Annotated in this window: 103 protein-coding genes and 2 tRNA genes (2 of these 105 cut by a window edge); 41 read left to right on the top strand and 64 right to left on the bottom strand. The window is 35.6% G+C overall.

Features of this window, described 5'->3' with window-relative positions; genetic code table 11:
* On the bottom strand, positions 1-977 hold the 5' portion of the coding sequence (locus GZ212_RS01770; protein ID WP_166956761.1) for a glycosyltransferase family 4 protein. 184 nt of this gene lie to the left of the window's left edge; only the first 977 of its 1,161 coding nucleotides appear in the window; its start codon is at positions 975-977; the stop codon falls past the left edge of the window.
* 24 nt (positions 978-1,001) lie between these two features.
* Complete coding sequence (locus GZ212_RS01775) at positions 1,002-1,754, bottom strand: glycosyltransferase family 2 protein (RefSeq protein WP_166956763.1); 753 nt, start codon at positions 1,752-1,754, stop codon at positions 1,002-1,004.
* Positions 1,755-1,912: 158 nt separating this feature from the next.
* Here GZ212_RS01775 and GZ212_RS01780 point away from each other — a divergent pair, with 158 nt between their 5' ends.
* Positions 1,913-2,827: a sulfotransferase gene (locus GZ212_RS01780; RefSeq protein ID WP_166956765.1), complete on the top strand. Its 915-nt coding sequence runs from the start codon at positions 1,913-1,915 to the stop codon at positions 2,825-2,827.
* A 6-nt stretch (positions 2,828-2,833) separates the two neighbouring features.
* On the opposite strand, the gene GZ212_RS01785 is transcribed toward GZ212_RS01780, so the two are convergent.
* From GZ212_RS01785 to GZ212_RS01870, 18 genes are all read right to left on the bottom strand, one after another.
* A complete protein-coding gene (locus GZ212_RS01785; RefSeq protein ID WP_166956767.1) occupies positions 2,834-3,796 on the bottom strand; it encodes a sulfotransferase in 963 nt (320 codons plus the stop codon).
* Positions 3,796-5,139, bottom strand: a complete 1,344-nt coding sequence (locus tag GZ212_RS01790) for a flippase (RefSeq protein WP_166956769.1) — start codon at positions 5,137-5,139, stop codon at positions 3,796-3,798. The genes GZ212_RS01785 and GZ212_RS01790 overlap by 1 nt, the downstream gene beginning before the upstream one ends.
* Positions 5,140-5,212: 73 nt before the next feature.
* Positions 5,213-5,758, bottom strand: coding sequence for a hypothetical protein (locus GZ212_RS01795; RefSeq protein WP_166956771.1), 546 nt, complete (start codon positions 5,756-5,758; stop codon positions 5,213-5,215).
* Positions 5,759-5,774: 16 nt separating this feature from the next.
* Positions 5,775-7,028, bottom strand: a complete 1,254-nt coding sequence (gene cysN, locus GZ212_RS01800; protein ID WP_166956773.1) for a sulfate adenylyltransferase subunit CysN — start codon at positions 7,026-7,028, stop codon at positions 5,775-5,777.
* A 52-nt stretch (positions 7,029-7,080) separates the two neighbouring features.
* Positions 7,081-7,986 carry a sulfate adenylyltransferase subunit CysD gene (gene cysD, locus GZ212_RS01805; protein WP_053970760.1) on the bottom strand — a complete coding sequence of 302 codons (906 nt, stop codon included), beginning with the start codon at positions 7,984-7,986 and terminating at the stop codon, positions 7,081-7,083.
* Positions 7,983-8,582, bottom strand: a complete 600-nt coding sequence (gene cysC / locus GZ212_RS01810; protein WP_166956775.1) for an adenylyl-sulfate kinase — start codon at positions 8,580-8,582, stop codon at positions 7,983-7,985. The genes cysD and cysC overlap by 4 nt, the downstream gene beginning before the upstream one ends.
* Before the next feature lie 14 nt (positions 8,583-8,596).
* Complete coding sequence (locus GZ212_RS01815) at positions 8,597-9,025, bottom strand: DUF2061 domain-containing protein (RefSeq protein ID WP_166956777.1); 429 nt, start codon at positions 9,023-9,025, stop codon at positions 8,597-8,599.
* 3 nt (positions 9,026-9,028) lie between these two features.
* A complete protein-coding gene (gene cysQ / locus GZ212_RS01820) occupies positions 9,029-9,829 on the bottom strand; it encodes a 3'(2'),5'-bisphosphate nucleotidase CysQ (RefSeq protein WP_240923704.1) in 801 nt (266 codons plus the stop codon).
* Positions 9,816-10,862, bottom strand: coding sequence for a GDP-L-fucose synthase (locus GZ212_RS01825; protein WP_166956781.1), 1,047 nt, complete (start codon positions 10,860-10,862; stop codon positions 9,816-9,818). Before GZ212_RS01825 ends, cysQ begins: the two co-directional genes overlap by 14 nt.
* A 7-nt stretch (positions 10,863-10,869) precedes the next feature.
* A complete protein-coding gene (gene gmd / locus GZ212_RS01830) occupies positions 10,870-11,988 on the bottom strand; it encodes a GDP-mannose 4,6-dehydratase (protein WP_166956783.1) in 1,119 nt (372 codons plus the stop codon).
* On the bottom strand, positions 11,985-12,845 hold the full coding sequence (rfbD, locus tag GZ212_RS01835) for a dTDP-4-dehydrorhamnose reductase (RefSeq protein ID WP_166956785.1): 861 nt from the start codon (positions 12,843-12,845) through the stop codon (positions 11,985-11,987). Before rfbD ends, gmd begins: the two co-directional genes overlap by 4 nt.
* On the bottom strand, positions 12,835-13,386 hold the full coding sequence (gene rfbC / locus GZ212_RS01840) for a dTDP-4-dehydrorhamnose 3,5-epimerase (RefSeq protein ID WP_166956787.1): 552 nt from the start codon (positions 13,384-13,386) through the stop codon (positions 12,835-12,837). The genes rfbD and rfbC overlap by 11 nt, the downstream gene beginning before the upstream one ends.
* Positions 13,383-14,255 carry a glucose-1-phosphate thymidylyltransferase RfbA gene (gene rfbA / locus GZ212_RS01845; protein WP_166956789.1) on the bottom strand — a complete coding sequence of 291 codons (873 nt, stop codon included), beginning with the start codon at positions 14,253-14,255 and terminating at the stop codon, positions 13,383-13,385. The genes rfbC and rfbA overlap by 4 nt, the downstream gene beginning before the upstream one ends.
* Positions 14,252-15,307 carry a dTDP-glucose 4,6-dehydratase gene (gene rfbB, locus GZ212_RS01850; protein ID WP_166956791.1) on the bottom strand — a complete coding sequence of 352 codons (1,056 nt, stop codon included), beginning with the start codon at positions 15,305-15,307 and terminating at the stop codon, positions 14,252-14,254. Before rfbB ends, rfbA begins: the two co-directional genes overlap by 4 nt.
* Positions 15,300-16,352 (bottom strand): hypothetical protein, encoded by a 1,053-nt coding sequence (locus tag GZ212_RS01855; protein WP_166956793.1) that lies wholly within the window; start codon positions 16,350-16,352, stop codon positions 15,300-15,302. Before GZ212_RS01855 ends, rfbB begins: the two co-directional genes overlap by 8 nt.
* 10 nt (positions 16,353-16,362) lie before the next feature.
* Positions 16,363-18,051, bottom strand: a complete 1,689-nt coding sequence (locus tag GZ212_RS01860) for a hypothetical protein (protein WP_166956795.1) — start codon at positions 18,049-18,051, stop codon at positions 16,363-16,365.
* Positions 18,052-18,078: 27 nt separating this feature from the next.
* Entirely contained in the window at positions 18,079-19,581 is a 1,503-nt protein-coding gene (locus GZ212_RS01865; RefSeq protein ID WP_166956797.1) for a GH3 auxin-responsive promoter family protein, read from the bottom strand.
* Entirely contained in the window at positions 19,581-20,450 is an 870-nt protein-coding gene (locus tag GZ212_RS01870) for a M23 family metallopeptidase (protein WP_166956798.1), read from the bottom strand. The genes GZ212_RS01865 and GZ212_RS01870 overlap by 1 nt, the downstream gene beginning before the upstream one ends.
* 117 nt (positions 20,451-20,567) lie before the next feature.
* Here GZ212_RS01870 and tatA point away from each other — a divergent pair, with 117 nt between their 5' ends.
* Positions 20,568-20,750, top strand: coding sequence for a twin-arginine translocase TatA/TatE family subunit (gene tatA, locus GZ212_RS01875; protein WP_053970774.1), 183 nt, complete (start codon positions 20,568-20,570; stop codon positions 20,748-20,750).
* 71 nt (positions 20,751-20,821) lie between these two features.
* Here the strand turns inward: tatA and GZ212_RS01880 are convergent, their stop codons facing one another.
* The 3 genes from GZ212_RS01880 to pgk all read right to left on the bottom strand — a co-directional run bounded on the left by GZ212_RS01880 (position 20,822) and on the right by pgk (position 24,719).
* Positions 20,822-21,808, bottom strand: coding sequence for a DUF4837 family protein (locus GZ212_RS01880; RefSeq protein WP_166956799.1), 987 nt, complete (start codon positions 21,806-21,808; stop codon positions 20,822-20,824).
* Positions 21,809-21,837: 29 nt separating this feature from the next.
* Positions 21,838-23,436: a LysM peptidoglycan-binding domain-containing protein gene (locus GZ212_RS01885; RefSeq protein WP_166956800.1), complete on the bottom strand. Its 1,599-nt coding sequence runs from the start codon at positions 23,434-23,436 to the stop codon at positions 21,838-21,840.
* Between the two features lie 95 nt (positions 23,437-23,531).
* Positions 23,532-24,719, bottom strand: coding sequence for a phosphoglycerate kinase (pgk, locus tag GZ212_RS01890; protein WP_166956801.1), 1,188 nt, complete (start codon positions 24,717-24,719; stop codon positions 23,532-23,534).
* Positions 24,720-24,793: 74 nt separating this feature from the next.
* On the opposite strand from pgk, the gene GZ212_RS01895 reads away from it, so the two are divergent.
* A complete protein-coding gene (locus tag GZ212_RS01895) occupies positions 24,794-25,948 on the top strand; it encodes an ATP-binding protein (protein ID WP_166956803.1) in 1,155 nt (384 codons plus the stop codon).
* 71 nt (positions 25,949-26,019) lie between these two features.
* Here the strand turns inward: GZ212_RS01895 and GZ212_RS01900 are convergent, their stop codons facing one another.
* The 5 genes from GZ212_RS01900 to GZ212_RS01920 all read right to left on the bottom strand — a co-directional run bounded on the left by GZ212_RS01900 (position 26,020) and on the right by GZ212_RS01920 (position 32,518).
* The gene (locus GZ212_RS01900) at positions 26,020-26,577 is read right to left on the bottom strand and encodes a hypothetical protein (protein ID WP_206080362.1); all 558 of its coding nucleotides are present in this window, start codon (positions 26,575-26,577) and stop codon (positions 26,020-26,022) included.
* Between the two features lie 140 nt (positions 26,578-26,717).
* Entirely contained in the window at positions 26,718-28,520 is a 1,803-nt protein-coding gene (locus tag GZ212_RS01905; protein WP_166956807.1) for a hypothetical protein, read from the bottom strand.
* A 69-nt stretch (positions 28,521-28,589) separates the two neighbouring features.
* A complete protein-coding gene (locus GZ212_RS01910; protein ID WP_166956809.1) occupies positions 28,590-29,267 on the bottom strand; it encodes a hypothetical protein in 678 nt (225 codons plus the stop codon).
* 28 nt (positions 29,268-29,295) lie between these two features.
* Entirely contained in the window at positions 29,296-30,141 is an 846-nt protein-coding gene (locus GZ212_RS01915; protein WP_240923706.1) for a DUF4249 domain-containing protein, read from the bottom strand.
* Between the two features lies 1 nt (position 30,142).
* Positions 30,143-32,518, bottom strand: a complete 2,376-nt coding sequence (locus GZ212_RS01920; protein ID WP_166956811.1) for a TonB-dependent receptor — start codon at positions 32,516-32,518, stop codon at positions 30,143-30,145.
* A 156-nt stretch (positions 32,519-32,674) separates the two neighbouring features.
* Between GZ212_RS01920 and GZ212_RS01925 the strand changes: the two genes are divergently transcribed.
* Entirely contained in the window at positions 32,675-33,283 is a 609-nt protein-coding gene (locus GZ212_RS01925) for a porin family protein (RefSeq protein WP_166956813.1), read from the top strand.
* A 114-nt stretch (positions 33,284-33,397) separates the two neighbouring features.
* Here the strand turns inward: GZ212_RS01925 and GZ212_RS01930 are convergent, their stop codons facing one another.
* From GZ212_RS01930 to GZ212_RS01950, 5 genes are all read right to left on the bottom strand, one after another.
* Entirely contained in the window at positions 33,398-33,910 is a 513-nt protein-coding gene (locus tag GZ212_RS01930; protein ID WP_166956815.1) for an OmpH family outer membrane protein, read from the bottom strand.
* Between the two features lie 211 nt (positions 33,911-34,121).
* Positions 34,122-34,988 (bottom strand): class I SAM-dependent methyltransferase, encoded by an 867-nt coding sequence (locus GZ212_RS01935; protein WP_166956817.1) that lies wholly within the window; start codon positions 34,986-34,988, stop codon positions 34,122-34,124.
* Positions 34,989-35,103: 115 nt separating this feature from the next.
* The gene (mnmG, locus tag GZ212_RS01940; RefSeq protein WP_305056662.1) at positions 35,104-37,014 is read right to left on the bottom strand and encodes a tRNA uridine-5-carboxymethylaminomethyl(34) synthesis enzyme MnmG; all 1,911 of its coding nucleotides are present in this window, start codon (positions 37,012-37,014) and stop codon (positions 35,104-35,106) included.
* A 30-nt stretch (positions 37,015-37,044) separates the two neighbouring features.
* The gene (ybeY, locus tag GZ212_RS01945; protein ID WP_166956819.1) at positions 37,045-37,464 is read right to left on the bottom strand and encodes an rRNA maturation RNase YbeY; all 420 of its coding nucleotides are present in this window, start codon (positions 37,462-37,464) and stop codon (positions 37,045-37,047) included.
* Complete coding sequence (locus GZ212_RS01950; RefSeq protein ID WP_166956821.1) at positions 37,457-40,879, bottom strand: DUF4175 family protein; 3,423 nt, start codon at positions 40,877-40,879, stop codon at positions 37,457-37,459. Before GZ212_RS01950 ends, ybeY begins: the two co-directional genes overlap by 8 nt.
* A gap of 98 nt (positions 40,880-40,977) precedes the next feature.
* On the opposite strand from GZ212_RS01950, the gene gltX reads away from it, so the two are divergent.
* Positions 40,978-42,492, top strand: a complete 1,515-nt coding sequence (gltX, locus tag GZ212_RS01955; protein ID WP_166956823.1) for a glutamate--tRNA ligase — start codon at positions 40,978-40,980, stop codon at positions 42,490-42,492.
* Between the two features lie 52 nt (positions 42,493-42,544).
* Here gltX and GZ212_RS01960 read toward each other — a convergent pair whose 3' ends face one another.
* Positions 42,545-43,228 carry a hypothetical protein gene (locus GZ212_RS01960; RefSeq protein WP_053970791.1) on the bottom strand — a complete coding sequence of 228 codons (684 nt, stop codon included), beginning with the start codon at positions 43,226-43,228 and terminating at the stop codon, positions 42,545-42,547.
* 72 nt (positions 43,229-43,300) lie between these two features.
* Here GZ212_RS01960 and GZ212_RS01965 point away from each other — a divergent pair, with 72 nt between their 5' ends.
* Entirely contained in the window at positions 43,301-44,230 is a 930-nt protein-coding gene (locus GZ212_RS01965) for an SPFH domain-containing protein (RefSeq protein ID WP_053970792.1), read from the top strand.
* Complete coding sequence (locus GZ212_RS01970; protein ID WP_166956825.1) at positions 44,230-44,619, top strand: hypothetical protein; 390 nt, start codon at positions 44,230-44,232, stop codon at positions 44,617-44,619. The genes GZ212_RS01965 and GZ212_RS01970 overlap by 1 nt, the downstream gene beginning before the upstream one ends.
* Here the strand turns inward: GZ212_RS01970 and GZ212_RS01975 are convergent.
* The 4 genes from GZ212_RS01975 to GZ212_RS01990 all read right to left on the bottom strand — a co-directional run bounded on the left by GZ212_RS01975 (position 44,616) and on the right by GZ212_RS01990 (position 48,732).
* Positions 44,616-44,819, bottom strand: coding sequence for a hypothetical protein (locus GZ212_RS01975; RefSeq protein WP_166956827.1), 204 nt, complete (start codon positions 44,817-44,819; stop codon positions 44,616-44,618). The two genes, GZ212_RS01970 and GZ212_RS01975, sit on opposite strands and share 4 nt — an antisense overlap.
* 73 nt (positions 44,820-44,892) lie before the next feature.
* Positions 44,893-46,047 carry a GNAT family N-acetyltransferase gene (locus tag GZ212_RS01980; RefSeq protein ID WP_166956829.1) on the bottom strand — a complete coding sequence of 385 codons (1,155 nt, stop codon included), beginning with the start codon at positions 46,045-46,047 and terminating at the stop codon, positions 44,893-44,895.
* Between the two features lie 54 nt (positions 46,048-46,101).
* Entirely contained in the window at positions 46,102-46,584 is a 483-nt protein-coding gene (locus GZ212_RS01985; protein ID WP_166956831.1) for a DUF1761 domain-containing protein, read from the bottom strand.
* Between the two features lie 114 nt (positions 46,585-46,698).
* Entirely contained in the window at positions 46,699-48,732 is a 2,034-nt protein-coding gene (locus GZ212_RS01990) for a glutamine--tRNA ligase/YqeY domain fusion protein (RefSeq protein WP_166956833.1), read from the bottom strand.
* A gap of 104 nt (positions 48,733-48,836) precedes the next feature.
* On the opposite strand from GZ212_RS01990, the gene GZ212_RS01995 reads away from it, so the two are divergent.
* From GZ212_RS01995 to GZ212_RS02005, 3 genes are all read left to right on the top strand, one after another.
* Positions 48,837-49,046, top strand: coding sequence for a zinc ribbon domain-containing protein (locus tag GZ212_RS01995; protein ID WP_166956835.1), 210 nt, complete (start codon positions 48,837-48,839; stop codon positions 49,044-49,046).
* Complete coding sequence (gene folB, locus GZ212_RS02000; protein WP_166956837.1) at positions 49,046-49,408, top strand: dihydroneopterin aldolase; 363 nt, start codon at positions 49,046-49,048, stop codon at positions 49,406-49,408. Before GZ212_RS01995 ends, folB begins: the two co-directional genes overlap by 1 nt.
* A gap of 53 nt (positions 49,409-49,461) precedes the next feature.
* A tRNA-Cys gene (locus GZ212_RS02005) sits at positions 49,462-49,532 on the top strand.
* 44 nt (positions 49,533-49,576) lie between these two features.
* On the opposite strand, the gene GZ212_RS02010 is transcribed toward GZ212_RS02005, so the two are convergent.
* Genes GZ212_RS02010 through rnr form a run of 3 tightly spaced genes read right to left on the bottom strand, consistent with a single transcriptional unit; the run spans position 49,577 to position 52,811 of the window.
* The gene (locus GZ212_RS02010) at positions 49,577-50,257 is read right to left on the bottom strand and encodes a LysE family translocator (RefSeq protein ID WP_053970800.1); all 681 of its coding nucleotides are present in this window, start codon (positions 50,255-50,257) and stop codon (positions 49,577-49,579) included.
* 58 nt (positions 50,258-50,315) lie between these two features.
* Positions 50,316-50,615: a heavy metal-binding domain-containing protein gene (locus GZ212_RS02015; RefSeq protein ID WP_166956839.1), complete on the bottom strand. Its 300-nt coding sequence runs from the start codon at positions 50,613-50,615 to the stop codon at positions 50,316-50,318.
* Positions 50,616-52,811 carry a ribonuclease R gene (gene rnr / locus GZ212_RS02020; protein WP_166956841.1) on the bottom strand — a complete coding sequence of 732 codons (2,196 nt, stop codon included), beginning with the start codon at positions 52,809-52,811 and terminating at the stop codon, positions 50,616-50,618. It lies immediately after the preceding gene.
* Between the two features lie 579 nt (positions 52,812-53,390).
* Between rnr and rpiB the strand changes: the two genes are divergently transcribed.
* From rpiB to GZ212_RS02035, 3 genes are read left to right on the top strand one after another with little or no spacing between them, the layout of a single operon-like run.
* Entirely contained in the window at positions 53,391-53,825 is a 435-nt protein-coding gene (gene rpiB, locus GZ212_RS02025) for a ribose 5-phosphate isomerase B (RefSeq protein ID WP_053970803.1), read from the top strand.
* Positions 53,825-54,736: a cation diffusion facilitator family transporter gene (locus tag GZ212_RS02030; RefSeq protein WP_166956843.1), complete on the top strand. Its 912-nt coding sequence runs from the start codon at positions 53,825-53,827 to the stop codon at positions 54,734-54,736. Before rpiB ends, GZ212_RS02030 begins: the two co-directional genes overlap by 1 nt.
* The gene (locus GZ212_RS02035) at positions 54,736-55,188 is read left to right on the top strand and encodes a GNAT family N-acetyltransferase (protein ID WP_166956845.1); all 453 of its coding nucleotides are present in this window, start codon (positions 54,736-54,738) and stop codon (positions 55,186-55,188) included. Before GZ212_RS02030 ends, GZ212_RS02035 begins: the two co-directional genes overlap by 1 nt.
* A gap of 74 nt (positions 55,189-55,262) precedes the next feature.
* Here GZ212_RS02035 and GZ212_RS02040 read toward each other — a convergent pair whose 3' ends face one another.
* The gene (locus tag GZ212_RS02040) at positions 55,263-55,862 is read right to left on the bottom strand and encodes an MCP four helix bundle domain-containing protein (protein WP_166956847.1); all 600 of its coding nucleotides are present in this window, start codon (positions 55,860-55,862) and stop codon (positions 55,263-55,265) included.
* A 255-nt stretch (positions 55,863-56,117) separates the two neighbouring features.
* Between GZ212_RS02040 and GZ212_RS02045 the strand changes: the two genes are divergently transcribed.
* From GZ212_RS02045 to GZ212_RS02060, 4 genes are all read left to right on the top strand, one after another.
* Positions 56,118-56,696: a hypothetical protein gene (locus GZ212_RS02045; RefSeq protein ID WP_240923708.1), complete on the top strand. Its 579-nt coding sequence runs from the start codon at positions 56,118-56,120 to the stop codon at positions 56,694-56,696.
* 32 nt (positions 56,697-56,728) lie between these two features.
* Positions 56,729-57,409 carry a hypothetical protein gene (locus GZ212_RS02050; RefSeq protein ID WP_166956851.1) on the top strand — a complete coding sequence of 227 codons (681 nt, stop codon included), beginning with the start codon at positions 56,729-56,731 and terminating at the stop codon, positions 57,407-57,409.
* Positions 57,410-57,585: 176 nt separating this feature from the next.
* The gene (locus GZ212_RS02055; protein ID WP_166956853.1) at positions 57,586-58,077 is read left to right on the top strand and encodes a hypothetical protein; all 492 of its coding nucleotides are present in this window, start codon (positions 57,586-57,588) and stop codon (positions 58,075-58,077) included.
* A gap of 27 nt (positions 58,078-58,104) precedes the next feature.
* Positions 58,105-58,563, top strand: coding sequence for an SRPBCC domain-containing protein (locus tag GZ212_RS02060; protein WP_166956855.1), 459 nt, complete (start codon positions 58,105-58,107; stop codon positions 58,561-58,563).
* Between the two features lie 69 nt (positions 58,564-58,632).
* Here GZ212_RS02060 and GZ212_RS02065 read toward each other — a convergent pair whose 3' ends face one another.
* From GZ212_RS02065 to GZ212_RS02105, 9 genes are all read right to left on the bottom strand, one after another.
* Complete coding sequence (locus GZ212_RS02065; RefSeq protein ID WP_053970808.1) at positions 58,633-59,028, bottom strand: hypothetical protein; 396 nt, start codon at positions 59,026-59,028, stop codon at positions 58,633-58,635.
* 8 nt (positions 59,029-59,036) lie between these two features.
* Positions 59,037-59,882, bottom strand: coding sequence for an OmpA family protein (locus GZ212_RS02070; RefSeq protein ID WP_053970809.1), 846 nt, complete (start codon positions 59,880-59,882; stop codon positions 59,037-59,039).
* A gap of 46 nt (positions 59,883-59,928) precedes the next feature.
* Positions 59,929-61,578, bottom strand: a complete 1,650-nt coding sequence (locus tag GZ212_RS02075; protein ID WP_166956857.1) for a S41 family peptidase — start codon at positions 61,576-61,578, stop codon at positions 59,929-59,931.
* Positions 61,579-61,585: 7 nt separating this feature from the next.
* Entirely contained in the window at positions 61,586-61,963 is a 378-nt protein-coding gene (rnpA, locus tag GZ212_RS02080; RefSeq protein WP_166956859.1) for a ribonuclease P protein component, read from the bottom strand.
* A 45-nt stretch (positions 61,964-62,008) separates the two neighbouring features.
* Positions 62,009-62,614 carry a bifunctional nicotinamidase/pyrazinamidase gene (gene pncA / locus GZ212_RS02085; protein WP_166956861.1) on the bottom strand — a complete coding sequence of 202 codons (606 nt, stop codon included), beginning with the start codon at positions 62,612-62,614 and terminating at the stop codon, positions 62,009-62,011.
* A complete protein-coding gene (locus GZ212_RS02090) occupies positions 62,611-64,011 on the bottom strand; it encodes a nicotinate phosphoribosyltransferase (protein WP_166956863.1) in 1,401 nt (466 codons plus the stop codon). Before GZ212_RS02090 ends, pncA begins: the two co-directional genes overlap by 4 nt.
* A gap of 77 nt (positions 64,012-64,088) precedes the next feature.
* Positions 64,089-65,903, bottom strand: a complete 1,815-nt coding sequence (locus GZ212_RS02095; RefSeq protein WP_166956865.1) for a M1 family metallopeptidase — start codon at positions 65,901-65,903, stop codon at positions 64,089-64,091.
* A gap of 219 nt (positions 65,904-66,122) precedes the next feature.
* Positions 66,123-67,733 carry a S8 family peptidase gene (locus GZ212_RS02100; protein ID WP_166956867.1) on the bottom strand — a complete coding sequence of 537 codons (1,611 nt, stop codon included), beginning with the start codon at positions 67,731-67,733 and terminating at the stop codon, positions 66,123-66,125.
* A 20-nt stretch (positions 67,734-67,753) separates the two neighbouring features.
* Entirely contained in the window at positions 67,754-68,614 is an 861-nt protein-coding gene (locus tag GZ212_RS02105) for an MBL fold metallo-hydrolase (RefSeq protein ID WP_166956869.1), read from the bottom strand.
* A 161-nt stretch (positions 68,615-68,775) separates the two neighbouring features.
* Here GZ212_RS02105 and GZ212_RS02110 point away from each other — a divergent pair, with 161 nt between their 5' ends.
* Positions 68,776-69,135 (top strand): DUF202 domain-containing protein, encoded by a 360-nt coding sequence (locus GZ212_RS02110; protein WP_240923709.1) that lies wholly within the window; start codon positions 68,776-68,778, stop codon positions 69,133-69,135.
* 23 nt (positions 69,136-69,158) lie between these two features.
* Positions 69,159-70,940 (top strand): SLC13 family permease, encoded by a 1,782-nt coding sequence (locus GZ212_RS02115; protein WP_166956871.1) that lies wholly within the window; start codon positions 69,159-69,161, stop codon positions 70,938-70,940.
* On the opposite strand, the gene GZ212_RS02120 is transcribed toward GZ212_RS02115, so the two are convergent.
* Both GZ212_RS02120 and GZ212_RS02125 read right to left on the bottom strand, forming a co-directional pair.
* Positions 70,906-73,146 carry a SulP family inorganic anion transporter gene (locus tag GZ212_RS02120; RefSeq protein WP_166956873.1) on the bottom strand — a complete coding sequence of 747 codons (2,241 nt, stop codon included), beginning with the start codon at positions 73,144-73,146 and terminating at the stop codon, positions 70,906-70,908. The genes GZ212_RS02115 and GZ212_RS02120 overlap by 35 nt on opposite strands.
* The gene (locus GZ212_RS02125; RefSeq protein ID WP_166956875.1) at positions 73,143-73,985 is read right to left on the bottom strand and encodes a universal stress protein; all 843 of its coding nucleotides are present in this window, start codon (positions 73,983-73,985) and stop codon (positions 73,143-73,145) included. Before GZ212_RS02125 ends, GZ212_RS02120 begins: the two co-directional genes overlap by 4 nt.
* Before the next feature lie 114 nt (positions 73,986-74,099).
* On the opposite strand from GZ212_RS02125, the gene GZ212_RS02130 reads away from it, so the two are divergent.
* The gene (locus tag GZ212_RS02130) at positions 74,100-75,935 is read left to right on the top strand and encodes a sodium:proton antiporter (protein ID WP_053970820.1); all 1,836 of its coding nucleotides are present in this window, start codon (positions 74,100-74,102) and stop codon (positions 75,933-75,935) included.
* Here the strand turns inward: GZ212_RS02130 and lepA are convergent.
* Positions 75,932-77,728, bottom strand: a complete 1,797-nt coding sequence (gene lepA / locus GZ212_RS02135) for a translation elongation factor 4 (RefSeq protein ID WP_053970821.1) — start codon at positions 77,726-77,728, stop codon at positions 75,932-75,934. The genes GZ212_RS02130 and lepA overlap by 4 nt on opposite strands.
* Positions 77,729-77,851: 123 nt before the next feature.
* Between lepA and GZ212_RS02140 the strand changes: the two genes are divergently transcribed.
* Positions 77,852-80,275, top strand: a complete 2,424-nt coding sequence (locus GZ212_RS02140) for a TonB-dependent receptor domain-containing protein (protein ID WP_166956876.1) — start codon at positions 77,852-77,854, stop codon at positions 80,273-80,275.
* On the opposite strand, the gene GZ212_RS02145 is transcribed toward GZ212_RS02140, so the two are convergent.
* Complete coding sequence (locus GZ212_RS02145) at positions 80,272-81,375, bottom strand: PD40 domain-containing protein (protein WP_166956877.1); 1,104 nt, start codon at positions 81,373-81,375, stop codon at positions 80,272-80,274. The two genes, GZ212_RS02140 and GZ212_RS02145, sit on opposite strands and share 4 nt — an antisense overlap.
* A gap of 61 nt (positions 81,376-81,436) precedes the next feature.
* Here GZ212_RS02145 and GZ212_RS02150 point away from each other — a divergent pair, with 61 nt between their 5' ends.
* Positions 81,437-82,663 carry a M20/M25/M40 family metallo-hydrolase gene (locus GZ212_RS02150; RefSeq protein WP_166956878.1) on the top strand — a complete coding sequence of 409 codons (1,227 nt, stop codon included), beginning with the start codon at positions 81,437-81,439 and terminating at the stop codon, positions 82,661-82,663.
* Positions 82,663-83,658 carry a tRNA dihydrouridine synthase DusB gene (dusB, locus tag GZ212_RS02155; protein ID WP_166956879.1) on the top strand — a complete coding sequence of 332 codons (996 nt, stop codon included), beginning with the start codon at positions 82,663-82,665 and terminating at the stop codon, positions 83,656-83,658. The genes GZ212_RS02150 and dusB overlap by 1 nt, the downstream gene beginning before the upstream one ends.
* On the opposite strand, the gene GZ212_RS02160 is transcribed toward dusB, so the two are convergent.
* Both GZ212_RS02160 and rbfA read right to left on the bottom strand, forming a co-directional pair.
* Positions 83,655-84,866: an ABC transporter permease gene (locus GZ212_RS02160; RefSeq protein ID WP_166956880.1), complete on the bottom strand. Its 1,212-nt coding sequence runs from the start codon at positions 84,864-84,866 to the stop codon at positions 83,655-83,657. The genes dusB and GZ212_RS02160 overlap by 4 nt on opposite strands.
* Complete coding sequence (gene rbfA / locus GZ212_RS02165) at positions 84,867-85,262, bottom strand: 30S ribosome-binding factor RbfA (protein ID WP_166956881.1); 396 nt, start codon at positions 85,260-85,262, stop codon at positions 84,867-84,869.
* A 72-nt stretch (positions 85,263-85,334) separates the two neighbouring features.
* Between rbfA and mce the strand changes: the two genes are divergently transcribed.
* Both mce and GZ212_RS02175 read left to right on the top strand, forming a co-directional pair.
* Positions 85,335-85,739 (top strand): methylmalonyl-CoA epimerase, encoded by a 405-nt coding sequence (gene mce, locus GZ212_RS02170; RefSeq protein ID WP_166956883.1) that lies wholly within the window; start codon positions 85,335-85,337, stop codon positions 85,737-85,739.
* Positions 85,740-85,820: 81 nt separating this feature from the next.
* Positions 85,821-85,894 (top strand) — tRNA-Ile (locus GZ212_RS02175).
* 513 nt (positions 85,895-86,407) lie between these two features.
* On the opposite strand, the gene GZ212_RS02180 is transcribed toward GZ212_RS02175, so the two are convergent.
* A complete protein-coding gene (locus GZ212_RS02180; protein WP_166957257.1) occupies positions 86,408-86,998 on the bottom strand; it encodes a riboflavin synthase in 591 nt (196 codons plus the stop codon).
* A 63-nt stretch (positions 86,999-87,061) separates the two neighbouring features.
* On the opposite strand from GZ212_RS02180, the gene pdxA reads away from it, so the two are divergent.
* From pdxA to accC, 6 genes are all read left to right on the top strand, one after another.
* Positions 87,062-88,108 (top strand): 4-hydroxythreonine-4-phosphate dehydrogenase PdxA, encoded by a 1,047-nt coding sequence (gene pdxA, locus GZ212_RS02185; RefSeq protein WP_166956885.1) that lies wholly within the window; start codon positions 87,062-87,064, stop codon positions 88,106-88,108.
* A gap of 73 nt (positions 88,109-88,181) precedes the next feature.
* The gene (locus GZ212_RS02190) at positions 88,182-88,727 is read left to right on the top strand and encodes a DUF177 domain-containing protein (RefSeq protein ID WP_166956887.1); all 546 of its coding nucleotides are present in this window, start codon (positions 88,182-88,184) and stop codon (positions 88,725-88,727) included.
* Positions 88,728-88,733: 6 nt separating this feature from the next.
* Positions 88,734-88,937 (top strand): 50S ribosomal protein L32, encoded by a 204-nt coding sequence (gene rpmF, locus GZ212_RS02195; protein ID WP_053970851.1) that lies wholly within the window; start codon positions 88,734-88,736, stop codon positions 88,935-88,937.
* A 180-nt stretch (positions 88,938-89,117) separates the two neighbouring features.
* Positions 89,118-90,113 (top strand): beta-ketoacyl-ACP synthase III, encoded by a 996-nt coding sequence (locus GZ212_RS02200; RefSeq protein ID WP_166956889.1) that lies wholly within the window; start codon positions 89,118-89,120, stop codon positions 90,111-90,113.
* A 37-nt stretch (positions 90,114-90,150) separates the two neighbouring features.
* Positions 90,151-90,648, top strand: coding sequence for an acetyl-CoA carboxylase biotin carboxyl carrier protein (gene accB / locus GZ212_RS02205; protein ID WP_053970853.1), 498 nt, complete (start codon positions 90,151-90,153; stop codon positions 90,646-90,648).
* An 84-nt stretch (positions 90,649-90,732) separates the two neighbouring features.
* A complete protein-coding gene (gene accC / locus GZ212_RS02210; RefSeq protein ID WP_166956891.1) occupies positions 90,733-92,088 on the top strand; it encodes an acetyl-CoA carboxylase biotin carboxylase subunit in 1,356 nt (451 codons plus the stop codon).
* Positions 92,089-92,117: 29 nt separating this feature from the next.
* Here the strand turns inward: accC and GZ212_RS02215 are convergent, their stop codons facing one another.
* A complete protein-coding gene (locus GZ212_RS02215; protein WP_166956893.1) occupies positions 92,118-92,687 on the bottom strand; it encodes a hypothetical protein in 570 nt (189 codons plus the stop codon).
* 31 nt (positions 92,688-92,718) lie between these two features.
* On the opposite strand from GZ212_RS02215, the gene GZ212_RS02220 reads away from it, so the two are divergent.
* The 3 genes from GZ212_RS02220 to GZ212_RS02230 are packed head-to-tail and all read left to right on the top strand — an operon-like array spanning position 92,719 to position 97,057.
* Positions 92,719-95,451, top strand: a complete 2,733-nt coding sequence (locus tag GZ212_RS02220) for a reprolysin-like metallopeptidase (RefSeq protein ID WP_166956895.1) — start codon at positions 92,719-92,721, stop codon at positions 95,449-95,451.
* Between the two features lie 47 nt (positions 95,452-95,498).
* A complete protein-coding gene (locus GZ212_RS02225; RefSeq protein WP_166956897.1) occupies positions 95,499-96,611 on the top strand; it encodes an FAD-binding oxidoreductase in 1,113 nt (370 codons plus the stop codon).
* The gene (locus GZ212_RS02230) at positions 96,611-97,057 is read left to right on the top strand and encodes a 3-oxoacyl-ACP synthase (protein ID WP_336245943.1); all 447 of its coding nucleotides are present in this window, start codon (positions 96,611-96,613) and stop codon (positions 97,055-97,057) included. Before GZ212_RS02225 ends, GZ212_RS02230 begins: the two co-directional genes overlap by 1 nt.
* Position 97,058: 1 nt before the next feature.
* Here GZ212_RS02230 and GZ212_RS02235 read toward each other — a convergent pair whose 3' ends face one another.
* From GZ212_RS02235 to GZ212_RS02245, 3 genes are all read right to left on the bottom strand, one after another.
* Positions 97,059-97,970: an ABC transporter ATP-binding protein gene (locus tag GZ212_RS02235; RefSeq protein WP_166956901.1), complete on the bottom strand. Its 912-nt coding sequence runs from the start codon at positions 97,968-97,970 to the stop codon at positions 97,059-97,061.
* Between the two features lie 26 nt (positions 97,971-97,996).
* Entirely contained in the window at positions 97,997-100,087 is a 2,091-nt protein-coding gene (locus GZ212_RS02240; protein ID WP_166956902.1) for a prolyl oligopeptidase family protein, read from the bottom strand.
* A 107-nt stretch (positions 100,088-100,194) separates the two neighbouring features.
* On the bottom strand, positions 100,195-101,748 hold the full coding sequence (locus GZ212_RS02245) for an aldehyde dehydrogenase family protein (protein WP_166956904.1): 1,554 nt from the start codon (positions 101,746-101,748) through the stop codon (positions 100,195-100,197).
* Between the two features lie 120 nt (positions 101,749-101,868).
* Between GZ212_RS02245 and GZ212_RS02250 the strand changes: the two genes are divergently transcribed.
* From GZ212_RS02250 to GZ212_RS16210, 7 genes are all read left to right on the top strand, one after another.
* Positions 101,869-102,939 carry an isoaspartyl peptidase/L-asparaginase gene (locus tag GZ212_RS02250; RefSeq protein WP_166957259.1) on the top strand — a complete coding sequence of 357 codons (1,071 nt, stop codon included), beginning with the start codon at positions 101,869-101,871 and terminating at the stop codon, positions 102,937-102,939.
* A gap of 76 nt (positions 102,940-103,015) precedes the next feature.
* Complete coding sequence (locus GZ212_RS02255; protein ID WP_166956906.1) at positions 103,016-108,583, top strand: alpha-2-macroglobulin; 5,568 nt, start codon at positions 103,016-103,018, stop codon at positions 108,581-108,583.
* Entirely contained in the window at positions 108,580-109,299 is a 720-nt protein-coding gene (locus GZ212_RS02260; RefSeq protein WP_166956908.1) for a YqjF family protein, read from the top strand. The genes GZ212_RS02255 and GZ212_RS02260 overlap by 4 nt, the downstream gene beginning before the upstream one ends.
* Positions 109,296-109,607, top strand: coding sequence for an antibiotic biosynthesis monooxygenase (locus tag GZ212_RS02265; protein WP_166956910.1), 312 nt, complete (start codon positions 109,296-109,298; stop codon positions 109,605-109,607). The genes GZ212_RS02260 and GZ212_RS02265 overlap by 4 nt, the downstream gene beginning before the upstream one ends.
* A 151-nt stretch (positions 109,608-109,758) precedes the next feature.
* A complete protein-coding gene (uxuA, locus tag GZ212_RS02270) occupies positions 109,759-110,937 on the top strand; it encodes a mannonate dehydratase (protein WP_166956912.1) in 1,179 nt (392 codons plus the stop codon).
* A gap of 142 nt (positions 110,938-111,079) precedes the next feature.
* Entirely contained in the window at positions 111,080-113,431 is a 2,352-nt protein-coding gene (pbpC, locus tag GZ212_RS02275) for a penicillin-binding protein 1C (RefSeq protein ID WP_370520428.1), read from the top strand.
* 130 nt (positions 113,432-113,561) lie between these two features.
* Entirely contained in the window at positions 113,562-114,470 is a 909-nt protein-coding gene (locus GZ212_RS16210; RefSeq protein ID WP_166956914.1) for an AEC family transporter, read from the top strand.
* Positions 114,471-114,476: 6 nt separating this feature from the next.
* Here the strand turns inward: GZ212_RS16210 and GZ212_RS02285 are convergent, their stop codons facing one another.
* Complete coding sequence (locus GZ212_RS02285; protein ID WP_166956916.1) at positions 114,477-115,019, bottom strand: YciI family protein; 543 nt, start codon at positions 115,017-115,019, stop codon at positions 114,477-114,479.
* Positions 115,007-115,343: the 3' portion of a CYTH domain-containing protein gene (locus GZ212_RS02290; protein WP_166957263.1), read on the bottom strand. 137 nt of this gene lie beyond the right edge of the window; only the last 337 of its 474 coding nucleotides appear in the window; its start codon lies off the right edge, out of view; it ends in the stop codon at positions 115,007-115,009. The genes GZ212_RS02285 and GZ212_RS02290 overlap by 13 nt, the downstream gene beginning before the upstream one ends.

The raw sequence follows: 115,343 nt of genomic DNA on the forward strand, positions 1-115,343 counted from the left end.
TGTTTTACAATTTCTGTAACCCCCCCATGATTGGAAGCTATAACTACTTTCTCAGCCAACATAGATTCTAAAGCCACCAAACCAAAAGGCTCAGGGTCAACAGATGGGATTACTGATATATCAATACTATCAAAAATTGGCCAAATATTTCTTTGAAAAGGAATTATTCGACAATTATCTTCAACATTATAAAAAATAATTTTGTCCTTTAGTTCTCTCACGAAATATTCTTGACCTGGAGGAGCAGATCCAACAAAAACTAGTTTAATTCCTTTCTCTGATATTCTAGAAAAAGATTCTAAAAGTAATTCCTGTCCCTTCCATTTATTTATTCTACCTATCAATCCAATTACTATATTACTTTCGTCTGCTCCAAATAACTCTTTCCTAATTGCTTTTTTTATATCTGAAGCTGTAATGTTTTGGTTTCTATCAAGCCCATTTAAAATTATTTGTGATTTTTTGATTAACCCATTACTACTTTCCGTAAATGCCCTACTAGTTGCCTCGGAATTGAAAACCACCCTATCAGAAAAAAAATTTACAAATTTTGGAAAATTATTTTTCACAAATTTAGGCCTTTCAATAATCTCATGGATATGCCATATATGTTTTATTCCATAAATTTTAGAGTAAAATGCGCCAACTAATACCGCCATGGTATTTGAATGGATTATATCTATGTGAACTTCTTTAAGAAGCCTCCTTAGCCTATAAAGCGAAGAAATTAAATTAAATGGCAGACACAATGTTCCCTTGAGAGTGTACATTTGGCGCGATAACTTTACAATAGGAGAGATAATTACAGTAATTCCCTTTTCTTCCAATAAGTCCTTTAACGAACCATTTTCAGGCAATACGACAATAACGTTAAAACTGTCAAATTTAAAGATAGACTCAACCAAATATAATAGTGTTTTATCTGACCCATATAATTCTGCGGATTGGTGAATAAAAAGAATTGTCTTTTGCTTCATTTTCAAGTTAATCGGGCTTATTCTTTAAAGTAGTTTTTTTATGAAGTAAATCGAATATTCTTTTAAAAAGTCAAAATAACATAAGATTAAATTTAATTTACCAGTTTCATTTTTGGCTTTAATCGCTTCTGTGAAAACTTTAAAAATTTGCTTATTACTTATTCCTCCATATCCCATCAATACAGTTACTGCATTTAGTTTTGCTGTTTTTAATTCCTTACCTGCCCTTAATAATAACTCATAGTCTCCAGCTATTTTATATTCAGGATTAAATGCCCCATGTTTCTTGAAGTAATTCATATTATGAAATGATCCAACATGACCAATATTCATTTTTCTTCTAAAAACTGCCCAAGACCATTCATCTTGAATAATTCTTTTATCTGAACCATCTGACGCTATAACTTTGTTGATTGAGTAAACCAAATCAATAGGTTTACTTTGTTTGGAAATAAAGTTAGAATATAGTTCAATAGCATCTTCCAAATAGACATCATCAGAACCTAAAAAAGAAATCCAATCCCCCGAGGATAGTTTTAAGGCCTTATTCCATGCATCATAAATACCATTATCCCTTTCCGAAACCCATTTAAACGCAATACCCCTATCTATAAATTTTCCCTCGAAATGTTTAATAATGTCCGTTGTATTATCAGATGAACCTCCATCAACAACAATATATTCAAAGTTCTTATTAGTTTGATTTAGTAAAGAATTAAATGTAGCTGCCAACGTTTTAGCACTATTAAATGTAGCTGTTACTACAGAGATATTCATTAGTGTTTTCTGTTTAAAATATGAGTATTACCAAGCTCAGGTATATTTGGTCAAAGATATTAAATTGGTCATGATTTTACTGAGTTTTGACCTATAATTAAATATCTTTACCCGAGAGAAAAACTAATTCTTTTTAATGAATTCAAATCAATATTTGAATGAATAAACCTAATCTTAATTTATTTGTTGTAGGAGCTGCTAAATCCGGAACCACTTCTTTATACAATTATTTAAATCAACACCCTGACATATTTTTACCAAAAGTAAAAGAACCTAATTATTACTCCAGTATAGATTCTGAAGACCCTTTAGTATATAGCCCTCCAAAAAAAGATGTGTTTTATCATAACAAAATTATTAATGATGAAAACACATACTTTTCACTTTTTGAAAATTCGTATGATTATGAAATTACAGGTGATTGTAGTCCTTCATATTTATGGGATAAAACTGCTGCGAAAAAAATATTTGCTGACTTCCCAAATGCCAAAATTGTAATTATCCTAAGAGACCCTATAATGAGAACTTTCTCACATTATTTAATGAACTTGAAAAATGGGGTTGAAAAAGACCCCGATTTTTTAAGTGCTTTAAAAAGAGACGCAAAAGAATTCCCTAAAGTTTGGGGAGACGGCAAGGTATTTCTGTATAAGGAACTTAGCATGTACTACGATCAAGTTAAAATCTATTTGGAGGTTTTTAAAAAAGAGAATATTAAAGTTATTATTTATGAGGAATTCTTTTCTGATATTGAACTAGGTCTTTCTGAACTATTTAATTTTTTAAAGATTTCATCAACTAACAACATAAATTTCAATGAAATTCATAACAAATACAGCATTCCTAAAAATTCATTTTTCAGATTTCTACTAAAAAATAAAAGTAAACTAACACTTTTAAGGACCTTAGTTCCAAGAACTACAACACAATTTTTGAATAAAAATGTTTTTTATCGAGAAAGTGAAAAACCAAAAATAACGGAAGAATCTAGAAATTATCTAAAGAATATTTTTGCCGAAGATGTAAGAAATTTAGAAAAGTTACTTGATTTAAATCTCCATAAATGGCTTTGAAAAAAATCATGAAAAGAATTTCCTTTTTGTCCATCCAAAGGATTCACTCATTAGAATGTTTAAGTGAAACTTTCTGACAAAGTAATTTGAAACATAATCAGATAAATCTCTAAATTCTCTCAAAGAATAGTTTATTTTAAGACCATTAATTGAATTGATGATTTCTTCCCTATTGTACCCTTGTAAACTCAAGGATTTTTCATCAATTTTTCTTATTGTTCTTGACACTACTTTTTTCTTTACGTAGGTGTCAATGTTATCTTTCCATTTTCCTAAACTTTCCTTACTTATTTGCGAATACTTAATAGAGCCTGTTGGGTCACCCAAAGATGATTTGACATCTTGTTTAATAAAGGATTCTAGTATACTAGAATCATAACTTAACTGAAGATAATCTAATATTCTTTTTAATTCTCTTTCTGGATTTGAAACGAATTCTTCATAATTAACACCTATACTATCGCGTTCATGTCTTTGGTATCCCTCTGATAATTTTTGTAAACCTACCGTTAAATCATAATAGGATCCAAGGAAAGGAGTCAATCTATTATTCGACCAGGTTTTAAGCATCGACGAATAAACTTGTTCTGGACTTCTAAATAAAAAAATGAATTTTGAATCTGGAAAAATGGATTTTATTTCATCAATAATATAGTAATACCTTGGTGTTTTATCTAAAAAATATTCTTCACCTGAAGATAATTTACAGTGAATATCTTTAATAAAACCCCCTAAAGATTCATAGTAATCATCTCTTTTATTGGGTAATTTATTTATTAGGTTATTGATTCCCTGTGAAGAAAGCCTGCTACTATATTCGGACAAATGCCCTTCATTTCTTAGAGAGTATACTTGAGGCAATAAAATCCATGGTTCTGATACACTAGCAATTTTTTCGTGTCCCATTAAAACCCTTTGAAGTAATGTTGAGCCGGCTCTTGGCAATGAAAATATAAACAATTGCTTCATTATTTATATCTTTTTAAAAAGGAGCTTATATCGCGATAAGGATTGTAAAAGGTCCAAAAACCCAACCTTTTTTTTATTACAAATATTAAAATTACGTTCCATGTTATCACAGTAATCATGCTAGCTAAGGCAGCTCCATTATAATTAAATTTTGGGATTAGGAGAAAATTAAGCATTACATTTAATAAAGCAGCAAAAACCATTACATTCCTGAAAATTTTTTGGTTATTTGTCATTTGTAAAATATAACCTACAGATCCAGCTATAGAATTAAAAAATTTACCAACGCATAAAAAAATGAGCGCCAAATAACCTGAAACAAATTCAGCACCATTAATTCTTAATATCGTTTTTGGAAACACGACAAGAATTAATATAATTGGTAGTGAAATAATTAATATCAGCTTGGTAGATTTTACAACTGTTCTCTCAAGGCCATTCATATCCCTCCTACTAAAAAATTCCACAAATTTAGGCGTTGCAATGGCATTTACAGCAAAAAGTGCAATACCCGAAATATCAGCCAGTCTTTGTGAAGCATTATAAATACCAATATGCTTCTCTTCAAAAAAAAAGCTTAACATAATAATGTCTGACCAATTTATGAATAACACAAATGATCCGGCAAGTAACATTGGAAAAGATAAATTTAATATTTCCGGAGTTTTGTATTTTTTTAATTCCCTTTGATTTTCACTATACTTCCTTTTATAAACATCCAATAAAAAAGTAATAACCGCTATAAAAAAGGTTAAATATACCGCAACAGAATACAAAAAAATTGGCTTTTTATCAAAGTCAATTAATTCAAAAAAAAACAGTATTAATAGTAAAAAAATGTTAATTAAAATTGCGTTAAATAAAATAAAGGGGGTTGTTTTTTTATATGCTTGAAAATATCCAGCAATCAATAGAATCAGTGTAGAAGGAATAACCAAATAACTCAATTGCTTTAAATTCCATACTGATAAATTATCCTTAAAGACAACCTTAACTATCTTATGAGGAATCATTAACAAAAATACCGTGACAATTCCTCCAATAGCTATAGATATAATCAAAATCCTGATTAAAACTTTTATTATATCTCTTTTATTTGAAGTTAGTTTTATTTCTGCCAACACCCTTACGATTGATATATCCATTCCAAATTTGGAAAAAACCATAACAATCCCCAAAACGGTCAATAAGAGAGTATACTCCCCATATCCATTTGCTCCATATTTATTAGTAATAAAAATCATTACTAAATAGCCAATAATCATACCCATTCCTTTTAAAAGAAATGAAATACCACCCCCTTTAATTAGTTCTAGAAAATTATCGTCTTTGAATTTTACCATCAAAAAATTACTTAAGGAACTCGATTTTATAAATTAAACAAGAAATTAAAATTATTTCTCTACCTTATAATGTCTAAAACTCTAATAACATTTTATAAATAAGTGCCTCTCGGGAAGAAAAGCGTGGTAAATAATTTCCTTGAATTTCCTTGGTAGTGGCTATGAAATTCTTTTCGTCATAATCGACAAATTTATTAGGCATAAAATATTGGAAAAAGGAATCAGGTTTAATCACTATTTCTTTATCTCCAAAAACTAAAATTGTCTCCTTAATTTCTATTGTTTGGTCCTTTTCCTCATTCACAAATCTTAGAAATAGTTTATCGGGAATGACATCTTCTTTTATATTAAAAATAAGCGTTTGGACATCCTTAGAACCTTTAACTTCAACTGAACTTGAGTTTTTTATATTGATGTCCTTTTGCCCTTCTTCTAAAAAAAACAATGTAAAGGTCCCATTTTTCTCTATTACAGCATTAAAGTTTAAAATCAACTGGTTCTTTGATACATTTTGTTTGCCGTCCTTTATTGATTCTGTAGTTCCCTTTTCTACCTCATTTGAATCTTTACAACTTAAAACCAAACTCAGGAAAAGGAAAATAAGTATTCTAATTTTCATTTTTTGCTGTTTTAAGTTAAACCACCATCCCGGCAGCCACAGTTTCATTAGTTGCATCATCCACCAAAATAATACTTCCGGTAGTTCTATTCTCTCTATAGGAGTCCACCATCAAAGGTTGGGTAGTACGTAGTTTTACTTTACAAATATCATTCATGGTCAATTCTTTGTCATCTTCTTTTCTTTCCAAGGTATTGATATCAATTTTATAGACAACCTCCTTAATCATGGCCTTTTGGTCATTTGAAGTGTGTTTTATGGTATATTTTGCTCTTGGCTTTGCTGGACTATTATTCAACCAACAAAGCATCACTTCAATGTCCTGACTAGCCTCAGGCTTATTGTTTGAGCGAACAATCATATCTCCACGACTAATGTCTATATCATCTTCTAAAGTAATGGAAACAGACATGGGCGCAAAAGCTTCATTCACGGCACTATCAAAGGTATCGATTGAACGGATTTTGGAAGTAAATCCAGAGGGCATCACAGTGACCTCATCACCAGGTCTAAAAACACCACTCGCTACACGTCCTGCATAACCCCTGTAGTCCCTAAATTCTCCTTGCTGCGGTCTTAAAACCGTTTGAACAGGGAAACGCGCATCTACTTTATTGATATCACTACTTATGTGCATGGTTTCAAGGGTGTGTAAAAGAGGCGCGCCTTGATACCAATCCATATGCTCAGATCTGTTCACCACATTGTCTCCTAACAAAGCTGAAATAGGAATAAATCGAACGTCTTTCACCATCATTTTAGAGGAAAACTCTTCAAATTGCTCAATCACTTTTTGATAAGCATCTTCCTGAAAATCAACTAAATCCATTTTATTGATGCACACTATCACATGGGGGATTTGCAATAAAGAAGCAATAAAGGAATGCCTTCTGGTTTGCTCTATAACTCCATGTCTGGCATCAACCAAAATAATGGCAGCATTAGCCGTTGAAGCCCCTGTTACCATGTTTCTGGTATATTGAATATGTCCAGGCGTATCGGCTATAATAAACTTACGCTTTGGTGTGGTAAAATATCTGTAAGCCACATCAATGGTAATTCCTTGTTCCCGTTCATCTCTTAATCCATCTGTAAATAACGCCAAATCAACGCCTTCATGACCTTTCTTCTTACTCGTGTTCTCAATGGCCTCAAGTTGGTCTTCAAAAATGGACTTTGAATCATATAACAACCTACCGATTAAGGTACTTTTCCCGTCATCAACACTCCCTGCAGTTGTAAATCTTAATAATTGGTTATTGTCTAACATATATTTTTATTAGTAGTTCTATAATTGAATTATAGAATAATTGATGTTTAATTTAAAAATACCCTTGACGTTTACGGTCTTCCATAGCGGTTTCAGAACGCTTATCATCACTTCTGTTCCCTCTTTCTGTTTGTCTCATAGCAGAAACTTCATTGGCAATCTTTTCAACAGTATCAGCATCGCTTTCAATACCACCTGTAATAGTAATATCTCCTAAAGTTCTAAAACGTATCTTCTTGACGACTATTTCTTCTGTCTCTTCAAGCATTAAAAATTCTGAATTGGGTATCCAAGAATTGTTTCTCCAAACACACTCCCTTTCATGTGCAAAGTAAAGGGACGGTATTTGAATGTTTTCCCTTTTTATGTAATTCCAAACGTCCATTTCAGTCCAATTACTGATAGGAAATGCTCTAAAGTGTTCTCCTTCAAAATGCTTACCATTGAAAATATTCCAAAGTTCTGGACGTTGGTTTTTAGGATCCCATTGTCCAAAATCATCTCTATGTGAAAAGAAACGTTCTTTTGCTCGCGCCTTTTCTTCATCTCTTCTTCCCCCACCTATAGCGCAATCTACTTTATGGGTTTCAATAGCATCTAATAATGTTGTTATCTGAAGTGCATTTCTGGTTGCGTTCTTTCCTCTTTCTTCTGCTACCCTTCCTTGATCAATCGATTCCTGTACAGAGCCTACAATCAAATTGACACCCAACTCGTCAATCAAATCATCACGAAATTTAATGGTCTCAGGAAAGTTGTGTCCTGTATCCACATGCATTAAAGCAAAAGGAATTTTACTAGGGTAAAATGCCTTTCTGGCCAAATGTGTCACTACTATCGAATCCTTTCCTCCAGAAAAAAGAATAACCGGATTTTGAAATTGAGCCCACACTTCACGCAATACAAATATCGCTTCACTCTCTAACTCGTCTAAATAATTTAAATAATACTTACTCATGATTGCCTTGACAATTTTGGCGTTATAAATTCAATAATCCTATTGACTGCTTCGTCAACAGATTCTTGTTCCGTTTTTATTTCAATATCGGGATTTTCTGGGGCCTCATAAGGGGCAGAGATTCCAGTCATATTTTTTATTTCACCGGCTCTTGCCTTCTTATAGAGTCCTTTCACATCCCTTCGTTCACATTCCTCAACACTGGTGTTGATGTAAACCTCAACAAAGTTAACATCTTTGACGATTCTTCTTATGTTATCACGGTCTTTTTTATAGGGCGAAACAAAAGCCGCCAAAACCACCAACCCAGCATCTACCATCAAACCTGCCACTTCTGCAATTCTGCGGATATTTTCAGTTCGATCTTCTGGCGAAAAGCTTAAATCATTATTAATTCCCTTTCTAATGTTATCACCATCAAGAGTATAGGTTTTAATTCCCTTTTCAAATAGTTTTTGCTCTACAACATTAGCAATTGTCGACTTCCCCGATCCTGAAAGTCCTGTGAACCACAATAAAAAAGAGTTATGTTTATTAGAGGTCCTGCGGTCTTCTTGAGACACCTGATATGAGTGGGGTATAATGTTCTCCTTCATTTCTTATTTCTTTATTAATCAACCTCTCGGTTAGGAAGTCCAAAATTTATGCGATACCAAATTCTTTCATGAAAATAGTATAAGGTCATTTTAGTAAGAACTTCAGCAAGACCTATTTTTAGACCTGCCATAGGATTTCCAGAAATAATCCAAGCCAAGGTCATAGTATCTAAGGTTCCTATCATTCTCCAAGTAATGGTTTTAGCAAAATGTCGTTTCTTGCTTTCCAAACGTCTTCCATCTTTTGAGAGATTGATTTTAAACCATACTCTTTCATGCAGATAATACAAGATAGATTTTGTGGTTACCTCAGCAAAACCAATTTTCAATCCTGTTAAAGGATTTCCTGTTATTAACCAAGAAAGCAGAATGGTATCCAGTGTTCCCACCAAACGCCAGGTAATGGTTTTTGCTATATGTCGTTTATAGGAAACGTCTGCCATAAACTATCTGCTTACCAAAAAATAACTGTTTAACAAGTTTTCTTTATTGTACTGCAAAGGTTTATCTGTTTCCTTAGAAATAACTTGTAAGCCAACGGCATTGCAAATGGCCTGACCTGCTGCTGTGTCCCACTCCATAGTAGGAGCGTATCTTGGGTAAACATCAGCATTCCCCTCTGCCACCAAACAGAATTTTAAGGAACTACCTTTGGAGACAATCTCGACATCCTTGCCTTCATTTTTAAGACTCTCAACAAAGTCTAAAGTATCCTGATTCATATGGGAACGACTCCCGACAACCTCAATTTTATTTGACTTTTCAGTCTTTGGATTTAAGGCTTTAGCCTTTGTCATAATTTCCTCAAAAGAAACATCATGAGAGTCAAGCTCAACTTTGAAGGCTTCCTCTTTAGTCACATCAGCAAAATATAACGTTTTTACAGCTGGGACATAGATTACCCCCAAATGAGGTTGTCCCTGTTCTACCAAAGCTATATTGACTGTAAACTCGCCATTTCGCTTTATAAATTCTTTGGTCCCATCTACTGGATCAACCACCCAACAAGTATCCCATGTTTTCCTTACAGCATAGTCCACTTGTTTATTTTCTTCACTTATGATGGGAATTTCGGTTGGTATTAAAAATGAATTGATGATATCATTTGATTGTTTATCCGCTTCTGTTAAGGGAGATTTATCATCCTTATATTCCACATCAAATACAGAATCATAGACTTCCATAATTCTTTCACCCGCCTTTAAGGAGGCTTCAATAGCTATTTTTAAATGATTATTTATTGACATACCAATCATATACTTTTTTAATTCCGTCTTTTAATTCTATTTGATGTTTCCACCCAAGTCCATTCAGCTTAGAAACATCTGTTAATTTTCTCATGGTTCCATCAGGTTTTTCAGAGTTAAAAACCAACTCTCCGTCAAAACCAATAATTCCTTTTATTGTTTCTGCCAGTTCCTTTATAGATACTTCCTTACCAGTTCCAATATTAATATGGGTATTTCTAATTTCCTTAGCTCCTTCTGAATAGGTATCTTCAAAATCCCTATTTTCCATAATAAAAACACAAGCATCAGCCATGTCCTTTGACCACAAAAATTCCCTCATTGGCTTTCCTGAACCCCAAATCTCCACACTTTTTTCACTAACACCAAATTTTGATAGATAGGATTTTGCCTCTTCAATAGAATTCAATTTCAAATCATTTAAAACTTCCTCAATATTTCCGTCATTAAGAAGTTTAGCTAAATGGATTTTACGTATCAAGGCCGGCAAAACATGAGATTTTTCCAAATCAAAATTATCATTTGGCCCATATAGATTAGTTGGCATCACCGAAATAAAATTAGTGCCATACTGAATGTTATAACTTTCACACATCTTTATCCCAGCAATCTTAGCAATGGCGTAAGGCTCATTGGTGTATTCTAGAGGATCTGTTAGCAAGTAATCTTCCTTCATGGGTTGTGGGCAATTCTTTGGATAAATACAAGTACTTCCTAAGAACAATAATTTCTTAACTCCATGAACATAACTTTGATGAATCACATGATTCTGAATCATCATATTATCATAAATAAATTCAGCTCTATACACATTGTTGGCTACTATTCCACCAACTTTTGCAGCTGCTAAAAAAACGTATTCCGGTTTTTCGGTTTCAAAAAATTGTTCGACCCTTTCTTGGTTTGTTAAATCTAGCTCAGCATGGGTTCGAGTAACGATATTGGTATAGCCTTTGTTTTTTAAATTCTCAAGAATAGCACTACCTACAAGTCCTCTATGACCTGCAACATAAATTTTTGAAGCTTTGTCCATAGACCAATTATTCGAAATAGTTATTGATTCGGTATCCACCTTCTTGAAGATATTGTTGCTTCTGCATCAATATAAGATCACTTTGCATCATATCCTCAACTAAAGCAGGTAAATCATATTGAGGCACCCAACCGAGCTTTTCCTTGGCCTTTGTTGCATCCCCAATTAATAAATCTACTTCTGTTGGGCGGTAGTATTTTTCGTCAACAGCAACAACTTCTTTTCCAATTTCCAGTTGATAATCTGGATTAGAGCAAGATTTGATATATCCTTTTTCCTCTGATTCTTCTCCTTTAAATTCCAATTCAACCCCAATATGAGCAAAGCACATTTTCACAAAATCCCTAACGGTTGTTGTTTTGCCAGTAGCGATGACCCAATCTTCAGCTTCCTCAGCTTGAAGAATCATCCACATCATTCTGATGTAATCCTTGGCATGTCCCCAATCGCGTTTCGCATCCAAGTTTCCTAAATACATTTTATCCTGCAACCCTAAAGCAATTCTAGAAGTAGCTCTCGTGATTTTTCTGGTTACAAAAGTTTCTCCCCTAATAGGTGATTCATGATTAAATAGAATCCCATTACAAGCATACATCCCGTAAGCTTCCCTGTAGTTTACAGTTATCCAATACGCATACATTTTGGCAACAGCGTAAGGGCTTCTAGGATAAAATGGGGTTGTCTCGGTCTGAGGGACTTCCTGCACCTTCCCATATAACTCTGAAGTTGAAGCTTGGTAAATTCGTGTCTTCTTTTCCAATCCCAAAATTCTAATAGCTTCCAAAATTCTCAGCGTTCCTATTCCGTCTGCATTAGCCGTATATTCAGGTGTTTCAAAAGAAACGTGAACATGGCTCATGGCAGCTAAATTGTAAATTTCATCGGGCTGTACTTCTTGGATAATTCGAATCAAGTTGGTACTATCCGTTAAATCTCCATAATGAAGAAAAAAGTTTCTGTGTTCCTCATGTGGATCTTGATATAAATGGTCTATTCTATCGGTATTAAACAAAGAAGATCTTCTTTTAATACCATGTACAATGTAATCTTTCTTTAAAAGAAATTCACTTAAATAGGCACCATCTTGTCCAGTAACCCCAGTAATTAATGCTACTTTCTTACTCATTTTATTTGATTAATAACTTTATATAAGCTATCCCTCCAATAAGGGATTTCAATATTCAATTGTTTTTTGATTTTGGCTTTATCCAAAACACTAAAGCTAGGTCTTTTTGCTGGAGTGGGATAAGCTTCTGAAGGAATATTTCCAACTTTTATTCTATCATTCCCTTGAATGTCAAAAATCGCCCTAGCGAAATCATACCAACTAGCAACACCTTCATTACTGAAATGATAAATGCCATATTGCTCTGTATTATTCTTTATAATATCTAGAAGTACAATTGCCAAATCTCCTGCATAGGTAGGGGTTCCCACTTGATCACCTACAACATTCAATGCCTCTCTGTCCTCCCCTAGTTTCAACATCGTTTTTAAAAAGTTTTGGCCATATTCAGAATATAACCAAGAAGTCCTTATGATAAAATGCTCTTTTAATTTGGCTTGAATTTCAAGTTCTCCTTGAAGCTTTGAATCCCCATAAACTCCAAGTGGATTTGTTTGAGCTTCTTCGGAATAAGGAACCGATTGGGCACCATCAAAAACAAAATCGGTTGAAATATGAATGAGTTTTGCCTTATGTACTTGGCATGCCATCGCTAAATTTTTAGCTCCAATAGCATTAATGTCATAAGCCATTTTCTCATCGCTTTCAGCCTTATCTACGGCAGTATAGGCAGCACAATTGATACACCACCTTATTTGATTTGTTTCAAAAAAACCCAAGACATCTTGCTCATTTGAAATATCAAGATCTTGTACATCAGTAAAACAAAATTCAAAGTCTGAATAGGAAGCCTGAAGATCTTTGATACATTGACCCAATTGCCCACCTGCACCTGTAATTAGTACCTTATTCTTCATTTAAATATGCTTCAAAAGTTGGTAAAACAAGATCCTTTTCTGATAATTGTGCATGTTCCAAAGGAAATTCCCAATCAATGTTCAATGATTTGTCATTGTATATAATACCACCTTCCGATTCTTTATTGTAATAATTATCGCACTTATAAGAAAAAATGGCGGTGTCGCTTAACACCACAAAACCATGTGCAAAACCTCGAGGAACAAAAAACTGTTTTTTGTTCTCACCCGATAATCTTTCAGAAATATGTTTACCGAAGGTTTCTGAGTTTATTCTCAAATCAACTGCAACATCCAACACTTCTCCTTGAATAACCCGAACCAATTTCGCTTGTGCAAAAGAACCTTTTTGAAAATGCAAACCCCTCAAAACGCCTTTTGAAGAGAGCGACTCATTATCTTGAATAAAATTTACCTCAGTACCAATTGCTTGATTAAATTTGTCTTGGTTAAAGGATTCAAAAAAATAGCCTCTTTCATCCTCAAATATTTTTGGCTCAATAACGAAGCATCCCTTTAATTTAGTTTCCTTTACTATCACCCCTCTTTATTTTTCAAAAGACCAAGCAGATTTTTGCCATACCCACTTTTCATTAAGGGTTTTGCCAAATCTTTGAATTCCCGCTCCGTAATAAATCCCATTTCAAAAGCAGCTGCTTCTATAGATCCTATTTTCAATCCTTGACGTTCTTCAATGACCTCTACAAATTGAGAGGCTTGCATTAGGGATTGAAAAGTACCCGTATCTAACCAAGCCGTCCCTCTATCAAGGATACTAACATGCAATTTACCTTGCGTTAAGTAGGCCTTATTAATGTCCGTGATTTCCAATTCACCACGGTGACTGGGTTTGATATTCTTCGCTATTTGAACAACTGAGTTATCATAAAAATAAATACCCGGAACTGCAAAATTGGATTTCGGCTTTAGTGGTTTCTCTTCAATAGAAATGGCTTGCCCTTCATCATCAAATTCAACAACACCATATCGCTCAGGGTCATGAACCCGATAAGCATAAATGATCCCTCCATCAGGATTATTGTTGCTTTGAAGTAGATTAGAAAGACCAGTTCCGTAGAAAATATTATCTCCCAATACTAAGGCTACTTTGTCATTTCCTATAAAATCTGCTCCAATAATAAAGGCTTCGGCCAACCCATTTGGAGCTTCCTGAACCGCATATTCAAATCTACAACCATACTTCTTACCATCTCCCAATAAATCTTGAAAAAGAGGTAAATCCTTAGGTGTAGAAATAATAAGGATTTCCCTTATTCCAGAATATATAAGTGTAGACAACGGATAATAAATCATCGGTTTGTCATACACTGGCATCAATTGTTTACTTACAGATAGAGTTAAAGGATGTAATCTGGTTCCAGACCCACCGGCTAATATGATTCCTTTCATGATTGATATTGCTTTTCGTAATACGTTTGATATGCTCCACTAGTCACATGGTTCAACCATTCTTGATTAGATAAATACCAATCTATGGTTTTTGAAAGCCCCTCCTCAAATGTCACTGATGGCTCCCATCCCAATTTCTCATTGATTTTGGTAGCATCAATAGCATATCGTAAATCATGTCCAGGCCTATCCTTAACATAAGTGATTAACTGCTCAGAAGTTCCCTTAGCATTACCCAGCTTTTCATCCATTTGCTTGCAGAGCAATTTCACCAATTCAATATTTTTCCACTCATTAAAGCCACCTATGTTATAAGTTTCTGCGTTTTCGCCTTCATGGAATACCAAGTCAATCGCCCTAGCATGGTCAATAACATAAAGCCAATCTCTTGTATAATTCCCATCGCCATAAACTGGCAATGGTTTTTTATTGATAATATTATTGATAAACAATGGAATCAATTTCTCAGGAAATTGATTTTGTCCGTAGTTGTTGGAACAATTTGTAATCACATAAGGCAAATCATAGGTTTCCCCATAGGCTCTCACAAAATGATCTGAGCTCGCTTTAGAAGCCGAATATGGTGAGTTTGGAGAATAGGGTGAGATTTCAGTGAACAAGCCGCTTTCCCCAAGTGTTCCATAAACTTCATCAGTACTTATATGATAAAATCGTTTTCCATTAAAATCATCCTCCCAAATGCCCTTGAAAGCATTTAAAAGATTTAAGGTCCCGATTATATTTGTTTTCACAAAAGCCAACGGATCCTCAATAGATCTATCCACATGAGATTCAGCTGCTAAATGAATTACAGAATCGAACTGATATTGTTTAAATAATTTATTAATAGATTCCTCATCATTGATATCGGCCTTGAGGAAGTGGTAGTTCTCTTTTTCTTCAATATCTTTTAAATTCTCTAGGTTTCCGGCATAAGTCAAACTATCCAGATTATAAATTTTATATTCAGGATACTTGTTTACAAACAAACGGACAACGTGAGACCCTATAAAGCCTGCTCCTCCCGTAATTAGGACATTATTTTTATTCATAGGCTTTAGCAAATTTTACCAATCTAGAAGTTAAATAAATGACACATAACATAAGAAATGCCAAAACGGGAAAGATCAGAGCATATCTATTATACCAATCAGATGTTTTATTCCCAACGTATTGAAATTCAGAAATGACATCAAAAAACACATCTTCTTCTACCTTTCTTTCTTCTAAGCTTTTCAATGTATTTCTTAACTCTATTTCTTTATTTAATAAATCATATTCTCTGGTATTTGATCTATCCTTACCTAGAGAAAGGCCTTCGCCTATTATAAATTCCGTACTAGTTGATTTAGAATCTTCCTCCAAAACATTGATATAAATTCTTTGAAGGGAATCCACCTTAGCCAATTGTTCCATGATGTTATTCTTTTGAATGGTTATCAAGGAATCTCTTTTTCGTTTCTTGGTCTTGGTATATTCGTTAGTGAAGGCATTATTTAAGCCTTTTTCCAACTTCGGAAAGATATCTTGCTTAAGTGAAAAAGCTTCGATTTGAAAAATATTACCAGAATAAACGCTTCTATTTTCTACATAATCCTCATAGGAAATAGTGGAAGCACGAGCACTGTCCAAAGATCTAATAAAGCTATCATACTCCTTGATTCTTTCATTCTCCGTTTCTGGACCTGGACTAATTTCAAAGCTCAATACTTCTTTAACCTCCTCTTCACTCAAATCAAAAAAGTTTGAAAACGTAGCATAGTCCTTATTATCAATAAGAGCATTATAGTAATTGATATTAGTAACCAATTGATATTTTGAATCAAAATGTGTCTCAACCAGCATGGATGAAGAATAAACATCTGGAGATATTTTCTCCAATGCAAAACCTAACACTCCTGCTATAACCATTGTCACAACAATAATTTTAAAATTGACAATAACTGCCTTCAGAGCATAAATAATAACAGAAAAAATTGCCTTAAAAATAGAGCCTATAAACTTGAACAGTCGATTAAAAGCATCTCCTATAAGCTTAAATAATTGTCCTAAATCAACCTCTTCTGTCGATTGGTTGTTTGTTGAATTTTCGTTCATTAGTTGATCGTTAATTTAATATTTGGTGCAAAATTTTTCTTGTTATTAAATAGGTTGGCTTAACCCCTGTAGTTCCCAAACCTCCTGAAGCTAAAGTACTCCCTGTTTCTAAAGGATTGTCACTAGCATAATAGGCATATCGTACTTTAACATTTGGGTTGATACTGCCCCTAACCTTAGATGCCGATTGAATGGCTTTTTGATAGTGAGCTCCTTCCATTTCCAATCCTATCACATTCCATGTAGAATTGTAAAAAAACCTCAAAATATCCCTATTTTGAAGAGAGGTCCCTAAAACAGTAATCATAGTACCTTCAAAAACATCAATTCCCTCTCCTTCTAAATCTGATTTTTTCAATTCATTCTCAAAAGGATAATTATCGGCTGTACCTTCAAAAATATGGGCCGAAGGAATCATGATATCCCCTTTATCGCCTTCCAAAATACCAGCTTTCCCCATGATGGATATGGATTGAACATCGAGATGCTTTTTCTTGCCATTTGGGCTATAAGGCTTCAGCAATTCATCAATTGTCTCATAAGCCTGCTCTCCAAAGGCATAATCCATCACCAAAATAACAGGTTGATCCTTTAGTATTTTTTCTTCATCTACAGAGATATCCCCATGAGAAAATTCCATTTGTGATGTATCAAATAATTGTACATCAATATTGGTTCCAGAAGTATCTTCTATATATATCATTCCTTTTTGCAACGCTTCCTTGAAGATTTTATTGCGTAAGGCTTTGTTTTCATTTTTGCTGATGTCCTCATAAATTTCAAAAACACCCTTTTTTGCCATGAGTGATTTCAAGGCTGAAGGCGCAAAACATACATTCATGACACTATGCATATTCGCACTAATTATATGAATTGGCCTATCCAAAAGTCCTTTTGAGAACATCACTTCCTTGATACGGTCTGCCCATATTTCTCCGTGTATATGATGTCCCAATCGCTCTCTCAATACTGGACTGAAAGTAATGGTTCGTTTATTACCATTGATTTGTTCTTGGATGGCTAGTTTTCCTAACCAATAAACGATTTGCAACAATCGTTCAGGTTTACCATCCATCGCAAACTTGTCGTATACGGCCAGTAATTCCTTAAAAGTTCTACCCAAAATATTAGCGGTGTGGGTAATGGCCACTTCCCGTTCTTCCTGAGTTAACTTTTTCTTTGATAAAACGGCCTTTTCCAACTTTACCCAATCTCTAGTTGTATTGCCGCTTTCATCAATGAGAACACGCTTACTTATTTTATGAGACTCAACAAATAAAAAGGTTAAATGAGTTAAAATATCATAAATTTCAGAGCGCCCACGAGTGATTTCAATGTTCATTTGCTCCTCATCAATTCGATAGCAATTACGTCTTCGTTTGGGAGGAATTATGGGTTTAAAATGAGAATTGGCATAACCCTCATCACTCGTAAGGTTAATGTAAGAACATTCTTCAATCCCATAAGGGAGCCTTTCTATCACATATAACAATCCCTGCAATTCAGCTTTCTCATCTCCAATAGATCCATAAATCTCAGGTCGTAATAACAACAGAGCCTCCCTAAGGGTCTCTCCAGACACTCCCATCGGCTTGTAAAACCCTCTATTGAAAAGATGCCTCATAGTGATGTACATCCTTTCAATGGCATTGGAACTCTCCTGAGCCCTAGTTCGCTCGTGCTGATTTAACTTACTCATAATGAATTTTGGAACGCAAATATAACACTATTTAACCAATATGAATTCTTCAAGAGCATCTGCAATTTTACGATCATTAGATAGTCTAGGGATTTTATTTTGCCCCCCCAACTTTCCTATGGATTTCATGTAATCTTGAAAACCATTTTTCTTAATTGGCCTAATAACCAAAGGCTTTAGTACCTTTCCAACGATTAAATCATAATAATAGCTGTTTTGATTTTGTAACGCCAAATCTATTTTTGATGCAATTTCTTCCAAATTGGCAGGAAGCTTCTCAAACTCTACAAACCATTCATGGTAAGGCAAACCTGCAGTCGGATTAATTTGTGGAGCCACTGTAAATTCAGTGACTTCTATTTGATGAGCATCCATGGCCTCGTTGAGGGCATACTCTACTTCCTTCCCAATAACATGTTCACCAAAAGCGGAGATAAAATGTTTTATGCGGCCTGATACGATGACCCGATAAGGTTTTATGGAAGTAAATTGAACTGTATCTCCAATATTATAGGCCCACAATCCCGCATTGGTAGAAATCAACATAACATAATTGACTCCTATCTCGACATCTTTTAAGGTTAATCTTTTTGGGTTCTCATCAAAAAATTCATCAGCTTTTACAAATTCATAGAATATTCCAGAATCCAATAATAACAACATCCCCTTTTCTCCCTGTTTATCCTGATATGCAAAAAAGCCTTCACTGGCAGGGTATAATTCGATACTATCGACTTTTCGTCCAATAAGATTTTCAAATTTCGTTCGGTAAGGTTCATAATTAACCCCTCCAAAAATAAACAGGTTAAAGTTTGGAAATACTTCACCAACCTTCTTCCCTGTTTTTTCTATGATCCTCTCAAAATACATCTGTACCCAAGAAGGAATTCCTGAAATTATGGTCATATCCTCAGGAAGTGTTTCTTCTACTATGGCATCCACTTTGGTTTCCCAATCTTCAATACAATTGGTCTCCCAACTAGGCATTCTATTCTTCTGCAAATATTTTGGCACATAATGAGCAACTATCCCAGAAAGACGCCCTAACTGAATACCATTCTTTTCATCCAAAATGGGACTTCCTTGTAAAAAGATCATCTTGCCATCAACAAAGGCTGTATTTCCAGTTTCTGCCACATACATCAGAATGGCATTTCTAGCGGCCTCCACATGAAATGGCATGCTTTCCTTTGTTATAGGGATATACTTAGCCCCAGAAGTAGTTCCAGATGTTTTGGCAAAATAAAGGGGCTTGCCTTTCCAAAGTACATTTTCTTCACCTGCAACAACCCTTTCTACATAAGATTTTAAAGCCTCATAATCTCTTATAGGCACCCTATTTACAAAATCTTCATGGCTTTTAATCGTCCCAAAATCATGATCTTTTCCAAAAGCAGTTTTCTCTGCTTTTTTTATAAGCTCAAAGAAAACTTTCTCTTGGGTTTCAATAGGGTTCATGGCCCATTTTTGAACAGACTTATGGACTCTTTTGGCAAATGGCTTAACTAAGGCAGCTTTTAATGAAAACATTAATTAAAATCGATAAAATTGGTTGGATTGATCGGGTAGCCATCTTTCCACAGTTCAAAATGTAGGTGAGGTCCCGAACTTAACTCACCTGTATCTCCAATTGTTGCAATAACCTCTCCAGATTTAACCAACTCACCTTGAGTCTTGTTTAGTGAAGAGTTATGCTTATAAACAGATATTAATCCATTCCCGTGTTCAATAATCATGACGTAACCCGTCTCTGCTGTCCATTCGGCAAAAATAACGGTTCCATCTGCCGTTGCTTTAATTGGCGTGTTTTCTGGAGCAATGACATCTATAGCGTAGTGCTTTTCATCAAAATTATACTCCTGTGAAATGGACCCACTTATAGGAGGGAACAGCACAAAATTAATCGTTGAAGTAGCAGTTTCAAACAGATTGTATTTGTCTTCTTTCTCAACTTTTAAACGTAGTAAAGAATCCTCTTTGGTAGGTTTCAAATTAATCACAGAAGCATCCAATTTAGCATCTTCAATTGTTGAATCCCTATTGAATTCTTGAGGACTCACCTCGCCATGAAGTACCTTTCTAATAGACTCAAAATACTTTTCGTTTATGGCCATAAGCCGTTGCAAAGAATCTGTTTTATAATTCAATTCAACAGCCTTCTCTTTTAAAGCAGTAGAAGAATAGCCTGGAATATATTCTCTAAGAGGTGTAAAAGCAATTAAGAAAATGGTTCCCAACACCAAAAAGATGGATGTTAAGGACATCAACACAAAAACATTTAGGCGGTTTAACCTAAAGGATAAGCGCTCTTCAAAAGTATCTTCATTTAAAATAACCAGTCGGTACTTGTGAAGTAGCTTCTTCTTTATTTTCTTGGATTTCTTTTTTTCCGCAGTCATTATCTAACAAAATTAATTAAAATAATTCATGGCTATGTTTAGTTAATGCTAAAGTTGTTATGAAAACGCTTTTATTGAAGTTTAATTATTAAATTTGCCCCATAAATAATAGATGTTATGATAGCAGCAAGTATTTTTTTAGCAGTAGGTCCTTGGCAAATCGTTTTAATTGTCTTGATTGTTCTATTGTTATTTGGAGGTAAAAAGATTCCTGAATTGATGAGAGGTTTAGGCAGTGGAATCAAGGAGTTTAAAGATGCTAGCAAAGATGAAAATGCATCAACAGATAAAAAAGAGTAACTACTTTTTTGACCTATAAGAAAAATGCCCGACAATTGTCGGGCATTTTTTTATTCCATTATTTAAAACTGTTAATCCTCATCAAATTTGATGGATCTGATAATAGATTCCAGTTCAAAGACATAATCTCTCTTCTCTACAGAAGGAGCAAAAACAAAACCTTCTGCAACCAAAAGTCTATTGTGCTCCTTATCGTCTATAATATAGTTGATAAATGGGCCAGCCATGAAATCCTTTTTTACATCCCACATTCCTTTGGTTTCAATACTTGATTTTCCATCAATACTCGTGTCAAAAATAAAGGGAGCATAAGCATCATCTGTGGTCATGTGGGTTCCATCCAACCTTCCAGGAATATGAGTTCTTCCAATTGAATCCCTTAGCTTCAAAATATCTCCTACAAGGCTATCTCCCTTTTTAATGGCGCCATAAGGCAATTCATAAAGCATCAGGTTTGAGTGCCCTGTGGTAATGTCTTTTCTAATCCAGTAAAAATCATCTTTATCAACCGCTATTCTGTAAGCCGATGGAAAGGTGATGGAGATATCCAGTTTCTTTTTGATGGTATTATTGACATTTGGAGATAACTTAATTCGTCGCTGTTGTTCCTTAATTTCTTCCGCCTTAAAAGCCGCTATGATGTCATCTTCATGACCCTTTATTTGTTCTATGATTGCTTCTTTAGTTGGCCCTGTAACTAACACCACTCTTTGAGGTCTGGCATAAACGTCCTTTAAAATTTTTACGTTAGCCTCTTGGGTTGTTTCAATCTTCAAAACGGTTCTGTTTTGAGTTACAAACCCAGAAAAAACAGCAGGTGGAATTTGATTCATTGTGAATAAAGGCTCGTCCTGTGGCAAACCATCTACCGGTGCGGCTAAAACATTTCTGATGGTTTCACCAACACTTCCTTCCCAAAAGTCATTGCTTAACACCACAGAAAGGTGGTTTATTTTTCCTGAAGATTCTGGTAGTACTCTAAAGTTTGAAGATTTTTTTCCATCGCTTTTACAAGATACCATTAGCAAAACAGCTAGGAAATAAATAATTTTTTTCATGATGTAGTGTTCAATTTGATGAAACTTGATTACCCTTTACCAATTTTTAATTTCATACCGGGTTTTAAGTTGTTACTACTAATATCGTTCCATTCTTTAATATTATCAACAGAAACTCCGGGAAATTTTTTAGAAATGCTCCACAAAGAGTCTCCCTCCTTAACTACATAGGTTTTAAAATCACCTGAAGACTGGGTTTTGGAAGCATTGGTTTTAGTACTACTTGAACTCGTTGGTTTAGAAACCATATTTCCAGGTTTTCTTGGATAAATAGTTAACCTTTGACCAATATTGATGTTATTGCTTCTTAAGCCATTCCATTGTTTAATCTGGCTTACCCTAACACCATATTTGCGTGCAATGCGCCCCAAATAATCACCACTTCTCACACGATACGTAACCTTGGCATCAGCTTCAAAAAACTGAGGTAAAGGCTTTTCTCTTTTATTGAATTCAGCTTTGGCAAAGCTATAAATGCTGTCCTCATTGTTTACAAACATCCCTATCGATTTTCGAGGCAGTCGTAAATAGTATTTTTTGCCCTCAATTTTTGGGATGATGTCGAGTTTGTAAGACGGATTTAAAAATTGAAGTTCCTCAATGGGCACATCGGTCGTTTCTGAAATTTGATCCAAAGAAATCATGTCTTTCACCAAAACAGTGTCGGTTTCAAAGTAATGAAACAGAGGTCTTTCCGATTTAAAACCGTGTTCCTTGGCATATTCAAAAATATACATTGTGGCTAAGAAAGCTGGAACATACCCAGCTGTTTCACGTGGAAGATTGTGCCTAATGTTCCAATAATTGGTATAGCCGCCCGATCTTCTTATGGCCTTAGAAACGTTCCCAGGCCCCGAATTGTATGCTGCAAGAGCCAAATCCCAATCGCCAAAAATACCATATAGCTTAGACAAATATGCCGCCGCTGATTGGGTGGACATAATAGGGTCGCTACGCTCATCTACATAACTACTCACATCCAAACCATACATCTTTCCTGTGGTAAACATGAATTGCCAAAGACCTGTAGCACCCACTCTAGATTTGGCTCGCGGTTTTAAAGCTGATTCCACTATGGAAAGGTATTTCATTTCTAAAGGAATGTCGTAGTTGTCAAATTCGGCCTCAAACATGGGGAAATAGAAATGACTCAATCCCATAATACGTTCAAAATAATTCCTACGATCTTTTAAAAATCTCTTGATAACACTCTCCAAAGACGGATTGTATTCCACATTAAAAGGGGTCTTGGCATTTAGTCTGGCCAATCTAGCCTTGAGGGTATCTGTAGATAGTTCTGGATAATCTACTGGTTCAAAATCGAGTTCTGAAACGGTTTTATAAATCGTGTCAAAAAGGGTGTTGCTATAAAGCTCTTCCAACCACTTTTTGTCAATGCTCATGGCCAATTCGTGATCTTCCAAATGACCAAAGCTCAAAGAATCCTTAACGGGAATGCCTTTTACAAAATGCTTTTTACCATCTACAATGGTATCCACATCTAGTCCCTCCATCTCATTTAATTCGGCCTCTGTATATCCTAACTCTTCCCGGTCAACCCGCAAAGAATCTTGACTCCACATAAGCTGACCAAAAAATAGCAAACCAAAAAAAATACCATATTTCATAAATGAGTGTTTTGTTTTAAGCATACAACGCCAAAATATTAGAATTCTTATAAAAAACAAATCGGCACAAATTCTGTGCCGATGTTTACTTAAATCTATTCTAAAATAGCAGCAATACCCGGAAGCGTCTTGCCTTCAAGACTTTCCAACATGGCACCACCACCTGTACTGACATAACTTACTTTGTCTTCAAAACCAAATTGTTTCACTGCAGCAACCGAGTCACCTCCTCCTACTAAAGAGAATGCGCCATTTTTAGTGGCTTCAGCAATGGAATTCCCCAATGAAATGGTTCCTTTGGCAAAATTTTCCATTTCAAAAACGCCTAAAGGTCCGTTCCATAAAATGGTTTTACATTGGTTAACTACCTTATCAAAATTTTCTAATGTTTTAGGTCCGGCATCCAAACCTTGCCACCCATCAGGAATTTTATCTACATCAACAATTTGCGTCTCTGCATTATTAGCAAAGTCATTAGCGGCAATGACATCTACTGGTAAATGAACCTCAACGCCTTTTGCTTTGGCTTGTTTTAAAATATCTAATGCCAATTCCTGTTTGTCATCCTCACATATGGAATCACCAATAGAACCTCCTTGTGCTTTCACAAAAGTATAGGTCATTCCTCCACCAACAATCAGATGGTCTACTTTATCTAAAATATTTTCTATAATAGTGATTTTTGAAGAAACCTTAGCTCCTCCTAATACCGCTAAAACAGGTTTTTCGCTATTATTTAAAACCTTGTCAATACTGTCTATTTCTTTTTCCATTAAGAAACCAAAGCATTTGCTTTCTGGGAAAAATTGAGCAATAATGGTGGTAGATGCATGAGCTCTATGTGCTGTTCCAAAAGCATCATTTACATAAAAATCACCCAAGCTCGCCAATTGTTTAGAGAACTCTACATCTCCTCCTGTTTCTTCGGAATGAAAACGTAAATTTTCAAGTAATAAAATTTCACCTGGCTTTAAGTTTTGAGCAGCTTCTTCAGCTTCCTGCCCAATGCAATTTGATGCAAACTTTACCTCAACACCCAAAATATCTTCAACTTTTGGTACAATATGCCTTAAAGAAAACTCATCTTGTGCTCCTTTAGGCCTACCCAAATGAGACATCAAAATACAACTACCACCATCTTCCAAGATTTTTATAATAGTTGGTTTTGCAGACACAATCCTTGTAGCATCAGTAACCTCAAATTTATCATTTAAGGGAACATTAAAATCGACTCTGATTAAAGCTTTTTTGCCCTCAAAGTTAAAGTCATTAAGTGTTTTCATTTTTTAAAAATTTAGAAACACAAATATAATTCTTTCCTTTCAGAATAAGGATGTAATTCTGTTATCTTTGCCTTATGCAGTTTCGCGAAGTTCTAGGTCAGGAGCACATAAAAAATCATTTGGTACAGAGTATTGAGAACGGAAGAATTCCGCACGCTCAACTGTTTGTTGGTCCCGAAGGTTGCGGTACCTTGCCTATGTCTATTGCCTATGCCCAATACCTATTATGCCAAAATGTTGAAGGTGAAAATACCGGTGGTAATGAATCTTGCAATTTAAAATTCAATAACCTCTCCCATCCCGATTTACATTTTGCCTTTCCAGTGGCAGCCAATGACAAGGTTAAAAAGCATCCCGTGTCCAATCATTTCATGGAAGAATGGCGCGAACTCTTGAAGGAGCAGCCTTATGGCAACCTGTTTGACTGGTACAAAAAACTCCATATCGAAAATAAACAAGGCCAAATTGGCGTGGATGAGGCCCTGGAAATTGTAAAGTCGCTTTCGCTTAAATCTTATGAAGGTGGTTATAAAGTGATGATTATTTGGATGGCAGAGAAAATGAACGATTCCGCTGCTAATAAACTTTTAAAGCTGATTGAAGAACCGCCAAACAAAACGGTTTTTATCTTGATTGCTGAAGACGAAGGACAGATTATAAATACCATTAGATCCCGCTGTCAAGTATTGCATTTTCCACCTTTGTCTGAAAACACCATTACCGAAGCCCTTGTTAAAAATTACGATCTTAAAGAAGAGGTCGCTATTAAAATTGCACATCAAGCTGATGGCAATTATAACAAGGCTTGTGATTTGGTTTATCAAGACAGTGAGGACACCCAATTTGAAACTTGGTTTATTTTTTGGGTGCGAAGTGCTTTTAGAGCCAAGGGGAATAAAAGTGCCATACACGACTTGATTAGTTGGAGTGAAGAAATTGCCAAAACAGGTCGTGAAACCCAAAAGCAGTTTTTACACTTTTGTTTGGGCTTTTTTAGACAGGCTATGTTGATGAATTTTAAGGCTCAGGAATTGGTTTACTTGGAAACCCAAACCAAAGGCTTTGATCTCAGTAAATTTGCGCCCTTTGTGCATGAAAACAACATTTTGGATATTTCCAACGAACTACAGGACGCCATTTACCATATAGAGCGTAATGGGAACGCCAAAATTATTTTAACTGACTTATCCATTAAATTGACGCGACTGCTTCATAAAAAGGCGGGGTAAAAAACTTGTCATTTCTTTTAATACCTTGGGAAGAATGAGATATGCTATAATCTTAGTTTGAAACAAAAAAGTCACCTAACAATTACTGTTTTTGAAATTAAATTTTCTTTAGAAATAAGTCTGATTTCATCTGATTTCAAAGATTCTTCTGTTTTTAAATAAACTTTATCCTCAATTATTCCATTGATGTAATTAACCCCTCTTTTATTAAATACGGTTTCAAAAATAAAACCTTTGTTATTTCTTGCATATATACTATCTAATTCAAAATTACTTCTGATGTAATTAACCGATTTATCCACTAAATCTTGTTCTGAAAGAGGTTGCTTTATTTTATGAAAGAATAAAGTTCTAATTGGAAGGTTTATGCTTTCAACATCTGTCGATATAGAATCAAAAACACAATGATACTTAATCGCCACAACATAAAGACTGTCTTTGAACAACTCTTTAACTCTTTCTTGCTTCGCATTGTAAAATTCAAAGGAGAACTGCTGATCTGAAACACCAAAATCTTGAATCTTTTCCTTATCAAGATGATTATTACAATTAAAAAGAATTAGTAAAATTATAAATATAACTACACGTAAATCTTTCATCCTTTGCCATTTCTCTCTATTGAAACTCATTTATCAGATTTCTCCTAGTTTAAGCTGACACAAACTTACACAAAAACATGTGTTGTCTGTATTTAGAATTTTGAGAATGGAGATAACCCAATAAGAGAAAACAATAACCCATTAGTATCTATTGACAAGAATCTACTTTCCTAAGCCATCACTAGCTCTGGAATTTCAACAGCGTTTAATTCTTCTTTACAATTCTCCAATTCTTTGATAACTGACTTACCATAAGCCGATGAAACAAACAACTGTTGGTAATACGCAATCCCATCAAACAAATGTGTCTTAAAAGTCGTCCATTTTTTGATTTGCTTGGTCGTTACCTCTAATGACATATCTGCAAGTTCGTTTTTAAGATAATCCACATACATCTTGAGTTCTTTAACAAACATATGGGGACGGTTTTTATGTGACAACACCGACTTATAGCCATAAATATGTTGCATCATCTCAGATAGCTTCACCTCCTTATCAAAATAGGCCATATTGGGTCCCGGACATATCACCACGCCTTGAGCTTGCCCTTTAATGGGTAGGTTGTTTTCCAAATAAGACGCATTGGCCAAACCAACACACAAACAAGCTTTTTCGGTTATTTTAGCCTTTGCGCTTTCATAAGCTTCATAAGTCAACTCACCTCTTTTAGCTTCCAACTCTTCCAATTTCACATCTTGATATTTTTTAGATGCCGTACATGTACCCTCGGGATCCAACTCTTTACTGAGTGCCAAATATTTTTTGGGACAGGAACTTCCAGCCTTATCAGCATCAATACGCTGTTGCTTGTAAAACTCGTTGGTTGTACCCTTGATGGTATTAAAGGGAACACCTAGGGGTGAAATCCCGCTTAAATATAAATCCTCTTCTTGCGCCTCAGCCAACAAATTTCTAGTCTCCTTATCTACCGAAGTAGCTTCGGGCACCAATAAAAATGGAGATCCCCAACCTACGGAATCCACTTGATAATGATCCAGTAAAAATTGGTGTTCTTCGGCAGTTCCAACACCTCCTTGTACTGTAATTTTGAGTTCCAATGGTTGCTGAGGAACCGATTTATCCTTTTGACTCAATGCAGCTACCAAAACAGCATGGGTTTCCTGAATCAGTTCGTCTCTTTTTGTTTTGAATTCTTCCAAAATGGGCCCTAATAAATAGCCATCAGTGGCAAAAGCATGTCCGCCACAATTCAAGCCCGATTCAATGCGATATTCTGAAACCCAAAGGCCCTTTTTAGCCAAATATTTCCCTTGAATGGTTGCCGACCGGTAATCGCTCACCTTCAGAATAATTTTCTTATTTAAAGCCCCTTGTTCGTTGGGAAAGAAATCGTCAAAGTTTTCAAAATAACTGTATAATCTGGGATTCATCCCTGCAGAAAGTACCACAGAAGAATGCAATCTACTTTGGGCAAACCCTCGAAGGGATGCATGTGCATCATTAAAGGCAACAGGGAGTTGTTCTCCTTTATTAAAATTATCCTTATCAACCTTAGTCATGATATTCACATCAATATCGCCCGGTTTTAAATGCGCTTCTAAATAATGCTTGATATGCTCTTTAAAAGCAGCTCCTTCTTCTAGTAAATGGGTAAGTCCTTCCTTGATACTGGAAGAATTTGGTAAGGTAGCCATAAACTGTTCTAAGGCCGATTTGCTATCAATCAATTCTGCTTTGAATTTGGCGAATTTGTCCTTTACGATGGTATCTACCAAATTGAGGTAAGACGTCACACGTTGAGCGCGGTAATCTTGGGCTTTTTTTGTGATTTCTTGATAAGGCAACTGGATCTTTTCACTATAAAAAGCGTTCATACGCTCCATCAACTCATCATCAATGATAGAGATTACCGAGGAAATGCCGTAATGAGCCACTCTTATGGGGCTGTCTATGGTATAGGATAATCCCATTACAGGAATATGAAAGCTATGGATGGGTTTAGGATTGGTCATCTTTTAATCTTTAAAATTTAGACAAACCACAAAAATGACCAATCCTAAGTTAATAGAAGCTGATATTTGTCATGCAATAACTATTTTGGTAAACAATTCACCTTTTTCAATCACTCTATAACCTAACACCTTATTTTGGATAAATGCATTCATTATTCTTGAACTGAAGAATGGACCTGCACATTGTAAATTAATGATATCATGATTTTCAAATCGTTCATTCAACACTATTTGTTTAACAAGTAAATTTCGTCCTATGGATTCCCTTTTATAATTTTCAAAAGACTCAAACACAATATTTGTTTCCAGAATCTTATCATAAAAAATTGATCTAGAATAATTAATCGAAGAAGAATCCTTTTCAATAGGGATCATTAAAAAATAATAAATATCCTCAGTCCCAGATATGTTCATTTTTTTAAATTGATATTGATTACCTTCTATTTTCAAAACATCCAATATCGTTTTAACTTTTTCGCTGACTATATATTCCAATCCTACAACAAAAGGAATAACTTTCATGAAGTCTATTGGTTTCTTGTTTTTTTGAAAAATTTTCCCAGTTACTTTATCAGGCAATAAAGCAACCAAATCTTGCTTATCATCAAAATACTTTTGGATGTTTAATGAGTACTTTCTACTTAAGTCATAAATCCACCTGTCTTTAATCTGAACTGAAATAGGAGCTTCACTTCTTCCTATTATACATGAATCTATAGCCGCTCTAATTTGATAAAAATCTTTCACAACAATTATAAACTAAACAATGACAACCCTACTCAAACGTATAACTTCTCTTATCCACTTCTGTCACCCTAAAATATCCAAAGGCATAATTAGCCGGTTGGGTTTCATTGATGCAATTCCCTTTTACCTGAGCAGCCAAAGAACTAAAAGGATCACCCTGCGAACTGCTTTGCTCGATTAAAATACGGATGTAATTGTAATAAGCTTCAGAAATACCATAGAGGTCTATGGCAACCATATCACCCGGCACCAAAGGATATTCCCCATTATCTGGGTCATCCTGCTTTTCATAAAAATCATGAATTTCATTTCCATTAAAAAATTCATCTGATCGATCTCCCAATTCAGCAAATTGATCGCCTTCCCTCTGGTACTTGATCAAATAATAATTCTCCTCATCTGCTGGGTCATTAAAATAGATATTAACTTCTAGAAGTTCGTCATCAAACCCACCTTCCACACTTTGAGTAATGTTACTTATTTCCACTACTGGAGTCATCACTTCTGTGGCCGTGTAAGTTTCTCCTTGGTATACCACGGAAAGTTCGTAAGTGTCACCAATAACTGGAACAAAACTGGATGTGGTATAGGAGCCATCATTCATATCATCAAAAATAAAAGTCTCACCAGAATCAAGGTTTTCAACGGTTACAGAAGCACCTGTAACATCTGAGTTACTGGTGGTATCAAAATAGGGTGTTGAAAGTCTTAATTCGATGCTCTGCTCATTACCGGCAGTACCTTTTTCCCAATCCAATGAGGCTTCAATGACCAATCGGGTTGCCGCTGTTGGTACATCCACATCAATGACGTCTTCACAGGATACTAATGTTATAAAACCGCTTAATAAAATATATAGAATCTTTTTCATCATACTAAAATTTAAAATTATAGGAAACCGATGGAATAGCTCCGAAAATGGAAATCCGGGTCGCTTCATTCATACCAGTTTGTCGGTTCTGACTAAAACTAATCGATGCGGCATTCCTCCTGTTATAGACATTGTAAATTCCAAAAACCCATTCCGATTTCCATTTTCTCCCAGCATTTTTCCTTGGAGTTAACGTCGCCGAAAGATCCAGGCGGTGGTAAGCAGGCAAGCGGTCTTCATTTCGATTGGAATAGCTTGCAATAGATAGACCTTCGTACTCATATTGTCCGTTAGGATACGTAACTGGTCGTCCTGTTTGGAAAATAAAATTGGAACTAAAAGTCCATTTATCATTCAGTTTGTACATGCCAGTAACCGAAATATCATGAGTTCGGTCATAAGGCGTGTTGTACCAATCCCCATTGTTTATTCCAGGACCACCAGCGTTTCCGCCCAAAGTACGTTGCTCAGATTTGGATAAAGTATAGGACAACCAACCGGTAAGGTTGCCTTTATTCTTTCTGAACAAGACTTCCAACCCATAGGCACGAGCCTCTCCATTTAATATTTCTGTTTCTATGTTGTTGTTTCCTATTAAATCAGAACCATCGATATAGTCAATACGGTTGTCTATTTGTTTGTAATAGGTTTCCAGTTCCAGACTAAAGGCATTATCCATCAATTTCTTATAATAACCCAAGGCATACTGATGTGATATTTGTGGCTCAACATAAGGGCCACTGGGCGTCCACACATCCAAAGGTGTTACCGAAGAGGTATTGGACAAGAGATGTAAATATTGCGTCGATTTGGTGTAACTTGCTTTTAATGCTGTTTGGTCATTCATTTGGTATGACAACCCGATTCTAGGCTCGAAATTCCCAAAACTTTTGATGCTTTCCCCTTTTTTGTAATAAGTTTCACTGGCTACTTCTCCTCTTTCATAAATACCTATTTGGCTGTTATAAACTACCGGAGCATCGTTTACATACTGTGATATGGGTTGGCCTCCCAATCTGGAGAAATAACTGTATCTAAAACCATAGTTTAGATTCAGTTTTTCAGAAAGTTCATGTTCTGCTCCTACATAAAAAGCACCCTCAAAAGCTCTTTTATCATCCAATTTTAAATAGTTGATGGATGATGTTTCGGAGGTTGGACTCACCTCACCCGGATTCAACTTATAGCTGATACCGCTAATACCAAAATCCAACTTCAATCGGTTATTGACATAATAACCAAAATCATATTTTAAATTATAGTTTTGGATATCTGCTAACCAATCCAATTCAATAAAATCCAAGATAATGCGATAATCATATTTGCTGTAAATAAGTGACAAGTTGGAAAACAATTTGTCATTAAAAACATGGTTCCACCTCAAATTTCCTGAAATATTCCCATAGTTGTTTTCGATTAAATCTGAAAGGGTAAACCCATCACGACCAAAATATCCCGATAGATATAAGCGGTTGTTTTGATTGAGCTCATAATTGGTCTTTAGGTTTAAATCATAGAAAGAAATTTTATCGTCTTGAACATCTTCAATCAATGGCATAAATAATTGAGCGTAAGAAGCCCGACCAGCAACCAAGAAGGATCCCTTTTGGTTAAATAAGGGTGATTCCGCAGATAATCTACTGGAAATCAAACCAATACCTCCATTAAGATCAAATTCCTTACTGTTTCCATCCTTTTGCCTCACATCCAAAACAGAAGATATTCTCCCCCCGTATTTAGCAGGAATATCTCCCTTGTATAGCCTGATATCCTTAATCGCATCGGCATTGAAAACAGATATAAAGCCAAATAAATGGGACGTATTATAGATAATTGCTTCATCAAGCAAAACCAAATTTTGATCAGCTGCTCCGCCACGTACATGAAATCCAGAAGAACCTTCGCCATTATTCGTTACTCCTGGAAGCAATTGAATGGATTTAACTACATCTGCCTCACCCAAGACTACAGGAATCTGTTTAATAGTCTTAGCATTCAATTTGGAAACGCTCATTTGAGGGTCTCTTAAACTAATACTCTCTGATTGCTCCGCATTGATAATGACCTCATCCAGAGCCATGGAAGACTCCTCTAATTCCAAATTAAAATTTAACTTTTTATTTAAGTTAACGTCTTGTTTTACAGAGTTATAACCAATAAAAGAGATGATTAAAGTATAATTTCCCTCAGGTGCTTGAAGTGAAAAAAATCCGTATTCATTTGTTGTGGTTCCAAAATTGGTCCCTTCTAAATAAACAGTGGCCCCCATAAGGGTTTCACCATTGCTTTGGTCTTTGATTGTACCGCTGATACTATAAGTTTCCTGAGCGTGAATTAAAGACTCCGAAAATAACAGGCAGATCAATAAAAAGTGTTTCATTAAAATTTTTCGATTTTTGATTGATTGTTTATGGTTTCAAAACTAACGCAAAGTACACTATATAGTTTATGAGTATTTAAATAATTTAGTATATTGATTTCAAATTGCCTCTTTTTAAGGAAATTGAAACATTAGAGGCCAAAAAAATATCGCCCCATGCCAAAAATATTGCTTGTTCTTCAATTCCTTCTTCTAAGCGCCAAATTTTACTCACAAGAGCTGCAGACATCAAATGATTCCTTTAAAAATAAAGGATTTTATAACATAACACGATCAAGCATCATCAAGCCAATTAAAATCATTCAAATCCAAAACATTGAAGGCTTAGGAACCATAGAGTCGAACCCAAGTACTAATAGGGCATTTTCATATAGCATTGAAACCATTACTGGCTATTTTTTGACGCCTTACTTTTCTTTGGGATTAGGGTTTGGTTTTGATGGCTATCAAAACCCTACATTCAATACACTTCCGGTTTTCCTTGACCTAAGATTGTATGGTACCGATGACGAAAATTCTCCATATATTTATGGGAATATAGGTCCATCAATAAATTTAGGTGGAGGTGAATCTCCCACTTTTAAAAAGGGCATGATTTTCAATTTCGGTTTAGGCTATAAATTTAATGTCCGTGATTCTTTATTTCTTGTAACTGACGTTTTTTATTCCCACAAAAATGTAAGCCTAACAAAAGAATGGTTAGATAAATCACCCAATACAATTAAAATAAATGGTATCGGTCTTAGTGTGGGTGCTATTTTTTAAACATACAAGACAAAGTAATCCCTCTCAAATTTCTTGAGTTATTTTCTGTCGGTAATTTCCTATTCAAAAAATTGTGTCAAATTAAAAAAGCCAGTATTCAAACTGGCTTTTGTATTACTTTTTATAGGACTCATTCAGTTCCTTTAAAACGGCATCGGTGATATCTGTTTCTGCTTTGCCAAACAACACGCTACCTCCTTCATTCTTTCCTAAGATAAACGTATAGCCATTTTTCTCTCCATAGGCTTCTACTTTCTCATCAATATTATTGATTAGCGAATCTATTTGACTGGTATAATTTCTTTGTATAGCCGCTTGGTCCATTTGGATCTGTTGCTGGATTCTTTGCCATTTTTGACCAAAAATCTGATATTTCTCATCTTGAGTAGCTTGCGGTGCATTGCCATATTTAAGTTGTACATCCTCAGCTTCGGCCTGATAAGCGACATTCAAACTGTCGTTCTTTTTTTGAAAAGCCTTCTTTTCTTTTTCAAATTGAGCTTCAAGATCTATTTTTTCTTGATACTCATTAATTAATTTACTGTTATCTACAAATCCTATTTTTTGGGATTGATTGCAAGAAGATAACAAAATGGCAGAAACGACTACCAAACCAATTTTTTTCATAAACGATTTTATTAGTAAAACACAAATGTATAAAAGTGGCCATAATTGTATAAAAATTAAAATCACTAGTTATATAATAATAATTTATACAAGCAAAAGAAGCAATAAGAGATATCAATCAAAATTGAATCGTATAAAAGCAAAATAAGCCCGATTCTGCATTTTGATGCACTAATAGACATCTGAACCCTAAAAACCCTCTCAGAGGCTCTTATTTTGGATAATTGGTCTTTTTTAGCACATAAATCAGCGAAGAATATTCCTTTGAGCTTCTAGCCTTCCTATTTGACTTAAATCCAGTCCAAAATGCCTTAATAGGATTTGATGATCCTGTGACATATTTTTCCGAAAGCAAGCTCACATAATAGGAATCAAATTTCATTGGATGAATTTCTGTCACCTGCATATGGTTTTCTTTCGCCCATTGAGCTATACTAGTTTTAGAAAAGTGCCAAAGATGTCTAGGAACATCATAAGCGGCCCAAAACTGTTTGTAATGTTTTGCATCAAAACTTTTAAAATTGGGAACCGCAATAATTAATGTCCCTTCATCTTTCAACAACAAGTTAAATTGCTTCCATTGCAAATCTAGATTTGGCAAATGTTCTAAAACATGCCAAAGGGTAATGACATCAAAACCGGCTTCCTTTTCTTGAACTTTCTCTAAAGTTTCAAATAGTTCCTTCCCAATTTTATTTTGAGCAATGCTTCGAGCTTGTTGGTTTGGCTCTACACCATAAACATCCCATTGATATTTTTTAGCAGTATTCAAAAAATCGCCAGTACCACATCCAATGTCTAAAAGTTTCTTGTCGGAATTGTGATGTTCATTTATTAATGCTACTTTTTTCTTCAAAGAATATTCACGAACCAAATGATATACTTTTTCAAAAAGATTGCGCTTTGAGTCGGTATGTGAAATGTAATCTTCACTTTCATAATACCTCCCTAATTCTTCAATCTTTGGTTGTGGTTTGGTCACCAGCATATCATAATGAGCGTCATATTCCAAAGTAAATTCTTCTTGGGAAACCGAATGGTCTTTAACTTTTAATGGCGATTGGGGATTGGATTTCATGAAAAATTGGGCATTTGAAGCATCTTAAAAATGCATAAAAAGATATTTGGATTTCATAAAGATTTGCAATAATGTAAATTTTCTTCTTGGTGTTCCACGTGGAACGATTCAAAAATTAGCGACCCATATAAACCAATAAAACCGAAATATCTGCAGGAGAAACACCGCTAATTCTTGAAGCCTGAGAGATCGTTACTGGTTGAATTTTGTTCAACTTTTCCCTTGCTTCAAAACTCATAGATTTCAACTGAGAATAATCAAAGTTCTTTGGAATTTTGATATTTTCAAGCCTCGTTAATTTGTCGGCATTGTTTTTTTCCTTTTCGATATAACCAGAATATTTCACTTGAATTTCGGTTTGCTCTATAACCTCTGAATCCAAATTATGCTCTTCGATGTACTGAGAAACATCACTAATTTGACGCATATCATCTATCGTGATATTAGGTCTAGCGAATATCTTAAACATTTTATCAGATTGCTTCATTGGAGCAGAATCCTTAGCCTCTAAAACGGGATTAATGTCTTCTGGCTTGACGCTAGTATCTTTAAAAAATTGAACGAAAGCGGATGACATTTCCTTCTTCTCCTCCATTCTCCTAAGACGTTTTTCACTTGCCAATCCAATCTCATAACCCTTAGGTGTTAATCTAAAATCAGCATTGTCTTGCCTTAATAAAGTTCGATATTCAGCCCTAGAAGTAAACATACGATAAGGTTCTTCTGTACCTTTTGTTATCAAATCATCTATTAAAACCCCAATATAAGCCTCACTCCTATTTAACATAAAAGGATCCTTTTCCTGAACCTTTAAACTGGCATTAATACCCGCCATCAAACCTTGAGAAGCTGCCTCTTCATAACCCGTAGTTCCGTTAATCTGTCCGGCAAAATACAAACCAGAAACCAATTTAGTTTCTAAGGTATGTTGCAATTGTGTAGGTGGAAAATAATCATATTCTATTGCGTATCCTGGTCTAAAAAATTTGACATTCTCAAACCCTGGCACCGAACTTAAAGCTTTAAATTGGACGTCCTCTGGTAGTGATGTAGAAAATCCATTCACATAAACCTCGACCGTATTCCAACCTTCTGGTTCCACAAAAAGCTGGTGTCTATCCTTGTCAGCAAAACGATTGATTTTATCTTCAATTGAAGGACAATATCTAGGACCTAAACTTTTAATGCGACCATTAAACATTGGAGATCTATCAAAACCTTCACGTAATAAATCATGAACTTCTGGGCTTGTATAAGTCATATGACAAGACCTCTGACGTGTCAAAGGTTTGGTGATATCCAGATATGAAAACTTCTCAGGATTGTCATCACCTGGCTGATCAATCATTTTAGAATAATCTAAAGATCTTCCATCAACCCTAGGTGGTGTTCCCGTCTTCATTCTACCAGAATCAAATCCCAATTGTACCAATTGTTCGGTAATTCCAGTGGCAGCTTTTTCACCAGCTCTTCCTCCCCCAAAATTCTTTTCCCCAATATGAATTAAACCATTCAAAAAGGTGCCGTTGGTTAACACCACAGTTTTAGATTTTATTTCAATACCTAAAGAAGTTTTTACTCCAACAACCCGATTTCCTTCCAATAAAATTCCAGACACCATCTCTTGGTAAAAATCCAAATTTGGCGTTTGCTCCAAAAGCATTCTCCAGTCCTCAGCAAAACGCATTCGATCACTTTGCACCCTTGGACTCCACATTGCTGGTCCTTTAGATTTGTTTAGCATCTTAAATTGAATAGCAGAAGTATCACTCACGATCCCACTGTAACCACCTAAGGCATCAATCTCCCGAACAATTTGACCTTTAGCAATACCACCCATAGCTGGGTTGCACGACATTTGTGCAATATTTTGAAGATTCATTGTAATTAGCAGGGTTTTACTACCCATATTAGCAGCAGCAGCAGCAGCTTCACTGCCAGCATGACCAGCACCGACTACAATAACATCATATGTATCTCGAAATAAACTCATATTAGTGTTCCACGTGAAACAATTATGTTTCATTTTTGATTAAGCGTGCAAATATAAGGCGAATTATGAAAACTGTGCAAGCTTCTCTAAACAGTCATTCTCCTTTTGTCTCATCAAGGCTTTATCACTTTCAGTTTTGTCTTTATAACCACAGTAATGTAAAATACCATGAATCATAACCCGGGAAAGTTCTTGATCAAAACTTACGTCAAAATCAGAGGCATTATCAGCCACTCTTTCAACCGAGATAAATATATCTCCATGTAATATTTTTCCGACTTTATAATCAAAGCTAATGATGTCCGTCAAGGTATCATGATCCAGAAATTCCACGTTTATTTTATGAAGATAATCGTCATCACAAAAAATGTAATTGATATCACCCATAACTAAACCCTCACTTTCGATAACACTCTGAATCCATTGAGAAATCTGTTCTTCGTTATCAACTTTAAAATCTGTCTCGTAATTGTAACTAATCATTAGTTTGTTTAAAATATTCTTTTACTTTTTTATTATACACTGGCTGTAATGGTAATGCCTGTCTGTTTAAAATCTCATCCGTATTGAAATACTCCTTAGCCGTAGGGATTTTATCCTGACTGGTATTTTGATACTGCTTATCATTAGTTTCAGATTCGCGCTTATTTTCCTTTCCTTGTTTGAAGGAAGCATTCTCCATCTTCAACAATTGATGTTCAAAACGCTTCATTTGCTCTACTGTTTGTTCTGTAAGTCCTTTATTTAGCAAATCCATTTCAACATTTTCCATTTGCTTCAGTAAACTATTGCCGTTAGGATTAATCCCAGCTTCTCTTAATCGATTCTCAAGTTCCTGTCTAATCTGACTTTGTTGCTGATATATCTGAAATAACAATTCGTTTTCCGATTCAGAATCCATTCCATTATTGCTTTGTTTTTGGTCTCCGTTTTGACCATTTCCATTTTCGCCGCCACTTTGACCATTTTGACCCTCACCCCTTTCGCCTTGACCCTTTTGCTCACCAGCTTCCTTACCTTTCTGTCCTTGTCCTTTTTGAAGACCTTCTTGTGCTTGTTTATTCAATTCTTCCTGACTCATGATAATATCTGGCAAACCCTCTTCTGGCTTTTGACCTTGTTGGCCCTTACCACTACCCTGCCCCTGACCTTGGGCATTCATTTGCATTTGCATGTTGTTAAGAAGATTACTTAAAAAATCCGCCAAATTGTTAGCAGAAGTAATGGTATACTGTTGGTTACTAACCCCTTGATAAATACGGTTATCAGAAAAATGATCCATGGATTTATCAATATTAAAAAAGACATCATAAATTTGCTGATTGACAAATTCAGAGATTTTAGGTTGTCTTAAAGACAGAGCGAACAAACTATCATCAATGTGAGAAAAATGTTCTTTTAAAGCGTACTGCCTTTTCAAATAATCAGCATACTTATTGTGGTTTGGTTGGATATCCTTAAACAGATCCATCAAATTTTCTTGATCGAAAGAAAACAGTATCAGATTGTCCAAAATCTTTCGTAGCATTTCAATATCCTCTTGCATTTGTTCACCACCGCCGCCCATCATCATCATAGACTGTTGCATTTGCTGGCTCATCTGTTTCATTTTTTGACCAGCCTGCTTTTGCTTTTTTGATGCGTTTTGGTTATTCTGTTGGGATTCCTGTTTCTTTCCTTGGTTTGAATTTTCTTCTTGTTTTTCCAATTCATCTGAAGCCTCTTCCTGATCCTTCTTAATATCATCTTCCATCTTTTCATTATTAGGCAGCTTCATTGGCTCAATAAGCTTTTCGTTTTCCTTTTCCAAAGCATCCATTTCCTTTTGAAAATCTTCGAACTTTTTATTCAGACTATCTTGGTCCGATTTCTTGTTTTCCTCTTCGTCTTTATTGCTTTGTTCCAATTGTTCATCTGCCAATTCATTCAACTCCCCTTGAAGCTTTTCCATCTTCTTATTAATGTAATAGCGTTTGGTCAATTCCAACAATTGCTCTAAACTTCGTTTTTGATTCTTGTTTTGTTTGGCTAATTGCTCTAACTTTTCAGATAACTCTTCTTTATTAATTTTGTCTTGCAATTTTTGAAGCTCCTCTAGCAATTTTTCGTCTTCCTTTAATTGCTTTTCATTATCCTTTAACCGTTCCTTTAAATCCTCCTTAAAATCATCTGATTCTTGATCTTGTTGAAATTTCTCCAAATTATCAGTGAGCTTCTCATTATAGTTCTGCATCATTTCCTCCTGTTGCTTCTGACGCTTCAAGAAATTCTCCAATTGTCTTTTTTCATTAAAATTGAGTTCCGCTTTCTCCTTTTGTGTACGTGACAACTCTTCTAATTCCTTCTGACGTTCATCAAACTTTTCTAAGGATTTATCAAGATCTTGAATGGTTTCATTCTGTTGATTGAGCTGTTCAGCCTCTTCTTCTAATTTTGTTGATTTTCTATAGGTATAAACCTGGCTTTTAGTTCCTTTAAAATGATTAATAGCATCATTATCAAATACTTGAAAATAAAGTTCATAACTCACGCCCTCCTCCAATTCTAATTGATTAGGAAACACACTGATAAAATCTGTAATGTTAGTAGACTCTATTGGAATGGCAACCACCTGTTTATCAGACTCATTGCTAACTGGATAATAAACTAATTGCAACTTACTAAGGCCATAATCATCACTAGCTTGACCTTTAAAATATAAGGTTTTTTGGTCCATAGAATCTATAGCCATTTGCAGCTTCAATTCTGGAAATTCATCCTTTATCACATTGATATTAAAGGATAAATGCTCATAGTCTTTGAGCGAAGCATTACTCGTACTGATATCATACGGAAATTTGTCAAACACCTGCTTTGTTCCTTCAAAATAGCCAGATCCAATTCGCTCTAAACTTAAAGTATCGGCTCCATAAATAGAAACCGCATCGGTTGTTTTTGTTTTTAACTTCCATGTAATTTGAGTCCCTTGAGGCACATTGGCATTACCAGTACTTTTTAAAATCTCATCGGTTCTTTTGGTATAGGACGGATAATCCAAAACCATTTCAAAATCCAAAATACTAGGAACACTTGTAACCGTGAGTTCATAAGGTTTGGAAGTAACAGCTCCCGATGTAAAATGAAACTGAACATCCTTCTTGGGTTGTTTAAAGACAAATTCAAAATCCCCTAGTCCGTTATGGTTTAAAAAATAGGATTCCCCATTAAAATTAATTTTGGCATTCTCGGGGAATACGTCACCTGCCGTCTTTACCTGAAGTTTAAAATCCTTATTTTCTATAGCTTGCAAATCTTCATTGACCACAAAAAATTGAAACGGTGCTGGTGGCTCATAAGCCGTTTTAAAGTTAACCACCCTCGTATAGCTATCACTAAACCAATTAATCTTTCCAGTAATAACAGATATTAAAATGATAGCGATAGGAATAGCGGCATACTTTAAATACCTGGTATTTTTATTAAAATTGATTGCCAACTTAAAGGGTACCGGCGATAATTCGGTTGATTTTTGTTCGATGCTCGCTAATAACAATTCAGATTGCTGAGCGTCACTTCTCAATTGTAGAACATTAAGCAATTTATCATTGACCTCAGGAAAATGATTTCCAATGATTGTAGCCGCCTCTTTATAATCAATACCCTTTTGAAGCTTAAAAAGACGCATCAAGGGAATGACAATGAACTTCACAAAAAGTGCCATTTCTACCAATATAAATACCCAGAACAAGATGGTTCTAGCTGTGGTATTTAGCCATAATACATATTCTATAAAAAGAGTGAACAGGAAATAAAGCAAGCCAATGGAAAAAAACAAAATAGCACCCTTAAGCAATTCATTGGTATAATAACGCTTAATAAACTGCTCTAATTTGTTCTGAATGGTAGTAAAATGGCTCAATTTCCTTACTTTCTGTATTAACTTACTAATCTACAATTTTATTTTTCAAACCCTTGATAATAATGTGTTAATTGTATCTTTGCACAAAATTACAAAAGATGAGTAAAAACGTTCGCGTTAGATTCGCTCCTAGTCCTACAGGACCTTTACATATTGGAGGTGTACGTACTGCCCTATTCAATTATTTATTTGCCAAGAAACACGGTGGTACTTTTGTACTTCGTATCGAAGACACAGACCAAAACCGCTATGTTGAAGGAGCTGAAAACTACATTGTAGAATCTTTAAAATGGTGTGGAATTCCATTTGAAGAAGGACCTGGTACCAATGAAAAATTTGGACCCTACCGTCAAAGTGAACGTAAACATCTTTACAAAGCCTATGCAGACCAGTTGATTGCTGAAGGAAAAGCTTATTATGCTTTTGATACAGCAGAAGAGTTGGATGCTCATAGAAAAGACCATGAAGAAAAAGGGAAAACCTTTATTTACAATTGGCACAACCGACTTAAACTTAAAAATTCATTGTCTGTTTCTGCTGAAGAAGTTCAAGAAAAACTGAATGCAGGAGAAGATTATGTGATTCGTTTTAAATCGCCCCAAGATGAAACTCTTCATTTAAAGGATATCATTAGAGGTGATATAAAAATTGATACCAATACACTTGATGACAAGGTTCTGTTTAAAGCAGATGGCATGCCTACTTACCACCTGGCGAACATTGTGGATGACCATCTTATGGAAATCACCCATGTGATACGTGGTGAAGAATGGTTGCCATCATTAGCTTTACACGTAATGCTTTATGACGCTTTTGGCTGGGAAGCACCAGAATTTGCTCATTTGCCGTTGATTTTGAAACCTACTGGAAAAGGTAAGTTAAGCAAACGTGACGGAGATAAATTAGGGTTTCCTGTATTCCCTTTAGCATGGAAAGATGAGCAAACAGGAGATATTTCTAGAGGTTATAGAGAAGATGGTTATTTTCCTGAAGCTGTAGTTAATTTCTTGGCTTTTTTAGGTTGGAACCCAGGAACCGAACAGGAAATTTTCAGTTTAGAAGAACTTATCGAAGCCTTCGATCTGGAAAAAGTTCATAAAGCAGGTGCGCGCTTTGACCCAGATAAAACCAAATGGTTCAACCATCATTACATGCAAGAACAACACAATGATGACTTGGCCGAACAATTTAAAATGGTCTATCCTGAGGAGCTTAACGACATAGATATCAACTATATTTCTATGGTTATTGGCCTGATCAAAGAACGAGCAACTTTTGTTTATGATTTTTGGAACCTAGGACATTTCTTTTTTCAAACTCCAGAAGAATTAGATGAGAAATCGGTAAAAAAGGCTTGGAAAGTGGATACACCCGAGTTGATGAAAGAACTCATTACGGTAATTGATTCCATTGAAGATTATTCACAAGAAGTGATTCAAAATACAATTAAAGGATGGATCACGTCCAAAGAAATTGGATTTGGAAAGGTGATGATGCCTTTAAGACTTTCGCTAGTAGGATCATTGCAAGGTCCCGATGTTTTTGATATCATGTATATGATAGGAAAAAACGAAAGCATCAGAAGAATTGACAATTTACTGAACACCCTATAAAAGAAAAAGCGGACCTTCTAAGTCCGCTTTTTTATTTTCTAGTTTCTAACTTTTAAAATGTAATCATCGCCGTAAAGGCAAGCATGGATTGATTTCCTTTTACTTTACCATCATTTCCAGTAAGATCCAAACTGTCTTTGTTTAATCTGTTCAACATGTTTGTGAATCCATAGATGTATTGTGCTTTAATTCGGAAATGGCTAAAGCCTGCTGAAAGTCCAACTGCTCCATCTACATTAAAATTGTTGATATCGGTAATATCTTCCGCCAAAAGATTCTCATAATTCTTAATAAAAAAACCTTCTTTACTGTCATCCTTCATTTCCATGTCGCTGTTATATTGAATCATAGGACCTAAATCCAAAGTCAAAAAACTCTGAACAATTTTAACATGCATCAACAAGGCAATTTGAGCTGTAAACACTTTATATTTTAGGTATTCCTCATCCATCCCAAATTGTAATGGCGTAGCCGCAATACCAACGTTATTTTCAGCCAATTGAATGGTGTAACTCATATTGTACCACTTATGTGGTAGGTCAACAGTAGCAGAAGCTCCTACCATCCAACCATCTTCCTTTTGGGTTTCAAAATTATCGGTTAAAATGTCATATTGTGTGATACCTCCATAAATTCCAAAACCATTTTTAATGGCATAAGTTTTATGTTGGGCCGTTGAAATTGTAACAAATCCTACTATAAATGCTACTAATAAGGTAAGTTGTCTTTTTTGCATTGTTCTTACATGAGATTTAGACAAATATAAACTAATTTAGATTTTATTGTTAAAAATGTTAAAACCACCGCCATGTCCATTCTTTTAGTTCCATTTTTTGTTTTAGGATTATTAATTGTTCTGCTATCTTTTTTTACTGTCAAACAGCAATCTGCAGCCATTGTTGAACGCTTTGGGAAGTTTCAAGCCATTGCACAATCGGGATTGCGATTCAAGATTCCCTTAATTGACCGTGTTGCTGGACGATTGAGTTTAAAAATTCAACAATTGGACGTTATTGTTGAAACCAAAACGCTTGATGATGTATTTGTAAGATTAAAAGTATCGGTACAATTTGTAGTTATCAAAGACAAAGTATATGATGCTTTTTACAAATTGGATTACCCACACGACCAGATAACCAGTTATGTGTTTGATGTGGTACGTGCCGAGGTACCTAAAATGAAACTCGATGATGTTTTTGTTAAAAAAGATGACATCGCTATAGCTGTTAAAGCTGAATTGAACGATGCCATGTTAGATTACGGATTTGATATTATTAAAACCTTGGTTACAGATATCGATCCTGATGCACAAGTAAAATCGGCTATGAACCGAATCAATGCCGCTGAACGCGAAAAAATAGCCGCTCAATATGAAGGTGATGCCCAAAGAATTTTAATCGTTGAAAAAGCCAAAGCTGAAGCCGAAAGTAAGCGTTTGCAAGGTCAAGGTATCGCCGACCAAAGACGTGAAATTGCACGCGGACTGGAAGAGTCTGTAGAGGTTTTAAATCGTGTCGGTATCAATTCTCAAGAGGCCTCTGCTCTTATCGTTGTAACCCAACATTATGACACCTTACAATCTATAGGTGAAGAAACCAATAGCAACTTGATTCTTCTACCAAACTCTCCTCAAGCAGGAAGTGATATGCTAAACAATATGGTCGCTAGCTTTGCTGCCAGCAATCAAATTGGTGAGGCAATGAAACGCCAAAGAGAAGAAAAAGAAGGTAAAGAATAATGCTCATAAAGTACAAGAAATCCTGGGTTATTGGCCATTTTATCTTTGGCAGTATTTGGTTGGTATTAGGAATTTTATTTGCGCTTGATACCATCAACTGGATTCCTTCCTTTTATGCCATAATGGCTATCTATTACATAGCAATGGGTTTCTACCTTTGGTATTATAACTATCTAACCTTAAATAAGGATGTCATTCAAATCAATGGCTTTTTAGGTAAGAAGATGAAATGGGAAGACATCAAAAACATCTCCCATTTTGCAGGTGAAATAAAGGTTGAAACCGAATCCAAGAAAATGGTTATATCCAAACAATTTGTTGATTCTGCCACTTTTGAAACCATAAAAAACTACCTTAAAACAACCTATAAAGGAGAACTCTCTATCTAGTGTTCTTCTTTATAGGTTTCTAATTGGGCTTTTAAGCTATTCAAATACTCTTGAAGTTCCTTGTTGCCAACTTTTGGATGGTCTATGCTGGGTATGGTGTCTGGATTTTCATCCAAATATTGATATAATTCGGGATAGTGTTCTTCTATTTCCCTAGTTAAATTAGAAATTTCTGTTAATAAATCTTGTGTGCTTTTCATAATACAGACATTTTTGAATGTAAAATCTTAAGTTAGGAAATTCCTAAGGAACCTTGAAATATTTATGTTTTATTTAATGTTTAAAAGGATGCCTTTCCTCCCATTTTTTTGTTGGGTTCATTAGTTTGAAAATCTGTCGAAATAAGGAATTCAAAAGCGAATTGGTATGCTTCATAAAAACAACCATCGGTAAAGCCTCAGCACCCACAGAGCTTTTTATTTCCATAGCTGTTCTGGCATACACCACGTTTTGAAATCCTTGGTTGATTCCATAGGCAGCCATATCGTAGAGCATGTTTAAATACAGCTGATAGGTATATTGATAATTAGGATGGTATCCTAAAAAATAGGTTTCCAGCTGGCTTTTGTTAATTAATAGCGTGTAAAACCCTATTAATTCATTGTCCAGAAAATATCCATAAACTTTAAAGGCATCCTTTAATTCCGTTTTAAGGGATATAAAGTGATTTTTAGGAAGTATAAACGTATTAAAAGAGGCATTGTCTGAAACCGTTTTATAATATTGATACATGGTATCATTTAATGTCCTTACCTGTTCTATATCCAATTCCTCTTTACGGATGTTTTTAGCCTTTTTCAGAGCTGTTCGGTATCGTCTTAGGTATTTCTTGTTTAAGTCGGTTAAATAGTCATCAAAAGTCTTCCAATGATCCTTTACTTTCAGAATCATATTAGGTTGAACTTCTACCCTGTTTAATTGTTCTTTTGTATACACCAGGGAGTTACCAAAAGGTACTTGATCTGAAAAGTAATCCTTCCAAAGGATGACACGAATCTTCTTATGATTCTCGTTTTTTATTTTTAACCTCAAATCGTTTAAGGTTCGTATGATGGCATCACAAAAATCATCCTTAGAAATTTCTTGGGTATGATAAAGGCCATGTTGTCCAGTGTGAGTCATATTACCAACAACCAACATATTTCCCCTTAAAAAAATTGATAAAATATCTTTTAGAGAACGTATAAAAAAGCCGTCGGTATGTTCTCTAAACATATCCTTCAAATACAATTCGACTCTCTGAATAATGGCAATTCCAACCAATTTTTGCTCTTTAAAAACGCCCACATAATACCAAGAAATATTAGTGGGACTTGCCAACTCCATGGCTTTTAGATAACTCTCCTGTAAGAATAAATCATTCTTGGATAAAACCGACCACGCCTCTGGAAGATCTTTAAATGAGTTGTATAATTTGTAAGTTGTCAAAAAAATCAAAAACGTCTAGGAGGTATCGTTATCATGGAAATGACTTTCCTTTTCTTATTTCCATCCACAAACTATGGCACCAATAAGGGTCAAGCAAATTACCCAATATCCACTATTAATGAGAATGTATTTCCAACTTTTCCTTTCAAACAAACCAATGGTTGCAATCATGGGAAATGCAAAGAACAAACTGGCCAAGAAACCATGTAAAGCTCCATGTTTAAATGTCCTGTAAACGTTTCCATAATCATCCATAAAAGCTTGAAATGAAGGTAATGCATTACTTGGATCACCACCAACCATACTTATAGCCCCAGTTTGATGAATGGTTAAAAATTGCATTTCCATAGAAATCATGAAGGCAAACAAAAAAGACAAACCAAAAATAAGTGCCATATTACCAGCCTTTACTTTCTCTTCTGTAAGACCTGCAGCTGTCATCCATGCAGATCCAAATACTTTAGGATTATAATAGATAAACCCAACTACAAAGGTGGATGCCGCAGCGACAACCAATGCTAAAAAATTAATTTCCATATCGCTATTATTTAGTTAGTTACATTTAAAGATATGAAATTTCATCTTTCAAAAGCCTCAAATAAAAAAACCCGGAAAATAATTCCGGGTTCATAATGCTATAAAATATTACATTTAAAGGTTAGCCGTTTCTGCTACCAAAATATCATTGGTATCTTCCTGAGCCTTTTCAATAAATTCTAAAATATCATCATGCTTTTCTAGGCCTTGTTCCAAAAGCACTCCTAACGCAATAGCAGTAGCTATTCTGGTTCCTACTTTCTTTGCTGCTGTTCCAAATAACGGTTGCAAATCTTCATAAGAAACTTCCTTGGCAAGGATCTTAATTTCTTCTTTTACCTTTTCTTGTTTATCCGCTGGATAATTCGTGTATTTCTTTCCTAATTGTTTAATGACCTCTATTGCTGGTCTTTTATTTTGCTGAGGCTTTTGCTGTGTTTGAGGTTTATGTTCTGCAGGTTTGGTTTGTTTGGCCCAATTATCCCTTAACCCAACTATTTTATTAAATACCAAGCTATCCGCGCTAGAATCATCATCTACATTAAAATAACCCAATCTTTGAAATTGGAACCTATCTCCTGTTTGAGCCTCCGTTAAACTTGGTTCCACAAAGGCTTCAATTACCTTTAAGGAATCTGGATTTAAGAACTCCATAAAATCCTTTTCTTCATCCGTATCTGGCGCTTCATGCATAAATAATCTATCATATTCACGTACTTCCGCCTTTACAGCATGTTTGATAGACACCCAATGCAACGTTCCTTTTACTTTTCTCAAACTAGCCTCAGTGCCACTACCACTCAAACTTTCAGGATCATAAGAACATCTAATTTCTGTAATATTTCCATTGGCATCTTTTACAACACTTTCCCCTTTGATGATGTAAGCATTTTTAAGTCGTACCTCTTTTCCTAAAGTAAGTCTAAAATATTTACTGTTGGCTTCTTCTTTGAAATCGTCTTTTTCAATATATAATTCCTTTGAAAAAGGTACTTTCCTGAAACCAGCACTTTCATCTTCCTGATTATTTTCTGCTTCCAACCATTCAACTTGATCCGAAGGATAATTTTCAATAACCAATTTAATCGGATCCAAAACAGCCATTACCCTAGGTGCCGTTTTATTTAAATCTTCACGAATACAAAATTCCAATAAGGAAACATCAATAACATTATCTCTTTTGGCGACTCCTACCCTTTCGATAAAATCTCTAATGGCAGCAGGGGTATATCCTCTCCTACGTAAACCAGAAATGGTAGGCATCCTCGGGTCATCCCAACCTTTCACTATACCCTCTTGAACCAATTTGAGTAATTTTCTTTTACTCATTACGGTATAACTCAAGTTCAATCGTGCAAATTCACGTTGTTTTGGCAATAATGGTAATTCTTCTTGAGAATATGGATATACACTTTCCTTAAACCAGTTGTATAATTCTCTATGTGGTTTAAATTCCAAAGAACAAAGAGAATGGGAAATTTGTTCAATGTAATCGCTTTCTCCATGGGTCCAGTCATACATTGGATAAATGCACCAAGTATCTCCTGTTCTATGGTGATGTTTCTTTAAAATACGGTACATGATGGGATCCCTCATTAACATATTGGTATGCGCCATGTCAATTTTTGCTCTTAAAACATGTGCCCCTTCATTGAATTCGCCATCTTTCATTCTTTGAAATAAATCCAAATTTTCTTCAATCGATCTATTTCTATAGGGTCCATCAACTCCAGGCACTGTTGGAGTTCCCTTTTGTTCGGCCATAGCCACACTCGATTGGGAATCTACATAAGCTTTTCCCTCTTTGATAAGTAAAACGGCCCAATCATAAAGTTGTTGAAAATAATCTGAAGAATACAATTCATTGGCCCAAGTATAACCTAACCAAGATACATCCCTCTTAATAGCATCTACATATTCCTGTTCCTCTTTAGCGGGATTGGTATCATCGAATCTTAGATTAACAGGAGCATTATACTTTTCTCCCAAACCAAAACTAATACCAATGGCTTTAGTGTGTCCAATATGCAAATACCCGTTAGGTTCTGGTGGAAACCTAAACCGTAAATCATTTTTTGGCAATCCATTTGCCAAATCCTCTTCTATGATGTGCTCTAAAAAATTTAGAGATTTCTTTTCTTCAGACATAAATGCTTAACTTATTCAAACTGCCCAAAATTAAGCAAAATATAAACTTAAGCGAGGGTTTTTGTTAAATACAGAATGATTATTTTTATAAAAAATTAAAAGCCATGTCTCATATCAATTATACCTGTCCTAAATGTTCAAACAAAACATATCAACTAGGGCAATTGAGAGCTACAGGAGGTACACTCTCCAAAATTTTTGATGTACAAAATCAAAAATATACTTCCATAACCTGCAAAAGATGTAGTTATACCGAATTTTACAAGGCCAAAACCAGTGCTTTAAGTAATATTTTTGATTTATTTACAAACTAATGGGAGTTATAACATTACAAAATATTAGGGTCTTTTCGCATCATGGATGCTTGAAGGAAGAAACCAAAATTGGTAGTGATTATCGCGTGGATTTGGAAATTGAAGCTGATTTAAAAAAATCTTCTAAAACAGATCAACTATCTGATACAGTGGATTATGTTTTTTTAAATAAGGTCGTTAGAGAAGAGATGAAAATACCATCCCACTTACTTGAAACGGTAGCAAAACGTATCTTACAGCGCATCCTTAAAGAGGATAAACTTGTTAAAAAAGCAACGGTTTGGGTAAGTAAATTAAATCCGCCTATTGGAGGTGATGTTGAAATGGTTACAATAAAAATGACCGAAAAGAAGAAAAAATAAATGGTAAATGGGGTAAAAAGGTAATTTTTGTTACATTTGCAATCCATTTTAATGGCGTCTTGGCCGAGTGGCTAGGCAGTGGTCTGCAAAACCATCTACAGCGGTTCGAATCCGCTAGACGCCTCAAGAAAGCTCTTAATAAATTATTAGGAGCTTTTTTATTTTTTATCAGTCAAGTGGGTTGATTTGTTCGAATTTCTCTTTGATCATCTCCTTTTCTTTCGGAAAAAAACCTTGTGCCAATAACAGAAGGCCAAATCCCATAATAACCAAAGCGACTATTTTTTTGGTTTTAAAAATAGCACGAGGATTCAATCTGTTTTTTAAAGTTTTAGCAATAGAAATTTTGACTAGATCTACTAAAAAATAGGTAGCTAAAATGGTAGCTAAAAAGACAAATAAATCCTGATTGGTTTCAGTCAATGAATTTCCTATGACAATAAAACCCAACCATCCTAAAAGCACTCCGATGTTTATAAAATTAAGTAAGAACCCTTTGAGGAATAGTTTTTTGAAGTTCTTTTTTATTTCTACCCTATGATATTCTCTCACTATTTCCCTAAAAGATTTGGAAGTTTTTATAAAGGAAATAAAGCCATAAACAGCCAATAGAACGCCTCCAAAAACAAGAAAATTAGGGTCATCCTTTATTTTATCAAGGAGTTTGGTTGTACTGTAAAAGGCAACTAAAATGAATAAAACATCGGCCAGTAATACTCCAAAATCAAAAATAACCGCACTTTTAAATCCTTTGGTAGCACTGGTTTCCAACAGAACAAAAAAGACCGGACCAATGGTAAATGATAAGAGAATACCAAATGGAATGGCCGCTAAAATGTCATCTAACATAAAACCCTGAAAAACTTTCTAACAAAGTTAGAAAAAATATATGGTACCCTAAGAAGAGTTATTGAACCTTTACAGCAGTACCCGTAATAGAAACCAATAAAAAGGTACTTTGAGGAAACGTTTCTATATCTATTTTTATTCCTACAACAGCATTAGCAGACAGTTTGGAGGCATTTTCCTTTAATTTTTGAAAGGCTTCTTCCTTTGCTTCATTTATACTTTCTTCCAAGGAAGCAAAATAGGTTTCCTTTTTAAAGGTGAATGTCGTCTTTTGGGCATTTACCGATACCCCTGTAACAATACCTAAATAATCAATAATTTGATGGCCTTCAATGCTATTGGTTGTGCTTAATATCATTTATTGATCTTCTAATTTACCCAACAAAATAAAATCCAAGTGCTTTTTAACCAAATCGGTATTTTTCACTTTAACCACTACTTCATCACCCAATTGATACATGTTTTTGGTTTCCCTTCCGATGATTGCAAATTGGCTTTCATCAAATTCATAATAATCATCACTGATATCACGAATTCGAACCATACCTTCGCATTTATTTGAAATTATTTCTACATAAACACCCCAATCGGTAACCCCAGAAATTACACCTGCAAACTCTTCATCTTTATGATCCTGCATAAATTTAATTTGCATGTATTTGATGGAATCCCGTTCTGCCTGGGTTGCTAAATATTCCATACTGCTGCAGTGGCTACACTTATCTTCATACACCTCTTCACTTGCTGATTTACCACCATCTAAATAGTGTTGCAATAAGCGATGTGCCATCACATCTGGATACCTCCTAATAGGAGATGTAAAATGGCTGTAATATTCAAAAGCCAATCCGTAATGACCAATATTGAACACTGAATATTCTGCCTTACTCATACTTCTTATGGTAAGTGTATCTACCAGGTTCTGTTCTTTCTTACCAACCACATCTTTTAATAAGTTATTTAAAGAGGCTGTGGTACTCTTTCTATCCTTGAAGTTAAGTTTGTACCCAAACTTACCAACTACGTTTTGTAGAGCCGCTAATTTGGAATCATCTGGTTCGTCATGGATACGGTAAACAAACGTTTTTTTAGGTGATTTTTTACCTACAAACTCTGCTACCTTTTTATTGGCTAAAAGCATGAATTCCTCAATCAATTTATTGGCATCCTTACTGCTCTTAAAGAAAACACCAACTGGATTATTCTCTTCATCCAAATTGAACTTTACCTCCACTTTATCAAATGAAATAGCTCCTTGACTCATGCGTTTACTTCGCATAATTTTAGCTAAATCATCCAATTTCAAAATGGCATCTGCTATAGATTGATCTGCTGTATAGGCTTTTCCAGTAAGAGAAACTTCTTCAGGAATGTTATTAGATTTTGTTTCTATAATAGCTTGAGCTTCTTCATAAGCAAACCGAGCATCGCTATAAGTTACAGTTCTTCCAAACCACTGGTTCTTAACTTCAGCCTTATCGTTTAATTGAAATACTGCTGAAAAAGTAAATTTCTCTTCATGTGGCCTTAGGGAACAAGCAAAATTAGACAACACTTCAGGAAGCATTGGTACTACCCTATCTACCAAATAAATACTGGTACCACGTTCATAAGCTTCTTCATCTAAAACTGTATCAGGTTGGACATAATGCGATACATCGGCAATATGAATACCAATTTCATAGAGCCCATTATCCAATACTTGGAATGAAAGCGCATCATCAAAATCCTTAGCATCTTTGGGATCAATTGTAAACGTGAGGGTTTCACGCATATCCCTTCTTTTTGCTATTTCTTCAGCTGAAATGGATGTATCAATTTTACTTGCAAACTCTTCAACCTCATGAGGAAATTCATAAGGCAACCCATATTCAGCTAAAATGGAATGGATCTCCGTTTGATGGTCTCCTGGTTTACCTAAAACTTTTAGAATTTTTCCATAAGGAGAATCTGCTTTTTCTGGCCAATCTTCAAGAGAAACCAATACTTTATCCCCATCTTCAGCCTTATTGGTTTTATTGATAGGTACAAAGATGTCCTTGTACATTTTATTGCTATCAGGTATAACAAAGGCATAATTGCTATGTAATTGCACGACTCCAACATATTCACTTTTCTTACGCTTAATTATGTTGGTAATCTCCCCTTCTAGCTTCCCTCTTTTTCTTCTTTTGTATAGATAAAACTCAACTTCATCACCATCCAATGCTTTGTTTACATTATTAGATGCAACGTAAACATCATCCTCAAATTCATCACAAATAATGTAACCAGATCCTTTTGCTGTAATATCTAGAATTCCAGAGTAGTATTGTGTGGTAATAACAGCTTTAAACTTGCCTCTTTCTACTTCTTCAATCTCTTGCTTCGCTTTAAGTTGCGCTAGTTTCTTTATAATTTGATTCCGGCTACTGGCATCATTAACTCCAAGTTTAGCCGCAATTTGTTTATAATTGAAGGTTTTATTTCGTTCTTTTTTCAGAATACTCAAAATAGTTTGGGCCAAATTACCGATACCACCTGAGCTATTTCTTTTCCTTTTCTTTCTAGCCATAAAAAACTGATTCAAACAAATCTACTGTTTAATATATTAAGAAAAGAGCTTTCGTTGAAAGTTTATCCACATTTAATATCATATTAATTTTTCTTATTTAAATTTTTTAAAAGAATAATGATAATGATTATTGCTTGTTAATAGTTAGAATAACTTTTTTAAAAAATATTTTGAAAACACATAGTTTACGTTCTATTAATAATTAATTAACAAAGGTTATTGATTTAAATAGTTCATTATTAGCTTAATGTTAAATACTATTAACAACTGTTGAGAACGCATGTTAATAGTTTCATCTTAATAAATTGTTAAAGAAATGGGTGTTGATATTAAAAATTTAGCTGCTGATAACTTAGCTAAAAATTGTAGAGTTATTTTTTTGATATCAGGATTTAAATTCTGTTTGAAAATTTAATTGACTTTTGAAAATTTTTCTTTTAGAAAGAAATTAACAGTTATTAACAAGTTATGAATACTAATAACAACAGTAACTAACAACCTATAAAATTTGTAAACAGTTTTGAAGGGGCGTTTTACCACATTTTGTACCTTTACAGCCTTAATTTATTTGCCAAAACTATGAAAATCTCTATTGGAAACGATCACGCTGGAACCGATTATAAATTTGCTGTTATTGAGCACCTTAAAAGTAAAGGTATAGAAGTTACTAACTATGGAACCGATTCCAATAGTAGTGTTGATTACCCTGATTTTATACACCCTGTTGCTAATGATGTTGAAAAGGGACAAGTTGATTTTGGTATCATTATATGTGGTAGTGGAAATGGGGCTAATATGACAGCTAATAAACATCAGGGTGTTCGCTCTGCCTTATGTTGGAATAAGGAGATTGTTCAATTAGCAAGAGAACATAATAATGCTAATATTTTAAGTATTCCAGCAAGGTTTACGGCTTTGCCTCAGGTGTTGGAAATGGTCGATGTCTTTTTGGAAACAGCCTTTGAAGGTGGAAGACACCAAAATAGGATAGACAAAATTCCTGTTTCCTGTTAATGGGGCACCAACATTCACATAACCATTTAACCAAAGATACTAAGGATAGGAATCTGATGATTTCTATTGTTCTTAATATTTTGATTACGGCTGCTCAAGTAGTGGGAGGTCTGGTTTCTGGAAGTTTATCTTTATTAAGTGATGCGCTCCATAATTTTAGTGATGTCATTTCACTTATTGTAAGTTATATAGCTTCAAAACTAAGTAAACAAAAAGCTTCGTTTAATAGAACTTTTGGTTATAAAAGAGCCGAAATTTTGGCCGCTTTTGTAAATGCATCAACCCTTATCATTGTTGCTTTTATATTAATTAAAGAAGCTATTCATAGGTTTCAAGATCCACAAACTATAGATTCTGGTTTGGTTATTTGGCTAGCAATCTTGGCAATTGCCTTTAATGGGTTTAGTGTCTTGCTTTTAAAAAAGGATTCCAACCACAATCTCAATCTCAAATCGGCCTATCTACATTTATTAACTGATATGTTGGCTAGCGTAGCGGTTTTGGTAGGTGGTCTTTTAATGAAGTACTATGAGTTATTTTGGGTGGATAGTTTGTTAACTTTGTTAATAGCTCTTTACCTTATTTGGGTGGGATTTGATTTGCTTAAATCCTCTACTAGAATGCTTATGTTGTTTACCCCAGATTATATTGATATTAAAGAAGTGGTGCGTACTGTGAATAAACTGCCTAAAGTAAAAAAACTACATCATGTGCATATCTGGAATTTGAGCGATCATGAACTTCATTTGGAAGCACATTTAGATTTAGAAGAAAATATGTCGATCACCGAATTTGATGAACTTCTTCACAGAATAGAGATGGAGCTGCATGAGAAATTTGATATCAATCATGTTACCATTCAACCAGAATTTGATAAAAACGACCCAAAAGAAGTCATAGTACAAGACTAATGCTAGAGATTCAAATAAAGACTTTTGATGAGTTGCAAACCAAAGAACTATATGATTTGCTTCAATTAAGAAGTGAAGTCTTTGTGGTGGAGCAGGATTGCGTATATCAAGATATTGATGGAAAGGATCAAAAAGCACTTCATGTTTTGGGTTATTATCAGAACCAATTGGTAGCTTATACCAGACTCTTTAAACCTGGTGATTATTTCGAATATTCTAGTATTGGTAGGGTGGTAGTTAAAGAGTCTTTCAGACAATTTGGTTTTGGAAAAGACATTATGAAGGCCTCTATCAAGTTGATTGAAGAGGATTTTAAAGGAAAAGTGATAAAAATATCTGCCCAATGTTACCTCAAGAAATTCTATAATGAATTAGGGTTTATTGAGGAAGGTGACACCTACTTGGAAGATGATATTCCTCATATGGCAATGTATAGAAAGCTTGAAGCTTAATACATTATTGAATTCTCAAAAAACTACTCCAAGGCTCTCTTAATTGCTTTAAATAGCGTCTATAAAAATCAGATTTACGATTTCTTTTTTGGGTTATACATAACAATGATTTGAATAACTATGGCGAGAAATACCAATAAATAAATTTCAATATGAGTAAATAATTCAACGGTATCAACAGCTTGTTTACTAATTGACATTTGTTTACTGCCTTCGTTAAGTTGAATTTTTGATAGGTCGGTTAGATTGTGTTTTAAAACTGAAATATCATTTAGAATTTTCGAATGGTTAGAGGTATTGGAATCTTTCAACTGACTTTCAGAATCCATCAATGATTCCATATTATTTTTTAGCTCTTTGAAAACTTTTGACTCTTCTGTGGTCAGTTTTGTTTGCTCAAATCGATTTACTAAAGATTGTAAATCAGCATTTACTTTAGAATTCTGAGATACAAAAAAGCTAGAATCAGAGGCTACTACAGCCAATTCCTTTTCTTGTACTAATTTGAGCATGTCAAAAATTAAATCACTGGCAATTAACCTATCTTCATAAATAGTAACAACCGAATCACGAACTCTTACAAAATTGTTCTTATCTATTAAGTTTGTGGTAATTATAAGAACAAAGACCATTAATATTCCTAGGATCCATTTTAGCTTATTGAAGAACGTCATAGATAATTGTTTTAAAGTAGTTTGTGTGTTACACAAAAATATAAAAACCTTATAAAGAATAGCTATAAATCGAAGTAAGCGGAGATTTTCCTATTATTTACTTATTAGAGAAGTGTTTTTTGCCTCTTGTTTCTTAATTTAGATTGTTAGGCTGGCTAAATGCTGTTAATTGTTGGTTTATGTATGTGTAAAGCACAATACCTTATATTCTTAATTTTGTTATGTTCTTTTTGGAACTGTAAACAAGATAAAATTTTGTCTCAAACTGAATTTGAGCAAGCTGTTTTATATGAAATAGCACCATCAATTATAGATTCTATCTTTTATGATAGAAGAATTCTTCCACCACCTCCACCGTTGCCAGATGTTTTTGAAAAAGAAGCGTTTAATAAGGATATTGATAGAGCTATTGATACTTACAAAAATAGTGATAAGTATAAGGATAAAATGAGAAAATGGGAACGAGTGAAAGATTCTGTAGAAAGGGATGAATCGCTAATCTTCTTGATTGTCTCAGATTCAATTGACACAAAATATGGATCAAATTACAGAATTGATGTGAATAAATTAAAATCAAATAATAAGAAAATTAGGTTTAAATATCGTTCAGAATTTCCAAGTGGAAATGAGTTATGGAGACCCAATGATGATTACTTCATAGCCGCTGAAATAGATTTTAGTAGCATATCATTTGATAATACAAAAAACAATGGTGTTTTAAATGTAGGTTATTCCATGGGGGCTCTTAATGGAGTTGGTTTTAGAATCTATATAAAGAAAAATGAAAATGAAAAGTGGACCATTGATAAAATTGTAAGTACTTGGATTTCTTGATAATCTTAGACTTTTAAAATGAAATTTAAGCCATGAAAATCAAAATTTTAGCAATATTATTTTTTACCTTTTATATGTTTGGATTTGCTCAAAGAGACAGATTCAATTATCCCAATTTTATAGGAGAAAATTTAAATGGAATTGAGAAAAATCCAGATTGGAAAATTTTAGCGCAATCAACAGGAGACTTAAATATGGATGGTTTGGATGATGCAGCTATCATTCTAGAATCAAAGGATAGTATTCAGGTTAAAGAATGTTCTAATTGTAAATTAATTAAAAGGAAACCTAGAGTTATTCTGGTCTTATTCAATCAAGACAGTAAACAAACGGTCGTCATTCAAAATAATGAGTTCATAGCTCGAGGGGATGAGGGTGGCATGGTTAATTATCTTGAACCTGAATTATCAATCAAAAAAGGATGGCTGAATATATTCTATCAATATACACGATCACATCAGTCTTATACCTTTGAATTTAGAAATAACCAAATGGAACTTATTTTAGCTGAATCGGTTGGTGTACATTCAGCTAGTGGTGATTTTGAAAGTGATAAGTTTGACTTTTTAAAAGGAATATTAACTTCGGAAACTGGAAATATCTCCCAAGAGAAGAGTAAGAAAGAAATCTTCAGATTGGATATCCAACCTAAATCACTTAACGAATTTGGAGAAATGTATGAATGGGAAGTATTTGAAAATAAATACTTGTAAATTATTTCCAGATTTTTTGAAAATGATATTTGGAGTCTTAAATGTTGTATAATTAATTGATTTAAAATTACTTATCTTTAAATGATTTGTATTCTATTTTATAAATTTTAGTATTCAGATCAAATAAGTCAGTTTCATACCTGTAATAGTTAAGTAACATTATAAATCAAAAAAGAATGAAAAATCTAATTATCATGCTCTCCATGTCATTGTTGATTTCTTGCAATGGAAAAAACGAGCAATCAAAGATGAAGTCGGAAGAAAAAACGGAATTAGATATTCAGGCCGAATTAAAATCCATTGAAGAAACTAGAAATGCGTTTCAACTGGCTATTAAAGAAAATAGATTCGGTGATTTAAGACAATATGGAACAGAGGATGTTAAATCGCTGACTCCTGATTGTGGTGTATGGGAGCCTTTTAAGAGATTAAGTGAAAACCCTGTTGGTAAATTCCATTACGATAGTTTGGTGATGCATCCCAAAGAAACCATTATTGTAAGTGACAGTATTGCCTATGATTTTGGGACCAGCTCGACCTATTATACCAATGAAGAAGGGGAGGCCATTGAGCTGACTGCGACTTTTCTGGCCATACTCAAAAAAGATAAAAAGGATGGTAAATGGAAACTCCACAGAGAGGTGGCAAACACAAGAGATTTGGATTAATGTAATACCGTTTTAAATTTTTGACTCATGAAAAAACTTCAATATACAATTGAAATAAACGCGTCTGCGGATGAAGTTTATAATACAATGCTTGGTATAGATAACATCGAAACTTATAACCTATGGACAGCTGAATTTAATCCCACTTCCACTTATGAGGGAAGTTGGGATAAGGGATCTAAAATTCTCTTTGTTGGGACCGATGAGAATGGCAAAAAAGGAGGTATGGTCTCAGAAATTGCAGACAATATCCCACACAAATTTATTTCCATTCGTCATTACGGAATTTTGGATGGCGACAAAGAAATCACTGAAGGCCCAGACGTTGAGAAATGGGCTGGCGGATTGGAAAATTATTCCTTTCAAGAGGAAAATGGAGTGACAACAGTAACGGTTGAATGTGATATGGCTGATGATTATCAGGATTATTTTGATACCACTTGGCCAAAGGCTTTAAAAAAGCTCAAAGAACTTTCCGAAAACTAGAATTTTTGTGGAATTTAATGAATGGAGAATAAATTATTTTACCTCGCAATTCAAAAAGGGACATCCTTTTTATAATAGGATGGAGCATAAAGATCCTACAAGTAAATGCTTTATAATAAAACTTCGGTATAAAGCTTTGGATTGATCTAATTTTGAAGACTTAAAGGCGAAATAAACAAGAAATGCAAAGTTAAGAATGGTAATAATACTTAAGATGGTTCTGTTGTGATAAAATAGAAACAGGGCACAGACCAAAATACATAAACAAATAACCACATACGATTGTAAAACCAACCTATCAATAGATTGGTCCAGTGCTTTGTTTGCAAAAAACATGGTACTTAAACCATAAAGAATCAACATGGCTTGTTCGTTCAAAGTACCTTTAGTATATAGAAAAGTAAGAAATATAGTAAGTAGAATGACCAATATTTCGGTCAAGTAGTGATTTAAAAATTTATTCATTGAGAAAATTAATTGTTGTCGCCAACATAGGTAATTAATATTTCGACTCTTCTGTCAAATTTAGCTTCGCCACCAAGTGGAAATTTGCGACGAAGTCCCACATATTTCATGCGTTTTTTATCAACACCACTTTTGGCTAGATAATCATAAATATACTTGGCACGAGCTAGGGATAAATTGCGTTTTTTTGTTTTTCTATCTACAGCATCTCGACTGTATTTGGTACAACAAACATGGCCTTGAATAGTAAAATAAATATCATCACGTTCTATTAAAACCTTAGCGATATCATCCAGTACGGGCTTGGATTCTGGTAACAGTGTCGTATAACCTGTTTTAAACAGAATATTGTTTAAAGTTACTTTATCGCCAGTTTTTAAATCACCATTGATAATTTCCCGAAACTCTTGAGCCTCTTCCGGTGTCGTTTTCTTTTCTTTTCGAGGAGGATCATAGGGATGCACGATAATTTCAACCTTTCGGTTCAAACCACGGATTTTCTCAACATTTTCTTCTTGAACAACTTTAAGTAGAATTTCACCTTTACCATCAACGTTGCTTATTTTGGAATCGTCCAGTTCGTTGTTTGAAAATATGGTTTTTATAGAATTGGCACGTTTCTGAGAAAGATCCAGATTGTAGTTGGTACTTCCACGATCATCACAAAAACCATAAATAGAAACACGCTCTATATCTACGGTGTCTAAAGTTGAAATAAAAAGTAATAACCTGCTTCTTTCAGTTTCAGGAACATCAAATTGATCAGTTTCAAAATAGACCACATGGTTAAATTCCTTTTGGGCTAAGGCATTGAAACTACAAACAAAAATCCATATAAAGAGTAGGTTTTTCATTGTATGCTACGGATAATAGCAATTAAATATAGTAAATTATTAAAAATTAACCCTTCTTCAATCTCAAATAATCATAATACGTCTCCAAATTTGAAAGAATCTCAGTTGATTTCTTTATTTCGGGGTTATGATTTTTGTAATAATCATACAAACCTTCTCTGTAAACATAGCGTTTTACTATTTCGTCGGTTAATAGTGATAGTATTTGATCCTTATTTTGATTGATAGCAAGCTCCTTAGAGCTATTTAAGGTTTTCAACAATTGGTTGTATTCATTTTTGATATTATCTTCTAAATCTTCTTTAATGGCTTTTTTATGAACCTCACTTAGAGCTTTTTCTGTTTCTGTTACAAAGGAAAAGTCATTAGATTTAAGATATTTTTTGAAATCCTCAAAATCAGAGTTACCTAATTTAAATTGACCGATGTTTTCTAGATTGGGATGTTTGTAATAATAGTTGGTTGCATAATCAAAAATCAGGAAATCATTTAAAATGGCATCTGTGACCGCAGAATTCTTACTAATTTCCATAGCTTCATCTGGTTGTACACCACCTCCATCATATACCTTTCTACCTCCTTTGGTTTTAAATTCGTTGTAGTTCTTTTTGTCAATTCTAACGGCATTTCCTTGTTCGTCCCTATGCCAATAATCTAACGCTTGAATACACCGACCAGAAGGCGTGTAATAGCGTGAAATGGTTATTTTTAATTGGGTACCATAAGTTAAAGGTTTGGGACGTTGCACCAATCCTTTTCCAAAACTTCTAGAACCTACAATAACGGCGCGATCCAAATCCTGAAGGGAACCAGATACAATTTCACTTGCCGAGGCACTACTGCCGTTGATTAAAACAACCAATGGGATTTCTGTATCAACTGGATCTTTAGAAGTGTAATAGGTTCTATTGAATTTTTCCACTTTGGATTTGGTCGTTACTACCAATTGACCTTTTGGCACAAATAAGTTCACAATGTTAACTGCTTCATGCAAAAGCCCTCCTGGATTTCCTCTTAAATCCAAAATTATTTTTTTGGCTCCTTGAGCCTTTAAATCCCTAAGTGCATAAGAGGTTTGTGCAGAAGCTTTGGTATTAAAAGCATTCAAAACAATATAGCCTGTTTTATCATTGATCATAGAAAAATAGGGCACCGCATCAATTTCAATTTCAGAATGTTTGATTTCGGTGGTGTATTGTTTTCCTTGTCTCACATAGGTCACATTGGCCGAACTATTAGCTGCCCCTTTTAAAAGCTCCCCAGCATCGTCCTTAAAGTCAGCTACAACGGTGTTGTTTACCTTGATAATTTCATCTCCTGCCTTTAGACCTGCTTTATCGGCAGGATATCCTTGGTAGGGTTCCACAATCAAAAGTTTATCTTTCAAAACCCTTACTTTGGCACCAATTCCTGTGTAATCTCCAGTGCGTCTTATCTTTTCAGCTTCTACATCCTGTTCATTATAGAATTGGGTGTAGGGGTCCAAATCTTCCAACATGCTTTTAATGGCTTTGTCCATCAAATCGGCTGGATTGGTCTCATCTACATAACTCATGTTTATTTCCTTAAACAAGGTGGTGAAGATTTCCAATTGTTTAGCTACTTCAAAGAAGTCATTTTTAAAGGAGGAGGCAGTAACCAAAATAGCTAATGCCAGTATGGGGATTATGATACGGGTCTTTAATAATCGTTTCATAGCAGGACTAATCTTTATGGATGTGTTTTAAAAATTTGGAAAACAACTTTTTAGAAAGGTCATTTATTTCATGAAAAGTTAGTTTGTCTTTCCCAATGTACAAAATCATAAACGCATATTGCTCGTCAATGTTGTTAAATATATCCCATTTATTTAATCGATAAGCTTCCCTTAACAAGCGTTTTATGTGGTTTCTGTCTACGGCTTTTTTAAATCTTTTTTTGGATACAGAAACACCTACTTTACAAGGAATGTCATCTTCAAAATGGGTTTTTATGTAAACCATCCGAAGGGGATAGGCAGAAACACTTTTTCCTTCAGAAAAAAGGGCTTCAATCAATTTTTTGCTTTTTAGTTTTTCAGCCTTGGGATAGGTATGATTCATGAGGCAAAGGTAGGCATGTCTGATTTATAAATAAGATAAAAGAGTTTAAAGGTCTTTGGTACTTATTATTTTTACTTGATGCTGTTTTAAATCCTTAAGAGCAAAATCTAAAGTTTCTTGAGCAATAGCCTTGGTAGCATCGCTAATGAAATAGGTTTCAAACCCTTCACTCTGCGCATCTTTGGCGGTGTAGTAAACACAATAGTCTGCCGCTAATCCGCAAACATAAACCTGTTTGATGCCTTTTGATTTTAAATAGGCTGAAAGTCCTGTATGATGGCGTCTACCATTATCAAAAAAACCGCTGTAACTATCTGTTTTTGGATCCATACCTTTTCTGAAAATAGCAGAAACAGCATTCATATCAAGAGTTTCTGAAAACTGCGATCCTTCACTTCCCTGAATACAGTGGTCTGGCCATAATACTTGTTTGATTCCAAAAAGGTCAATCATATCAAACGGTTTTAAACCATCATGATTGGAAGCAAAACTCAAGTGGTTTGAAGGATGCCAATCTTGAGTGGCTACCACCAGGTCAAATTGGGGTTGCAATTGATTTACAGTAGTGATGATAGTATCTCCTTCTGGAACGGCCAAAGAACCACCAGGTAAAAAATCATTCTGTATGTCAACAAGAATTAACGCTTTCATTTCTTTTGATTCTTTAGGTCATCTCTTAGTACTTCTACGGCTCTACTTATACCCACTTTATAAACATGTGGGTTATCAAAACGTTTGTGTTCACGAGGAAGTAACTGTAAGTTTTGTTTAGCCATCTCTGCGATTTCCTGAGTGCTTTTTTTGGCTATGGATCTCTTACCTTGATTCATAACTTCGCGCAACATGGGTTTCCCTTGTTCTGATGCAATAGCCATAGCTTTATGGGGTTCAAATGGATGTACCATTTCATTGGGTGTTTGTTCTGTTTCCATGGCAATAGCATCTCCCATATAAAGCCCATTAGGATTCAAATAACGATATACTTGCTTTGATCCGGGAAGATTCATTTTTTTAAGGTTTTCTGAAATTTTGATTCGTGGAACCCCATCAAAACTACACAGTTTATAAACCCCGTCAAGTGCACCGTTAGAGCGACCAACTACCAAATTTGTTCCCACGCCATAAATGTCTATAGCGGCTTCTTGCTCCTTCAAACTTCTTATCACATGCTCGTCCAATTGGTTTGAGGCTGCAATTTTCACCTCAGGAAAACCTGCAGCATCCAGCATGTTTCTACAAGTTCGCGATAGGTACGCCAAATCACCACTATCCAATCTTATGGCGGCCAATTGATGTCCTTTTGATTTTAAATGTTTAGCTACTTCAATTGCATGGGGCATGCCACTTTTTAAGGTATTGTAAGTATCTACTAATAAAGTGCAATTATCAGGAAAGGTCTCGGCATAGGCCATAAAGGCGGTTAATTCGTCATCGTAAGACTGTATAAACGCGTGAGACATGGTACCAGAAATGGGAATTTCAAATTCCTTTCCTGCCAATACATTAGAGGTACTATCAAACCCGCCTATATAGGCAGCTCTTGAAGCCAATAATCCAGCATAACCTTGGGAACGGCGCAAGCCAAACTCTGAAAGGATGGCTTGTTTTCCTGCCACATAACGAACCCGACTCGCCTTGGTAGCAATCAGTGATTGAAAGTTAAGAATATTGAGCAAATATGTTTCAATAATTTGGCACTCTACCACAGAGGCTGTAACCGATAGAATAGGGGCAAAGGGAAAAACCACTTGGCCTTCTTCCATGCTTTTTATATGTCCTCTAAAGGAGAACCCACCCAAGTATTCTAAAAAGTCTTCCCTAAAACCTTGATCCTTGAGGTAGGCCAGATCATCTTTGGTAAAAGAGACTTTCTCAAGCCAATCTAAAACCTGCTCCAAACCGCAGAATAGAACATAACCACTTTCAAATGGATTTTTTCTAAAGAAATAATCAAAAGTGGCCACGGTGTTATGCTTTCCATGGAGAAAGTAAGATTGCGCCATGGTAAGCTGATATAAATCGGTATAAAGACCAGAGGATAAATTCATGTGGATTTAATTAAAAACTAAAAGCGGATACTATGATTATCATAATATCCGCTTAAAGATAAGGATTACTCTGTAAATTATTCTTTTTCCTTGGAGTTGTTACTTTGATTCACATCTGCCATCCTTCCTTTAGGGTCTATGGCAACTGACTGAACCTCTTTTTTAGCAGTAAAGGTATATGTAGGGTAGGCCCAAGCCCAATCTGACAAAATAGTTGCGTCTGTTGGTTTTTCACCGCGCATAATGCGTAAAGGAATGTATATATCTTCGGTTGAACCATCGGTGTAAGTTACTGTAAGATCCATAGGCATAGGCATTAACCCAATACGCTCCAAAGTAACTTCTTTGCTAGCAATTTCTTTTACTCCATAATCAATGGTGTTGGTTGTTTGTCCAAAATCTACCAAATACCAATCCAGTTCCAAACCTGATACTTTCTCAGCTACTCGGATAAAATCCATAGGTTTTGGATGCTTGAATGACCAATCATCAAAATACTGTTTAATGGTTTTGTTGAGGTTTTCTTCACCCATAACATAACCCAATTGCGCTAAAAAGACCTCCCCTTTAACATAAGCAGCCAAACTATAAATTTGGTTGAATGCATATCGGTCTGCATGGGTGGTAAGAGGTTGCTCTCTTCCAGAGGTCGCCAGATAAGCGTAGTATTTATAGGCATTGGAAAAAGGATTTTCCTTGCCTTCATCCATCACTTCATTCATAGCGACATCACTGATATAGCTGGTAAAACCTTCATCCATCCATTCGTGACGTACTTCATTGGTAGCCAACAAAAACTGAAACCAAGTATGAGCCATTTCGTGAGCAGTGGTACCAATAAGACCACCTAATTTACTGCCTCCAGTAATTAAAGTACACATAGCATACTCCATACCACCATCACCACCTTGAATCACAGAGTATTGTTTGTATGGGTATTTCCCCACATGATTGCTATAAAAAGTGATAAGATCAGCTGCTTTGGGCTGAAGTTTTTTCCAGTTTTCTTGAATGGAATCTGCTCCTTTGTAGAAGAAATGGAGCATAGGGCCATTTTCTACTTGAAGTTTATCATGAACATATTCAGGGTCTGCCGCCCAAGTAAAGTCATGTACATTTGGCGCTACAAAATGCCAAGTCAAGGTTTTCCCTTTTACTTTTTTAGCTTTTCCAGATTGGTAACCATGACCAACTTCTTCTGGATTCTGAAGATATCCTGTTCCGCCAACAACATAATCTTTGTCAATCGTCAAGGATATATCAAAGTCACCCCAAACACCGTAAAATTCACGTCCAATGTAAGGGTCTGCGTGCCATCCTTCATCATCATATTCTGCCATTTTAGGATACCATTGGGTCATGGAAAGAGCAACGCCATCTTTGTTGTTTCTTCCAGAACGACGAATTTGTACAGGAACTTGTGCATTGAAAACCATATCAAAGGTTACTTTTTCCCCAGGTTGGATAGGCTTTGCTAAATCAACCTCCAAAACAGTTCCAACTACATTGTAGGTAAGGTCTGTGCCATTTTGTTTTAAAGAAGATACTTTTATAAAACCGATTTCGTCTTCCTTTAATTTGCTAATACGATCTCCAACTCTAGAATCTGGATCAGCAATAGTGCGTGAACGTACATCCATTTCACTTCCGGGTTGGAAGGCATTAAAATAAAGATGATAGAATACTTTATTCAACACATCTGGAGAATTATTGGTGTACACCAAGGTTTGTGTACCATCGTATTGATAGTTGTCCACATGCATATCGATATTCATTTTGTAATCCACGTGTTGTTGCCAATACCCAGTCTTAGGCTGTTCGACAGGTGGGTCTATTTTTGCAAATGAACTTAGAGAAAAACTAAGCAAGATGAGAAAAAGTGTCTGTTTCATAAAAAATATCAAATGTTAAAAATAATCGGGAAGCAATTTATAGGTTTTTTGTAAAATGCCACTTCTATAAAAAGTTAATTTATTTAAAATTCAAGGTCTCTCAGATTTTATTAGAGACATCCACGAGATAAAGTATGAAGGAATATGAATGCTATTTTTGATTCAAGATAAAAAAAGCCCATCCAAACGGATGGGCTTTTAGTATAAGTTAAAATAAGATTATTTTATCTTAGAAGCTACGATTAAAGCGTTGTAGGCATTAGCCATTTTTTCGCTTTTTGATAGATCTCCAAAAGGTCTAACATCATTTGCATCACCTCCTACTACAACTTTAGTGTTGATAGGTAAACCAGAGCTCAAGATGACATCTTTAACTTGTGCTGCGGTCAAATTAGGGAAATAAGAACGAACCAAAGCAACAACTCCTGCTACAGCTGGAGCAGCCATTGAAGTTCCTCCTTTTGTATCGTATTGATCTTTAAATGGTACTGTTGAATACACACTTGCTCCAGGAGCAAAAACATCTACATTGATTTTTCCATAGTTTGAGAAACTAGCAACCATATTAGATCCATATTTAGGAGCCAAAGCACCAACTGTAATGAAAGTGTTGGAAACTTCTGGACCGTTATCTACTTGATCGTTTGGATAACATGCTTTTTTATCTAAGTCAATACCTTCATTACCTGCAGCATTTACAAAAACCACATCGTGTTCTCCTGCATATGCAATAGCATCTCTCACCCAATCACTGTGAGTCGCATAATATTTTCCAAAACTTCCGTTGATTACTTTAGCACCATTATCAACTGCATATCTGATAGCCAAAGCGATATCCTTGTCATACTCATCTCCGTTAGGAACCGCTCTGATACTCATAATTTTCACATTGTTTGCAACACCGTTAGCTCCTAAACCATTGTTACGTTCTGCAGCAATGATACCAGCTACGTGAGTTCCGTGGCTTTCACCTTCTTCACTAGGAGTTACATTTCCGTTTCCATACCCTACATCAGTCAGGTCATCCACGTTATCTCCTGTTTTTCTACCATTGAAATCCTTGTTAAGGTTGTAATCCAATTTATCAGAGAAGTAATCCAAACCTCCTTGTAATTCTTCTAAAGCTGCTTCAGCAGAATCCAAACCATTGCTGTACATGTATTTCATCATGCTTACATAGCGGTTTAATTCTTCATCTGTAGAAGTAATGCCATTTACATCTTCTGGTGTGTAATCTTTTTTACCCAAATGAGCTGCAATGGCTTTGTCTGCTGCTTCTACTTGTTTGAATATTTGTTCGTATTGCGTTTTTTGAGCAACAGTTTTTTGATATTCTTTTTCATATTCTTCTTTGGCTCTTTCAAAATCTGGGTGAGACGTATCTCCTTTAGCCAAGATTCTTACATACTCTAATTGCTCATCGTACCCATCACCTAGGAAATTCCAACCGTGTACATCATCAACATACCCGTTTTTATCATCATCGATACCGTTTCCAGGAATTTCTTTTTCATTGGTCCAAACCACACCATCCAAATCTTCGTGGTTGATATCAATACCACTGTCTATAACAGCAACAATTACGGTTTGTCCTTTATTATCCTTAATAATTTCTGAATATGCTTTATCCACACTCATACCAGGAATGGTGTCTTTCACCAAATCCAAATGGCCCCAATTGTGTTTTTCACTTTCGGTAAGTTCTGAGACTTTTAGAGGGGTTGTGTCAACGTTTTCAATTGGTGTAGAAACAATATCAATACCAGAACCGCAACTAGAAAGAATTGCGGCAGCAACTGCTGAAAACAATACAGGTTTTAATACTCTCATTTTTTTGAATAATTTTTTAATTAGTTAAATATGTCATCACAACTAAATACTTCATTGACTCTTACACCTTTATCCGTGTTTTGAACTGTAATGATTTCATTGTGTGCATCGTGCTCCAAAAATAAGTAATAATTGTTACTTGCTGCCAAATTGAGAAACTTTTCTTTCTCGTCTAAAGTCAAGAGCGGCCTAGTATCATACCCCATGACAAAAGGAAGAGGTAGATGACCTACTGTAGGTAACAAATCGGCCATAAAACAAATGGTTTTGTCTTGATAGTGAATCATAGGAATCATTTGCTTGTCTGTATGACCATTTGCAAAGAAAATGTCAAATCCCAATTCGGATGATTTTAGGATATCCTGCTCAGGAAGTGAGACATGTTTCAAATGTCCGCTTTCCTGCATAGGAAGAATATTTTCAGTCAAGAAAGAAGCTTTTTCTCTTCTATTAGGTTCTGTGGCCCATTTCCAATGATCTTGGTTGCTCCAAAAAGTAGCATTCTTAAAGGCTGGTTCGTAACCTGTTCGGTCTTTATTCCATTGAATACTCCCACCACAATGGTCAAAATGTAGGTGTGTCATAAAAACATCGGTAATATCATCTCGGTGAAATCCATGTTCTTTAAGAGCCTTATCAATAGAATCGTCTCCCCATAGGTAGTAGTAACCAAAAAATTTGTCTGATTGTTTGTCTCCCATTCCGGTATCAATCAAAATCAAGCGGTTTCCATCTTCAATGAGAAGGCATCGCGCTGCTATATCAATCATATTATTGCTATCTGAAGGATTGGTTCTGCTCCAAATGGATTTTGGAACAACCCCAAACATGGCACCGCCGTCTAATTTGAAGTTCCCGGCGTTAATTGGGTATAAATTCATAATGGTGTAAATTAATTCATCTGCAAATTACTAAAACATCCCCTATTTTTTAGTTTGAACAATAAGATATTAGCCCTATTTTAACATTACAAAACAGTCATTACAGGGTGATGGTTTTTAAGGGAAGAAAAAAACATTTATTTTTATAGAAAAGGATTCTTATGAAACCATCAGTTAAAAACCCGTTGAAGATAAAAGAGATGAAACTGCTTAGGTTTGGAAGGGATTTTAAACCGGATGAGCAGATTATCCTGAGAGATTATTTGGCCATTGAGCGCACTAGATTGGCAAACGAACGTACCTTGCTTTCCTACATAAGGTCCTCACTTTATCTTTTACTTGCTGCTATGGCATTCTTTCAACTTAAAAATTATGCCGATTTTAAATATGTGGCATTCATTTCCCTAGGGTTTAGTTTTATATTTTTTGTGATTGGAATTTATCGGTTTATACTCCTTAAAAAAAGTTTGAAGCGGTTGTATTACTTATCTCAAAGCAAACAACAACAACATGATTCCTAATTGAGGTTTAATTCTTATTACCTATGAACATAGATCTGATCATAACGTTTGCAATTATTATTGTTGGCGTTTTTTTGTTTGTTCGGGATTACTTTACCATAGACACCACGTCAATCCTTATTATGGCGATGTTTATTGTAGCGGGTGTTTTGACCCCTGAAGAGGGTTTTTCTGGATTTAATCATCCTGCAACTTTAACTTTGGGATGTATTTTTGTGTTAAGTGCCGGAATCTTTAAATCAGGAATCTTAGATAATTTAAGTTACAGTATTATCCGAATTGCCAAGGTAAATTATGTCATGGCGCTTATCATTTTCTGTTTGATATCAGGTGTGTTTTCTGCTTTTATAAATGATACGGCGGTAGTTGCTCTGTTATTGCCCATTGCCCTTACTGTTTGTAAAGAAGCAAATATCAAACCTAGCCGATTGCTTATGCCTATTTCCTTTGCAGCTTTGTTTGGAGGCACTTGTACACTGATAGGCACATCTACTAATATTTTGGTGAGCAGTTATTCAAAAAAATATGGAGTAGAAGCTTTTGGAATGTTTGAGTTCAGTCTGGCAGCATTGTGCTTAATGGCCATTGGCTTTACTTATTTGTTTGTTTTCAGTCCACTTTTACTTCCGAAGAAAAGAGAAGTGGAAGAAGATTTTACCATCAATGCCGAAAATTATATCACGGAATTGATTATAAGCGACGAATGTAAAGATGTTGGGAAGTCCATTGCTAATTCAGACTTGGTTAAAGAATACAATATCAATATTCTATCTATTTTGAGAGGCGGCATTTTAATTCATGAGTTTTCGTCAGAGACCAAAATATTTAAAGGTGATACACTAAAAGTTATTGCGATTCCAAAAACCTTAAACCGATTATTGGATGTTGATGGTATCAAGATAAGTGGCGCTCAATTGGTTACCAGTGGAAATGAAGATTCTCAAGGCTATCATATTTATGAGGTAATTATACCTTTTGGTTCTGACTTAATGGGCAATTCCCTAAAAGAACTTCATTTTAGAAGACGTTTTAATTGCTCGGTAATTGCTATTAGGCAAAGGGGAGAGGTAATGTATGATAAACTATCTTTAGTTAATCTTAAAGAGGGGGATATGCTTTTGATTATAGGAAAGGAAGAGGATATTAAACAACTAGAGGTTAAGAACAGAATTGTTAGACTTACAGAACATGAAAAAAAACTAGTAGACTTAAAGAAGGCCATTCCAGCGATTATTATTGGTGTTTTGGTCGTCTTGACAGCCGCATTGAATATAACGACCATTTTAATAAGTGGAATGGTTGGTGCCTTATTGATGATTCTTCTGGGTATTTTAAAACCTAAAGAGGCCTATCAAGCAGTGGAGTGGAAGGTCATATTTATGGTAGCAGGTGTGCTTTCTATGGGAACAGCTTTGGAGAAAACAGGTGGTGCCCAATTGATTGCTGATGGCATTCAAGCCAGTTTGGGACAATATAATGCCCATGTCACATTGAGCGTTTTGTATTTGGTCACTTTTTTATCAACCAATTTAATTTCCAGTAAGGCCACTGCTGCTTTAATGACTCCTGTTGTGATAAGTTTGGCTGCCTTAATGGGTGTTAGTGAACGCCCCTTTTTGGTTGCAGTTATGTTTGCCTGTTCTTTGACATTTATGACGCCTATGAGTTATCCTACCAATACCATGGTGTATGCTCCGGGAAATTATAAGTTCTCAGATTTTTTAAAGGTTGGAACGCCTTTAAACATCATTATTTGGTTAGCAGCCTCCTTTATAATTCCGTATTTCTTTCCGTTTGCGAAGTAGTATGAGTTTTGGTTTCAATGACTTCTTTGAGTCGTTTTCCAAAATCCAAAAGGATTTTCATTTCCTTAATTGTCGCTAGTCGTTCCTTATTGAAGATTAAAAGGTGAGCTCCGTCGGCCTGCACATGATAATAATTATTGCTTTCAAAGAACTGAATAAGGTCCCTACCAAAGAAGTTCGTAATTCCTTCTTCATCATCGCCTTTTAAATAAAACCTCTTTGAAAAATCTGGATAATCTTTGAGGTCAATATCCTTGAGACCCGCTAAGGAATAAACCCGCTCCAAGAATCCTTCCTTGTCAAGTGTAAATGAAGGTATTTCATCATTTAGGCTAATATGCAGCATGGTGCTTCTAATCACTTCCTTGGCAATTAGTTCGCCTTCAAAATATTCTACATCAAATAAATTCAGGGAATTATTATCGTTGGATAGTCTATTGTAGATATAATTAACTTGTTTGGTATTGAAATAGTGAAAGTCATATAAAAAGGAAATTTCTCTGTTTTTTTCAGCATGGTATTCCAAACCAAATCGATCAGAGGTTTGAATAAGGTCTTTTTGTCTTTTGGTAAGATTGCTACCAATGAGTCCGGAATCGGTCAATAGACGTCTTAATGCAAAAGGATGCTTGGATTCGGCATCATGCATATCCAGACCAATAATTTCAAAATTACCTCCTTTTTTTGCGAAAAGCTCTTGATAACTACTGATGTTGTCCATTACAGTATGATCTACAAATTCACACATAGAAAAATCCAACACCACATCACGGTCCTCTGGAATGGCATCTAATTTGTCTTTAAGCTTGTAATAATTTAAAAAGCTACAGAAGTGTTTTACACTAACAAAAAAACTGCCATTTCCTGATTCCTCTTTGTACATTAAAACATTTGGTTTAATTAGGTTTCTTGTAAATAGACTGAGGTTTTTATTAATTACAATATGAATGATCAGGGTCATGGCGACACCACTTAAAATTCCAGATATAAGACCAACCTTCAAGGTGATAATCAAAGTCACAAAAAAAATGATGAACTGTTCTTTACCTATTGAAAATACTTTTTTAATAGTGTCTGGAGAGGCCAACTTATAGCCTGTAAAAACCAAAATAGCCATTAAGGCTGGTAGTGGAATTCGTGCCATTTCAGAACTAAAAAGAACAATAAACAATAGCATAAACAAGGCATGGAAGAAGTTGGAAGATCTATTTGAACCTCCGTTATTTACATTTACTGAACTTCGAGCAATAACTGTCACTACATTCAAGCCTCCCAAAAAACCACTCCCTACGGTAGCCAATCCCAATGCTTTTAAGTCTTTGTTGACATTGGATCTTCTTTTCTTAGGATCTAATTTATCCACAGCCTTAATGCTCAATAAAGATTCGATGCTGGCAATTAAAGTTAATGATACCACACTATCCCAAAAGTTGAGGGTAGCCCATTGTGAAAAATCTATTTTTGGAATCTTAGTGATAATCTCATCGATATGTGGGATTCCCGAAATCATATAGTTTTTATCAATAGGATTATTTTCATGAAGAACTAGTTCAAAATAATAACTCAATCCTATGGATAGTAATACAATCCACATGGGAGCGGGTACCAATTGAAAGTATTTGTTTCTAATCTTAGGATAAAAGAACATGATAAACAAACTAACTGTTCCAACAATGGCCGCAAAAATGAGACCTTTACTGTCATAATGAATGGCGTCATTGATAGTAAATGGAATCTCAATCAAATAATCCATGGTGTCTTCACGCTTAATTTTGTGGGCTAACATGATATGAAATTGTTTGCCTAAAATGATAAGACCAATGGCCGCCAACATGCCTTGTATGGCGGACGAAGGGAAAAAATTAGCTAATTTTCCTAACCTTAAAAAACCTAAGATCATCAAAAACACCCCTGAAAAAATGATTGCCGCATAAGCACCTTCAATACCTAGGGTAGTTATGGCAACCAAAAGGACGCCTACCAACCCATTCCCAGGACCAGTAATCGTAATGTGACTTCCCCCAAAAAATGAAACTAGTAAACCACCTACTATAGCTGTTATAACCCCTGCTATTGGAGGGGCTTCACTAGCCATTGCCAATCCCAGACCAAGAGGCAACGCAATAAGACTTACCACAAACCCAGAGAAAATATTTTTGGGTAGGTCACCGATGAATTCCTTTATAAGTACTTTTCTGGGTGTCATCTTATTATCAAAACATCTGTTGGTAGCTCAGTTAGGATATGCTCAATATCATGCGGGAATAAACGATCCAAAAATGTAAGTTTGTCTGGGGCGTTGGTAACCAATAGATCGGCTCTAACGACTTCTGCATAATGCCCAATAGAAAAACCTCGCCTTCCAAAAATGGGTTGAGTTTTAATTTTTATGTTCTTTTTGAATTCTTCAGGAGTTTCCTCTAGTATTTTTATGACTCTAGATTTTTCACGGATACTGATACGTTCCTTGACAATATTGGCTCTTCGAAGGGAGCGATCGTCATTAACATTGACGGCAACTTCCTGTTGCGTAATTTCCTCAACAACGGTAACCTTTGAAGCTCCTAATTTAGAGCTAACAAAAAATCCATAAGAGATGGTTTTCGTAGCTTTTTCATCTTTAAGGCCATTGATGACTACATGTTGACATGGTACGCGTTCAACAGAAGGTTTGATTAACAATAATACCGAACAACTGGCATTTCTTGTAATTTTTCTTGCGATGGATCCCACATAATATTTCAAAATGTTTTCTCGCTTTAAAGCTCCTAGAATAATTAGGTCTAAGCGTTTTTCTTGAATAACGTTTAGAATCACTTCGGCGGGATCACCTACTTTAAAAACGATTTCAAAGTCCAGATTCTTTTCAATGAAAGGAGACAGTATTTTTTGAATATCCTTTTCCTTTCGGTGTGAATGGATACCTACATGAATAAGCACCAATTTTGATTTAAAGAACAAAGCTAATCGGCTAGCCTCATAAAGGTTAGCTTTCAGGGTGGGTGAAAATGCAATACCAATACCTATGGTATTAAAGTAATTCAAGGTTGTAAGGTTGTTAATGTTGCGTTAGAAAGATACTATTTTTAGAGGATTTACCCTAGTTTTCCTTCCGAGATATCCATTTTTGTGGTATAATTACAATATCAAAATTAAAGTATGTTAGAATTAGCAGGAATCATTATTTTGGGTATACTGGCACAATGGGTTGCTTGGAGATTTAAAATTCCAGCAATCCTTCCTTTGATTTTAATAGGATTGTTTGTGGGTCCTATCGCATCTGAGTTCATAACTTCTGATGGCCGTAAATGGATAGAACCTGTTTGGAATGGAAAAAATGGACTTTTCCCGGGAGAAGGACTTTATTACTTTCTTTCTCTTGCTATTAGTATTATTCTTTTTGAAGGTGGTCTCACCTTAAAGCGAAGTGAGATTAGAAATGTTGGCCCAGTCATCACAAAACTGATTACTGTTGGAGCATTCATAACCTTTATCGGTTCAGGTATAACGGCTCATTATCTTTTTGGATTGGACTGGCGTTTGGCTTTTTTGTTTGCTGCTTTGATTATAGTAACGGGTCCTACTGTGATTACGCCAATTTTACGAAATATTCCTCTAAAAAAGGATGTCTCTACGGTCCTAAAATGGGAAGGGATTCTTATTGATCCACTGGGGGCTTTGGCTGCGGTTTTGGTATTTGAGTTTATAAGTGTTGAAGGAGATTCTGGATTTACTAAAACGGCCTTAATTGAGTTTTTCAAAATCATTTTATTTGGAGTCACGTTCGGTTTCACCTTTGCTCATGCATTGGCATTTGCCATTAATAAGAAGTTGATTCCTCATTACTTATTAAATGTAGTTTCCCTTTCCGTAGTGCTATTGGTTTATGTGGAATCTGAAATTTTCGCTCACGAATCAGGTTTATTGGCGGTAGTGGTTATGGGACTAGTTTTAGGGAACAGCAAATTGGAAAATATTAAAGAGTTATTGTACTTTAAGGAATCCTTAAGTGTCTTGCTGATTTCCATTCTTTTTATTCTACTGGCGGCGAATATTAACATGGAAGATTTGTACCTGATTTATAATTGGAATACAGTCTTTTTATTCTTGATTGTCGTTTTGATTATTAGGCCTTTATCTGTTTTTGCAAGTACATTTGGCTCGCCCCTTAAGACCAAAGAAAAGGTTTTTATAAGTTGGGTTGGACCACGAGGTATTGTTGCCGCTGGTATTGCCTCTTTATTTGGAAGTAAATTATTAAAACAAGGGGTAGCAGGAGCCGAATACATCACCCCGCTTGTGTTTACCATTGTATTGGGCACGGTTTTACTCAACGCAACAACCGCTCGTTATTTTGCAAAATGGGTGGGTGTATTTTTGAAAAAGTCTGAAGGAATATTGATTGTGGGAGCTTCTAGGGTGGCTAGATTAATAGGTCATTACTTGGTTAACAATGGTCGTCATGTGGTGTTAATTGATAGTAATATGAACAACATTGCGAAGGCAAAGGAACTTGGGTTGGAAGCCATTCATACCAATATTTATTCGGATACACTTTCTGATAACATCGAGTTGAATGATGTAGGATATTTAATGGCATTGACAGCCAACTCAGAAATCAACAAATATGCAATTAATAAGTACGGGGCACAATTTGGTGAAAACGGTTCCTTTAGATTGATTTCACAAAAGGAAATGGCTGATGATAAAAACAACCCAAGAGAGGGCTTATTTTCTCATACCGATGATTATGTAAGCTTAAGTAATGTGACCAGTAATTATCCTTCTGTCAATGAAATTGATTTAGAAAATTTTGAGCATTTTAAACGGTTAATAGATATTTCAATTTCCAACAAAAATATTATCCCACTTTTTATCAAAGATCCTAATGGGGAATATGAAATCATACCATCCCATAGTAATGAAATAGAAGCGATAGAAAGTGGCTCCCAATTGGTATATTTGGGAAAACCATTTGATGTTGAAAAAGTCTAGTCGTTAAGTTTTAAAACGGCCATGAAGGCTTGTTGAGGTATTTCTACATTCCCAACTTGACGCATACGTTTTTTACCTTTTTTCTGTTTTTCCAATAGTTTACGCTTTCTAGAAATATCCCCTCCGTAACACTTGGCGGTAACATCTTTTCTTAAGGCCTTAATGGTTTCCCTAGAAATAATCTTAGCGCCGATTGCTGCTTGAATAGGAATGTCAAACTGTTGGCGTGGGATCAATTCCTTAAGCTTTTCACACATTCTTTTACCAATGTTATAAGCATTGTCTGCGTGAATTAAAGCTGAAAGGGCATCTACCTGTTGCGCATTCAATAAAATATCTACACGCACCAATTTTGAAGCTCTCATACCTATAGGAGCATAATCAAAAGAGGCGTAACCTTTGGAAACCGTTTTTAAGCGATCATAAAAATCAAATACAATCTCTGCCAAAGGCATATCGAAAGAAAGCTCGACACGCTCTGGTGTTAAATAAGTTTGATTTTTAATCTGTCCACGTTTTTCAATACACAAACTCATTACAGGGCCAACAAAATCAGCTTTAGTGATGATGGTTGCTTTGATAAAAGGTTCTTCAACACGATTTAAAGTAGATGGTTCAGGTAAATCGGTTGGGTTGTTAACGATGATGACATCGTCTGGGTTTTTATTTGTAAACGCATGATAACTAACGTTTGGTACCGTAGTGATCACAGTCATGTCAAATTCACGTTCTAAACGTTCTTGGATGATTTCCAAGTGAAGCATTCCTAAGAATCCACAACGGAAACCAAATCCTAAGGCAGCTGAACTTTCTGGTTGAAATACCAAAGAAGCATCATTCAGCTGGAGTTTTTCCATGGATGCTCTTAAGTCTTCATAATCTTCGGTATCTACAGGATAGATTCCAGCGAAAACCATCGGCTTGACATCCTCAAAACCACTAATAGCATTTTTAGTTGGCTCTTTTGAATCTGTAATGGTATCACCTACCTTGACTTCCTTTGCCTCTTTTATTCCAGTGATTAAATATCCCACATCACCAGCTTTAATCTCATTTTTTGGATGTTGGGTAAGCTTTAAAGTCCCTACTTCATCCGCATAATACGATTTGCCGGTTGCAATAAATTTAATCTGTTGATTCTTTTTAATAGAACCATTAATGACTCTAAAATAGGTTTCAACTCCTCTAAAAGGATTATAAACCGAATCAAAAATTAAAGCTTGTAAAGGTTCATCTGGATTTCCTTTAGGTGCTGGAATCCTATCAATGATAGCTGTTAAAATTTCCTGAATCCCAATACCTGTTTTGGCACTGGCAGGAATTACTTCGCTAGGATCACAGCCCAATAAATCAACGATATCATCAGTAACTTCTTCAGGATTGGCGCTTGGTAAGTCCACTTTATTTAGGACAGGAATGATTTCCAAGTCATTTTCTAAAGCCAAATACAAATTAGAAATAGTTTGTGCTTGGATACTTTGTGCCGCATCTACCACCAATAGAGCGCCTTCACAGGCGGCAATGGAACGGGAGACTTCATAACTGAAATCAACGTGACCCGGAGTGTCAATTAAATTGAGAACATAATGCTCCCCTTCGTGGACGTAGTCCATTTGGATGGCATGGGACTTAATGGTTATTCCTCTTTCGCGTTCCAAATCCATACTATCCAACAATTGATCTTGCTTTTCTCTTTCTGTCACAGACCCGGTAAAATCCAATAATCGGTCGGCCAGGGTACTTTTCCCATGATCAATATGTGCGATAATACAAAAGTTTCTTATGTTCTTCATGTATAACCTTAGGCTTAAATATTTTGCAAATATAGTTGTTTTCTTATGTTTTGAGTTTCAATTACGGAAAATCCGTAAACAATTTTTTAAAAGAATTTATATATTGCAGGTCTAATCGATTATATGAAAATTAACGTTTTCGCCTTTTTTTTAATAGCAATTCTGTCGCCCCTGCAACATTTTTCTCAAGAATTAACAATTTCAGGAGTCGTTAACGATGCAAACTTTGAACCGTTTTCATACGCCAATGTCATCTTGTATACGGTTGATCAACCAAAGATTGTTTCGGGCACTTCAACGGATGACTTTGGAGGCTTTACCTTAGGTAATGTCCCTGCGGGCAATTATTTGCTGGAGATATCCTTTGTGGGTTATAAAGATTACACCAAAGAAATCCAAGTGGTACAAGATATGGATTTAGGCATTATTACTTTGGAAGAAAGTGCCGAAGCTTTAAATGAAGTCAGTATCATTGTCAATAAACCCACTATAAAAAAAGAAGCGGACAGGTTGGTTTTCAATATTGAAAATACAGCTATTTCAGAAGGAAATATGATGCAGGCTGTGAAAAGTACTCCTGGCGTTTTAGTTATGGATGGCACCATTCAAGTTAAAAGTTCTCAGCCCACAGTTTATATCAACAACAGAAAAGTAGAATTAACTTCGGATGAGTTGATGCAGCTTCTTGAAGGAACCCCTGCAGACGCTATAAAATCTATTGAGGTTATTACCAACCCGCCGGCCAGTTACGATGCTTCAAGTGGTGTGGTTTTAAATATCATTATGACCAAAAATTTGGCTACTGGTTTTAATGGTTCTGTTTACGGAAATTATACGCAAGGTGTTTATCCCAGATACCAAGGTGGAGCTAATGCCTATTTTAAAACAGCTAAGGTCAATTTTTTTGCTAATTACAGTTATAACCATGACAAAATAAATAGACGAAATGACGATGGCGTTAATTATTTAAATGACAACAATGAGGTTTATGAAGCTTGGAAATCTGATGTTGATCGTAATGGTTTAACCAAAGCGCACAATGCCAGTTTTAATTTTGATTATTATATCGATGATTACAACACCTTGAGTTTATCATCCAATTTATTGATGACGCCTTCAATAAACACCAAAATCACAAATAATACACAGGTGTTTGATGCTAATGAAATTTTTCAATCTAGTTTTTTAACAGAAAACCAAACCAATGATGACAAATATAATGTAGGTGTAGATTTGGGTTTTGTGCATTCGTTTAAAGAGAATGGCGGTAAATTAGCTTTCAATAGCCATGTTACCTTCTATGACTTCCAAAGGAATCAAGATACAGATAACTTCTATTTTGATTCAGATAATAACTTTGTTGCTCCCACGGCCTTTGAAACGGAATCCAATCAACAGACCAATATTATCACTTCCCAACTGGATTATAAAAAACCTTTGGGTGCCACTGCCGAATTTGAAATTGGGGTTAAATTCTCTAAGGTGAAAACAGAGAGTGACATAACCAGGTTTGATTTTGATTTTACAAATGAAGAGCCCATTTTTAATGAAAATTACTCCAATGCCTTTGATTATGACGAACTTGTTTATGCTGCATATTCCAATTTCAACAAGGAATGGGAAAAGTTCAGCATTAATGCAGGTTTGCGCATGGAGCAAACCAATATCGAAGGTTTATCTGTAACGACAAATCAAACCAATACCCAAGATTACCTGGAGTGGTTTCCATCCTTAAGTTTAAAATATCAATCGGAAGGAAATTTTAATTTATATGCTAATTATAAAAGAAGCATACAACGTCCTGACTTTAAGGATTTAAATCCTTTTACCTTGTTTTTAAATGATTATATATTGGTAGTTGGGAATCCATCGCTGCAGCCTATTTTTACAGATCATATGGTTTTGGGAACTACCTTAACCTCCTTTTTTATGGTTGAGGCTTATTACAAGAATATGGATGGGAACTTTTATGAAATACCCATTCAAGACAATATCAACAATACAATCACCTATACGCCTGTAAATTTTGATAATACCACAGAGTATGGCTTGGATCTAATCTCCTATTTTAATGTAACTGATAATTGGTTTATTTATGCGGTCACATCCTTCTACAGAATTGAGGATAATGTAAGCTTTTCCATGGGCTTTCAAACATTAAACCAGTGGTCTAACTATAGTATTTTAAGCAATAGTTGGTCTTTTTTGAGCGACAGGAGTTTAAAAGCTGACTTAGCTCTTACCTATGGTTCTAAAAACTTACAAGGTTTAATGCTTTCAGAAAGTAGGTTGATGTCTGACTTGACCATCTCAAAAACTTTCTTGAATAAAAAGTTAGTGGTTACATTAACAGCCAGTGATCTCTTTAATATGTCAGATTTTGAAACTTCTACGAGATATGCTAACCAATATAGTTATTACAATACCAATTTGGATAACCGTTGGGTAAAATTAGGGTTGCGTTATAAATTTGGAAATACCAAATTGGAAACCAATCAAAGGCAATCTGAAGTCAAGGAAACCGAGCGTATTAACGAACGTGATTAATCCACCCAGTCAGCTATAAATAAATTGGTATCATGACCACCACCGTTGTTACGGTTGGATGAAAAGATCAACTTTTTACCATCATTTGAAAAAACAGGGAAGGCATCAAAGGTGGTGCTATGTGTCACACGCTCTAAATTTTTGCCGTCTAGATCAATCATATATAAATTGAAGGGGAATCCTTTTTCTGCTTCAAAATTGGAAGAAAACAAAATTTTCTTTCCCGATGGATGAAAAAACGGACTCCAGTTGGCATTTCCTAAATTGGTCAATTGTCTTAGTTCGCTTCCATCAGCATTGCAAATATACAGTTCCATTTCTGTTGGCTGCACAAGACCTTCAGCAAGCAGGCTCTTATATTCTTGAATCTCTTCTTCTGTTTTTGGTCGTGATGAACGGAAAATGATCTTGGTTCCGTCTGGAGAGAAAAAGGCGCCTCCATCATAACCCAATTGATCCGTTATTTGGGTAACTTCAGAGCCATCGATATTCATAGTGTAGAGTTCCAAATCTCCACTTCTGGTAGAGGTGAACACAATTTTATCACCCTTAGGCGAAACCGTAGCTTCTGCATCATACCCTTTTTCATTAGTCAATTGGTTTACGATGTTGCCTTCTAGGTCTGCTACAAAAATGTCATAAGTATCATAAATTGGCCACACATATCTACCGTTCAAGCGTAATGGAGTTTCGGGGCATTCTTCGCCGCCAAGATGGGTGGAGGCATATACAATATGTTGATTGTCTGGGAGAAAATAGGCACAAGTGGTTCTCCCTTTTCCTGTACTAATCATAGGTGGAATACTATCCTTAAAAGTATCTCCTGCATTCATTAAAAACATTTGATCACAATTGACGCCCCAGTTTTTGTTGTTGGATTGAAAAATGAGTTGTTTATCATCAAAACTCCAATAGGCCTCTGCGTTATCACCTCCAAAAGTGATTTGTTTTAGTGATTTAAAATGAGTTTCTTCCGGGTAAATAAGAGTGCCAACCCATTTGGTTGCTCCACTTTTAACATCCTCAGATTGTTTTTTGTCTGATTTACATGAAAGAACAACTGTAAAAAGTATCGATAGAAGGGTTAGCTTTGATTTCATATAGTTAGGCTTACAAATGTGGTGATTATTACCTATTTTTGCGCAAAAATATAAATTTAGCATGAAACATATAACGCTACTGGTTCTTTTTGTAACGCTATGGGGTTGCAAAAAGGAATACACCTATACAAATGAGATTAAGGAAGATGTGGTTTTTCTTTCTGACGACAAATTGGAAGGACGTGAAACAGGAACACAAGGTGAGCAGGAAGCGGCCAATTATATTGTAAAGAGGTTTAAAGAAATGGGATTGACGCCCAAAGGAACTGAAAACTATTTTCAACCCTTTAATTTCAAACCAAAGACTAATCCACATGAGGAAGTTAAATTTGTAACGATGGAGGCTGATGGGACTATTACTGGGACAAATGTTCTTGGATATATAGATAATCAAGCAGAACAAACAGTTATTATTGGAGCCCACTATGATCATTTAGGGTTTGGTAGTGAAGGCTCTTTATATCGTGGTGAGGAGAAGCAAATTCACAATGGGGCCGATGATAATGCTAGCGGAGTAGCAGTGATGTTGGATTTAGCAGGAAAACTGCAAAAGGCCAACACCTCAAACAACTATTTATTCATGGCTTTTTCTGGAGAAGAAATGGGTTTGTTAGGGTCTAATTATTTTGCTAAAAATTCTACCATAGATTTAGAACATGTCAATTACATGATCAATATGGATATGGTAGGAAGATTAAAGCAAGATAGTACTTTGGCAGTTTATGGCGTAGGGACCTCGCCAAGATTTAAGCAGGTTCTTTCGGCTACCAATAAGAGCTTTAAAATCATAGAAAACGAATCTGGGATTGGACCTTCAGACCATACTTCTTTTTATCTTCAAGATATTCCAGTTTTACATTTTTTTACCGGGCAACATGAAGATTATCACAAACCGAGTGATGATTTTGATAAATTGAATTATGACGGAATGAATTTGGTTTCCAACTATATTTTTGATGTAATTTCTGAATTGGACAGTCAAGGAAAAATGGCATTTAGAAAAACCAAAAATGAGAGTGAGGAAACACCAAGATTTAAAGTAGGAATGGGTGTCATTCCAGATTACTTGTTTGATGGTAAAGGCATGCGAATAGATGGCGTCAGTGAAGGAAAACCTGCTAAAAGGGCCGGTTTAGAAAAGGGTGATATCGTCATTAAAATGGGTGATAGCACTATTGTTGATATGATGAGTTATATGAGGGCATTGGCCGCCTTCAAGCAAGGAGATACCACTAAGGTAGTTGTGACAAGAAATGGCACGGAACTAGAAAAGGAATTGATATTTTAATGGCAAAGATTGGAGACATAGATTTAGGAGCCTTCCCTTTATTGTTGGCACCAATGGAGGATGTGAGTGATCCACCATTCCGCGCATTGTGTAAGGAGCAAGGTGCCGATGTGGTGTACACTGAGTTTATTTCAAGTGAGGGCTTGATTCGGGATGCTGCGAAAAGTGTCATGAAATTAGATATTTATGAAAAAGAGCGTCCCGTGGGTATTCAAATATTTGGAGCCAACTTGGATAGCATGTTGCAAACCGTAGACATAGTTGAAAAATCGAAGCCGGATTTTATTGACATCAATTTTGGTTGTCCTGTTAAAAAGGTGGTTAGTAAAGGAGCTGGGGCAGGCATATTAAAAGATGTTTGTCTTATGGAATCTTTAACTGCTGAGATGGTTAAACGCACCAATCTTCCTATAACTGTAAAAACGAGATTGGGTTGGGATCACGATTCCATTAAAATAGTTGAGGTTGCTGAACGACTACAGGATGTGGGTATTCAAGCCATCGCTATTCATGGTAGGACGAGAGCTCAAATGTATAAAGGAAATGCAGATTGGAAACCCATTGCTGCGGTAAAGAATAATCCTAGAATGCATATTCCGGTTTTTGGTAATGGTGATGTGGATACTCCTGAAAGAGCCGTGGAGATGCGAGATTCTTGTGGTTTGGATGGTGCCATGATAGGTCGCGCCACTATAGGGAATCCTTGGTTTTTTAAACAAGTCAAGCACTATTTCAATACAGGTGAATATTTGCCTGCGATTTCTTTGGAAGATCGGGTTCATGCCGCCAAAAGGCATTTACAGATGGCTATCGATTGGAAAGGTGAAAAGCTAGGTGTTTTTGAAACCCGAAGACATTATACCAATTATTTTAAGGGGATTCCCAACTTTAAAGACTATCGAACTCGGATGGTTACTAGTGATGAATCTAAAGATGTCTTTGAGACATTAGATGAGGTGCTTGAAAAATTTAAGTATTTTGATTTTGCTACTTAAGAAGCAGCTTCAATAAGTGATTTTGAAATTCTTCCTGAGGCTATTTTGGAGGCTATAATGCCTAAAATGGAAATGGTAATTAGAACCACCAGTACATTTATACTTTTTAGTGTTACAGGGTAGGCTAGGTTATTGGTTAACATGACCAGAGAAAAGGCTTTTTGCAGGATTACCAAAATGACGCCCAGTATCAAGCCGATAACTCCTCCCACAATAGACATTAGGCTGCCTTGAAAGAAAAACACTCTCCGAATATCTTTTACCTGTGCTCCCAAGTTGAAAAGTGTTTTTAAATTTTTCTTTTTGTCAAGAATCATCATAGTAATAGATCCAATAACATTGAAAAGGGCAATGATAAGCACCAAGGTGAAAATAAGGTAAACTACAAGATTTTCGGTGTTCAACATTTTATATAGGGCATCATTTAATTGAGCTTTATTTTTTACGACTACTTTATTACCCAAAATTTCCTTTAGTTCATTCCTAGCATCATCTTCAGAGGTGTTGGGTTTTAGTTTAAATTCTATAGCCGAAATTTGAAGATCTTCATATCCCAAAAGAGCTTGAGCCATATCTATGGGGGCAAAAATATATTTATTGTTAAGCTCTTCACTAACGTCAAAAATACCCACATTTACAGCATCAAAACTGTTATAGGCTTGTTTTAGAGAGGTGATTTGTCCTTTTCCTGGCTTTGGGACATATAAATTGACTTGTTTGCCATAATCAACAATTCCAAAGGACAAGGAACTTGAAATGCCTAATCCCGAAACAATTTGGTTGGATTTCTGGGCAAGCCAACTACCATAAAATATCACAGAATCTACTTTGTTTACCTGGTCATAATTCCCATCGACACCCTTAATAAAGGCATTGGGGTAGCTTTTTCCATCGAAAGTTACAAAAACACGCTCCTCTATGACTTTCGAAAATTGGGCAATGCTTTTAGCGTTTTCCAATTGGGTCATTTCTTTCTGTGAAAGCGTAAAGGACTTTCCTGAAGTTGCTTCAGCTTTTAGGTCAGGATCAATGATGGAGGTGAATTCCAATGTAAAATCTTTGAGTCCTGAAAATCCAGACAATACTATAAACAAAGCTGCTGACCCTAAAATAACGCCAATGGCAGCAATAATAGTGATAAAGTTAATCGCATTATTGGAGCTTTTAGAAATTAGGTACCGTTTGGCAATGTATAGGGAAAAATTCAATTAGGATTTTTTTCGTTTGTCTAATAGATTGGGATCCTTTATGGGGTTTTCTTCTCCTTTTAAGGAGCTCTCTATTTTGTCAATGTATTCCAAAGAATCATCAATGAAGAACTCAAGCTGAGGCATTCTTCTTAATTGATTTTTAGTTCTTTGTGCTAATTCATGCTTGATTAAGTGGGAATTGGATTTAATGCCTTCCAAAAGTTCTTTACCCTTGTCATTAGGGAAAATGCTTAAATAGACTTTTGCAATCGATAAATCTACAGTTACTTTCACTTGAGTTACAGATATAATAATTCCCTTCATGCCACCTTGTGTAGCCGACCCTTGTAGTACTTCAACCAAATCTTTTTGTAGTACTGAGGCTATTTTTTTTTGTCTTTGACTTTCTTCCATATGGCAAAAATAACGGATATTTGATGATAATCTTATGATCGAGGTAACGATTAACTTCAATAAGTAAAAATAATGAATAAAATTGAACACATTGGCATTGCAGTAAAAAGCCTTGAGAATTCTAATCAGCTTTTCGAAAAATTATTTGGAGAACCACATTATAAAATTGAAGAGGTATTAACTGAGGGAGTCAAAACATCATTTTTTAAGGTAGGGTTGAATAAAATTGAATTATTGGAGGCTACAAACCCAGACAGTCCTATAGCCAAGTTTATAGAGAAGAAAGGAGAAGGGATTCATCACATCGCATTTGATGTAGAAGATATAGTCCAAGAATTGCAGCGGTTGGAGCAGGAAGGGTTTACAATTTTAAATAAAGAGCCCAAAAAGGGAGCAGATAACAAGTTGGTTGCCTTTTTACACCCAAAGACTACAAACGGAGTTTTGGTGGAATTATGTCAAGAGATTCGAGACTAAAAAATGTTGTGAGGTTTTAAAATATGTAGTAATATTGCACACTCTTTTATATAGAGTGTTTAAAGTGTACTTTTGTACAGCGGTCCCATAGCTCAGTTGGTTAGAGCATCTGACTCATAATCAGAGGGTCACTGGTTCGAGCCCAGTTGGGACCACATATTAAAGAGAGCCTTAAATATCAGTTCGATATTTGAGGCTTTTTTATTGATTATTAAATCGTTAAACATTTTTTTTCTTATGTTCAACTGCATTTTTTAAAATTGTTCGGTATATTTGACAAAATGCTAAAAGAATCCCTCCAAAATTTAATAGTGTCCTCTAATTCAAAGTTTAAAAAAAAATTATATTTGACTTTAGAAATTTGAGGAAGTATTTTTAATCCAAAATTTTTGATTTAATAGGGTTTTTAAACAATTTATTTTGTTGAAAATCATTTTTTTATACATTTATAAACAAATGAAAGCATACCCCAAAACCATACTAACACTCATTTTAATAGTGTCGACAGATCTAATTTGCGTTGCGCAAGAGACGCCACCAATGCCATCGCCGGAAGGAATGCCACCTCCTCCAGTAGGTTTACCTATAGATGGAGGATTGCTTGCTTGTTTTGTTATAGGATCTTTACTCGGTATTAGATCTCTATATAAAGGGTTATTAAAGAGAAATTAATTTCGTTTTTCCATTAAACGATTCACGTATTTCCCAATAACATCAAATTCTAAATTAACTTGATCTCCTTCCTTTAGGTTTTTGAAATTGGTATGTTCTAAAGTGTATGGTATGATTGCTACGCTAAATTCATTTGTTTTGGAATTTACAACGGTTAAGCTGACACCATTAACAGTGATAGAGCCCTTTTCTATGGTTATATTGTTTAGAGTGGCATCATATTCAAAAGTAAAAATCCAACTTCCATCCTGATTTTCAATATTTTTGCATTGGGCAGTTTGGTCAACATGGCCTTGAACAATATGTCCATCCAATCGATCACCTAATTTCATAGCTCTTTCCAAGTTCACATAATCCCCTTTTTTTAAAGACCTTAAATTGGTCTTGTTTAGAGTTTCGTCTATGGCTGTTACGGTATATAGGCTATCATTTATTTGTACTACGGTAAGACATACACCATTATGGGCAACACTTTGGTCTATTTTTAATTCATTGGTGAATGAACATTCAATGGTAATATGCATGTTGGAGTCTTCTTGCGATATATCCTTTACAATTCCTAAATCTTCAATAATTCCCGTAAACATGGTTGTCATTTATTTGGTTAAATTTGCATGGATAAAATTACAAACAAAAGTTATCTTAACTTCATGAAGCAAGAAGAAAATATTATCGTTGGTATTTCTATAGGAGATTTAAATGGGATTGGTCCAGAAGTGGCTCTTAAAACTTTTGAGGACCCCAGAATGCTGGAATTTTGCACCCCTGTCATTTTTGCCTCTGTTAAGGTGGTCTCTTTTATAAAAAAACAATTAGGCTTAACACTTAACCTAAATGGAATCAATGATCTAAATAAGGTGGTTCCAGGTAAGATTAATGTTTACAATGCTTGGAATTCTGGAGTTAATATAAATTTTGGTAAAGAAGATCCAGTAGTTGGAGATTTTGCCATCAAATCTCTGTTTTCGGCTACGAAGGCCTTAAAGAGTGGTCAAGTCGATGTTTTGGTAACGGCACCTATTAATAAACATAACATTCAGTCAAAAGATTTTCAATTTCCAGGTCATACAGATTATTTGGCGAAAGAGCTAGGCGGGAAAAGTTTAATGTTCATGATTCATGATGATTTAAGAGTTGGTTTGCTTACTGATCATGTTCCAGTAAAGGAGGTCGCTAATCATATTACAAAAAAGTTGATTAAAGAAAAGGTTGCCATGGTGATGGATTCTTTGAAAATGGATTTCCAGATTGCAAAACCAAAGGTTGCTGTTTTAGGCATTAATCCGCATACGGGCGACAATGGTGTAATAGGAAAAGAAGATGATGAAGTTTTGAAGCCGACCCTACTTGAAATTCGTGAAAAAGGGGACTTGGTTTATGGACCTTATTCTGCTGACAGCTTTTTTGGATCCAAAAATTATCAAAATTTTGATGCGATTATTGCGGCTTACCATGACCAAGGGCTTATACCTTTCAAAACCTTGGCTTTTGGGAAAGGGGTTAATTTTACAGCGGGCTTGACAAAGGTGAGAACCTCGCCAGATCATGGTACAGCGTATGAAATTGCAGGAAAAGGAGAGGCAGATGAGACCTCCTTTAAAGAAGCAGTTTTTAAGGCAATCAGTATTTTTAGGAATCGTAATGAGTATGAGAAACTTACCCAAAACCCTTTAAAATTGAAGCAGAAAAAGTTATAAACAAAAAAATGTTTATAAACATTCCTAGAGTAAATAAATTTTGTATATTTGCGGGCTCAAATAAGATGTGATAATGAAGTCATTGAAGGAGTTTAATATCCAATTCGTTGGATTAAAATTAGGGAAACATCAATTTGAGTACGAGATCACTAATAGGTTCTTTGAGCATTTTGAGTTTCAAGAGTATAACAGTGCCGAAGTTAAGGTTCAAATTGAATTAAATAAAAAAACAACTCTTATGGAGTTGCATTTTGATATTCAAGGATTTGTCAATGTCAATTGTGATTTGACTAATGAGCCTTATGATCAGCCAATTGCTAATACATTTGATTTGGTTGTTAAATTTGGTGAAGAATATAATGATGAAGAACCAGATTTGTTGTTTATTCCTCATGGAGAATATCAAATTAACGTTCAACAATATATTTATGAATTGATAATTTTGTCAGTTCCAGCAAAGCGAATTCATCCAGGTGTAAAGGACGGCACGTTAGATTCTGAAATACTTAAGAAGCTTGAGCAACTTAGTCCAAAGCAGGATAAAGAAATAAAGGAAGATACAGAGGAAACAGATCCTCGATGGAATACATTAAAGAAACTATTAACGGATAAAAAATAAAGAATAATGGCACATCCTAAGAGAAAAATATCCAAAACTAGAAGAGATAAGAGAAGAACACATTATAAGGCAACTGTTCCGCAAATTGCTACGTGTCCTACTACTGGGGAAGCTCACTTATACCATAGAGCTCATTGGCATGAAGGAAAGCTTTACTACAGAGGACAAGTGTTGATTGACAACTCTGAGGCAGAAGAAAATTTAGCATAAGTACTATGCGCGCATATATTAAAACGCTCACCTGTGAGCGTTTTTTTTGTGATAAATTTTTATAGAAGTCAAAAACAACTTAATTTGCATAAAATTTAACCAAAACGGAGTGTTTTTTTAACTTTTTGGGGTTAAATAGCCTTTTTTGTGCCGTTTTTTGGGTCAGTTAATTTAATAGCTATGAGTAAAATCTCAGCAGCCATAACAGCTGTAGGTGCTTATGTGCCAGATTTCGTGTTGACCAACAAGTTACTTGAAACCATGGTCGATACCAATGATGAATGGATTACCACTAGGACTGGAATCAAAGAGAGACGTATTCTCAAAGAAGAAGGACAAGGAACTTCTTTCCTTGCCATAGAAGCAGCCAAAGATTTATTAAAGAAGAAAAATTTAGATCCAAAAGAAATCGATTTGGTGATTGTTGCAACAGCTACGCCAGATATAATGGTAGCCTCAACGGCTGTTTACACGGCAACACAAATAGGAGCAACTAATGCTTTTGGATATGATTTGCAGGCGGCATGTTCCAGTTTTTTATACGCTATGTCTACTGGAGCTGCTTATATTGAATCAGGCAGATATAAAAAGGTTCTAATCATTGGAGCTGATAAGATGTCCTCTATTATTGATTACACTGATAGAGCAACCTGTATTATTTTTGGAGATGGTGCTGGAGCCGTTTTGTTGGAACCAAATGAAGAGGGACTTGGTCTGCAGGATGAATACTTGAGAAGTGATGGACAAGGACGAGAATTCCTTAAAATTGAAGCAGGAGGATCCATTTTGCCACCATCAAAAGAAACTGTAGAGAAAGGTCAGCATTTCGTGCACCAAGATGGAAAAACGGTTTTCAAATTTGCTGTGTCCAATATGGCCGATGTTGCCGAAAAAATAATGACCAGAAACAACCTATCACATGAAGATGTGGATTGGTTAGTTCCTCACCAAGCAAACCTTAGAATTATCGATGCTACTGCCAACAGAATGAAACTCGATGATTCTAAAGTATTAAAGAATATACAAAGATACGGTAATACAACTTCAGCCACTTTACCATTATTATTAAGTGATTTTGAAAAACAATTCAAGAAAGGTGATAATTTGGTCTTCGCCGCTTTTGGAGGTGGATTTACTTGGGGTTCTATTTACCTGAAATGGGCTTATAACTCCTAACTAAGACAACTAATAGAATTTTTAACAAAAAGAAACTATGGATTTAAAAGACATTCAAAACTTAATCAAATTTGTAGCAAAATCTGGTGCAAGTGAGGTTAAATTGGAAACAGATGATGTTAAAATAACCATTAAAACAGGATCTGATGACAAAGAAACGACAACATACGTTCATCAGGTTCCAATGGGTGCCCATGTGGCTCAAACACCTGCAGTAGCTGCACCGGCTGCTCCTGCTCCTGCAACTAGTGATGCGGCGCCAGTAGCTCCTGCAACAACGACAGAAGATTCTAAATACATAACTATAAAATCTCCAATTATTGGAACATTCTATCGCAAACCATCTCCAGATAAACCAACATTTGTTGAAGTTGGCCAAACGATCAAGGAGGGAGATGTGTTATGTATTATTGAGGCTATGAAATTATTCAATGAAATTGAATCAGAGGTTTCAGGAAAAGTTGTAAAAGTATTGGTTGACGATTCATCACCAGTAGAATTTGACCAACCATTATTCTTGGTTGATCCTGCTTAAACTTATTTATCACAAATTTCAATTCTCAAATTCCACAAGTTAATTGGGAATTTGCTTTTTGAAGATTGAAAATTGGAAAAAATTATGTTTAAAAAAGTATTAATAGCCAATAGAGGTGAAATAGCACTACGTGTTATTAGGACCTGTAAAGAAATGGGCATCAAAACAGTGGCTGTGTATTCTACTGCTGATGCTGAAAGTCTTCACGTAAAGTTTGCAGATGAGGCCGTATGTATCGGTCCTCCATCCAGTACAGATTCTTACTTAAAAATTTCAAATATCATTGCAGCTGCGGAAATTACAAATGCAGATGCTATTCACCCTGGATATGGATTCCTTTCGGAAAATGCCAAATTCTCTAAAATCTGCGAAGAGCACAAAATAAAGTTTATTGGAGCTTCTGCCGATATGATTGAAAAAATGGGAGATAAGGCTACGGCAAAGGCAACTATGAAAGAAGCTGGAGTGCCTTGTGTTCCGGGTAGTGATGGTATTATTGAAACCTATGAAGACTGTGAAAGAATAGCAGAAGAAACAGGTTATCCTGTCATGCTTAAAGCTTCCGCAGGAGGTGGAGGTAGAGGTATGCGTGCGGTTTGGAAAAAGGAAAATCTAAAAGCCGCTTGGGATTCTGCTAGACAAGAATCTAAAGCAGCATTTGGAAATGATGATATGTATATGGAGAAGCTTATTGAAGAGCCTCGACATATAGAAATCCAAGTTGTAGGTGATTCTACAGGTAAGGCTTGTCATTTATCAGAAAGAGATTGTTCCATTCAACGTCGTCACCAAAAGCTTACAGAGGAAGTGCCTTCCCCTTTTATGACTGATGAATTAAGAGATGCCATGGGTAAGGCGGCTGTTAAGGCTGCGGAATATATCAATTACGAAGGTGCAGGAACCATTGAATTCTTGGTGGATAAGCACCGTAATTTTTATTTTATGGAGATGAATACCCGTATTCAAGTTGAGCACCCAATTACCGAGCAGGTGATTGATTTTGACTTGATTAGAGAACAAATTTTGGTTGCTGCTGGTGTTCCAATTTCTGGAAAGAATTATTTGCCAAATCTTCATTCTATAGAATGTAGAATTAATGCCGAAGATCCGTATAACGATTTTAGGCCTTCACCGGGGAAAATTACAACCTTACACGCTCCTGGAGGACATGGTGTACGTTTGGATACGCATGTATATGCGGGATATACCATTCCACCCAATTATGATTCCATGATAGCCAAGTTGATTACAACGGCTCAAACTAGGGAAGAGGCGATCCACAAAATGAAACGTGCCTTGGATGAATTTGTAATAGAGGGTATTAAAACCACTATTCCTTTTCATAGGCAATTGATGGATCATCCAGATTATTTGGCTGGAAATTATACCACTAAGTTCATGGAGGATTTTAAAATAGCTCCTAAGGTAGAAGAAGAATAAAAATAAAACTCCGGTTAATCCGGAGTTTTTTATGCCTTAATTTTACCTTCTATTTGTGATACTATTTGAGGGACCTCGTCCATTTGAAAATCTAATTGAAAAAACACTTCTCCTTCTTTTTCTACAAACTTAAGAGACCCAGTCTTTATGGGGTAATAGCCCGTTTGACCTCGACAAAAGCATAATCTTCCAAAAACCATATTGAGTTTCTCCAAATCCTGATTTTCGTATATGTTTTTGTCAAAATTTTGGGGTAATTCAAAAATCACCAATTCGGTGTAACTTGCATCCTGTAAGTTGGGATCTACATTCTTTTTAAATTCAAAAGAGATAACACAATGATTTCCATCCTGAATTTCGGGATAAAGGCTGCCAATGTTATCTTTTAGTAAGACAAGGTTCTTTGAAGTAAGTGTTTCTAAATTGCAAGTGCCAGTTTCTGGGCAATGGACAGAAGTGGAACTGCTGAAGTTTTTGTTAGAATCCTTCGAAGATTTACACGAGGGAATTAGAAAAACTAAAATTATAATAGTTGATTTGATTAAGACATTTTTAAAAGTAATCATGTTAAAACTTTGCACTAATGAAAATAAGGTCATAATTTTAAATAATCAATTAACTAGTATAAAAATGAGAAAAAATTACACAAAATCATTTCTTTTTTTATTGATTTTTGGTTTTTCATTATCACTTTTTTCACAAAATGAAAAAGGTGTTTGGACAAAGACAACCAATAAAAATACAAGAAATGCCACTTTGGCTTTTGGAAAGGCCTTCCCTTCAAAAGCAGAATTTTACCAATTGGATTTGGACTTGTTAAAGTCCAAATTGCAGAGTGCACCAAATAGAAGAACCAACCAAGGAACTTCTAATTTAATCATTGAATTTCCTAATTCTCTAGGAGGCTTTGAAGCTTTTAGGATTAAAGAGGCTTCTGTTATGCATGAGGATTTACAAGCAAATTTCCCTAATATTCGCTCGTATGAAGGTACAAGTATAAATCATCCAGGCAGAAAAATACGCTTCAGTATAACTCCTAAGGGATTACATACCATGACGCTAGGAAACATTGAAGCAACAGAATATATCGATCCTTACATGAATAGTGAGGACACATATATGGTTTATTCTAAAAAGGATTTGCCTGTGATAAATGATTTTGTTTGTGAATTCGAGGATGATTCAATGGATTCAAATAAGAACAATGTTCAATCTCAGTTTTTTAATGCAGATGATGGCTTATTGAGAGATTATAGGTTGGCACTAGCTTCTACTATAGAATACTCAGAATTTCATTGGATGGCTGCTGGGTTAACAGTATTAGATTCTGAAGCAGATAAAAAAGCTGCGGTTTTAGCTGCCATGGTAGTCACAATGACACGTGTAAATGGTATTTATGAGCAAGATTTATCTGTAACGATGACCTTGGTCCCAGATAACTTAGATATTATTTATATTACTTCTGATAGCTTTGATAATAACAATGCATCTACCTTAATAAACCAAAGTCAAACGATAATTACCAGCGTTATAGGTACAGCCAATTATGACATTGGCCATACATTTAGTACTGGTGGAGGAGGTTTAGCTGGATTAGGTGTTGTTTGTAATAGTACTCAAAAAGCAAGAGGAATTACAGGATCGCCATCACCAGTAGGGGATGCCTATGATGTGGATTATGTGGCTCATGAAATTGGTCATCAATTCGGTGCACCTCACACTTTTAATGGTAATACAGGTAACTGTGCAGGAAGTAATCGTACCGCATCCAATGCTTATGAACCAGGTAGTGGAACAACTATAATGGCTTATGCGGGCATTTGTGCTCCTCAAAACATTCAAAGTAATAGTGATGATTATTTTCATCAAAAGAGTTTACAAATGATGTGGGATGTTATAACCACTTCTGCAAACTGTGCTACTACTACCGATACAGGAAACAGTGCTCCTACTTCTGATGCTGGTTCTGATTACTTAATTCCTATGTTAACCCCTTATAAGTTAATGGGAGCATCAACAGATGTAGACGGAATAGATACGCATACATTTACTTGGGAGCAATATGATTTAGGACCAGCTGGTGTTCCAACAGAGACTACGGCGTCTGGACCAATGGTAAGATCATTTAAAGGCACTGAAAACCCAATAAGATACATTCCTAATTTACAAGATTTGTACATCACCAACGGATCTACTGATTGGGAAAAATTATCTGGTGTAGCCAGAGATTTAAACTTCAGACTTACCGTAAGAGACAATGATGAAGCTGGAGGTCAAACTGCTGTAGATGAAATGACTGCCACTGTTACTACAAGTGCTGGACCTTTCTTGGTAACTTCTCAAACAGAAGATCAGTTGGTTTGGACTCCAAACGAAACAGAAACAGTTACATGGGATGTTGCAGGAACTACAGGAAATGGTGTCAATACGGCTAATGTAAATATTTTATTATCAACTGATGGCGGACTGACATATGGTACCATATTAGCCGCAAATACTCCTAATGATGGTTCAGAAGCTATCACAGTACCTAATGTTTCTGCGCCTTACTGCCGAATTATGGTAGAGGCTGCTGGAAATATCTTTTTCTCTGTGAACCAAAAGTTCTTTGCAGTAGGGGATTATGTTTATGAAACAGTAAACGTTTGTGAAGATTACACATTTAATCTAGATGCAGCTATAACAGAAAGTAGTGACAATAGTTATCCTGGAATATCTATGACTATAAATGATTCCTTTACCATCTCAGATATTAAAACACATGTGGATATCACGCACCCAAATATGGGTCAAGTTAATGTGTTGTTTTGGTTTCCATGGTCAACTGCATTAAATACAGGTATCTGGTACAATGAAACTTCTTGTACAAATGCAGATATGGATAAATGGTTTGGATTGGATGGTGTTGATCCTACTTGTTCTACTAACGATGACACTGAATTTACACCATACTCATTGACTAATTTCACAGATGCTGTTGGTGAGAATAGTGCCGGTGATTGGATTGTTTATTTTAAAGATGTAGTTGTTGATGGATCAGGAGGAACACTTAATACATTTACGATACAGTTATGTAGTGAAGATGTAGCTCCAGTATTATCGACTGAATCATTTGAAATTAATGACCTTGCTGTTTATCCAAATCCTAACAATGGAAATTTCACCGTGAAGTTTAGACCTACATCAAGTCAGGTAGGATTGGAAGTTTTTGATATTAGAGGAAGACAAGTATTTAAAAATGAATATACCGCTTCTGGAGATTTTTCTGAAACAATACAATTGAATAATGTTCAATCTGGCTTGTATTTATTAAACATTATGGATGGTTCCAAAAAGGTTACCAAGAAAATAATAGTTAACTAAATAGAATCTTTTAAATTATCAAGGCCCCAATTAGGGGCCTTTTTTATATGAATTTATCTTATTGGGAAATAAAATCGTGGCTCACAAATGTAGATTTCACCATTATAGGGAGTGGTATTGTTGGGCTGAATACTGCTTTAAATCTAAAGGAAAGATTCCCGGAGTCTAGTATTTTGATTTTGGAAAAAGGAATTTTGCCCCAAGGCGCTAGTACTAAGAATGCTGGTTTTGCATGTTTTGGAAGTTTGAGCGAACTTTTAGATGATTTAAAAACCCAATCGGAAACTGCAGTATTTGAACTTGCCAAAAAGCGTATTAAAGGATTAGAACTCTTAAGAAAGCTGGTGGGGGATAAGGGAATGGGGTATGATCCAAATGGGGGGTATGAACTGTTTCTTAAAAAAGATCCCATTTATGAGGAATGCATGGAAAACATTTCTCGAGTTAACAAGTTATTACAGCCACTATTTAATAAAAATGTATTTCAGGTTTGTGAAAATAAATTTGGGTTTCAAAATATTGAAGACCAATATGTTTTTAATCCATTTGAAGGGCAGCTAGATACTGGAAGGATGATGGAAAGATTATTGCAAATGGTCCAAAATAAAGGAATCAAAATACTGAATGGAATAGAGGTGTCGTCATTTTTAGAAACGAATCATGGTGTTCAGATAAAGACTAAAGAATTTGAGTTTAGTACCTCTAAACTATTTATAGCAAACAATGGATTTGCAACACAATTATTGGAATTATCTGTTAAACCCGCTAGAGCACAGGTCCTTATTACCAAACCAATAGAAGATTTACACGTCAAGGGAACATTTCATTTGGATCAAGGATATTATTACTTTAGAAATATCGATAATAGAATTTTGCTTGGAGGCGGTAGAAATTTAGATTTCAAAGGGGAAGAAACAGTTGAATTAAACCAAACTGAATTAATACAGAATTCATTGGAAGCCTTATTAAAAACGGTCATACTACCCAATAAACCTATTGAAATTGATCATAGATGGAGCGGTATAATGGGTGTTGGCGAGACAAAAGCGCCCATTGTCAAACAATTATCAAACCATGTTTTTGCTGGTGTTAGACTGGGAGGGATGGGTGTAGCAATTGGTAGTTTAATTGGTAAGGAATTGGCAGAATTATTAGATTGATGATAAAGGAAGAACTTCTTAATATCTGTTTGGAAATGACCAAAACTCGGATTAAGGCTATTCAAAAAGGCATTTTTGAAATTCAAGAGTCCATGCTATCTGAAACAAAGAGTAGTGCGGGTGATAAGCACGAAACAGGAAGAGCTATGTTGCAATTAGAACGTGAAAAAGCAGGTAACCAACTGTCAGAAACAGAAAAACTTTTGGAAATCTTAAATAGGATTAATCCGAAGCATGTATCTGAAAAAATTGGGCTAGGTAGTGTAGTCTATACTTCAAGACACAACTATTATATTGCTGTTAGTTTAGGTGAATTAAGTGCGGATGGAATAGCTTTTTATGCCATATCACCAAATACTCCCATGGGTAAAATTTTAATTGGAAAACAACTTGAAGACACCATAAACTTTAATGGTCAAACCTTTGAAATAACGAAAATCGAGTAAATTATTTACTTATAGAAAGAAAGACTGTTTCTCCTTCTTCCAAAGCATGAGCATGATGAAAGTAAATGGATTTTCCTTTGTATATGGCTTCTATCAAAAAGGTTTGTCCTAAAAAATAGGATTTTTTGATAACAGATTCCATTTCCGAGTGATTAACTACTTTTAATTGGTGGGCATAAACAATCTCCTCATCAATCTTATTGTATTCTTCAAAGAAGGAAGCAACTAATTTGTTTTTCGGGTGATTATACAGGGACATGGGTGTGCCTTGTTCTAGAATTTTGTGATCATTCAGAACAATCATTTTATCAGAATAAGGGAGTACATCCTCTTTATCATGGGTTGCCACCACGCAACTAACATTGTTTCGTTTTAAGTAGTTGAAGAAATTCCTTCTTAATGGGTGTTTTTTAAAATTATCAATATGTCCAAAGGGTTCATCGAGTAACATAATTTCGGGCTCTTTGGCAATTGCTCTAGCTAGGGCTACACGCTGTTTTTGTCCACCACTTAGTGTTTTTACCTTTACTTTTGCAAATTCCGTAAGACCAACTACTTCAAGCAATTCTTCAACGCGCTTCTGTTTTTCTTCCGGATAAAAATTGGAAAGATGTTTTCCCACGTTTTCTTCCACCGTAATAAAAGGCATTAAATCAAATTCCTGAGCTACGTATTTCATGAAAGGGTAACCAACAACTAGATTGTGTTTAGGTCCAAGCACTTCGGTATCTTTCCAAAAAATCTGTCCATGGTCCAAATCCATTTCACCATATAGAAGTTTTAAAAGCGTACTTTTTCCAGACCCGCTTTCACCAATTATGGAAACATGTTCACCTGGTAAGACTTCAAACGAAATGTCTTGTAAAATAGGTGTTTTATTATAAGAAAATGAGAGGTGATTTACTTTAAGCATGTGCAAAAATACCAATAAAAAATGCCCTAGCCCTTTATTTTTTCATGTACTTCAGCAGGAAGTTCTTTATAACCCATATTAAATAACGTAAAGCCATAAATATCTGCCCATTCTTGCATTTGTAAAGAGATTGGTTTTCCTTCACCATGACCAGCATTGATGTCGATACGAATTAATACCGGATTTTCCCCAGTTTGTTTTTGTTGAAGTTCTGCTGCAAATTTATAACTATGTGCTGGAACCACCCTATCATCGTGATCGGCGGTAGTGATAAGGGTAGCCGGATATATTTTGTTGTTTTTTACGTTATGAACTGGCGAATACCCCAAGAGGTAATTGAACATAGCTTCACTATCCTCAACAGTTCCATAATCATAGGCCCAACCTGCACCCGCTGTAAAGGTATGGTATCGTAACATGTCTAGAACACCTACGCCGGGTAGTGCCACTTTCATTAAATCTGGTCTTTGGGTCATTGTGGTACCAACGAGCAATCCACCATTGGATCGACCAGAAATAGCTAAAAACTCTGAAGCGGTGTACTGTTTTTCAATCAAATATTCCGCGGCTGCAATAAAGTCATCAAATACATTTTGTTTTTGTCTTTGTGTTCCCGAAATATGCCAGTTTTTACCATATTCACCGCCACCACGCAAATTAGGGACAGCATAAATACCGCCTAAATCTAACCAAACCGCATTGACGACACTAAAAGAAGGAGTTAGACTGATATTAAACCCTCCATAACCATAAAGCATGGTAGGATTTTTTCCATGACGCTTCAATCCTTTTTTATAAGTGATGATCATTGGGATTTTAGTCCCATCCTTTGAACGATAAAAAACCTGTTCACTTGTATAATCAGAGGAATTGAAATCGATTTTTGGTTTCCAATATAAACTTGATTTTCCAGAAGTGGGATCAAATTCATAGATGCTATTAGGGGTCTTGTAATTGGTAAAACTGTAATAAAGTAGTTTTTGATTTTCTTTTCCAGAGATAGGAGTAGTGCTCCCCTTTCCGGGTAGATCAATAGTTCTTACTAGAACACCATTATATTGATATTGTTTAATCGAACAAATGGCATCTGTCATGTATTCAGCAAAAATAAATCCAGCACCTTTGGATGGAGTTAAAACATATTCTGTTTCAGGAATTAGATCAATCCAATTTTCCGGTGTTGGATTCCTTGCATCAACCATAACGATTTTTCCATTAGGAGCCTTCAAGTTCGTGTATAGAAACAGATGGGTTTCATTATTGTCTAGTAAATAGGTGTCCGAATCACAGTGATCCAAAACAGTTAAAAGGGGTGTTGCTTCATTTTGAAGGTCTTTTAGGAATAACTTGTTTCCTGAGGTAGAAACTCTAGGGGTCAAAATGAGATATCTATTATCTTTCGTTACAGTAGCATAAATATAACGGTGCTTTTCCTCTGCTGTAAACCCATAAATTTTTAGATCTTGCCTTTGCTTGGTTCCTATTTTATGATAGTAAACTTTATGTTGGTCTGTTTTTGAGGACAATTCGCTTCCTTTTGGTTTGTCATAACTAGAGTAGTAGAAACCCTCATTGCCTTTCCATGATAATTGACTGAATTTTATATCAACCAAAGAATCTCCTATCTGTTCTTTAGTTTGTGTGTCTATCACAACTACTTTTCTCCAATCGCTACCACCTTCAGAAACCGAATAAGCTGCCAAGGAACCATCTTTGGTAAAACTGATTTGAGACAGGGATTTGGTTCCGTCTTTTGAAAATGAGTTGGGATCTAAAAAAACTTCATCATCTCCAACTTCCCTTTTTCGATATAAAACACTGTGGTTTTGAACACCATTATTTTTATAATAATAGGTCTCGTTTCCCTCTTGAAATGGCGCCCCAACCTTTTCATAATCCCATAATCCTTTCAGTTTTTTAGCAATGGTGTTACGATAATCGATTTGATTTAAATATTGATTGGTAACTTCATTTTGAGCTTTCACCCAATCTTTAGTGTCTTTACTTTGATCATCTTCTAGCCAGCGGTAAGGGTCAAGTATTTCGGCTCCAAAATAGGTAGATTTGGAATCCCCTTTTTTTGTTTCAGGGTATTTCATGGTTGATGTTTTATCCATTTAATGTCTCCTAAATTAGCTAATTTATGTTGTACTGAATCAGTAAGTATGGGAATAAAAAAACCGTTTCGGTGAGGAAACGGTTTTGAATATAGAGTTTTTGTTTTTTATAAATCAAACTTGATTCCTTGCGCTAAAGGAAGCTCTGTTGTGTAGTTAATGGTATTGGTCTGCCTGCGCATATACACTTTCCATGCATCAGAACCTGATTCACGGCCGCCACCAGTTTCTTTTTCACCTCCAAAAGCACCTCCAATTTCGGCGCCTGAAGTTCCGATGTTTACATTGGCAATACCACAATCTGAACCGGCATGAGATAGGAATCTTTCAGCTTCTCTTAAATTATTGGTCATTATTGCTGAAGACAGGCCTTGAACCACTCCGTTTTGGATTTCAATAGCATTTGCAACATCTCCAGAGTATTTCATAAGGTATAAAATGGGAGCAAAGGTTTCGTGTTGAACAATCTCAAAACTGTTTTTAGCTTCTGCAATGGCAGGTTTTACATAACACCCACTCTCATAACCTTCTCCTTCAAAAACACCACCGTCAACCAAAACAGTTCCTCCTTCTTCAACTACTTTTTCTAAAGCGTGCAGATACATAGAAACGGCATCTTGATCGATAAGTGGACCCACGTGATTATTTTCATCCAATGGATTACCTATTCTTAACTGGTTGTATGCTGCAACTAAGGCATCCTTCACTTGGTCATAAACACTCTCATGGATAATAAGACGACGGGTAGAAGTACAACGTTGACCACAGGTTCCTACAGCCCCAAAAACAGCTCCTATCACCGTCATTTTGATATCAGCATCAGGAGTGACAATAATGGCATTATTACCTCCCAATTCCAGTAAACTCTTTCCAAGTCTTGCTGCCACCTCTTGAGCCACGATTTTACCCATTCGGGTTGAGCCAGTAGCTGAAATCAATGGGACTCTTTGGTCTTTGGTCATATATTCTCCAACCTTGTAATCCCCATTAACTAGACAAGAAATTCCTTCTGGAAGGTCATTGTTTTTTAGAACTTCGGCGATTAAATTTTGACAAGCAATGCCACAAAGAGGTGCTTTTTCACTAGGTTTCCAAACGCATACATCACCGCAGATCCAAGCAAGTGCCGTGTTCCAACTCCAAACCGCCACAGGGAAATTGAAAGCAGAAATAATACCTACAATTCCCAGAGGGTGGTATTGTTCATACATTCTATGCCCAGGGCGCTCACTGTGCATTGTAAATCCATGAAGTTGACGTGAAAGACCTACTGCAAAGTCACAGATATCAATCATTTCCTGAACTTCTCCTAAGCCTTCTTGATAACTTTTTCCCATTTCATAAGAAACCAATTTGCCTAAAGCTTCCTTCTTTTCTCGAAGCTTGTCTCCAAACTGTCTTACTATTTCACCCCGTAATGGAGCGGGCTTTAATCGCCAGGTTTTGAATGCTTCTGAAGCGGTCTTCATCATTTTTTCATAATCATCCTTTGTGGTGGAAGTTACCTTGGCAATTAATTGGCCATCAACGGGAGAATAACTCTCAATGATGTCTCCTTCACCAAAGCAATTTACTCCTGTGGATGTTCCTGGATTTATTCCTTTAACACCTAATTCGTTTAGTGCTTTTTCGATTCCAAAATCGGTTGCAACTGCTTGCATAATTAGTTTTTTTATAATTTATAGCTGTGTTTTTTGCGAAGGTACTAATATTAAGTGGCTTATTTAAATGATGTTGGTTCAAAAATGTTAACTTTATTGTTCTTATTAAGACTCCAAATGATGAAATCAATTGCACCTATATTTCTGGTATTTTTTTGGCTACTGTCATGTCATCAATCCCAAAATCAAGGGAAGATAGACCAGGGATTTTCTTCTTTGGAAAAATCGGAAACCAAACCCCAATCCTTTGCTATTGTTATTCATGGTGGTGCCGGAACCATTCTTCGTGAGAACATGAGTGCTGAGCAAGAAAAGCAATATCGGGATAAGCTTGAGGAAGCAATAAAAGTGGGACATCAAATCTTGAAAGATGGAGGTAGTAGTTTGGATGCTGTGGAGAGAACTATCAATGTTTTGGAGGATTCGCCATTATTCAACGCTGGGAAGGGTGCTGTTTTAACCAATGAAGGGACTGCCGAATTGGATGCTTCCATTATGGATGGAAAAACACTGAATGCTGGAGCTTCGGCTGGAACCAAAACTGTTAAAAACCCCATTTCTTTGGCGCGGGTTATCATGGAAAAATCACCACATGTCATGATGGCTAGTCAAGGAGCAGATATTTATGCTAATGAACAAGGGTTATCTACTGTTGAGCCTTCATATTTTATTGTTGAAAATCGGGTACAATCCCTAAAACGACTTCAGGAAGCCGAAAAGAAAAAGAAATCGTCCCAAAAGCAAGGTTTTTATGATTCCAAGATTAAAGATTCTAAGTTTGGAACCGTAGGTTGTGTGGCCCTTGATAAAAACGGGAATTTAGCAGCGGGTACTTCTACCGGCGGTATGATGAACAAACGTTGGGGTCGGGTTGGTGATTCTCCAATCATTGGAGCCGGCACCTATGCAAATAATGGTACATGCGGGGTCTCCTGTACGGGTTGGGGTGAATTTTTTATTAGAGGCATGGTAGCTCATGATATTTCGGCATTGATGGCTTACAAAGGCATGACTTTAAAAGAAGCTGCCAAAGAAGTAATTCAAAAGAAAGTTCCTGAAATGGGTGGTGACGGTGGACTCATTGCAATTGACAAAACGGGTGAAGTGGTCATGGAATTTAATACGGCTGGGATGTTCCGCGCTTCAATGAATGATCAAGGTGATTTATATATTGGCATGTTTTCTGAGTAACTTATCAGAGTATGACTAAAAATTCATAATTTTTAAAATTTAATATTAACCTACTTTAATACCGTCATTTTAAACAATGATAAAAAGCAAGTACCTCTCAATTCTACTAATAGGGTTATTAGTATTTTCCTGTAGAAAAAATGATGTAGAAACCAATAATATCTACAGATTTAAAGAGTATATCAGTTTTACTACCTCGGGTTTGGTTTCGGTGGCAGACCCCATTCAAATTAATTTGGCCAAGGAGGTAGAAGGCTGGTCCCCAGACATGGCATTAGATAAAAAATTGCTAAAGGTTGACCCTTATGTAGAGGGGAAACTTACCGCAGTAAATAATCATGCCTTCGTTTTTACTCCCGATGAACCCTTGGATTCTGATACGGAATATACCGTGACTTTGAAACTTAAGGATGTATATAAAGATGTTTCAAAGGAATTATCTGAATTCACCTTTCAATTCAAAACTATTAGACCCAATTTTACTGTGGTAACCAATAGCCTTCAATCCTATGATAGGGAATGGCAGTATTTAGAGGGTGCCTTAAAGTCAGCCGATATCATTTCCATTGAAAAAGCAAAAAAACTCATCCAAGCGACTCAAAATGATGAGTCTCTTGCTATTGTTTTTAATGAGGAAAGCACTGCTTCAAGAAATTTTGATTTCAAAATAGATAGTATTCACAGGGAAATTGAAGATGATCACATATTGATTAAATGGGATGGGGAAGCGATTAAAGCGGATAACAAAGGAGAAAATTCTTTTTTAATTCCCGGGATCAATAATTTCTCAATTATAGATGTTTCAGTTACCCAGAATCCAGAGCAATGTTTGGTTTTAAACTTTTCAGATCCATTAAAAAAAGAACAAAATTTTGATGGGTTAGTAAGTATTGAGAACTCAGCTACCCCAAAATTTTTGGTCAATGGAAATGTGTTGAGGGTCTATCCTAGTTCCAAACTTGTCGGAAATATTCAAGTAGATGTTTTTCAGGGAATCACTAATACGGAAGGCTATAAATTGAAAAAACCATTTTCAGAAACAGTTTCTTTTGAAGAGTTGAAGCCTCAAGTGAGGATGTTAAGTAGTGGTGTGATTTTACCCAATTCTAAAGAGTTGAAATTAAATTTTGAGGCAGTTAACCTAAAGGCTGTTGATGTTAGGGTTATCAAGATTTTTGAAGACAATGTGCTTCAGTTTTTACAGGAAAATGATTTTGGAGACACTTACACAAGCAATCTGCGCCGTGTGGGAAGAAGGATTGCAAAAAAAACAATTCCATTAGTTCAAAACGAACAGGAATACCAAGGGAAGTGGAAGGCTTATACTTTGGATCTATCCAAGTTTTTTCAAGCTGATCCTGGGTCACTTTACCGCGTAGAAATAAGTTTTGAGCAAAGTTATTCCTTATATCATTGTGATACCAATGATTCAGTCTCAAGCAACGATGAGGACGAATCCTATTATTATGAAGAAGACTATGCAGAAAACGAAAGTGAAACTTATAATGAAGATGAAGAATTAAGGGAAGAAGCTTACTGGGATAACTTGACGTATCGATACAAAAATTATACTTACAATTGGAAAGAACGTGAAAATCCTTGTCATAATGCCTATTACCACGAAGATAGAGTTGTTTCCCAGACACTGTTGGCTTCCAATTTGGGAGTGGTTGCAAAAAGAGGAAATAATAATACCTATTTCTTTGCAGTAACCGATTTGCTTACTACCGAACCAGAAGCAAATGCAACGGTGAAGCTTTACAATTATCAACAACAAGAACTTGTGCAAAGCACAACGGATGAAAAGGGTTTTACCATGATTGACTCAGATCAATTTGCATCCTATGCTGTTGTAATCAAAGGTCGCAGTAAGGCCTATATTAAATTGAATGATGGAAATTCACTGTCACTAAGCAAGTTTGATGTATCAGGGAATAAACTGCAAAGAGGCTTAAAAGGCTATTTATATGGGGAAAGAGGCGTTTGGCGACCAGGCGACACGCTTCATTTGGCGTTTGTTTTGAACGATAAGGATAATGAACTTCCGAACGGCCATCCAGTCAAATTGGAGCTCACAGATCCGAATGGTAAAATGGTTTACAAAGAAGTGAGATCAGAGCATGTGAATCACTTTTATAAGTTTACAGTTCCAACCACTTTAGACGATATAACAGGTAATTACAGTGCCAAGGTCTCTGTAGGAGGAGCCAAATACTACAAAACCATCAAGATTGAAACGGTCAAACCCAACCGATTGAAAATAGACTTGGATTTTGGAGACGGCATAATTACCAAAGAATCTTCCTTGATGGCTGATTTGGGGGTACATTGGTTACATGGTGCGCCAGGTAAAAATTTAAAAGCTGAAATCAAAGCTAAATTCACTGCTTCCTCTCAAGGATTTGATAACTACAAAGGCTATTCTTTTCAAGATCCATCCAAAGTTTTTAAAACAGAAGAATTAACTGTTTTTGAGGGAAAAGTTGACGAAAATGGACAGGCTAATGTTCATAAACAAATTAATCTGGAAGGTAGTGCGTCAGGATTGTTAAAAGCTCAATTTTTGGTGAGGGCTTTTGAAAATGGAGGTGATTTTTCCATTGATGCTTTTAGTAAAACCTATGCGCCTTATGATGCCTTTGTCGGATTAAAAATGCCTGAAGGAAACCAATATGGTGGGTTTGAAACGGGAAGGAATCAAACCTTTAAAGTCGTTTTGGTAGATGCCCAGGGAAAACCGTTACAACGTGAGGGCTTAGAAGTAAAAGTGTATAAAGTGGAATGGCGTTGGTGGTGGAATGCATCTTATGATAACCTTTCCAGCTATGTTTCAAATAATTACCACAGGTCGGTTTATGATACCAAACTGAATACAAATTCAAAAGGAGAAGGTGCTTTTAACTTGAATATTCCAGATAGTGGAAGAGGGCGTTATTTAATTAGAGTTATTGACACAAAAGGAGGCCATTCTACTGGAAGTACAGCCTATTTTTATAAAAATTGGTGGGATGCTGTTCCCTCTGGAAACAAAGATGCGGCCAAAATGCTGGTATTTAATGCAGACAAAGAAACTTACCAAACGGGAGAGACCGCTAAAATAACCTTTCCTTCCGGGGAAGAAGGACGTGCTTTGATTAGTATTGAGAATGGTACCGAGGTGCTTGACTACAGATGGGTAAAGACTAAAAAAGGTCAAACATCGGTTGACATTCCTATTACTTCAGAAATGGCACCCAATGTGTTCGTTAATATTTCTCTCTTGCAACCACATGCTGTCACTTCAAATGATTTACCCATTAGGTTGTATGGTGTTATTCCATTGATGGTCGAAAATAAGGATACTAGACTTCATCCTCAATTGGATATGGCCGATGAGCTGAAACCTGAAACCGATTTTAAGGTGACTGTTTCAGAAAAAAACAATAAAGCCATGACCTATACCTTAGCCGTTGTGGATGAAGGATTATTAGATTTAACCCGATTTAAAACACCAAATGCTTGGGATGATTTTTATGCCCGAGAGGCTTTAGGAGTTAAAACTTGGGATCTTTTTGATCAAGTGATTGGTGCCTATTCAGGAAGTATTGATCAAGTGTTTTCTATTGGTGGTGATGGTTCTATTGAAAAAGGTAAGAACAAAAAAGCCAATCGATTTAAACCGGTGGTTATGTATTTAGGTCCTTTCAAATTAGAAGCAGGTCAAAAAAAGGAGCATCATTTGATGATGCCAAATTACGTTGGGTCAGTAAGGGCCATGGTTGTAGCTGGCAACAATGATAAGGAAGCATACGGGAATGTTGAAAAGGCAATCCCTGTTAAAAAGCCACTTATGGTTTTGGCAAGTTTGCCAAGAAATTTAAGTCCTTCAGAAAAAGTGCAATTACCTGTCACTGTATTTGCTATGAAACCACATGTCAAGTCGGTGGAAGTGAGTCTTAAATTAAGTGATGGACTTTCTGTTGTGGGCGAAAAAATTAAAAAAATAAATTTTGATAAACCTGATGAGAAAATGGCCTATTTTGAATTGGATGTCCATAAGGTTAAAGGAATTCAACAGATAGAAGTCGTTGCTCGGGGTAATGGAGAAAAGGCGACTTATAAGGTAGAGTTGGATGTATTGAATCCAAATCCTATTTCTTCCAAATCAACGGATATAACTCTGAGTGCCAATGAAAGCAAGAATATGGAGATTAGAACTTTCGGAATTGAAGGAACCAATTCGGCTACCGTAGAGTTTTCTACTATTCCTCCAATGGATTTTTCAAGACGCTTACAATATTTGATTCAATATCCTCACGGGTGTGTGGAGCAAACCACATCAAGTGTTTTTCCACAGTTGTTTTTAACTGATATTTTTGATTTAACCATTGATAAAAAGAAAGCCATCCAACAAAATGTGGAGGCAGCCATTAAAAAGCTGGCTTATTTTCAAACCTCAGATGGAGGTATGGGATATTGGATGGGAGATTCGGAGGTGAACGATTGGGGGACCAGTTATGCAGGTCATTTTTTGTTGGAGGCAGAACGAAAGGGGTATGCCTTACCGGTGATGTTTAAGTCCAATTGGTTAAAATATCAAAAAATGGCAGCTCGGGATTGGAGGCCAAGTTATCGCATTTACCACTCTGATTTATCACAAGCTTACCGTCTTTATACTTTGGCTTTGGCAGGCGAGCCTGATTTGGCTGCAATGAATAGGTTGAGAGAATTCAGTGAAATTTCAAATGAAGCCAAATGGCGATTGGCTGCGGCTTATGCTTTAGCGGGCCAAAAGGAAGCAAGTCAAGCTTTGTTGAAAACCGCAAATATAGAATTTGAACCTATCAGAAATGATTATTATACTTATGGATCTGTGGATAGGAATCGTGCTATGGCTCTAGAAACTTTGGTCTTGGTAAAGGATGGGAAGATGAGGGAATTGGCTGAGCTTATTGCTAAAGAACTATCCGGAAATCGCTGGATGAGTACACAAACAACAGCCTATAGTTTGCTGTCTATTGCTAAAATGGTGGAAAGTAATGGTGGAAAATCTTTAAAATTATCGTACATTTTAGATGGTAAAACTCATGATATTGAAACTTCAAAATCTATGGCTACTAGGGAGCTTCCCATACAAAATGGAGTTAACTCTTTGAGCATGATCAATAAATCAAACAATGTGGTTTATGTAAGAGTTTTAAATTCTGGAAAATTACCATTGGGAGAGGAGTTGGTAGAGCAACGTGGATTAAGTGTATCAGTGGCTTATAAGGATCTTAAAGGAAGCCCTATAGATATAAAGACCTTGCAACAAGGACAAGACTTTTTAGCTACTATTCAAGTATCCAATTTGAAATCATTGGCTGTTAATAATGTTGCTCTAACGCAAATCATTCCATCTGGGTGGGAAATAATAAATACCCGTTTCACCGATTTTGGTGCCGCAACCACAAGTGAGGCAGAGTATATCGATATTAGGGATGACCGGGTGAGTTATTATTTTGATTTGGACAAAAAGGGGAAAAAGGATACCAAAACATTTCAGATAATGTTGAACGCCTCTTATTTGGGAACGTATTACTTACCAGGTATTCAAGCAGAGGCTATGTATGATGATGATTATTTGGTAAGAACTAAAGGTAATTGGATAAAAGTTCAAAAATGAAAGTAAAGGAAATCGAAAGCATTACAGATCACCGACCTTTTAAGATTCCAGAGGAATCTTGGAAATACTATCAAGAATGGAACCTAGCTATTTTTATGCATTGGAGAATATCTTTGGATGACTTGAGAGCATTGGTCCCAGAGGTGTTTGAAATTGATATGTTTGATGGCTCTCCTTGGATTTCTTTAGTGGCTTTTGATATGAATAATATTGGTATTAAGAACATCCCGAAAGTGCCACATATATCAGATTTTCATGAACTTAATATTCGCACCTATGTCAAATACCAAGGAAAACCAGGGGTTTATTTTTTGAGTATGGAAGGGAGTAAGAGGTCTTCTTGTAGGGTTTTGAAAGCGTTTTCAAAACTTCCCTATCGATATTCCAATATAAATAGAAATACATTCAGCTATCATTCTAAAAATCCAGCACAACAGGATCATTATTCTGTTACTTATCGGGTAGGGGACAGTTTGGAATATAAAAGCAAGCTTGATTGTTGGTTAACTGAAAGGTATGCTTTATTCAATCCATCCAAAAAGGGTGTGTTTGAATATAACATCCATCACTTACCTTGGCCTATGAAGGAGATTCAAATAAAGGATTTGGAAGTTAATTATCAAGGATTCCCAAAGCTAAGTGAACAACCTGAGCTAGTTCATTACTCTCCCGGAGTGAAGGTGATTACTTGGAAGAAAAAGAAACATTCTCTTTGAAGACCGAATTTGTTCCATATTATGCTGTGATTTTCTCTTCTATTCAAACCGATCAAATAGAAGGCTATTCAGAAATGGCCGAAAAAATGGAACAGTTAGCGAAAAACCAACCTGGGTTTATTGCTTTGGAAAGCGCAAGAAGTGGTTTGGGAATTACAGTCAGCTACTGGAAAACCCTCGCAGATATTTCCAATTGGAAAAAGCATTCTGAACATATGATAGCTCAGGAATTAGGCCGATTTAATTGGTATGACTGGTACCATGTAAGGATTTGCAAAGTGGAGCGGGAGTATACTTTTCAGAAGTAAAACGAAATTGCGGTTCATAAAAACGTTCTAGATTTTCTGTCTTTTATTATTTTGAAATTGTAGATGAAGCCTTATGTTTGATATAGATATATTAGGAGAAGAGAATAGTAGTATTTATCCTTTCCTAAGAAAGACAAAAAACAAATAAGCTATGGAGCAAACTTGGCGTTGGTATGGTCCTAAAGACCCCGTATCATTATCAGATATAAAACAAGCAGGGGCTACAGGTATTGTGTCAGCATTGCATCATATACCTAATGGAAGTATATGGGATATTGATGAAATTATGAAGCGAAAAAAGGACATTGAGAAATATGGTCTTACTTGGAGTGTTGTAGAGAGTATTCCAGTTCATGAGGAGATAAAAACACGCTCTGGGAATTTTAAAAAGTACATTGAAAACTATAAAAAAAGTATTGTAAATCTAGCCCAATGTGGAATTCAAATTGTGTGTTACAACTTTATGCCCGTTTTGGACTGGACTAGAACAGATTTAAATTTTACAGTTGAAGATGGTTCACAAGCTTTACGATTTGATGCAACAGCATTTGCAGCGTTTGAATTGTATTTGCTCAAACGACCTGGAGCAGAAGAAATATATTCGGAAGAACAAAAATCGAAAGCAAAAGTATACTTAGAGGCTTGTTCTGAGTCAGAAAAAACAAAATTAATAAGCAATATTATTGCTGGGTTACCTGGTGCTGAAGAAGGTTATTCGATAGAACAGTTTCAAAAGGTACTAGATACCTATACGCAAATTGGTGCTGACACTTTAAGGAAGAATCTCATTTTGTTTTTGAAAGAAATCATCCCGATAGCAGAAGCCAATAAAGTTTTGATGTGTATCCATCCTGACGATCCACCATATCCTATTTTAGGTTTACCCAGGATTGTGAGTACTGAAGAAGATTATGCATATCTTTTTTCAGAAGTTCCCCAATTATCCAATGGGATGACATTTTGTACAGGATCTTTAGGTGTTAGAGCTGATAATGACTTATTGAATATATTCAAACGATTTGCCGATAGAATCCATTTTTTACATTTAAGAAGCACTAAACGGGATGCGGAAGGAAACTTTTATGAAGCTAACCATTTAGAAGGAGATGTGGATATGTTCGGGATTGTTAAGGAGGTCGTTTTGGAAGAAAAAAGAAGAAATCAAGAAGGTAGAGATGACAACCAAATCCCCATGCGTCCAGATCATGGCCACCAAATGCTTGACGATTTGAATAAAAAAACAAATCCAGGCTATTCAGGAATTGGTAGACTAAGAGGACTGGCTGAATTGAGGGGATTGGAGATGGGAATCTCAAAAAGCCTTATCTAGACAAAAACCTGAATTATCTTAACTCTTAGTTGTTCTCAAATAAGAATAGCTAGGGGTTTATTTTTATATATGGGTTTTCATTAGCTTTGAGGGAGAGTATTAAATGGAGTTCATTGACTCCAAATTTTGAAGCTGTAAAATTGTGTTTTTAAAAGCCAATTACATATATAAAAACAAGTTTAAAATTGCGGTTATTTTAGGACTGATAGTGGCCTACGCCTTTTGTCTGCCAACAACCTTGTTCAAAGAACCCACCTCTACTGTTATTACAAGTAAAGAAGGCATTTTGATGGGAGCCAAGATTGCCTCAGATGGACAATGGCGATTTCCAGCAAGTGATTCGGTTCCAAACAAATTTAAGACTTGTATCCTTCAGTTTGAGGATGAATATTTTTATAATCATCCGGGGTTTAATCCCATTTCGATAATCAAGGCTTTAAAGGAAAACCTTTCAAATGGTGAAATAAAAAGGGGCGGGAGTACGATTACGCAACAAGTAATAAGGCTTTCAAGAAAGGGGCAACCCAGAACCTATTTTGAAAAGGTAAAGGAACTCATTTTGGCAACGCGGTTGGAGTTGAGGTGCTCCAAGGACGATATACTATCTATGTATTCTAGCAATGCACCTTTTGGAGGGAACGTAGTAGGATTGGAAGCGGCATCTTGGAGGTATTTCCATAGAAATTCATCTGATCTATCGTGGGCTGAGAGTGCAACTTTGGCTGTGTTGCCCAATGCTCCAAGTCTGATATATCCTGGTAAGAATCAAACCCAGCTGTTGAAAAAACGAAATGCCCTACTAAAAAAGCTGAAAGAAGAGGATATCATTGATGAAATCACTTATGAATTGGCTTTGGCCGAAGAACTCCCACAAAAACCATTTGCGCTTCCTCAAAAAGCACCTCATTTATTGCAAAAAATGGCATTGGAACAAACAGGGAAACGGGTGGTTACCAGTTTGAATTATGCCTTACAAAATCAAGTCAATGGAATAGTAAAAAACCACTACAATCAATTACGGCAGAATGAAATCTATAATGCTGGAGTTCTAGTTTTGGATGTCCATACAAGAAAAGTGTTATGTTATGTTGGGAATACACCAACCGATAAAGCGCATCAAAAAGATGTAGATGTTATTGATAAGCCAAGAAGCACAGGAAGTGTTTTGAAACCGTTTCTCTTTTCTGCCATGTTGGATTCTGGTGAGCTTCTGTCCCAATCTTTGGTGGCCGATATTCCAACCCAGTTTGGAAGTTATGTGCCAGAAAACTTCAATAAGGAGTTTGATGGCGCAGTACCAGCTAATGAGGCACTTTCTAGGTCATTGAATGTGCCATCCGTTAGGATGCTCAAGGAATTTGGTTTGGAAAAATTTTATCGCACTTTGAATATGTTGCATTTGAAGGATTTAAAATACGGACCCGACCATTATGGGTTGTCCCTTATTTTAGGAGGATCTGAAAGCAATTTATGGGATCTTTGTAAAAGCTATGCGGCGTTATCTTCAACAGTGAATCATTATACCGAAACTTCTAGTGAATACTATTCCAAAGAATTCTGCGAACCCATTTTATTTCAAAATCAGGAAGTTGATTTTGGTACTTTAAGTTCGTCAAAAACCTTATTTGATGCGGGGTCGATTTATTTGACATTAGAAAGTCTCAAGGAAGTGAACCGGCCTGTGGGAAATGAGAATTGGGAGTTTTATGACGACTCCAAACAAATTGCGTGGAAAACAGGAACCAGTTTTGGATTTAGGGATGCATGGGCTATTGGAACCAATAAAGATTATGTGGTTGGGGTTTGGGTTGGTAATGCAGATGGTGAGGGACGACCTGGTTTGGTGGGCATTCAGGCAGCAGCGCCTCTGATGTTTGATGTATTTGATTTGTTGCCTCAAAGCACGTGGTTCTCCATTCCTTTTGATGAACTTCAGGAGGTTGAAATTTGTGAGCAAAGTGGTTTTAGGGCTTCTCCAAATTGTGAAACAGTCAATAAGGAATGGGTGCAAATCTCAGGATTGAAAACAAAGCCTTGTCCATATCACGTGTTGGTTCATTTGGATCAAGAAGAACGATTTCAAGTGAATAGTTCTTGTGAATTTTTAGGAGATATAAAGTCTAAACCCTGGTTTGTATTGCCTCCTTTAATGGCCTATTATTACAAAAGAAAAAATCCGTTTTACAAAGAGTTACCCAAATTGAGAGAAGACTGTGTGGGAGAGTCCAAACCATCTATGGCTTTTATTTATCCAAAAGCAAACAACCAGATTTTTCTTCCGAAGGATTTTGATGGTCAAACAAATGAACTTATTTTAAAAATTAGCCATTCCAAACCAGAATTCCGGGTGTTTTGGTATTTGGACAATCAATTTATTGGTCAAACAAAAGACATTCATGAATTGGCAGTTTTACCTTCATTTGGCAAACACACTATTACGGTTATTGATGAAATTGGATCTGAAATATCAAGAGACATTGAAATTTCGAAGTAGGTAATTTGGGAATACTAAAAAAGAGGTCTTTTTAGTTCAGATTCTAGAATATAAAGGCATTATTTTTAATTTTTTAAAGCATCAAGAAATTGGCTTTACAATTATCTTTGTCATATAAATTTTTGCGTTTGTGTCTAGTATAATCCTCCTCTTTTTATGTCTTTTTTTAGGGTTTATTTTTAAAAAGACCCAAATATTTCCCAAGGAGACAGTGGTGGTTCTAAATAAGTTTGTCATCTATATTTCCATCCCAGCGATGGCCTTACATTATTTGCCAAAAATTGAGTTGTCTCCAAAGTTGCTTTTCCCAGTTGGAGTGGCTTGGTTAGGGTTTTTAATTTCTTTTCTTTTGTTTTCATCTTTAGGAAAATGGTTAGGTTGGTCCAAAAGTTTAACAGGATGTATGATCTTAATGTCTGGATTGGCAAATACGTCTTTTGTAGGGATTCCGGTTATTGAAGCTTTATATGGTAAAGAGGGCTTGGAAACTTTGGTACTGGTTGATTTGCCAGGAACTTTTATTATGTTGTCTACGGCGGGAGTTACTGTGGCAGCCATGTATTCTCGAGGAAGTACGAGCTTAAAGCAAATAACAAGACGTATTCTAAGATTTCCTCCCTTTATGGCATTTTCTTTTGGAGTGCTATTGATCTTATTGCAGTTAGAGGTTCCTGAGGTAGTCGACTCTGTTTTTGAAAAATTGTCTATGACCATTTCCCCATTGGCTTTGGTTTCAGTTGGATATCAATTGAATTTAGAACGAAGAAGCAAGCACTGGGGGTTTCTTATAATGGGGTTAAGTTACCAACTGATATTGTGGCCCTTAATTATTTTTATTTTATACAAAGGTGTTTTCAATCAATCGGGAGTCAATATTAATGTTTGTGTATTGGAAGCTGGAATGGCGCCCATGATAACCGCCGCAATTGTCTCAACAGCCTACGGACTCAAGCCGAAACTCAGCAACATGATGGTTAGTATAGGGATTCCTGCTTCCTTTGTTACGCTTGGTATTTGGTATTGGATTTTAAATATGTAGGATAGATTACCTTAAAGGAAATCCCTTGGCAGCCCACCATGGATGTACTTCTATCATTAACCTTCCCGATTTAACCATAGGATCTAGATTCGCCAAACTATCTGCCATTTTCAAAGTTGGAACATTGTAAATAGTAATTCCTCTTATATCTCCATCATCGCCAAATGGGCCGGAGATGTCTGCATAACCTTTTTCATACATTCGTGTTAAGTGGGCTAGATGTTCTTCCTGTAACTTTTTAGCCTCTTCCTCATTTTGCGACCTAATCGGACCTCTTTTAAGGAAAGCAATAAAATACTGTTGCATTAAAATGGTGTCCTGGGTTTTTGAATCTACATAGTCAAAGATCTGGAAGCCTTTGTCTGTGAGTTCCTGTTTTATTTTAAGAGGAGACTTTGGTTTCTTTACCTCAGTAACATCAGTAACGACCGAATCAATGGGAGCTTCGATAGCTTCTTCAATTTCTAAGGTTTCATTTTTAGGCTCTTTACAATTGAAGGATATCAAAATCAAAAGCGTAAGGATTAAGATGTTTTTTAGTGTTTCCATGTGTTATAAGGATTTTTGCTCAATTGGGAATTGTAATAGTTTGTTTCTCCAGTAACTTCTTTTCCTAACCAATTAGGTTTCTCAAAAGATTCTGTGGTTGACTCTAATTCTATTTCTGCAATGATGAGACCTTTATTGTCTCCATAAAATTCATCTACTTCATAGGTGTGATTTCCAATGGGAATTTCAAACCTGGTCTTTTCAATTATTCCGGGTTCACATAACTTCAAAAGTTCTTGTGCCTCATCAACCTTTATGTTTTTTTCCCATTCAAATCGAGAGAGGCCATCTTCCGTAGACTTTCCCTTAACCGTTAAAAAGGCT

It is taken from the genome of Mangrovimonas sp. CR14 (assembly GCF_011764015.1).
Lineage (GTDB): Bacteria > Bacteroidota > Bacteroidia > Flavobacteriales > Flavobacteriaceae > Mangrovimonas > Mangrovimonas futianensis.

Coding starts and splice junctions, on each gene's coding strand:
- GZ212_RS01775 (WP_166956763.1), bottom strand. CDS start 1,754: ATGAATATCTCTGTAGTAACAGCTACATTTAATAGTGCTAAAACGTTG.
- GZ212_RS01780 (WP_166956765.1), top strand. CDS start 1,913: ATGAATAAACCTAATCTTAATTTATTTGTTGTAGGAGCTGCTAAATCC.
- GZ212_RS01785 (WP_166956767.1), bottom strand. CDS start 3,796: ATGAAGCAATTGTTTATATTTTCATTGCCAAGAGCCGGCTCAACATTA.
- GZ212_RS01790 (WP_166956769.1), bottom strand. CDS start 5,139: ATGGTAAAATTCAAAGACGATAATTTTCTAGAACTAATTAAAGGGGGT.
- GZ212_RS01795 (WP_166956771.1), bottom strand. CDS start 5,758: ATGAAAATTAGAATACTTATTTTCCTTTTCCTGAGTTTGGTTTTAAGT.
- cysN (WP_166956773.1), bottom strand. CDS start 7,028: ATGTTAGACAATAACCAATTATTAAGATTTACAACTGCAGGGAGTGTT.
- cysD (WP_053970760.1), bottom strand. CDS start 7,986: ATGAGTAAGTATTATTTAAATTATTTAGACGAGTTAGAGAGTGAAGCG.
- cysC (WP_166956775.1), bottom strand. CDS start 8,582: ATGAAGGAGAACATTATACCCCACTCATATCAGGTGTCTCAAGAAGAC.
- GZ212_RS01815 (WP_166956777.1), bottom strand. CDS start 9,025: ATGGCAGACGTTTCCTATAAACGACATATAGCAAAAACCATTACCTGG.
- cysQ (WP_240923704.1), bottom strand. CDS start 9,829: ATGTCAATAAATAATCATTTAAAAATAGCTATTGAAGCCTCCTTAAAG.
- GZ212_RS01825 (WP_166956781.1), bottom strand. CDS start 10,862: ATGGACAAAGCTTCAAAAATTTATGTTGCAGGTCATAGAGGACTTGTA.
- gmd (WP_166956783.1), bottom strand. CDS start 11,988: ATGAGTAAGAAAGTAGCATTAATTACTGGGGTTACTGGACAAGATGGT.
- rfbD (WP_166956785.1), bottom strand. CDS start 12,845: ATGAAGAATAAGGTACTAATTACAGGTGCAGGTGGGCAATTGGGTCAA.
- rfbA (WP_166956789.1), bottom strand. CDS start 14,255: ATGAAAGGAATCATATTAGCCGGTGGGTCTGGAACCAGATTACATCCT.
- rfbB (WP_166956791.1), bottom strand. CDS start 15,307: ATGAATAAAAATAATGTCCTAATTACGGGAGGAGCAGGCTTTATAGGG.
- GZ212_RS01855 (WP_166956793.1), bottom strand. CDS start 16,352: ATGAACGAAAATTCAACAAACAACCAATCGACAGAAGAGGTTGATTTA.
- GZ212_RS01860 (WP_166956795.1), bottom strand. CDS start 18,051: ATGAGTAAGTTAAATCAGCACGAGCGAACTAGGGCTCAGGAGAGTTCC.
- GZ212_RS01865 (WP_166956797.1), bottom strand. CDS start 19,581: ATGTTTTCATTAAAAGCTGCCTTAGTTAAGCCATTTGCCAAAAGAGTC.
- GZ212_RS01870 (WP_166956798.1), bottom strand. CDS start 20,450: ATGACTGCGGAAAAAAAGAAATCCAAGAAAATAAAGAAGAAGCTACTT.
- tatA (WP_053970774.1), top strand. CDS start 20,568: ATGATAGCAGCAAGTATTTTTTTAGCAGTAGGTCCTTGGCAAATCGTT.
- GZ212_RS01880 (WP_166956799.1), bottom strand. CDS start 21,808: ATGAAAAAAATTATTTATTTCCTAGCTGTTTTGCTAATGGTATCTTGT.
- GZ212_RS01885 (WP_166956800.1), bottom strand. CDS start 23,436: ATGAAATATGGTATTTTTTTTGGTTTGCTATTTTTTGGTCAGCTTATG.
- pgk (WP_166956801.1), bottom strand. CDS start 24,719: ATGAAAACACTTAATGACTTTAACTTTGAGGGCAAAAAAGCTTTAATC.
- GZ212_RS01895 (WP_166956803.1), top strand. CDS start 24,794: ATGCAGTTTCGCGAAGTTCTAGGTCAGGAGCACATAAAAAATCATTTG.
- GZ212_RS01900 (WP_206080362.1), bottom strand. CDS start 26,577: ATGAGTTTCAATAGAGAGAAATGGCAAAGGATGAAAGATTTACGTGTA.
- GZ212_RS01905 (WP_166956807.1), bottom strand. CDS start 28,520: ATGACCAATCCTAAACCCATCCATAGCTTTCATATTCCTGTAATGGGA.
- GZ212_RS01915 (WP_240923706.1), bottom strand. CDS start 30,141: ATGATGAAAAAGATTCTATATATTTTATTAAGCGGTTTTATAACATTA.
- GZ212_RS01920 (WP_166956811.1), bottom strand. CDS start 32,518: ATGAAACACTTTTTATTGATCTGCCTGTTATTTTCGGAGTCTTTAATT.
- GZ212_RS01925 (WP_166956813.1), top strand. CDS start 32,675: ATGCCAAAAATATTGCTTGTTCTTCAATTCCTTCTTCTAAGCGCCAAA.
- GZ212_RS01930 (WP_166956815.1), bottom strand. CDS start 33,910: ATGAAAAAAATTGGTTTGGTAGTCGTTTCTGCCATTTTGTTATCTTCT.
- GZ212_RS01935 (WP_166956817.1), bottom strand. CDS start 34,988: ATGAAATCCAATCCCCAATCGCCATTAAAAGTTAAAGACCATTCGGTT.
- mnmG (WP_305056662.1), bottom strand. CDS start 37,014: ATGAAACATAATTGTTTCACGTGGAACACTAATATGAGTTTATTTCGA.
- ybeY (WP_166956819.1), bottom strand. CDS start 37,464: ATGATTAGTTACAATTACGAGACAGATTTTAAAGTTGATAACGAAGAA.
- gltX (WP_166956823.1), top strand. CDS start 40,978: ATGAGTAAAAACGTTCGCGTTAGATTCGCTCCTAGTCCTACAGGACCT.
- GZ212_RS01960 (WP_053970791.1), bottom strand. CDS start 43,228: ATGCAAAAAAGACAACTTACCTTATTAGTAGCATTTATAGTAGGATTT.
- GZ212_RS01965 (WP_053970792.1), top strand. CDS start 43,301: ATGTCCATTCTTTTAGTTCCATTTTTTGTTTTAGGATTATTAATTGTT.
- GZ212_RS01970 (WP_166956825.1), top strand. CDS start 44,230: ATGCTCATAAAGTACAAGAAATCCTGGGTTATTGGCCATTTTATCTTT.
- GZ212_RS01975 (WP_166956827.1), bottom strand. CDS start 44,819: ATGAAAAGCACACAAGATTTATTAACAGAAATTTCTAATTTAACTAGG.
- GZ212_RS01985 (WP_166956831.1), bottom strand. CDS start 46,584: ATGGAAATTAATTTTTTAGCATTGGTTGTCGCTGCGGCATCCACCTTT.
- GZ212_RS01990 (WP_166956833.1), bottom strand. CDS start 48,732: ATGTCTGAAGAAAAGAAATCTCTAAATTTTTTAGAGCACATCATAGAA.
- GZ212_RS01995 (WP_166956835.1), top strand. CDS start 48,837: ATGTCTCATATCAATTATACCTGTCCTAAATGTTCAAACAAAACATAT.
- folB (WP_166956837.1), top strand. CDS start 49,046: ATGGGAGTTATAACATTACAAAATATTAGGGTCTTTTCGCATCATGGA.
- GZ212_RS02010 (WP_053970800.1), bottom strand. CDS start 50,257: ATGTTAGATGACATTTTAGCGGCCATTCCATTTGGTATTCTCTTATCA.
- GZ212_RS02015 (WP_166956839.1), bottom strand. CDS start 50,615: ATGATATTAAGCACAACCAATAGCATTGAAGGCCATCAAATTATTGAT.
- rnr (WP_166956841.1), bottom strand. CDS start 52,811: ATGGCTAGAAAGAAAAGGAAAAGAAATAGCTCAGGTGGTATCGGTAAT.
- rpiB (WP_053970803.1), top strand. CDS start 53,391: ATGAAAATCTCTATTGGAAACGATCACGCTGGAACCGATTATAAATTT.
- GZ212_RS02030 (WP_166956843.1), top strand. CDS start 53,825: ATGGGGCACCAACATTCACATAACCATTTAACCAAAGATACTAAGGAT.
- GZ212_RS02035 (WP_166956845.1), top strand. CDS start 54,736: ATGCTAGAGATTCAAATAAAGACTTTTGATGAGTTGCAAACCAAAGAA.
- GZ212_RS02040 (WP_166956847.1), bottom strand. CDS start 55,862: ATGACGTTCTTCAATAAGCTAAAATGGATCCTAGGAATATTAATGGTC.
- GZ212_RS02050 (WP_166956851.1), top strand. CDS start 56,729: ATGAAAATCAAAATTTTAGCAATATTATTTTTTACCTTTTATATGTTT.
- GZ212_RS02055 (WP_166956853.1), top strand. CDS start 57,586: ATGAAAAATCTAATTATCATGCTCTCCATGTCATTGTTGATTTCTTGC.
- GZ212_RS02060 (WP_166956855.1), top strand. CDS start 58,105: ATGAAAAAACTTCAATATACAATTGAAATAAACGCGTCTGCGGATGAA.
- GZ212_RS02065 (WP_053970808.1), bottom strand. CDS start 59,028: ATGAATAAATTTTTAAATCACTACTTGACCGAAATATTGGTCATTCTA.
- GZ212_RS02070 (WP_053970809.1), bottom strand. CDS start 59,882: ATGAAAAACCTACTCTTTATATGGATTTTTGTTTGTAGTTTCAATGCC.
- GZ212_RS02075 (WP_166956857.1), bottom strand. CDS start 61,578: ATGAAACGATTATTAAAGACCCGTATCATAATCCCCATACTGGCATTA.
- rnpA (WP_166956859.1), bottom strand. CDS start 61,963: ATGAATCATACCTATCCCAAGGCTGAAAAACTAAAAAGCAAAAAATTG.
- pncA (WP_166956861.1), bottom strand. CDS start 62,614: ATGAAAGCGTTAATTCTTGTTGACATACAGAATGATTTTTTACCTGGT.
- GZ212_RS02090 (WP_166956863.1), bottom strand. CDS start 64,011: ATGAATTTATCCTCTGGTCTTTATACCGATTTATATCAGCTTACCATG.
- GZ212_RS02095 (WP_166956865.1), bottom strand. CDS start 65,903: ATGAAACAGACACTTTTTCTCATCTTGCTTAGTTTTTCTCTAAGTTCA.
- GZ212_RS02100 (WP_166956867.1), bottom strand. CDS start 67,733: ATGAGAGTATTAAAACCTGTATTGTTTTCAGCAGTTGCTGCCGCAATT.
- GZ212_RS02105 (WP_166956869.1), bottom strand. CDS start 68,614: ATGAATTTATACCCAATTAACGCCGGGAACTTCAAATTAGACGGCGGT.
- GZ212_RS02110 (WP_240923709.1), top strand. CDS start 68,776: ATGAAACCATCAGTTAAAAACCCGTTGAAGATAAAAGAGATGAAACTG.
- GZ212_RS02115 (WP_166956871.1), top strand. CDS start 69,159: ATGAACATAGATCTGATCATAACGTTTGCAATTATTATTGTTGGCGTT.
- GZ212_RS02120 (WP_166956873.1), bottom strand. CDS start 73,146: ATGACACCCAGAAAAGTACTTATAAAGGAATTCATCGGTGACCTACCC.
- GZ212_RS02130 (WP_053970820.1), top strand. CDS start 74,100: ATGTTAGAATTAGCAGGAATCATTATTTTGGGTATACTGGCACAATGG.
- lepA (WP_053970821.1), bottom strand. CDS start 77,728: ATGAAGAACATAAGAAACTTTTGTATTATCGCACATATTGATCATGGG.
- GZ212_RS02140 (WP_166956876.1), top strand. CDS start 77,852: ATGAAAATTAACGTTTTCGCCTTTTTTTTAATAGCAATTCTGTCGCCC.
- GZ212_RS02145 (WP_166956877.1), bottom strand. CDS start 81,375: ATGAAATCAAAGCTAACCCTTCTATCGATACTTTTTACAGTTGTTCTT.
- GZ212_RS02150 (WP_166956878.1), top strand. CDS start 81,437: ATGAAACATATAACGCTACTGGTTCTTTTTGTAACGCTATGGGGTTGC.
- dusB (WP_166956879.1), top strand. CDS start 82,663: ATGGCAAAGATTGGAGACATAGATTTAGGAGCCTTCCCTTTATTGTTG.
- rbfA (WP_166956881.1), bottom strand. CDS start 85,262: ATGGAAGAAAGTCAAAGACAAAAAAAAATAGCCTCAGTACTACAAAAA.
- mce (WP_166956883.1), top strand. CDS start 85,335: ATGAATAAAATTGAACACATTGGCATTGCAGTAAAAAGCCTTGAGAAT.
- GZ212_RS02180 (WP_166957257.1), bottom strand. CDS start 86,998: ATGTTTACGGGAATTATTGAAGATTTAGGAATTGTAAAGGATATATCG.
- pdxA (WP_166956885.1), top strand. CDS start 87,062: ATGAAGCAAGAAGAAAATATTATCGTTGGTATTTCTATAGGAGATTTA.
- GZ212_RS02190 (WP_166956887.1), top strand. CDS start 88,182: ATGAAGTCATTGAAGGAGTTTAATATCCAATTCGTTGGATTAAAATTA.
- rpmF (WP_053970851.1), top strand. CDS start 88,734: ATGGCACATCCTAAGAGAAAAATATCCAAAACTAGAAGAGATAAGAGA.
- GZ212_RS02200 (WP_166956889.1), top strand. CDS start 89,118: ATGAGTAAAATCTCAGCAGCCATAACAGCTGTAGGTGCTTATGTGCCA.
- accB (WP_053970853.1), top strand. CDS start 90,151: ATGGATTTAAAAGACATTCAAAACTTAATCAAATTTGTAGCAAAATCT.
- accC (WP_166956891.1), top strand. CDS start 90,733: ATGTTTAAAAAAGTATTAATAGCCAATAGAGGTGAAATAGCACTACGT.
- GZ212_RS02215 (WP_166956893.1), bottom strand. CDS start 92,687: ATGACCTTATTTTCATTAGTGCAAAGTTTTAACATGATTACTTTTAAA.
- GZ212_RS02220 (WP_166956895.1), top strand. CDS start 92,719: ATGAGAAAAAATTACACAAAATCATTTCTTTTTTTATTGATTTTTGGT.
- GZ212_RS02225 (WP_166956897.1), top strand. CDS start 95,499: ATGAATTTATCTTATTGGGAAATAAAATCGTGGCTCACAAATGTAGAT.
- GZ212_RS02230 (WP_336245943.1), top strand. CDS start 96,611: ATGATAAAGGAAGAACTTCTTAATATCTGTTTGGAAATGACCAAAACT.
- GZ212_RS02235 (WP_166956901.1), bottom strand. CDS start 97,970: ATGCTTAAAGTAAATCACCTCTCATTTTCTTATAATAAAACACCTATT.
- GZ212_RS02240 (WP_166956902.1), bottom strand. CDS start 100,087: ATGGATAAAACATCAACCATGAAATACCCTGAAACAAAAAAAGGGGAT.
- GZ212_RS02245 (WP_166956904.1), bottom strand. CDS start 101,748: ATGCAAGCAGTTGCAACCGATTTTGGAATCGAAAAAGCACTAAACGAA.
- GZ212_RS02250 (WP_166957259.1), top strand. CDS start 101,869: ATGAAATCAATTGCACCTATATTTCTGGTATTTTTTTGGCTACTGTCA.
- GZ212_RS02255 (WP_166956906.1), top strand. CDS start 103,016: ATGATAAAAAGCAAGTACCTCTCAATTCTACTAATAGGGTTATTAGTA.
- GZ212_RS02260 (WP_166956908.1), top strand. CDS start 108,580: ATGAAAGTAAAGGAAATCGAAAGCATTACAGATCACCGACCTTTTAAG.
- uxuA (WP_166956912.1), top strand. CDS start 109,759: ATGGAGCAAACTTGGCGTTGGTATGGTCCTAAAGACCCCGTATCATTA.
- GZ212_RS02285 (WP_166956916.1), bottom strand. CDS start 115,019: ATGGAAACACTAAAAAACATCTTAATCCTTACGCTTTTGATTTTGATA.